Annotated in this window: 110 protein-coding genes and 17 tRNA genes (2 of these 127 running past the window's edge); 77 read left to right on the forward strand and 50 right to left on the reverse strand. The window is 51.1% G+C overall.

Going from position 1 to position 115,343, the window contains the following annotated elements; translation table 11 throughout:
• From flgH to ACF8PK_RS02700, 7 genes are all read left to right on the forward strand, one after another.
• On the forward strand, positions 1-397 hold the 3' portion of the coding sequence (gene flgH, locus ACF8PK_RS02670; protein ID WP_232658088.1) for a flagellar basal body L-ring protein FlgH. 383 nt of this gene lie to the left of the window's left edge; 397 of the gene's 780 nt are visible here — the last part of the coding sequence; its start codon lies beyond the left edge, outside the window; it ends in the stop codon at positions 395-397.
• 84 nt (positions 398-481) lie between these two features.
• Complete coding sequence (locus ACF8PK_RS02675) at positions 482-1,567, forward strand: flagellar basal body P-ring protein FlgI (RefSeq protein WP_004724785.1); 1,086 nt, start codon at positions 482-484, stop codon at positions 1,565-1,567.
• Positions 1,568-1,577: 10 nt separating this feature from the next.
• Positions 1,578-2,519, forward strand: a complete 942-nt coding sequence (gene flgJ / locus ACF8PK_RS02680) for a flagellar assembly peptidoglycan hydrolase FlgJ (RefSeq protein WP_004724783.1) — start codon at positions 1,578-1,580, stop codon at positions 2,517-2,519.
• A gap of 167 nt (positions 2,520-2,686) precedes the next feature.
• Complete coding sequence (flgK, locus tag ACF8PK_RS02685; RefSeq protein WP_038150818.1) at positions 2,687-4,621, forward strand: flagellar hook-associated protein FlgK; 1,935 nt, start codon at positions 2,687-2,689, stop codon at positions 4,619-4,621.
• A 13-nt stretch (positions 4,622-4,634) separates the two neighbouring features.
• A complete protein-coding gene (flgL, locus tag ACF8PK_RS02690) occupies positions 4,635-5,828 on the forward strand; it encodes a flagellar hook-associated protein FlgL (RefSeq protein WP_004724779.1) in 1,194 nt (397 codons plus the stop codon).
• Between the two features lie 396 nt (positions 5,829-6,224).
• The gene (locus tag ACF8PK_RS02695; RefSeq protein WP_004724776.1) at positions 6,225-7,364 is read left to right on the forward strand and encodes a flagellin; all 1,140 of its coding nucleotides are present in this window, start codon (positions 6,225-6,227) and stop codon (positions 7,362-7,364) included.
• Positions 7,365-7,956: 592 nt separating this feature from the next.
• On the forward strand, positions 7,957-9,090 hold the full coding sequence (locus ACF8PK_RS02700; RefSeq protein ID WP_004724775.1) for a flagellin: 1,134 nt from the start codon (positions 7,957-7,959) through the stop codon (positions 9,088-9,090).
• 188 nt (positions 9,091-9,278) lie between these two features.
• On the opposite strand, the gene ACF8PK_RS02705 is transcribed toward ACF8PK_RS02700, so the two are convergent.
• The 22 genes from ACF8PK_RS02705 to lolB form a co-directional block, all read right to left on the reverse strand.
• Positions 9,279-9,363 (reverse strand) — tRNA-Leu (locus ACF8PK_RS02705).
• Between the two features lie 46 nt (positions 9,364-9,409).
• Positions 9,410-9,484, reverse strand: a tRNA-Gln gene (locus tag ACF8PK_RS02710).
• A gap of 15 nt (positions 9,485-9,499) precedes the next feature.
• Positions 9,500-9,586: transfer RNA gene (locus ACF8PK_RS02715), tRNA-Leu, on the reverse strand.
• A gap of 124 nt (positions 9,587-9,710) precedes the next feature.
• Positions 9,711-9,795 (reverse strand) — tRNA-Leu (locus tag ACF8PK_RS02720).
• 50 nt (positions 9,796-9,845) lie between these two features.
• A tRNA-Met gene (locus ACF8PK_RS02725) sits at positions 9,846-9,922 on the reverse strand.
• A 36-nt stretch (positions 9,923-9,958) separates the two neighbouring features.
• Positions 9,959-10,043, reverse strand: a tRNA-Leu gene (locus ACF8PK_RS02730).
• Between the two features lie 49 nt (positions 10,044-10,092).
• Positions 10,093-10,167, reverse strand: a tRNA-Gln gene (locus ACF8PK_RS02735).
• A 16-nt stretch (positions 10,168-10,183) separates the two neighbouring features.
• Positions 10,184-10,270, reverse strand: a tRNA-Leu gene (locus tag ACF8PK_RS02740).
• A 41-nt stretch (positions 10,271-10,311) separates the two neighbouring features.
• Positions 10,312-10,386 (reverse strand) — tRNA-Gln (locus ACF8PK_RS02745).
• A gap of 27 nt (positions 10,387-10,413) precedes the next feature.
• Positions 10,414-10,498: transfer RNA gene (locus ACF8PK_RS02750), tRNA-Leu, on the reverse strand.
• Between the two features lie 28 nt (positions 10,499-10,526).
• A tRNA-Leu gene (locus tag ACF8PK_RS02755) sits at positions 10,527-10,611 on the reverse strand.
• A 46-nt stretch (positions 10,612-10,657) separates the two neighbouring features.
• Positions 10,658-10,734: transfer RNA gene (locus ACF8PK_RS02760), tRNA-Met, on the reverse strand.
• Between the two features lie 82 nt (positions 10,735-10,816).
• A tRNA-Gln gene (locus ACF8PK_RS02765) sits at positions 10,817-10,891 on the reverse strand.
• A gap of 16 nt (positions 10,892-10,907) precedes the next feature.
• Positions 10,908-10,994 (reverse strand) — tRNA-Leu (locus tag ACF8PK_RS02770).
• 41 nt (positions 10,995-11,035) lie between these two features.
• Positions 11,036-11,110 (reverse strand) — tRNA-Gln (locus ACF8PK_RS02775).
• 27 nt (positions 11,111-11,137) lie between these two features.
• Positions 11,138-11,222 (reverse strand) — tRNA-Leu (locus ACF8PK_RS02780).
• A gap of 50 nt (positions 11,223-11,272) precedes the next feature.
• Positions 11,273-11,349, reverse strand: a tRNA-Met gene (locus ACF8PK_RS02785).
• Between the two features lie 279 nt (positions 11,350-11,628).
• The gene (gene ychF, locus ACF8PK_RS02790; protein ID WP_004724772.1) at positions 11,629-12,720 is read right to left on the reverse strand and encodes a redox-regulated ATPase YchF; all 1,092 of its coding nucleotides are present in this window, start codon (positions 12,718-12,720) and stop codon (positions 11,629-11,631) included.
• Positions 12,721-12,730: 10 nt separating this feature from the next.
• Complete coding sequence (gene pth / locus ACF8PK_RS02795) at positions 12,731-13,321, reverse strand: aminoacyl-tRNA hydrolase (protein WP_055465404.1); 591 nt, start codon at positions 13,319-13,321, stop codon at positions 12,731-12,733.
• 152 nt (positions 13,322-13,473) lie between these two features.
• Positions 13,474-14,418 carry a ribose-phosphate pyrophosphokinase gene (locus ACF8PK_RS02800; RefSeq protein ID WP_004724767.1) on the reverse strand — a complete coding sequence of 315 codons (945 nt, stop codon included), beginning with the start codon at positions 14,416-14,418 and terminating at the stop codon, positions 13,474-13,476.
• A 29-nt stretch (positions 14,419-14,447) separates the two neighbouring features.
• Entirely contained in the window at positions 14,448-15,320 is an 873-nt protein-coding gene (ispE, locus tag ACF8PK_RS02805) for a 4-(cytidine 5'-diphospho)-2-C-methyl-D-erythritol kinase (protein ID WP_041942668.1), read from the reverse strand.
• A gap of 11 nt (positions 15,321-15,331) precedes the next feature.
• Positions 15,332-15,946 carry a lipoprotein insertase outer membrane protein LolB gene (lolB, locus tag ACF8PK_RS02810; RefSeq protein ID WP_392439993.1) on the reverse strand — a complete coding sequence of 205 codons (615 nt, stop codon included), beginning with the start codon at positions 15,944-15,946 and terminating at the stop codon, positions 15,332-15,334.
• Positions 15,947-16,109: 163 nt separating this feature from the next.
• Here lolB and hemA point away from each other — a divergent pair, with 163 nt between their 5' ends.
• The 8 genes from hemA to ybaK all read left to right on the forward strand — a co-directional run bounded on the left by hemA (position 16,110) and on the right by ybaK (position 24,154).
• Positions 16,110-17,369 (forward strand): glutamyl-tRNA reductase, encoded by a 1,260-nt coding sequence (gene hemA, locus ACF8PK_RS02815; protein ID WP_238808918.1) that lies wholly within the window; start codon positions 16,110-16,112, stop codon positions 17,367-17,369.
• 54 nt (positions 17,370-17,423) lie between these two features.
• Complete coding sequence (gene prfA, locus ACF8PK_RS02820) at positions 17,424-18,512, forward strand: peptide chain release factor 1 (protein WP_004724760.1); 1,089 nt, start codon at positions 17,424-17,426, stop codon at positions 18,510-18,512.
• A gap of 10 nt (positions 18,513-18,522) precedes the next feature.
• Positions 18,523-19,404, forward strand: coding sequence for a peptide chain release factor N(5)-glutamine methyltransferase (gene prmC / locus ACF8PK_RS02825; RefSeq protein WP_055465402.1), 882 nt, complete (start codon positions 18,523-18,525; stop codon positions 19,402-19,404).
• Positions 19,389-19,772: a SirB2 family protein gene (locus ACF8PK_RS02830; protein ID WP_004724756.1), complete on the forward strand. Its 384-nt coding sequence runs from the start codon at positions 19,389-19,391 to the stop codon at positions 19,770-19,772. The genes prmC and ACF8PK_RS02830 overlap by 16 nt, the downstream gene beginning before the upstream one ends.
• Before the next feature lie 50 nt (positions 19,773-19,822).
• Positions 19,823-20,632: a SirB1 family protein gene (locus tag ACF8PK_RS02835; RefSeq protein WP_041942496.1), complete on the forward strand. Its 810-nt coding sequence runs from the start codon at positions 19,823-19,825 to the stop codon at positions 20,630-20,632.
• 21 nt (positions 20,633-20,653) lie between these two features.
• Positions 20,654-21,505: a 3-deoxy-8-phosphooctulonate synthase gene (gene kdsA, locus ACF8PK_RS02840; RefSeq protein WP_004724752.1), complete on the forward strand. Its 852-nt coding sequence runs from the start codon at positions 20,654-20,656 to the stop codon at positions 21,503-21,505.
• Positions 21,506-21,853: 348 nt separating this feature from the next.
• Entirely contained in the window at positions 21,854-23,518 is a 1,665-nt protein-coding gene (gene ushA, locus ACF8PK_RS02845) for a bifunctional UDP-sugar hydrolase/5'-nucleotidase UshA (protein ID WP_004724748.1), read from the forward strand.
• A 156-nt stretch (positions 23,519-23,674) separates the two neighbouring features.
• Positions 23,675-24,154, forward strand: a complete 480-nt coding sequence (ybaK, locus tag ACF8PK_RS02850) for a Cys-tRNA(Pro) deacylase (protein ID WP_004724746.1) — start codon at positions 23,675-23,677, stop codon at positions 24,152-24,154.
• Between the two features lie 88 nt (positions 24,155-24,242).
• Here the strand turns inward: ybaK and ACF8PK_RS02855 are convergent, their stop codons facing one another.
• Positions 24,243-25,493, reverse strand: coding sequence for a uracil-xanthine permease family protein (locus ACF8PK_RS02855; RefSeq protein WP_004724744.1), 1,251 nt, complete (start codon positions 25,491-25,493; stop codon positions 24,243-24,245).
• Between the two features lie 220 nt (positions 25,494-25,713).
• On the opposite strand from ACF8PK_RS02855, the gene ACF8PK_RS02860 reads away from it, so the two are divergent.
• The gene (locus ACF8PK_RS02860) at positions 25,714-27,000 is read left to right on the forward strand and encodes a DUF2066 domain-containing protein (RefSeq protein ID WP_392439999.1); all 1,287 of its coding nucleotides are present in this window, start codon (positions 25,714-25,716) and stop codon (positions 26,998-27,000) included.
• A gap of 88 nt (positions 27,001-27,088) precedes the next feature.
• On the opposite strand, the gene ACF8PK_RS02865 is transcribed toward ACF8PK_RS02860, so the two are convergent.
• From ACF8PK_RS02865 to ACF8PK_RS02880, 4 genes are read right to left on the reverse strand one after another with little or no spacing between them, the layout of a single operon-like run.
• Positions 27,089-27,508, reverse strand: coding sequence for a DUF2069 domain-containing protein (locus tag ACF8PK_RS02865; RefSeq protein ID WP_172562318.1), 420 nt, complete (start codon positions 27,506-27,508; stop codon positions 27,089-27,091).
• A gap of 8 nt (positions 27,509-27,516) precedes the next feature.
• Positions 27,517-28,092 (reverse strand): NAD(P)H:quinone oxidoreductase, encoded by a 576-nt coding sequence (gene wrbA / locus ACF8PK_RS02870; RefSeq protein WP_014204602.1) that lies wholly within the window; start codon positions 28,090-28,092, stop codon positions 27,517-27,519.
• A complete protein-coding gene (arsC, locus tag ACF8PK_RS02875; RefSeq protein WP_055465398.1) occupies positions 28,089-28,439 on the reverse strand; it encodes an arsenate reductase (glutaredoxin) in 351 nt (116 codons plus the stop codon). Before arsC ends, wrbA begins: the two co-directional genes overlap by 4 nt.
• A gap of 24 nt (positions 28,440-28,463) precedes the next feature.
• Positions 28,464-29,924, reverse strand: coding sequence for a M48 family metallopeptidase (locus ACF8PK_RS02880; protein WP_041942497.1), 1,461 nt, complete (start codon positions 29,922-29,924; stop codon positions 28,464-28,466).
• Positions 29,925-30,191: 267 nt separating this feature from the next.
• On the opposite strand from ACF8PK_RS02880, the gene ACF8PK_RS02885 reads away from it, so the two are divergent.
• The 3 genes from ACF8PK_RS02885 to ACF8PK_RS02895 all read left to right on the forward strand — a co-directional run bounded on the left by ACF8PK_RS02885 (position 30,192) and on the right by ACF8PK_RS02895 (position 33,568).
• Positions 30,192-30,428 (forward strand): sulfurtransferase TusA family protein, encoded by a 237-nt coding sequence (locus tag ACF8PK_RS02885; RefSeq protein WP_143680989.1) that lies wholly within the window; start codon positions 30,192-30,194, stop codon positions 30,426-30,428.
• The gene (locus ACF8PK_RS02890; protein ID WP_014204605.1) at positions 30,421-31,494 is read left to right on the forward strand and encodes an AI-2E family transporter; all 1,074 of its coding nucleotides are present in this window, start codon (positions 30,421-30,423) and stop codon (positions 31,492-31,494) included. Before ACF8PK_RS02885 ends, ACF8PK_RS02890 begins: the two co-directional genes overlap by 8 nt.
• A gap of 202 nt (positions 31,495-31,696) precedes the next feature.
• Positions 31,697-33,568, forward strand: a complete 1,872-nt coding sequence (locus ACF8PK_RS02895) for a methyl-accepting chemotaxis protein (protein WP_014204606.1) — start codon at positions 31,697-31,699, stop codon at positions 33,566-33,568.
• 122 nt (positions 33,569-33,690) lie between these two features.
• Here ACF8PK_RS02895 and bcp read toward each other — a convergent pair whose 3' ends face one another.
• Entirely contained in the window at positions 33,691-34,158 is a 468-nt protein-coding gene (gene bcp, locus ACF8PK_RS02900) for a thioredoxin-dependent thiol peroxidase (protein WP_004724724.1), read from the reverse strand.
• 17 nt (positions 34,159-34,175) lie between these two features.
• Entirely contained in the window at positions 34,176-34,718 is a 543-nt protein-coding gene (locus tag ACF8PK_RS02905; protein ID WP_004724723.1) for a glycine cleavage system protein R, read from the reverse strand.
• Between the two features lie 280 nt (positions 34,719-34,998).
• Here ACF8PK_RS02905 and dapA point away from each other — a divergent pair, with 280 nt between their 5' ends.
• Both dapA and bamC read left to right on the forward strand, forming a co-directional pair.
• Positions 34,999-35,877 carry a 4-hydroxy-tetrahydrodipicolinate synthase gene (gene dapA, locus ACF8PK_RS02910; protein WP_004724721.1) on the forward strand — a complete coding sequence of 293 codons (879 nt, stop codon included), beginning with the start codon at positions 34,999-35,001 and terminating at the stop codon, positions 35,875-35,877.
• 57 nt (positions 35,878-35,934) lie between these two features.
• Positions 35,935-36,969, forward strand: a complete 1,035-nt coding sequence (gene bamC / locus ACF8PK_RS02915) for an outer membrane protein assembly factor BamC (RefSeq protein WP_143678693.1) — start codon at positions 35,935-35,937, stop codon at positions 36,967-36,969.
• Positions 36,970-37,000: 31 nt separating this feature from the next.
• Here the strand turns inward: bamC and ACF8PK_RS02920 are convergent, their stop codons facing one another.
• The 4 genes from ACF8PK_RS02920 to ACF8PK_RS02935 are packed head-to-tail and all read right to left on the reverse strand — an operon-like array spanning position 37,001 to position 39,403.
• The gene (locus ACF8PK_RS02920) at positions 37,001-37,201 is read right to left on the reverse strand and encodes a DUF2897 family protein (protein WP_172475428.1); all 201 of its coding nucleotides are present in this window, start codon (positions 37,199-37,201) and stop codon (positions 37,001-37,003) included.
• Positions 37,201-37,887, reverse strand: coding sequence for a M15 family metallopeptidase (locus ACF8PK_RS02925; protein WP_041942669.1), 687 nt, complete (start codon positions 37,885-37,887; stop codon positions 37,201-37,203). Before ACF8PK_RS02925 ends, ACF8PK_RS02920 begins: the two co-directional genes overlap by 1 nt.
• Positions 37,887-39,023: a succinyl-diaminopimelate desuccinylase gene (dapE, locus tag ACF8PK_RS02930; protein ID WP_392440005.1), complete on the reverse strand. Its 1,137-nt coding sequence runs from the start codon at positions 39,021-39,023 to the stop codon at positions 37,887-37,889. Before dapE ends, ACF8PK_RS02925 begins: the two co-directional genes overlap by 1 nt.
• A 32-nt stretch (positions 39,024-39,055) precedes the next feature.
• A complete protein-coding gene (locus tag ACF8PK_RS02935) occupies positions 39,056-39,403 on the reverse strand; it encodes an ArsC family reductase (protein WP_143678699.1) in 348 nt (115 codons plus the stop codon).
• A gap of 203 nt (positions 39,404-39,606) precedes the next feature.
• Here ACF8PK_RS02935 and ACF8PK_RS02940 point away from each other — a divergent pair, with 203 nt between their 5' ends.
• The 4 genes from ACF8PK_RS02940 (at position 39,607) to galK (ending at position 43,614) form a co-directional block, all read left to right on the forward strand.
• A complete protein-coding gene (locus ACF8PK_RS02940; RefSeq protein ID WP_004724708.1) occupies positions 39,607-39,894 on the forward strand; it encodes a helix-turn-helix domain-containing protein in 288 nt (95 codons plus the stop codon).
• A gap of 342 nt (positions 39,895-40,236) precedes the next feature.
• The gene (gene galE, locus ACF8PK_RS02945; RefSeq protein ID WP_392440007.1) at positions 40,237-41,253 is read left to right on the forward strand and encodes a UDP-glucose 4-epimerase GalE; all 1,017 of its coding nucleotides are present in this window, start codon (positions 40,237-40,239) and stop codon (positions 41,251-41,253) included.
• 13 nt (positions 41,254-41,266) lie between these two features.
• Positions 41,267-42,331, forward strand: coding sequence for a UDP-glucose--hexose-1-phosphate uridylyltransferase (locus ACF8PK_RS02950; protein WP_004724703.1), 1,065 nt, complete (start codon positions 41,267-41,269; stop codon positions 42,329-42,331).
• Between the two features lie 119 nt (positions 42,332-42,450).
• Positions 42,451-43,614 (forward strand): galactokinase, encoded by a 1,164-nt coding sequence (gene galK / locus ACF8PK_RS02955; protein ID WP_014204613.1) that lies wholly within the window; start codon positions 42,451-42,453, stop codon positions 43,612-43,614.
• A 322-nt stretch (positions 43,615-43,936) separates the two neighbouring features.
• Here galK and ACF8PK_RS02960 read toward each other — a convergent pair whose 3' ends face one another.
• From ACF8PK_RS02960 to ACF8PK_RS02980, 5 genes are all read right to left on the reverse strand, one after another.
• Entirely contained in the window at positions 43,937-44,944 is a 1,008-nt protein-coding gene (locus ACF8PK_RS02960) for a substrate-binding domain-containing protein (RefSeq protein WP_004724699.1), read from the reverse strand.
• 48 nt (positions 44,945-44,992) lie between these two features.
• Positions 44,993-45,721 (reverse strand): 3'-5' exonuclease, encoded by a 729-nt coding sequence (locus ACF8PK_RS02965; RefSeq protein WP_232281680.1) that lies wholly within the window; start codon positions 45,719-45,721, stop codon positions 44,993-44,995.
• 1 nt (position 45,722) lies between these two features.
• Positions 45,723-47,585, reverse strand: coding sequence for a DUF294 nucleotidyltransferase-like domain-containing protein (locus ACF8PK_RS02970; RefSeq protein ID WP_392440011.1), 1,863 nt, complete (start codon positions 47,583-47,585; stop codon positions 45,723-45,725).
• 99 nt (positions 47,586-47,684) lie between these two features.
• Complete coding sequence (locus ACF8PK_RS02975; protein ID WP_004724693.1) at positions 47,685-49,316, reverse strand: sodium/sugar symporter; 1,632 nt, start codon at positions 49,314-49,316, stop codon at positions 47,685-47,687.
• 324 nt (positions 49,317-49,640) lie between these two features.
• The gene (locus ACF8PK_RS02980; RefSeq protein ID WP_004724690.1) at positions 49,641-49,991 is read right to left on the reverse strand and encodes a DUF2956 domain-containing protein; all 351 of its coding nucleotides are present in this window, start codon (positions 49,989-49,991) and stop codon (positions 49,641-49,643) included.
• Positions 49,992-50,121: 130 nt separating this feature from the next.
• On the opposite strand from ACF8PK_RS02980, the gene ACF8PK_RS02985 reads away from it, so the two are divergent.
• From ACF8PK_RS02985 to flhB, 27 genes are all read left to right on the forward strand, one after another.
• Entirely contained in the window at positions 50,122-50,586 is a 465-nt protein-coding gene (locus ACF8PK_RS02985; RefSeq protein ID WP_014204616.1) for a DUF2919 domain-containing protein, read from the forward strand.
• Between the two features lie 87 nt (positions 50,587-50,673).
• Positions 50,674-51,579, forward strand: coding sequence for a Dyp-type peroxidase (locus tag ACF8PK_RS02990; protein WP_004724686.1), 906 nt, complete (start codon positions 50,674-50,676; stop codon positions 51,577-51,579).
• 118 nt (positions 51,580-51,697) lie between these two features.
• On the forward strand, positions 51,698-52,834 hold the full coding sequence (locus ACF8PK_RS02995; protein WP_392440014.1) for a flagellin: 1,137 nt from the start codon (positions 51,698-51,700) through the stop codon (positions 52,832-52,834).
• 240 nt (positions 52,835-53,074) lie between these two features.
• Positions 53,075-54,208 carry a flagellin gene (locus tag ACF8PK_RS03000; protein ID WP_004724681.1) on the forward strand — a complete coding sequence of 378 codons (1,134 nt, stop codon included), beginning with the start codon at positions 53,075-53,077 and terminating at the stop codon, positions 54,206-54,208.
• 230 nt (positions 54,209-54,438) lie between these two features.
• Positions 54,439-55,569 carry a flagellin gene (locus ACF8PK_RS03005; protein ID WP_004724680.1) on the forward strand — a complete coding sequence of 377 codons (1,131 nt, stop codon included), beginning with the start codon at positions 54,439-54,441 and terminating at the stop codon, positions 55,567-55,569.
• Positions 55,570-55,645: 76 nt separating this feature from the next.
• Positions 55,646-56,107, forward strand: a complete 462-nt coding sequence (gene flaG / locus ACF8PK_RS03010) for a flagellar protein FlaG (RefSeq protein WP_004724678.1) — start codon at positions 55,646-55,648, stop codon at positions 56,105-56,107.
• A gap of 22 nt (positions 56,108-56,129) precedes the next feature.
• Positions 56,130-58,133, forward strand: coding sequence for a flagellar filament capping protein FliD (gene fliD, locus ACF8PK_RS03015; protein ID WP_392440017.1), 2,004 nt, complete (start codon positions 56,130-56,132; stop codon positions 58,131-58,133).
• Position 58,134: 1 nt separating this feature from the next.
• On the forward strand, positions 58,135-58,440 hold the full coding sequence (locus ACF8PK_RS03020; protein ID WP_014204621.1) for a flagellar protein FliT: 306 nt from the start codon (positions 58,135-58,137) through the stop codon (positions 58,438-58,440).
• An 11-nt stretch (positions 58,441-58,451) separates the two neighbouring features.
• The gene (fliS, locus tag ACF8PK_RS03025) at positions 58,452-58,862 is read left to right on the forward strand and encodes a flagellar export chaperone FliS (RefSeq protein ID WP_004724672.1); all 411 of its coding nucleotides are present in this window, start codon (positions 58,452-58,454) and stop codon (positions 58,860-58,862) included.
• A 228-nt stretch (positions 58,863-59,090) separates the two neighbouring features.
• Positions 59,091-60,557: a sigma-54 dependent transcriptional regulator gene (locus ACF8PK_RS03030; protein ID WP_041942500.1), complete on the forward strand. Its 1,467-nt coding sequence runs from the start codon at positions 59,091-59,093 to the stop codon at positions 60,555-60,557.
• 126 nt (positions 60,558-60,683) lie between these two features.
• Positions 60,684-61,736 (forward strand): PAS domain-containing sensor histidine kinase, encoded by a 1,053-nt coding sequence (locus ACF8PK_RS03035; protein WP_004724669.1) that lies wholly within the window; start codon positions 60,684-60,686, stop codon positions 61,734-61,736.
• 2 nt (positions 61,737-61,738) lie between these two features.
• Complete coding sequence (locus ACF8PK_RS03040; RefSeq protein ID WP_038150805.1) at positions 61,739-63,145, forward strand: sigma-54 dependent transcriptional regulator; 1,407 nt, start codon at positions 61,739-61,741, stop codon at positions 63,143-63,145.
• A gap of 87 nt (positions 63,146-63,232) precedes the next feature.
• On the forward strand, positions 63,233-63,544 hold the full coding sequence (gene fliE, locus ACF8PK_RS03045) for a flagellar hook-basal body complex protein FliE (RefSeq protein WP_038150871.1): 312 nt from the start codon (positions 63,233-63,235) through the stop codon (positions 63,542-63,544).
• Between the two features lie 16 nt (positions 63,545-63,560).
• Positions 63,561-65,303, forward strand: coding sequence for a flagellar basal-body MS-ring/collar protein FliF (gene fliF / locus ACF8PK_RS03050; RefSeq protein WP_004724662.1), 1,743 nt, complete (start codon positions 63,561-63,563; stop codon positions 65,301-65,303).
• Positions 65,296-66,348, forward strand: a complete 1,053-nt coding sequence (gene fliG / locus ACF8PK_RS03055; protein ID WP_004724661.1) for a flagellar motor switch protein FliG — start codon at positions 65,296-65,298, stop codon at positions 66,346-66,348. Before fliF ends, fliG begins: the two co-directional genes overlap by 8 nt.
• Before the next feature lie 56 nt (positions 66,349-66,404).
• Positions 66,405-67,208 carry a flagellar assembly protein FliH gene (gene fliH / locus ACF8PK_RS03060; protein ID WP_143678706.1) on the forward strand — a complete coding sequence of 268 codons (804 nt, stop codon included), beginning with the start codon at positions 66,405-66,407 and terminating at the stop codon, positions 67,206-67,208.
• Complete coding sequence (fliI, locus tag ACF8PK_RS03065; RefSeq protein WP_004724657.1) at positions 67,208-68,530, forward strand: flagellar protein export ATPase FliI; 1,323 nt, start codon at positions 67,208-67,210, stop codon at positions 68,528-68,530. The genes fliH and fliI overlap by 1 nt, the downstream gene beginning before the upstream one ends.
• Before the next feature lie 4 nt (positions 68,531-68,534).
• The gene (fliJ, locus tag ACF8PK_RS03070) at positions 68,535-68,987 is read left to right on the forward strand and encodes a flagellar export protein FliJ (RefSeq protein ID WP_004724655.1); all 453 of its coding nucleotides are present in this window, start codon (positions 68,535-68,537) and stop codon (positions 68,985-68,987) included.
• A 131-nt stretch (positions 68,988-69,118) separates the two neighbouring features.
• Positions 69,119-70,975, forward strand: a complete 1,857-nt coding sequence (locus tag ACF8PK_RS03075) for a flagellar hook-length control protein FliK (protein ID WP_172561581.1) — start codon at positions 69,119-69,121, stop codon at positions 70,973-70,975.
• 32 nt (positions 70,976-71,007) lie between these two features.
• Positions 71,008-71,505: a flagellar basal body-associated protein FliL gene (gene fliL / locus ACF8PK_RS03080; protein WP_055465384.1), complete on the forward strand. Its 498-nt coding sequence runs from the start codon at positions 71,008-71,010 to the stop codon at positions 71,503-71,505.
• A 7-nt stretch (positions 71,506-71,512) separates the two neighbouring features.
• The gene (fliM, locus tag ACF8PK_RS03085; RefSeq protein ID WP_004724649.1) at positions 71,513-72,571 is read left to right on the forward strand and encodes a flagellar motor switch protein FliM; all 1,059 of its coding nucleotides are present in this window, start codon (positions 71,513-71,515) and stop codon (positions 72,569-72,571) included.
• A 17-nt stretch (positions 72,572-72,588) separates the two neighbouring features.
• Positions 72,589-72,999, forward strand: coding sequence for a flagellar motor switch protein FliN (fliN, locus tag ACF8PK_RS03090; protein ID WP_004724647.1), 411 nt, complete (start codon positions 72,589-72,591; stop codon positions 72,997-72,999).
• Between the two features lie 3 nt (positions 73,000-73,002).
• Positions 73,003-73,392: a flagellar biosynthetic protein FliO gene (gene fliO / locus ACF8PK_RS03095; protein ID WP_004724645.1), complete on the forward strand. Its 390-nt coding sequence runs from the start codon at positions 73,003-73,005 to the stop codon at positions 73,390-73,392.
• Positions 73,370-74,269, forward strand: coding sequence for a flagellar type III secretion system pore protein FliP (gene fliP, locus ACF8PK_RS03100; protein ID WP_392440025.1), 900 nt, complete (start codon positions 73,370-73,372; stop codon positions 74,267-74,269). The genes fliO and fliP overlap by 23 nt, the downstream gene beginning before the upstream one ends.
• A 12-nt stretch (positions 74,270-74,281) precedes the next feature.
• The gene (gene fliQ / locus ACF8PK_RS03105) at positions 74,282-74,551 is read left to right on the forward strand and encodes a flagellar biosynthesis protein FliQ (RefSeq protein ID WP_004724641.1); all 270 of its coding nucleotides are present in this window, start codon (positions 74,282-74,284) and stop codon (positions 74,549-74,551) included.
• Between the two features lie 8 nt (positions 74,552-74,559).
• Complete coding sequence (gene fliR, locus ACF8PK_RS03110; RefSeq protein ID WP_014204623.1) at positions 74,560-75,342, forward strand: flagellar biosynthetic protein FliR; 783 nt, start codon at positions 74,560-74,562, stop codon at positions 75,340-75,342.
• A gap of 18 nt (positions 75,343-75,360) precedes the next feature.
• Positions 75,361-76,491: a flagellar biosynthesis protein FlhB gene (flhB, locus tag ACF8PK_RS03115; protein ID WP_392440028.1), complete on the forward strand. Its 1,131-nt coding sequence runs from the start codon at positions 75,361-75,363 to the stop codon at positions 76,489-76,491.
• A 39-nt stretch (positions 76,492-76,530) separates the two neighbouring features.
• Here the strand turns inward: flhB and smrB are convergent, their stop codons facing one another.
• Positions 76,531-77,085 (reverse strand): endonuclease SmrB, encoded by a 555-nt coding sequence (smrB, locus tag ACF8PK_RS03120; protein WP_004724633.1) that lies wholly within the window; start codon positions 77,083-77,085, stop codon positions 76,531-76,533.
• A gap of 64 nt (positions 77,086-77,149) precedes the next feature.
• On the opposite strand from smrB, the gene prmB reads away from it, so the two are divergent.
• The gene (prmB, locus tag ACF8PK_RS03125) at positions 77,150-78,082 is read left to right on the forward strand and encodes a 50S ribosomal protein L3 N(5)-glutamine methyltransferase (protein ID WP_232658062.1); all 933 of its coding nucleotides are present in this window, start codon (positions 77,150-77,152) and stop codon (positions 78,080-78,082) included.
• Positions 78,083-78,269: 187 nt separating this feature from the next.
• Positions 78,270-79,355: a chorismate synthase gene (gene aroC, locus ACF8PK_RS03130; protein ID WP_004724629.1), complete on the forward strand. Its 1,086-nt coding sequence runs from the start codon at positions 78,270-78,272 to the stop codon at positions 79,353-79,355.
• A gap of 76 nt (positions 79,356-79,431) precedes the next feature.
• On the opposite strand, the gene ACF8PK_RS03135 is transcribed toward aroC, so the two are convergent.
• Positions 79,432-80,055, reverse strand: coding sequence for a trimeric intracellular cation channel family protein (locus ACF8PK_RS03135; RefSeq protein WP_004724627.1), 624 nt, complete (start codon positions 80,053-80,055; stop codon positions 79,432-79,434).
• Between the two features lie 195 nt (positions 80,056-80,250).
• On the opposite strand from ACF8PK_RS03135, the gene ACF8PK_RS03140 reads away from it, so the two are divergent.
• The 3 genes from ACF8PK_RS03140 to ACF8PK_RS03150 all read left to right on the forward strand — a co-directional run bounded on the left by ACF8PK_RS03140 (position 80,251) and on the right by ACF8PK_RS03150 (position 81,710).
• Positions 80,251-80,781: an elongation factor P hydroxylase gene (locus ACF8PK_RS03140; protein ID WP_004724625.1), complete on the forward strand. Its 531-nt coding sequence runs from the start codon at positions 80,251-80,253 to the stop codon at positions 80,779-80,781.
• 10 nt (positions 80,782-80,791) lie between these two features.
• Positions 80,792-81,055 carry a YfcL family protein gene (locus tag ACF8PK_RS03145; protein ID WP_004724623.1) on the forward strand — a complete coding sequence of 88 codons (264 nt, stop codon included), beginning with the start codon at positions 80,792-80,794 and terminating at the stop codon, positions 81,053-81,055.
• Between the two features lie 130 nt (positions 81,056-81,185).
• Positions 81,186-81,710 (forward strand): NADPH-dependent FMN reductase, encoded by a 525-nt coding sequence (locus ACF8PK_RS03150; protein WP_004724621.1) that lies wholly within the window; start codon positions 81,186-81,188, stop codon positions 81,708-81,710.
• 100 nt (positions 81,711-81,810) lie between these two features.
• Here the strand turns inward: ACF8PK_RS03150 and mnmC are convergent, their stop codons facing one another.
• Positions 81,811-83,829, reverse strand: coding sequence for a bifunctional tRNA (5-methylaminomethyl-2-thiouridine)(34)-methyltransferase MnmD/FAD-dependent 5-carboxymethylaminomethyl-2-thiouridine(34) oxidoreductase MnmC (mnmC, locus tag ACF8PK_RS03155; RefSeq protein ID WP_392440033.1), 2,019 nt, complete (start codon positions 83,827-83,829; stop codon positions 81,811-81,813).
• Positions 83,830-83,957: 128 nt separating this feature from the next.
• On the opposite strand from mnmC, the gene fabB reads away from it, so the two are divergent.
• The 3 genes from fabB to ACF8PK_RS03170 all read left to right on the forward strand — a co-directional run bounded on the left by fabB (position 83,958) and on the right by ACF8PK_RS03170 (position 87,560).
• Entirely contained in the window at positions 83,958-85,169 is a 1,212-nt protein-coding gene (gene fabB / locus ACF8PK_RS03160) for a beta-ketoacyl-ACP synthase I (protein ID WP_004724617.1), read from the forward strand.
• 248 nt (positions 85,170-85,417) lie between these two features.
• The gene (locus ACF8PK_RS03165) at positions 85,418-86,563 is read left to right on the forward strand and encodes a 4-phosphoerythronate dehydrogenase (RefSeq protein WP_004724612.1); all 1,146 of its coding nucleotides are present in this window, start codon (positions 85,418-85,420) and stop codon (positions 86,561-86,563) included.
• Positions 86,547-87,560, forward strand: coding sequence for an aspartate-semialdehyde dehydrogenase (locus ACF8PK_RS03170; protein ID WP_004724610.1), 1,014 nt, complete (start codon positions 86,547-86,549; stop codon positions 87,558-87,560). The genes ACF8PK_RS03165 and ACF8PK_RS03170 overlap by 17 nt, the downstream gene beginning before the upstream one ends.
• A gap of 53 nt (positions 87,561-87,613) precedes the next feature.
• Here the strand turns inward: ACF8PK_RS03170 and fcrX are convergent, their stop codons facing one another.
• Complete coding sequence (gene fcrX / locus ACF8PK_RS03175) at positions 87,614-88,063, reverse strand: ferric iron uptake transcriptional regulator FcrX (RefSeq protein WP_004724608.1); 450 nt, start codon at positions 88,061-88,063, stop codon at positions 87,614-87,616.
• Positions 88,064-88,329: 266 nt separating this feature from the next.
• Between fcrX and ACF8PK_RS03180 the strand changes: the two genes are divergently transcribed.
• Positions 88,330-88,863 (forward strand): DUF4442 domain-containing protein, encoded by a 534-nt coding sequence (locus tag ACF8PK_RS03180; RefSeq protein WP_014204625.1) that lies wholly within the window; start codon positions 88,330-88,332, stop codon positions 88,861-88,863.
• Between the two features lie 7 nt (positions 88,864-88,870).
• On the opposite strand, the gene ACF8PK_RS03185 is transcribed toward ACF8PK_RS03180, so the two are convergent.
• A complete protein-coding gene (locus tag ACF8PK_RS03185; protein WP_206980549.1) occupies positions 88,871-89,767 on the reverse strand; it encodes a LysR family transcriptional regulator in 897 nt (298 codons plus the stop codon).
• A gap of 123 nt (positions 89,768-89,890) precedes the next feature.
• Between ACF8PK_RS03185 and ACF8PK_RS03190 the strand changes: the two genes are divergently transcribed.
• Together ACF8PK_RS03190 and ACF8PK_RS03195 are read left to right on the forward strand one after the other, a co-directional pair.
• Entirely contained in the window at positions 89,891-90,298 is a 408-nt protein-coding gene (locus ACF8PK_RS03190; RefSeq protein ID WP_038150800.1) for a CidA/LrgA family protein, read from the forward strand.
• Positions 90,299-90,307: 9 nt separating this feature from the next.
• Positions 90,308-90,997: an LrgB family protein gene (locus tag ACF8PK_RS03195; protein ID WP_086027258.1), complete on the forward strand. Its 690-nt coding sequence runs from the start codon at positions 90,308-90,310 to the stop codon at positions 90,995-90,997.
• 71 nt (positions 90,998-91,068) lie between these two features.
• Here ACF8PK_RS03195 and fldA read toward each other — a convergent pair whose 3' ends face one another.
• From fldA to ACF8PK_RS03210, 3 genes are all read right to left on the reverse strand, one after another.
• Positions 91,069-91,596, reverse strand: coding sequence for a flavodoxin FldA (gene fldA, locus ACF8PK_RS03200; RefSeq protein ID WP_004724600.1), 528 nt, complete (start codon positions 91,594-91,596; stop codon positions 91,069-91,071).
• A 54-nt stretch (positions 91,597-91,650) separates the two neighbouring features.
• Positions 91,651-91,872: a DUF2788 domain-containing protein gene (locus ACF8PK_RS03205; RefSeq protein WP_004724598.1), complete on the reverse strand. Its 222-nt coding sequence runs from the start codon at positions 91,870-91,872 to the stop codon at positions 91,651-91,653.
• 133 nt (positions 91,873-92,005) lie between these two features.
• The gene (locus ACF8PK_RS03210; RefSeq protein WP_392440038.1) at positions 92,006-92,770 is read right to left on the reverse strand and encodes an alpha/beta fold hydrolase; all 765 of its coding nucleotides are present in this window, start codon (positions 92,768-92,770) and stop codon (positions 92,006-92,008) included.
• Positions 92,771-92,862: 92 nt separating this feature from the next.
• Here ACF8PK_RS03210 and seqA point away from each other — a divergent pair, with 92 nt between their 5' ends.
• Entirely contained in the window at positions 92,863-93,402 is a 540-nt protein-coding gene (seqA, locus tag ACF8PK_RS03215; protein ID WP_004724593.1) for a replication initiation negative regulator SeqA, read from the forward strand.
• Positions 93,403-93,510: 108 nt separating this feature from the next.
• Positions 93,511-95,157: a phosphoglucomutase (alpha-D-glucose-1,6-bisphosphate-dependent) gene (gene pgm, locus ACF8PK_RS03220; protein ID WP_014204628.1), complete on the forward strand. Its 1,647-nt coding sequence runs from the start codon at positions 93,511-93,513 to the stop codon at positions 95,155-95,157.
• Between the two features lie 51 nt (positions 95,158-95,208).
• On the opposite strand, the gene ACF8PK_RS03225 is transcribed toward pgm, so the two are convergent.
• Positions 95,209-95,982: a DUF1853 family protein gene (locus tag ACF8PK_RS03225; RefSeq protein ID WP_392440040.1), complete on the reverse strand. Its 774-nt coding sequence runs from the start codon at positions 95,980-95,982 to the stop codon at positions 95,209-95,211.
• 88 nt (positions 95,983-96,070) lie between these two features.
• Between ACF8PK_RS03225 and ACF8PK_RS03230 the strand changes: the two genes are divergently transcribed.
• The gene (locus tag ACF8PK_RS03230) at positions 96,071-96,829 is read left to right on the forward strand and encodes a Nif3-like dinuclear metal center hexameric protein (RefSeq protein ID WP_055465374.1); all 759 of its coding nucleotides are present in this window, start codon (positions 96,071-96,073) and stop codon (positions 96,827-96,829) included.
• A 75-nt stretch (positions 96,830-96,904) separates the two neighbouring features.
• On the opposite strand, the gene ACF8PK_RS03235 is transcribed toward ACF8PK_RS03230, so the two are convergent.
• A complete protein-coding gene (locus tag ACF8PK_RS03235) occupies positions 96,905-98,194 on the reverse strand; it encodes a citrate synthase (RefSeq protein ID WP_004724584.1) in 1,290 nt (429 codons plus the stop codon).
• Between the two features lie 394 nt (positions 98,195-98,588).
• Here ACF8PK_RS03235 and sdhC point away from each other — a divergent pair, with 394 nt between their 5' ends.
• From sdhC to sucD, 8 genes are all read left to right on the forward strand, one after another.
• Positions 98,589-98,981 (forward strand): succinate dehydrogenase cytochrome b556 subunit, encoded by a 393-nt coding sequence (gene sdhC / locus ACF8PK_RS03240; protein WP_038150794.1) that lies wholly within the window; start codon positions 98,589-98,591, stop codon positions 98,979-98,981.
• Positions 98,975-99,319 (forward strand): succinate dehydrogenase, hydrophobic membrane anchor protein, encoded by a 345-nt coding sequence (gene sdhD, locus ACF8PK_RS03245; protein ID WP_038150792.1) that lies wholly within the window; start codon positions 98,975-98,977, stop codon positions 99,317-99,319. Before sdhC ends, sdhD begins: the two co-directional genes overlap by 7 nt.
• Entirely contained in the window at positions 99,320-101,086 is a 1,767-nt protein-coding gene (sdhA, locus tag ACF8PK_RS03250; protein ID WP_004724577.1) for a succinate dehydrogenase flavoprotein subunit, read from the forward strand.
• 14 nt (positions 101,087-101,100) lie between these two features.
• Complete coding sequence (locus ACF8PK_RS03255; protein WP_004724576.1) at positions 101,101-101,808, forward strand: succinate dehydrogenase iron-sulfur subunit; 708 nt, start codon at positions 101,101-101,103, stop codon at positions 101,806-101,808.
• 88 nt (positions 101,809-101,896) lie between these two features.
• Positions 101,897-104,707 (forward strand): 2-oxoglutarate dehydrogenase E1 component, encoded by a 2,811-nt coding sequence (gene sucA / locus ACF8PK_RS03260; protein ID WP_275722683.1) that lies wholly within the window; start codon positions 101,897-101,899, stop codon positions 104,705-104,707.
• Between the two features lie 28 nt (positions 104,708-104,735).
• On the forward strand, positions 104,736-105,944 hold the full coding sequence (gene odhB, locus ACF8PK_RS03265; RefSeq protein WP_004724573.1) for a 2-oxoglutarate dehydrogenase complex dihydrolipoyllysine-residue succinyltransferase: 1,209 nt from the start codon (positions 104,736-104,738) through the stop codon (positions 105,942-105,944).
• A 167-nt stretch (positions 105,945-106,111) separates the two neighbouring features.
• Positions 106,112-107,278 (forward strand): ADP-forming succinate--CoA ligase subunit beta, encoded by a 1,167-nt coding sequence (gene sucC, locus ACF8PK_RS03270; protein WP_004724570.1) that lies wholly within the window; start codon positions 106,112-106,114, stop codon positions 107,276-107,278.
• The gene (gene sucD / locus ACF8PK_RS03275; protein WP_004724569.1) at positions 107,278-108,150 is read left to right on the forward strand and encodes a succinate--CoA ligase subunit alpha; all 873 of its coding nucleotides are present in this window, start codon (positions 107,278-107,280) and stop codon (positions 108,148-108,150) included. The genes sucC and sucD overlap by 1 nt, the downstream gene beginning before the upstream one ends.
• A gap of 69 nt (positions 108,151-108,219) precedes the next feature.
• Here the strand turns inward: sucD and znuB are convergent, their stop codons facing one another.
• Both znuB and znuC read right to left on the reverse strand, forming a co-directional pair.
• Positions 108,220-109,002, reverse strand: coding sequence for a zinc ABC transporter permease subunit ZnuB (gene znuB / locus ACF8PK_RS03280; protein WP_004724566.1), 783 nt, complete (start codon positions 109,000-109,002; stop codon positions 108,220-108,222).
• On the reverse strand, positions 108,995-109,783 hold the full coding sequence (gene znuC, locus ACF8PK_RS03285; protein WP_004724564.1) for a zinc ABC transporter ATP-binding protein ZnuC: 789 nt from the start codon (positions 109,781-109,783) through the stop codon (positions 108,995-108,997). The genes znuB and znuC overlap by 8 nt, the downstream gene beginning before the upstream one ends.
• Positions 109,784-109,865: 82 nt before the next feature.
• Here znuC and znuA point away from each other — a divergent pair, with 82 nt between their 5' ends.
• From znuA to ACF8PK_RS03300, 3 genes are all read left to right on the forward strand, one after another.
• Positions 109,866-110,765, forward strand: a complete 900-nt coding sequence (znuA, locus tag ACF8PK_RS03290) for a zinc ABC transporter substrate-binding protein ZnuA (protein ID WP_143678719.1) — start codon at positions 109,866-109,868, stop codon at positions 110,763-110,765.
• Between the two features lie 185 nt (positions 110,766-110,950).
• Positions 110,951-114,304 carry an AraC family transcriptional regulator gene (locus tag ACF8PK_RS03295; RefSeq protein ID WP_392440047.1) on the forward strand — a complete coding sequence of 1,118 codons (3,354 nt, stop codon included), beginning with the start codon at positions 110,951-110,953 and terminating at the stop codon, positions 114,302-114,304.
• Positions 114,305-115,133: 829 nt separating this feature from the next.
• On the forward strand, positions 115,134-115,343 hold the 5' portion of the coding sequence (locus ACF8PK_RS03300; protein WP_004724558.1) for a FeoA family protein. 18 nt of this gene lie beyond the right edge of the window; only the first 210 of its 228 coding nucleotides appear in the window; it begins with the start codon at positions 115,134-115,136; the stop codon falls past the right edge of the window.

Here is a 115,343-nt window from a genome sequence, read left to right on the forward strand (position 1 = left end):
GAAAAATGACGCCTCCATGGACCCGTTGAGTGTCGGCGGCCAAGAACTCAACTTAGGCGAATATAATTTTTCTTACGCACTGAAAAACGACAACAAGTTTTCCGGCAGCGCGCAGGCCAACCAGAGCAACAGCCTGTCGGGGTCGATTACGGTGGAAGTGATTGACATCCTGTCTAACGGTAACTTAGTGATTCGTGGGGAAAAATGGCTGAGTTTGAACACCGGTGATGAGTACATTCGCTTAAGCGGCACCATTCGTCCGGATGACATCGACTTCGATAACACCATTGCATCCAACCGCATTTCCAACGCTCGAATTCAATATTCTGGCACCGGAACCAACCAAGATATGCAAGAACCTGGATTCTTGGCACGATTTTTTAATGTGTCTTTATAGCTCGCACCCGATGGTCGAAATATTGACAGCATAAGTATCGAAGGGGCCTGATTGGCCCCTTCGTTTTTTAGATAGGTAATCCACATGAAAAGACTCACTTTGTTATTGATGATGTTCGTCGCAGTCTCCGCTCAGGCCGCGCGCATCAAAGATGTTTCTCAGGTAGCAGGTGTGCGTAGTAACCAACTTGTGGGTTACGGTTTGGTCACCGGTTTGCCGGGAACAGGCGAATCCACACCGTTCACCGACCAGAGTTTCAATGCCATGCTGCAAAGCTTCGGCATTCAATTGCCGCAGGGCACCAAACCCAAAACGAAAAACGTTGCCGCGGTGATCGTCACCGCCGACTTGCCCGCTTTCTCCAAGCAAGGCCAAACAGTCGATGTCACAGTATCATCGATTGGTTCTGCCAAGAGCCTACGCGGCGGCACGCTGATGCAAACATTCTTAAAAGGTCTGGATGGTCAAGTGTACGCCGTGGCGCAGGGAAACCTCGTGGTGAGCGGTTTTAGTGCCAGCGGCGCAGATGGCTCTAAAATTGTCGGCAACAACCCAACGGTGGGGATGATCTCTGCCGGGGCGATTGTGGAACGTGAAGTGCCAACACCATTTGGTCGTGGCGATTTCATCACGTTCAACTTGCTGGAATCAGATTTCACCACCGCGCAGCGCATGGCCGATGCGGTCAACCAATTCTTGGGGCCACAAATGGCCTCTGCAGTCGATGCGACGTCTGTGCGCGTGCGTGCGCCGCGTGATGTTGGCCAACGTGTGGCATTCCTGTCGGCGATTGAAAACCTCGAATTTGACCCTGCCGATGGCGCAGCCAAAATCATCGTCAATTCACGCACTGGCACCATTGTGGTTGGCCAACATGTGCGCCTGAAACCTGCGGCGGTTACCCATGGCGGCATGACGGTGGCCATCAAAGAAAACCTAAATGTCAGCCAACCGAACGCGTTTTCGGGCGGTCAGACTGCCATCGTGCCAGACTCCAGCATTGAAGTGACGGAGAAGAAAGGCAAGATGTTCAAACTGGAACCGGGGGTCACGCTTGATGATCTGGTTCGCGCAGTCAATGAAGTGGGCGCCGCCCCATCGGACCTGATGGCAATTTTGCAAGCACTGAAACAAGCGGGCGCCATCGAAGGCCAGCTGATCATCATCTAAGGAGTGCGGCATGGTTAATAATCCCAACGACATTGGCTTTATTCACGACATTGCCAGCCTTGATTCGCTGCGTAAGCAGGCGGTCACTGGGGATGAAAAGTCAGAAAAAGAAGCCTTGACGGCGGCGGCGCGTCAGTTTGAGTCGATCTTCACCACCATGATGTTGAAATCGATGCGTGATGCGAACGCGAGCTTTAAGTCCGACATGTTCAATAGCCAAAATGAAGATTTCTACCGTCAGATGCTCGACGAGCAAATGACCAGCCAACTCAGTGCGTCTGGCTCCCTCGGTTTGGCCGACATGATTGTGGCGCAGCTGTCAGCGGCAGAGCAGTCCAACACGACGGGTGAAGATAACTTCCAAGAAGCGATGCGCCGTGTGGAACGTTCTCGTGACGTCGCGGCAAATCAACCGGCAACGGATGCGGCAACGCCAATGGTCAATGCTGCAAATGCCGTTGAGGCGCCAGTGGCCAGCGGCTCGTTTGAATCGCCACGCTCTTTTGTCGCCTCACTCAAACCGTTTGCCGATAAAGCGGCAAAAGCGCTGGGTGTCGACTCCACCTTGTTGCTGGCGCAAGCGGCACTGGAAACCGGCTGGGGACAGAAAGTGGTGAAAAACGCGCGCGGCAGCAGCAATAACCTGTTTAACATCAAGGCCGATCGCAGCTGGCATGGCGCAAAAGTGGCGACGCAAACGCTGGAATACCAAGATCAGACACCCGTCATGGAAAAAGCGGCGTTCCGCTCTTACACCAATTATCAGGACAGCTTTAACGACTATGTGCGCTTCCTGTCGAGCAATCCGCGTTATACCACCGCACTGCGTCATAACGGCAGTGATGAAGATTTCATTCGCGGCATTCATCAGGCCGGTTATGCGACCGACCCACAATACGCCGACAAAGTCCTACGGGTGAAAGCCCAAATCGAACAGATGGACGAACTGTAATCCCTTGCCTCAGCCGACCCTTGTGGTCGGCTGATTGGTTTTCCTTTCAGCACGAACTTCCTTAATTTTCCTCACCTTACAACGTAAATTCTTATTTGGCACACATATTGCTTTATTGAACCTAGGGGCCGGTTTTATCGGCGATTTACTCGGTTTTTGGGGGCATTATGGCGTCTGATCTTCTGAATGTTGGTGCGCAAAGCGTATTGACGGCTCAGAGACAACTCAACACCACTGGTCATAACATTTCTAATGTTAATACAGAGGGTTACAGCCGTCAGTCTGTGATCCAAGGGACCAATATGCCTCGCCAATACGGTGGCGAAACCTACGGTATGGGTGTGCATGTGGAAAATGTTCGCCGCTCGTGGGACCAGTTTGCCGTTAAAGAGCTGAACCTTGCCACCACCGATTATTCGTTCAAGCGCGATAACGAAGAAAACCTCGACATGCTGTCAAAACTGCTGTCGTCGGTGGCCTCGAAAAAGATTCCTGAAAACCTCAATGAATGGTTCGATTCCGTGAAAACGCTGGCCGACACGCCCAATGATGTCGGTGCGCGTAAAGTCGTGTTGGAAAAAGCCGGGCTGATTAGCCAGAACATGAACGATTTTCACGAAACTGTGCGCCGTCAGTTTGATGTGACCAACAAAGGTCTCGATGTCGGCATTGAACGCATCAACCAATTGGCGGTAGAAATTCGTGACTTGCAGCGCTTGATGATGCGCACCCCAGGCCCACACAACGATTTAATGGACCAGCACGAAAAGCTGGTGGCTGAGCTGTCTCAATACACCAAAGTGACGGTCACGCCGCGTAAAAACGCTGAAGGTTTCAACATTCACATCGGAAACGGTCACACCTTGGTGTCTGGCACTGAAGCCAGCCAACTGAAAATGATCGACGGTTATCCAGATGTGCATCAACGCCGTCTGGCGATGGTGGAAGGCAAAGCATTAAAACCGATTACTGCGCGCGATATCGGCGGCAAAATTGGTGCCTTGATGGATATGCGCGACAAACACATTCCCGGATTGCTGGACGAAATTGGCCGCTTGGCCACCTCGTTCTCGTATGAAGTCAACCGGTTGCAACACCAAGGGCTTGATCTGCGCGGGGACATTGGCGCGGATATTTTTACCGACGTGAACTCGGAGCGTGTGGCGCGCTCTCGCGTGGTGACGGCAAGCAATTCTGACGCGGATTTGGCGGTTTATATTCAAGACGTCAGCCAGCTGAAAGGGGGTGAGTATTCACTGACCTATAATGGCGACGACTACATCATGACCATGCCGAACGGCGAGCAAAGCAAAGTGTCAGTGGTGCGTGGTCACATCGACATCGATGGCATGCGAATCCAAATCAATAACGAGCCGCGATCTGGTGAGCGCGTGATCATTCGCCCAACGCGTGATGGGGCGGCCAACATGCGCATGGCGATTGATGATGCGTCAAAAATTGCCGCCCAGAGTTACGAAGCGTCCACTGCATTTGCCCAAGGCAGTGCCACATTCCACATCGACCAAGCGGGCGATGTGAAAGAGTTTGAAGCCTACGTGGTGCCGGTGAAAGACAGCGACGGCAATCCAACCGGCAACATGCAGGTTCGCGTGCAAGATAAAAGCGGCAAAGTGCTGCTCACGCAACCTTATGCGTTTGAGGACAATCAAGAAGAGCTGACGCTAGAAATTCCTAAGCAGGACAGCGACGGCAAATCGACCATTTTTACCTTGTCGCGTGGTGCGATTGCCGATGATAAGTTCACGGCAAACCTTGTCCCCTCTGACGGTGACAACGGCAACTTGCGCAAAATGATCAATGTACAAAGCAACAAGACGGTCGATGACAAGAAATCGACCATCATCGAGCTGTACCACAACTTGAACACGGATTTTGGTTTGAAGCTCTCCACCGCATCGCGTTTGACGGATGTGGCGCGTTTGGAGAAAGAGTCGGCTGAATCTCGTATCGCGTCGGTGTCTGGGGTCAACCTCGATGAAGAAGCGGCGAATATGATGAAATTCCAGCAAGCGTACATGGCTTCGTCGCGCATCATTCAAGCGGCGAACGATACCTTTAATACCATTCTGGCATTGCGATAGGGGAGGCCGATAAATGTTTAATCGTATTTCTAGCTTCCATAACTATCAGGCTGTGCAAAATGATTTGCGCCGTCAGGAATCGAAAATTCACCACAACCAGGCGCAATTGGCGTCAGGTAAGAAATTATTGTCGGCGGCGGATAACCCGTTGGCGACGCATTACATCCAGAATGTGTCTCAGCAGCAAGAGCAACTGCGTCAATACATGGATGCCATCGTGCTGGTGCGTAACCGTCTGGAACACCAAGAAGTGATTGTGTCGAGCGCCGAAGATTTTACCGACAAAGCCAAACGCAACGTCATGGAAATGATCAACGGTTCATTGTCGCCAGAAGATCGCGCCGCTCGCGCGCGTGAACTGGAAGAGATTGCCAATAACTTTCTCAACCTGGCTAATGTGCAAGATGAGTCGGGTAACTATATTTTTGCCGGGACCAAACCGACCACACAGCCGTTCTTTCGTGATAACGCGGGCAATGTCTCGTACGGCGGTGATGATTACCAGCGCAAGATGAAAATCTCCAACAGTTTGGAAATGCCGTTCAACACGCCGGGCAGCAAACTGTTTATGGAAATCGAAAACCCGTTTGGTGACTACGAACCGAATTACCAGTTGCGTGAAGGTTCAGAGCTGCTGCTTGAGAAAGCCAATAACAGCAATCCTGACGATGATGGTGAGTACAAAGTCACCTTTGTCGACATGACCAACGGTAAGTTTGGCTATCAATTGGAGCGCAATGGACGCGTGGTGGACACGGATGAATTCAATCCGAAAACCGGCATTCAATATGAAGATTTGACCATTCATGTTAAAGGGCAATTGACCGCGGGCGATGCGATTTCACTGACGCCACGTCAGTCGTTCAGCGTGTTCGATACCTTTAAAGACGCGATCAATTTTTCCAAGGCTTCTGTTTCGGATGCTTCGGCAACGGCGAAGTTGCAACAGATGACGCAAGAATTCCATACCGCCTTTATTCATATGAACAAAGCGCGTACGGATATCGGTGCGCGTTTGAGTACGCTCGATATTCAAGAAGAGCAACACGCAGATTTCAAAATCAGCCTGGCCAAATCGAAAAGCCAGTTTGAAGATCTGGATTATGCCGAAGCGGTGATTGAGTTCAATGAGAACTCGCGTGCGCTGCAGGCATCCCAGCAAGCATTTGGTAAAACCAAAGATTTAACCCTGTTCAACTACATCTAACCTTCAACGCCTTATGTGCCATGCCATAAGTGCGAAGGGAGTTTTGGTTGGACGGTTTTTCGTCGAATGATGGCGGCATTTTAACCGCTAATGACCTTCGACGAAGCGGCAAAAGCGCGGCAAATGCCGATTGCCGCTGATATTTTCTCTGATGATGAAGCGGTTCAGGAGAAAAGCTGAGTAAGCTAACTGATTGAAAATTAGCATATAAAATTTTTAGAAGCGGTTTTTATAAAGTTGGCACACTAATTGAATTGATAATATCAGAGTTGATACAACCCAGTTTTAAAGACGCCAGGTGGCGTGTTTAGCAAGTTATTCACGGTCAGTGCTTCCAAGAGAGAGTAAAGCTGACCGCTTCGCAAAAAGCTTGCGAACTCGATAGGAGAGCAAACTATGACCATTAACGTAAATACCAACGTGTCGGCAATGACCGCTCAACGTTATCTGAACAAAGCATCTAACGAGCTAAACACCTCGATGGAACGTCTGTCTTCAGGTAACCGCATTAACAGTGCGAAAGATGATGCGGCAGGCCTTCAGATCTCAAACCGTCTGACCGCGCAATCTCGCGGCCTGGATGTGGCCATGCGAAACGCCAACGATGGTATTTCGATTGCGCAGACTGCGGAAGGGGCGATGAACGAGTCGACCAGCATTCTGCAACGTATGCGTGACTTGTCACTGCAATCAGCGAACGGCACCAACTCAGCATCAGAGCGTAAAGCCCTGAACGAAGAAGTGACCGCGCTGCAAGATGAACTGAACCGTATCGCTGAAACCACATCATTTGGTGGTCGTAAGCTACTGAACGGCTCATTCGGTGAAGCGTCATTCCAAATCGGTGCGAGCTCAGGTGAAGCGATCATCATGGGCCTGACCAGCATTCGTGCGGATGACCATCGCATGGGCGGCATGTCTTTCGTGTCTGAGCAAGGTAAAGATAAAAACTGGGGTGTGCCAGACAATGCGCGCGACCTGAAGTTTGAATTCACCGGCAAAGATGGCGAGCCAGTCACGCTGAATATCAACGCGAAAACTGGCGACGACATCGAAGAGTTGGCGACGTACATCAATGGTCAAACAGACATCTTTAAAGCGTCTGTGGATCAAGATGGCAAGCTACAGATTTTCATTGCACAACCTGAGCTGGCAGAAGATTTCAGCATCTCCGGCGGGTTGGCATCTCAACTGGGCCTCAATACGGACAACGGTCAATACACCACCGTTCAAGATATTGATGTCAATACCGTGGGTGGTTCACAAAATGCGGTCGGTATCATCGACGCTGCATTGAAATACGTGGATTCACAACGTGCGGATCTGGGTGCGAAACAAAACCGTTTGAGCCACAGCATCAGCAACTTGGCGAACATCCAAGAAAACGTGGAATCATCGAAGAGCCGTATCAAAGATACAGACTTTGCGAAAGAAACCACACAGTTGACGAAGTCACAAATTCTGCAACAGGCAGGGACATCGATTCTTGCCCAAGCAAAACAGTTGCCAAACTCTGCAATTTCACTATTGCAGTAGTCCTGGGGTCCTTCATTAATCAGCTCAGACGTGAGTATATAGTGAAGGTACCTTGGCAAAGTATGATTGTTGATGATCAAAAAGCTCTCTCAAACTAACCCTGCTTTTTGATTTTGAATGGTCATGCTCATATGGTCAGCCACTTGTGTTCATTTCTCGTGATCTCCACATTGGCGATGGCTACTACCTAGCCCCGGTTCTCTCAAAGGAAAGGGGCTTTTCTTTTGCCTGCAATTTCCCATCTTGCCTCGAACCTCGATCGATTTCTCGGGTTCGTTTCCTGTGGCATTTTCATCTTTCCTTTTTCTCTGATCGACGATGGTCGTCGGGGGAATTGATACGCAGTCGATTGCACTCGTCCGGGGTGGTGAATTCTTTAGCGCTTTTTTCATATTTCATGATGTTTTGCGCCTTCAATCTCAAACTTCGCCTCAATGGCGTCTTTTTCTACAGAAAACCATTTTTTCTCTAAAGGAATAGCTCAGCAAGTCGCTAATAGAGATAACTTTGAGAGAACTACTTGGTTTTCCGAGACGTCGGAAGCCGTTCGTGAAGTTCCGCTACGTCTGAAAATCAAATAGGAGACACCAATATGGCGGTTAATGTAAATACCAACGTGTCAGCAATGACAGCCCAACGTTACTTGAATAGTGCTACCGGCGCGCAACAATCGTCGATGGAACGCTTGTCCTCAGGTTTTCGTATCAACAGTGCAAAAGATGATGCAGCGGGTCTGCAAATCTCCAACCGACTGAACGTGCAAAGCCGTGGTCTGGATGTCGCTGTACGCAACGCAAATGACGGTATCTCTATCGCTCAAACTGCGGAAGGTGCAATGAATGAAACCACCAACATTCTGCAACGTATGCGTGACTTGTCACTGCAATCGTCTAACGGTTCGAACTCAAAAGCGGAACGTGTTGCGATTCAGGAAGAAGTGACTGCACTCAACGATGAATTGAATCGTATCGCAGAAACCACGTCATTTGGTGGCAATAAGCTGTTGAACGGCACGTTCGCAACCAAATCGTTCCAGATCGGTGCGGACAACGGTGAAGCGGTGATGCTGAGCCTCAACAACATGCGCAGCGACAACCGCATGATGGGCGGTACTAGCTACAAAGCGGAAAATGGGAAAGATAAAGATTGGAGCGTTCAATCTGGCGCAAACGATCTGACCATTACGCTCAATGACAAGCTTGATGGCGAAAAAACGATTCAAATCAATGCGAAAGCAGGCGATGACATCGAAGAGCTGGCCACTTACATCAATGGTCAAACCGATATGATCAAAGCCTCTGTGGATCAAGAAGGCAAACTGCAACTGTTCACCGACAACAACAAAGTCGATGGTGAGGTGTCGTTTGGCGGTAGCTTGGCCGGTGAGCTGGGCATTCAGGAAGGCAAAGGCGTAACGGTCGATACCATTGACGTCACTTCTGTGGGTGGCGCGCAACAATCTGTTGCTGTGGTCGATGCAGCGCTGAAGTTCGTTGATAGCCACCGTGCGGAATTGGGTGCATTCCAAAACCGTTTCAACCACGCGGTCAACAACTTAGACAACATCAACGAAAACGTGAATGCGTCGAAGAGCCGTATCAAAGATACCGACTTTGCGAAAGAAACAACGGCACTGACCAAGTCTCAAATCTTGGGTCAAGCTTCTAGCTCTGTCTTGGCACAAGCGAAACAGGCGCCTCAGGCGGCACTCGCTCTGCTTGGTTAAGCGAATACAAATCAGCATGACGTGCAAAAATCCAGCTTCGGCTGGATTTTTTTATGCGTTGGATCGTAACCGTCTGTTTTATAAATCAAGGTCAAGAAGGGGCAAAACAACAGAGGGAACTGGCGATTTACGTCAGAAACGCAATAACCAGATAAAACAAAACCCAGCCGAAGCTGGGTTTGTCTATATGGTGCGGAAGAAGAGACTTGAACTCTTACACCTTGCGGCGCCAGAACCTAAATCTGGTGCGTCTACCAATTTCGCCACTTCCGCATGTTTTGTGGATAACCCGACTTGGTATATCGAATCATCGTTGTAATGGCAGGTCTACCTGGATTCGAACCAGGGAATGGCGGCATCAAAAGCCGCTGCCTTACCGCTTGGCGATAGACCTACAAGATACTGAATTTGGTGCGGAGGGAGGGACTTGAACCCTCACGTCCTAACGGACACTAGCACCTGAAGCTAGCGCGTCTACCAATTCCGCCACCACCGCAAATTCAGTTATTTGTCTTTTCAGCTATCTTTACTGACAAGTCGTGCTGGATTATAACCACAACAGGCAACATTGTCATACAGCTTTTTGATTATGCTAAGAAAACTTAGTTCATCATCAAATATGGTGCGGAAGGAGAGACTTGAACTCTCACACCTTGCGGCGCCAGAACCTAAATCTGGTGCGTCTACCAATTTCGCCACTTCCGCGTTGTTTCCTAAAGACTCTGTCATGTTGCCATGCAAAAGTACTTAGGAAATGGTGGCTACGACGGGATTCGAACCTGTGACCCCATCATTATGAGTGATGTGCTCTAACCAGCTGAGCTACGTAGCCATTTCTATTCTTTCGTTGATTCAACGAGGGAATAGATGGTGCGGAAGGAGAGACTTGAACTCTCACACCTTGCGGCGCCAGAACCTAAATCTGGTGCGTCTACCAATTTCGCCACTTCCGCATCATATTTTATAGATAACCCGACTTGGTATATCGAATCATCGTTGTAATGGCAGGTCTACCTGGATTCGAACCAGGGAATGGCGGCATCAAAAGCCGCTGCCTTACCGCTTGGCGATAGACCTACAAATATACTGAATTTGGTGCGGAGGGAGGGACTTGAACCCTCACGTCCTAACGGACACTAGCACCTGAAGCTAGCGCGTCTACCAATTCCGCCACCACCGCAAATTCAGTATGTGTCTGATAACCTCAGACAAGGTGTAATATGGCAGGTCTACCTGGATTCGAACCAGGGAATGGCGGCATCAAAAGCCGCTGCCTTACCGCTTGGCGATAGACCTACAGCGATAACTTTCGTTATCTAAATATGGTGCGGAAGAAGAGACTTGAACTCTTACACCTTGCGGCGCCAGAACCTAAATCTGGTGCGTCTACCAATTTCGCCACTTCCGCAGAAATAGTTTTTAGAATATCGGGATGATGGTGCGGAAGGAGAGACTTGAACTCTCACACCTTACGGCGCCAGAACCTAAATCTGGTGCGTCTACCAATTTCGCCACTTCCGCGTCCCGGTATTCAAAGTCACAACATCAGTTGTTAACTTGAAATAAGTGGTGGCTACGACGGGATTCGAACCTGTGACCCCATCATTATGAGTGATGTGCTCTAACCAGCTGAGCTACGTAGCCATCTTTTCAGAGCGAGAAACTATAATACAATCTCGTCTGCAGTTCCAATAGTTTTTACATCATATTGAAACTTAAAGAATTATGGCAGGTCTACCTGGATTCGAACCAGGGAATGGCGGCATCAAAAGCCGCTGCCTTACCGCTTGGCGATAGACCTACAAATCTACTAAATTTGGTGCGGAGGGAGGGACTTGAACCCTCACGTCCTAACGGACACTAGCACCTGAAGCTAGCGCGTCTACCAATTCCGCCACCACCGCAAATTCAGTATGTGTCTGATAGCCTCAGACAAGGTGTAATATGGCAGGTCTACCTGGATTCGAACCAGGGAATGGCGGCATCAAAAGCCGCTGCCTTACCGCTTGGCGATAGACCTACAGCGATAACTTTCGTTATCTAAATATGGTGCGGAAGAAGAGACTTGAACTCTTACACCTTGCGGCGCCAGAACCTAAATCTGGTGCGTCTACCAATTTCGCCACTTCCGCATAATTTCCTAAAGACTCTGTCATGTTGCCATGTAAAAGTACTTAGGAAATGGTGGCTACGACGGGATTCGAACCTGTGACCCCATCATTATGAGTGATGTGCTCTAACCAGCTGAGCTACGTAGCCAAGAATTTTTGTTGCTCGCTTCAAAGTTGCCTTATCGCCGAGAACGGTGCGCATTATGCGGATATGGCTTAGGAGCGTCAACAGTTTTTTTGAATAAATTCCCCGAAACTGACCGTTCGACTTTTTTTTAAACAAAGAGGCGTGTTTGTGATCAAAAACTGCTACCAAAACAACAGATTCATTACCTTTATCCGGTGTTGATTATGCAAATTTCTCGCATTTGAAAACAACAAAAGCCAACCCTGAGGTTGGCTTTTGAACAATCGAATCAGAACAGACTTAAACGTTGAAACGGAAGTGAATCACATCGCCATCTTTTACGATGTAATCTTTGCCTTCAAGACGCCATTTACCAGCTTCTTTCGCGCCACTTTCACCGTTGTACTGAATGAAATCGTCGTAACCGATCACTTCGGCACGGATGAAGCCGCGTTCGAAGTCGGTGTGGATTTTACCTGCCGATTGCGGCGCGGTCGCACCGATTGGAATGGTCCATGCACGTACTTCTTTAACACCCGCGGTGAAGTAAGTGTGCAGGCTCAGCAGATCGTAGCCAGAACGGATCACGCGGTTCAGGCCCGGTTCTTCGATGCCTAGATCGGCCAAGAACTCATCACGCTCGTCTTCTTCAAGTTCAGACAATTCAGATTCAATCGCGGCGCACACAGGAACAACCACGTTGTTCTCTTTTGCTGCGAACTCGCGCACTGCATCGAGGTATGGGTTGTCGTCAAAACCATCTTCGGCCACGTTCGCAATGTACATGGTTGGTTTGAGCGTCAGGAAGTTCAGGTAGCCAACTGCCGCTAGTTCTTCTTTCGACAAATTCACAGTACGTGCAGAGCCACCTTCCGTGAGCACGGGTAGCAGTTTTTCTAGCACGGTCAGTTCAAATTTTGCGTCTTTATCGCCGCCTTTTGCGCGTTTTGCTTGGCGTTGAATGGCGCGTTCACAGCTATCAAGGTCAGCCAGAGCTAGCTCCAGGTTGATCACTTCGATGTCTTCAATCGGGGAGACTTTACCGGCAACGTGCACGATATTTTCGTTTTCAAAACAACGCACGACGTGACCAATTGCATCGGTTTCACGAATGTTCGCCAGGAATTTGTTGCCTAGGCCTTCACCTTTTGATGCGCCAGCAACCAAGCCTGCGATATCCACGAATTCCATCGTGGTTGGCAGAACGCGCTCAGGATTGACGATGTTTGCCAGTGCGTCCAAACGCAGATCCGGCACTGGTACGACACCAGTGTTTGGTTCGATAGTACAAAACGGGAAGTTTGCCGCTTCGATACCTGCTTTAGTGAGTGCATTAAAAAGTGTTGATTTGCCAACGTTTGGAAGACCAACGATGCCACATTTAAAACCCATGACTGTAACCTTATTCAGCTTTGAACGTGTGTAAGCGGTTTTGCGCTTTGGTGAGGCCATCTTTAAATAAGATGTCGAGGCAGCGAACGGATTCATCTACCACGGCATCCAGACACTCCTGCTCTTTGGCGGGAGCTTTGCCTAACACATAGCCTGCTACTTTATCTTTGTGTCCCGGATGGCCGATGCCAATCCGCAGACGGTAAAATTCTTTGTTGTTGCCCAGTTTGCTGATGGTGTCTTTGAGGCCATTGTGACCCCCGTGACCGCCACCTTTTTTAAACTTAGCCACCCCCGGTGGGAGATCCAGCTCATCGTGAGCGACCATGATCTCTTCGGGATTGATCTGGTAAAACTTGGCCAATGCGCCAACGGCTTTACCGGATAAATTCATAAACGTGGTGGGGATCAGCAAACGCAGATCGTCGCCGTTGACCATGATACGACCGGTTAAACCAAAGAACTTCGGCTCATTTTTCAGCACCACGTTGTGGATGCGAGCCAGTTCTTCTACGACCCATGCACCGGCATTGTGTCGTGTTTTGGCGTATTCCGGGCCCGGGTTGGCCAGACCGACAAGTAATTTAATGGGTTGACTCAAGGCTAGGATCCCTTCGGAAACGAAAAAGCGCGGTATGATAGCACAGAAAAGACGCGCGGGGCGAGACTCTGCTTTTCTCGTGCGCTGAGAAATAAAAAGCGCCTCATCCGAAGATGAAGCGCCCAATCAGAAGCGGTCTCTGAGCAAACGAATTAGTTGAACATTGCAGAGATAGATTCTTCGTTGCTGATACGACGAATCGCTTCAGCCAGCATGGTTGACAACGTCAGTTGAGAAACTTTGCCAGTCGCTGCCATCTCTTTAGACAAGGTGATTGAGTCAGTGACGATCACTTGGTCTAGCACAGAGCTCTTGATGTTTTTCGCTGCGTTACCAGAGAATACCGCGTGAGTCGCGTAAGCAAAAACGCGTTTTGCGCCACGTTCTTTCAGCGCTTCTGCGGCTTTACACAGTGTACCACCGGTGTCGATCATGTCGTCGACGATCACGCAGTCGCGGCCTTCGACGTCACCGATCAGGTTCATCACTTCAGACACGTTTGCACGTGGACGACGTTTGTCGACGATAGCAATGTCGATATCGCCCAGCGCTTTTGCAGTTGCGCGTGCACGAACAACACCACCCAGATCCGGAGAAACCACCACTGGATCTTCCAGATTACGTGCTTTCATGTCTTCCAGTAGAACTGGCGTACCGAAAATGTTATCTACTGGTACGTCGAAGAAGCCTTGAATTTGCTCTGCGTGCAGGTCGATAGTGAGAACGCGGTCAACGCCGACGTTTGAAAGGAAATCTGCAACAACTTTTGCAGTGATTGGCACACGGGACGAGCGCACACGGCGATCTTGACGAGCATAACCAAAGTAAGGGATAACAGCAGTAATACGGCCTGCTGAAGCACGGCGCATCGCATCAATCATAACCACCAACTCCATCAGGTTGTCGTTGGTTGGTGCACAAGTTGATTGAATAATGAATACATCGCTACCACGAACATTTTCATTGATTTGTACTGCGACTTCGCCGTCAGAGAAACGGGAAACAGTCGCATCACCAAGAGAAATGTAGAGACGTTCAGCAATACGTTGGGCTAGTTCGGGTGTGGCGTTACCAGCAAATAGCTTCATATCAGGCACGGTGGAAACCTCAGGGTTGCGTCCAGTTTTTAAATAGATTGGGTGTGGGCTGATTGGTAATCAGCCAGCGTCTCTTTGAGCGGTGAAACATTGCGCCCATGGGCGACAAACGCAGAGACGTTGTCAGGGAGTTCGGCAAGGACAGCTTCCGCTTCTTTCTTGCTCAAAAATTCAGCAAAAACGCAAGATCCCGTCCCGGTCAATCTTGACGGCGCGTATTGTAGCAGCCAAGAAAGTTGCTTATCAACCTCTGGGTAAAGCATTCGGACAATTTTTTCGCAATCGTTTTCGTAACAAGTGTCAAGAAGCGTTGCCAGATCTCGCTTCGCTGTGCTTCTTGTCAGTTGCGGATGCGTGAAGATATCTTTGGTCGCAATCGCCACGTTCGGGCGTACCACTAAATACCATTTTTCATCCACGTCGACGTGCGACAGGCGTTCACCCACGCCTTCGGCAAATGCGGCAAATCCACGCACAAACACCGGCACGTCGGCGCCAAGCGCGAGGCCAATTTGGGCCAGTTCATCATCACTGAGATGGGTTTGCCACAGGTGATTAAGCGCCACCAGTACGGTGGCCGCATTGGATGAGCCGCCGCCAATCCCGCCGCCCATCGGCAGCACTTTGTTGAGTTCAATCTTGGCTCCAAGCGAACAACCGCTGGCGCGTTGCAGCGCGGTGGCCGCTTTCCAGATCAAATTGTCTTCGGTGGCCACGCCCGGCAATTCCGGCGTCAGCACAATCTCGCTGTTGGTGTGGGCGGTGATGGTGAGTGTGTCGCTGTGGTCTAGGAACTGAAACAGGGTTTGCAGTTCATGGTAGCCATCGGCGCGGCGACCAGTGATGTACAGAAACAGATTGAGTTTGGCCGGAGAAGGCCAAGTGGTCGGCGTATTCAGTATCGGGCCTGGAATCATGGCGTCAGTGTCCAATTGGAAATCACGAGGTTAATCGAGGTTTGGTTTTGAGTCAGTTTGAGCTTATCCGGCAATGGCAGTTGGGTGTGTTGCCATGGGTATTCACGATAGCGGCCGTAATCCACATGCCAGTTGGTGCTGCCCGCGCGCTTGTCTAAGGTCGCGAGGGTGTTGTTCTCGTTCAGCGCGTACGCATCGGCTTGGGACGGCAGGCCGAGGATCCAGTCTTGTAGCAGATCCACCGGGATATCGAGCCCGGTCAGTTGGCGTACCAAAAGCTGCGCGTTGGGGGCGGTATAAACTTGGTTATCATACGTTTCCACGCGCGCGCCTTGCGCGGTCATGGTCAGGTTGAGCACCGTCTGGCCGAGAAAGTTAGTCAGGCGTAACTGACTATTTTGGTTGGATTTTTGCCATTGAAAGTTCAGAGATTGGCGCTGCTCAGGTGAGATGTAACCGATTTTGCCGGCCAGTTTAAATTGCGCGATGCTCGTCAGTCGAGCTTGATGGGATTGCCATTGCACATCGGTAATGGGTTCCGGCACGCTGCTACAGCCAAAGAGGGTCATTAGCAGCATCACGATCAGGTAAATACGTGGCTTATGCGTCATAAAAAGTGCTCGTTATTTATCCAGTCAAAATGGTCAAACGGTCTTCACTATATCATTGATATCACGAACTCGGGAAAACAAATCCCGTTGACCCTTTCAATAAACAGGGTCATCAAGTAAAATTCTGCGCCTAGCCCATTTCTTACCAGAGAACCCTCGATAGATGTCCTTGCTTGCTATTGGAATCAATCACAATACGGCTTCGGTTGAATTGCGAGAAAAAGTTGCGTTTGGCCCAGACAAGTTGTCTGACGCCTTGGAGCAGCTATCGGACAGTTCATTTGTCAACGGGAGCGTGATCCTGTCGACGTGTAACCGCACCGAGATTTACTGTGATGTGAAGTCATCGTGCAAGAACAAGGTGATCGAATGGTTGTCGCAGTTCCATCAGGTGAATGCTGAAGATCTTAAACCGAGCCTTTATGTGCATGAAGAACAGGCGGCGATTCGCCACTTGATGCGCGTCTCATGTGGCTTGGATTCTCTGGTGTTGGGGGAGCCGCAAATTCTGGGGCAGGTCAAACAGGCCTACGCCGATTCTCGCGAAAGTCGTTCAGTCGATTCGTCGATGGAAAAGTTATTCCAAAAAGCGTTTTCTGTGGCCAAACGGGTTCGTACTGAAACCGAAATCGGCGGCAGTGCAGTGTCGGTGGCGTATGCCGCTTGCACACTGGCAAAACACATTTTTGAATCACTTTCGGATGCGACGGTGCTCTTGGTTGGGGCAGGTGAAACCATTGAGTTGGTGGCCAAGCACTTGGCCAGCCACAACTGTAAACGCATGATCGTGGCCAACCGCACACGTGAGCGTGCCATGAATTTGGCCGAGCAGTTCAACGCTGAAGTGATTGCACTGAATGAAATTCCCGATTATCTGGCGCATGCCGATATCGTCATCAGTTCAACCGCCAGTCCGCTGCCAATCATTGGTAAAGGCATGGTCGAAACCGCCCTGAAAGCGCGTCGTTATCAGCCGATGTTGCTGGTGGATATCGCGGTGCCGCGCGACATTGAATCGCAAGTTGGCGATTTGAACGACGCGTACCTCTATTCAGTGGATGATTTGCAATCTATCGTTGATAGTAATATTGAGCAGCGCAAGGTTGAAGCGATTCAAGCCGAAGCGATTGTCAGCGAAGAAAGTGCCGCGTTCATGACTTGGATGCGCTCGCTACAAGCGGTCGACAGTATTCGCGATTACCGCAAAGCGGCCAATGACATTCGTGAGGATTTGCTGAGCAAAAGCTTGCAAGCGTTGGCGGCAGGCGGCGATCCAGAAAAACTGCTGATTGAACTGAGCAACAAACTCACCAACAAACTGATCCACACCCCGACGCGTGCGTTGCAAACCGCCGCGGAGCAGGGAGAGCCAGCCAAACTGGCCATTATCAGACAAAGTCTGGGTCTTGATGACCCACAATAAAGTCTTGATGATCCACAATAAACACTTACTCCTTATTCGTTTAAAGAAGAAACTATGAAAGCGTCGATTTTAGTAAAGCTTGAATCCCTGGTTGAGCGTTATGAAGAGGTTCAACACCTGCTGGGCGACCCCGCAGTTATCGGAGATCAGGACAAGTTCCGTGCTCTGTCAAAAGAGTACTCACAGCTTGAGGAGATCACTCACTGTTTTCAGGCTTATCAGCAAGCGCAGGACGATCTGAGCGCGGCGGAAGAGATGGCCAAAGAAGACGACGCAGAGATGCGTGAAATGGCGCAAGACGAAATCAAGGTCGCGAAAGCCGAGATTGAGCGCCTGAGCGACGAGCTGCAAATTTTGCTGCTGCCTAAAGATCCCAACGATGACCGCAACTGTTTCTTGGAAATCCGCGCTGGTGCGGGCGGTGATGAAGCAGGCATTTTTGCCGGCGACCTGTTCCGCATGTACAGCCGTTTCGCTGAAAAACGCGGTTGGCGCATCGAAGTGATGTCATCCAACGAAGCAGAGCACGGCGGCTACAAAGAAATGATTGCCAAAGTGAGCGGCGATGGTGCGTACGGTGTGCTGAAATTTGAATCCGGCGGCCACCGCGTACAACGTGTTCCAGCGACCGAATCGCAAGGCCGTGTGCACACCTCGGCGTGTACCGTGGCGGTCATGGCTGAAGTGCCAGAAGCTGAAATTCCAGAAATCCGTACCGCGGATCTGAAAATTGATACCTTCCGCTCGTCTGGTGCGGGTGGTCAGCACGTCAACACCACCGATTCTGCAATTCGTATTACTCACTTGCCAACTGGCATTGTGGTGGAGTGTCAGGACGAGCGTTCACAGCACAAAAACAAAGCCAAAGCGATGTCGGTACTGGCTGCGCGCATTGCGAAAGCGGAAGAAGAAAAACGTGCGGCGGCAATCTCCGACACGCGTCGTAACCTGCTGGGTTCGGGCGATCGCAGTGACCGCATTCGGACTTACAACTACCCGCAAGGCCGCGTGTCTGATCACCGCATTAACCTGACGGTTTACCGTTTGAGTGAAGTGATGGAAGGCGATCTGCAATCGCTGGTGGATCCCGTGATTCAAGAACACCAAGCGGATCAGCTGGCTGCGCTTGCTGAGCTCAACTGATTTGATGTCAATGACTTCGCCACTGACCATAGAAGCCGCCCTCAAGGCGGCGACTTTGCAATTGACGCACAGCGGCAGTGATTCGCCGTCACTCGATGCCGCCGTGCTGCTTTGCCATGCGCTGGATAAACCGCGTTCCTACTTGCTGACTTGGCCCGATAAAATTCTCGATGACACCACGCATGCAGCATTTGATGCACTGCTTGCCCGTCGCCTGACTGGCGAGCCGGTTGCGTACATCATCGGGGAGCGTGAATTCTGGTCGCTGCCGCTGAAAGTTTCGCCATCCACCTTAATTCCGCGTCCCGACACGGAACGCTTGGTGGAAGTGGCGCTGGAGAAAGCGCAGACGCTGGATGGTGATATTCTCGATTTGGGGACGGGCACAGGCGCGATTGCCTTGGCGCTTGCCTCTGAACTACCACAACGTCGCGTGGTTGGGATCGACCTGCGTGACGAAGCGCAGCAATTGGCCAGCGACAATGCAAACCGTTTGCACTTAACCAATGTCACGTTTTTGCAGGGCAGTTGGTTTGAACCCTTATCACACGGTACAAAGTTTGCTTTGATAGTCTCCAACCCGCCATACATCGAAGAAAACGATCCGCATTTGGCTCAGGGCGATGTGCGCTTTGAACCGAAAAGTGCGCTGGTTGCCGCCGATAACGGGTTAGCCGACATCAAACATATCAGCGACGCTGGCCGTGATTATCTGCAAAGCGGCGGCTGGTTGGCGTTTGAACACGGTTACGATCAGGGTGCGAGCGTGAGAACCATCATGCAAGCGCTGGGCTATCAGCACGTGATCACCGAGCAGGATTATGCCGGTCATGATCGCGTGACGCTGGGCCAATATAACGACGAACGAGGAAGACAATGTACGAAGGATTAAAACATTTTCACTTGCTGACCATCGGTCTGAGCGCGCTGCTGCTCTCGGTACGTTACGTACTGATGATGATGGATTCAGAACTGCGCCAACATAAATTCCTCAAAGTGTTTCCTCATATTGTGGACACCTGCCTGCTGCTCTCCGGCATCGGCCTGATTTTTGTCACCGGATTTGTGCCATTTACCGCAGCCGCACCTTGGATGACCGACAAACTGACCAGCGTGCTGGCTTACATCGCACTGGGTTTCTTTGCCCTAAAACTGGGTCGCAACAAGCTGCTGCGCACATTTGCGTTTTTTGGTGCGCTGGGCTGGCTGGCGATTGCCGGCAAAATTGCCGTAACCAAAATTCCGATGTTCTTTGGCTAAGCCGCATTGGCTGTTGCTGTCCGTATTAGATTCACAGATAGAGTAGTGTGATGCTGGATTTGTTTGATGAAGATTTCGATGCGATGGAGCTGGTGGAAGGTGCCCTTGCGCTGAATAAAGCCATCAATCCGGACACCCAGGTCGACTGGGCGCGCATCGAATTGAAACGATTACTGGACGATGCTGAGCAAAGTCTGGTCCATGAACGCGATGAAAAGCAGCGTTTTGAATCGTTTCTACGCTTATTCTATTTTGAGTGGGGATTTTGTGGTGACCGCGAGGCCTACTACGATTCCCACAACGCGTTCATCGATAAAGTGCTGGAACGCCGCAAAGGCATTCCTGTCAGTTTGGGCGCATTGCTGCTGTTTTTTGGTCGCCAATTGGGCTTTCCGCTGCAAGGCATCACCTTTCCGACGCAGTTCTTATTGGAACTGCGCTGGCCGGGAGAAGCGCCTTTGTACCTGAACCCGTTTTCCGGTGAATATGTGTCGCGTCATACCTTGCAAGCGTGGCTGATTGGCCACAAAGGCCCGCTGACCAAACTCAAAGCCGACCATTTGAAGCCTGCCGATCACCCAACCATCATTGGGCGTTGGTTGGCCTTGCTGAAAAGTGCTCTGCTGCGTGAAGAGCGCTATACTCTAGCGCTGAGATGCACCGATCTGGCACTGACGTTTGTGCCCGATGATCCGTATGAAATTCGCGATCGCGGCTTTATCTATCAACAGTTGGATTGCCATCAGGTGGCGCTGACGGATTATCAATATTTTATTGAGCAGTGCCCGGACGATCCGGCCGCAGAATTATTGAAAACTCAACTCAATGCACTCAGTCACAACCATGTGACGCTGCATTAATCACAACGAAGAGAAAAGAGAATGGAACAGAAAATTGTTCACGTCGGTGATATTCCGGTTGCCAACGACAAGCCGTTTACCCTGTTTGCAGGTATGAACGTTCTGGAGTCGCGCGATATGGCGATGCAAATCTGTGAGCACTACGTCAAAGTGACTGACAAATTGGGCATCCCTTACGTATTCAAAGCTTCGTTTGATAAAGCGAACCGCAGCTCAGTGCACTCGTACCGTGGTCCTGGCTTGGAAGAAGGCATGAAAATTTTCCAAGAACTGAAAGACACGTTCGGCGTGAAAATCATCACTGACGTGCACACCGAAGCACAAGCACAGCCGGTTGCGGACGTGGTGGATGTGATTCAGTTGCCCGCGTTTTTGGCGCGTCAAACCGACCTTGTTGAAGCCATGGCGAAGACAGGCGCGGTGATCAACGTGAAAAAACCACAATTCATGAGCCCAGGTCAAGTGGGCAACATCGTGGAAAAATTCGCAGAGTGTGGCAATGAGAAAGTGATCCTGTGTGAGCGCGGCTCATGCCATGGTTACGACAACTTGGTTGTTGATATGCTGGGATTTGGCGTGATGAAGAAAGCGTCGAACGGCAGCCCTATCATTTTTGACGTGACGCACTCCCTGCAAATGCGTGACCCATCGGGCGCTGCCTCGGGTGGTCGTCGTGAGCAAACTGTGGAACTGGCGAAAGCGGGTCTGGCAACGGGCATCGCGGGCTTGTTCATTGAAGCGCACCCGAATCCAGATCAAGCGCGATGCGATGGCCCATCGGCACTGCCGCTCGACAAGCTGGAGCCGTTCTTGGCGCAAATGAAAGCGCTGGACGATTTGGTGAAAAGCTTCGCGCCGATCGACATTCGCTAATCGATTGCAGAAGCCGCCTTCGGGCGGCTTTTTTGTCGCTGTGCTTCGGCGGTGACGTAAACGCTTGCGCACTCATTTTTGCAGATGGCGTGCGGATAACGGGTGAAATACTCTCGGCGCTTCACAACACCATTTGCCATTTCTCGATACGCTTCGCCACGCCTGTGGCTATTTTTAGTGATGAATTTCACAGAGTGATGCAACAAAGCTGTTACATCATTTGGCTTATTTTAAATTAGTTCATGTTTTATCAGTCAGTTGGCGCGATCACTCTCAAAGAAGAGCGCATTGACTGACTACACTTTGAAAAGAAAAGTAGTGGACCCCCATCAGTTGAAAGGTACGACAATGAAACAAGGCTTACTCCTCAAATCCGTGTTAAGCGCCGCAATTATTGCGTCGCTGGCTGGCTGTGCTTCGCAACCCGCACACGAATGGCAACAAGACACCACCTACAAGTTGACCATTTTGCACACCAACGACCATCACGGCCGTTTTTGGCAGAACAACTATGGTGAATACGGCATGGCCGCGCGCAAAACGCTGATTGACCAGATCCGTGCGGATGTAGAAGCGCAGGGCGGCAGCGTGCTGTTGTTGTCTGGCGGTGACATCAACACCGGGGTGCCCGAATCTGATTTGCAGAATGCCGAACCGGATTTCAAAGGCATGAGTCACATTGGTTATGATGCGATGGCCATTGGTAACCACGAATTCGATAACCCGCTCGAAGTGCTGTTCCAACAGGAAGAGTGGGCCAACTTCCCGATGCTGTCGGCCAACATTTATGACAAAGCGACTGGCAAACGTCTGTTCCAGCCGTACCACATCTTCGACAAGCAGGGCATTAAGATTGCGGTGATCGGCCTGACCACAGAAGACACCGCCAAGATTGGTAACCCGGAATACATCGGTGGCATTGATTTTCGCGATCCCAAAGCGGAAGCGAAACAGGTGATCCAAGAACTGAAAAAAACCGAACACCCAGATCTGATCATCGCCGTGACACACATGGGCCACTACCAGAATGGTCAGCATGGCATTAATGCGCCGGGCGATGTGGCACTGGCGCGCTTCCTGCCGAAAGGTGAACTCGACATGATCGTCGGTGGTCACTCCCAAGAGCCGGTTTGTATGGAAGGCCCGAATCTGGTGAAGAAAAACTTCGTACCGGGTGATGAGTGTAAGCCGGACATTCAAAACGGAACGTACATCGTTCAAGCGTACGAATGGGGGAAATATGTCGGTCGTGCGGATTACGAATTCCGTAACGGTGAACTGAACATGGTCAGCTACAACCTCATTCCGGTGAACTTGAAGAAAAAAGTGAAGGTGAACGGCGAAAGCCAACGTGTATTTGCCACCACTGAAATTAAAGAAGACCCAGCGATGCTCGATTTCCTGCGTCCGTATCAGGAAAAAGGTGCAGCGCAGCTGAACGTGAAGATCGCTGAAACCAACGGTAAATTGGAAGGTGATCGCGATGTGGTGCGCTACCAACAAACCAATCTGGGTCGTTTGATTGCGACCGCGCACATGCAGCGCGCGAAAGCCGACTTTGGTGTGATGAACTCGGGCGGCGTGCGTGACTCCATTCCTGCCGGTGATGTGACCTATAAAGATGTGCTGCAAGTGCAGCCATTTGGCAACATCGTGAGCTACGTCGACATGAATGGTCAGGAAGTGTTGGATTACCTCAACGTGGTGGCAACCAAGCCGATTGATTCCGGTGCCTACGCGCAATTTGCGGGGATTACCATGACGGTCGCCAACGGTAAAGTGTCGAACGTCTTCATTGGTGGTAAACAGCTGCGTCTGGATGAGAATTACCGCTTTACCGTGCCAAGCTTTAACGCGGCGGGCGGTGACGGCTATCCGAAGATTTCTGATCACGCGGGTTACGTCAACACCGGTTTTGTCGACGCTGAAGTGCTGAAAGATTATCTGGAAGCGAACAGTCCGGTGGATGTGAACCGTTTCGCGCCATCGGGTGAAATCGTTTATCAGGAATGAGGACAGGAAAGGATTGACTCAATAGGTTGAATCCCTTTAACTATCAGGCGATGCGCGATGCGCGATGGCGCATCGCCTGTTTTTTTTATCTCAATGGTACGAATCACTATAAGCCCGCCCGGGTTTATCCTGATTGGTATAAAGGACCGATTCACCATGACTCCAGCGATTAACCTTGCGAAGAAAAAGAAAGTTTCCCACACCATCCATCAATACGAACACGATCCGAGCCACAGCAGCTACGGCTTAGAAGCCGCTCAGGCACTCGGCCAAGATCCGAAAACCGTATTCAAAACCTTGCTGTTTTGCCTCAATGGAGAAGAGAAGAATCTGGCGGTCGCGGTGATTCCGGTGGATCACAAATTGAATTTGAAACTGGCAGCCAAAGCGGCGCATGCCAAAAAGGCAGACATGGCAAACCCTGAGATCGCGCAGAAAACCACGGGTTATGTGGTGGGGGGCATTAGCCCACTGGGGCAGAAAAAAGCGCTGCCAACCTTCATTCACCTTAGTGCGTTGGAACTGCCAACGCTGTGTGTGAGCGCCGGTAAACGCGGGCTGGAAATCGAGCTGGCACCCAAGGATTTAGCCATGCTCACGCGCGCGCAGTTTGTCGATTTGTGCCAAGATGCCTAACGCGCAGGCGCAAACACCCCACATAAAAAAACGGCCTCATCAGAGGCCGTTTTGATCTTCAAGAACGAATCCGTTATTTGCGAACGAATCAGTGTTTGCCTTCTTCCATTTGCGCGTTATCCACGATGTGGTTTTCGCCCAAATCATTTGGCAAGACTAGGTTAAGAATAATCGCGACAATACCGCATAGGCTCACGCCTTGCAGGCTGAATTCGCCAATACCGAAAGCCATGCCGCCGATACCAAATACCAGCGTCACCGCCACGATCACGAGGTTACGTGATTTGTGTAGGTCGACGTTGTTTTTGATCAGCGTGTTGAGGCCCACGGTTGCAATCGAGCCAAACAGCAGAATCATGATGCCGCCCATGACTGGCACAGGAATGGTTTGTAGCAGTGCGCCCAGTTTACCCACCAGGGCCAGCACAATGGCAGTCACTGCTGCCCATGTCATGATTGCTGGGTTGAATGCTTTGGTCAGCATGACGGCACCGGTCACTTCACTGTAGGTGGTGTTTGGTGGCGCACCAAGGAATGTTGCCGCCATGGTGGCAACCCCGTCACCGGTGATGGTGCGGTGCAGGCCTGGTTTTTTGATGTAGTCTTTGCCGGTCACATTCGAGATCGCCAGCATATCGCCCACGTGTTCAACAGCGGGTGCAATGGCAACCGGAATCATGAACAGAATGGCGTTGATGTTGAATTCTGGGAAAGTAAAGTTTGGCAGTGCAAACCATGCCGCTTGTTGTACCGGCGCAAAGCTCACCACACCAAAGTAAAGCGACAAAGCGTAGCCCGATGCAATCCCACCACAAATGGGAACCAGCTTAAAGAAGCCTTTGGAGAACACACTCATCACGATGGTGACCAGCAGTGAAACGCATGAAATCCACAGGGCCGCATCGCCTGCGACCAGTTGCACCGAACCGTCCCCGGTTTTACCCAGAGCCATGTTGACTGCGGCTGGCGCAAGGCCCAAGCCGATCACCATGATCACCGGCCCTACCACCACAGGCGGCAGCAGTTTGTGGATGATTTCCACACCGCGCACTTTAATCACCGCACCCATAAGGATATAAACCGCACCGGCTGCCATCAATCCACCCATGGTTGCCGGAATACCCCAAGCTTGGATACCGTACATAATGGGAGCGATGAAAGCGAAAGAAGAAGCAAGAAAGATTGGAACGGAGCGACGGGTGATGATTTGGAAGAGGAGGGTGCCGGCACCAGCACCGAAAAGTGCGACGTTGGGATCAAGACCGGTTAACAACGGTACAAGAACCAGAGCACCAAATGCGACGAAAAGCATCTGTGCGCCTTGAATGGCATTTTTCATTGTATTTTCCCTGATACTGAACAAAATTCGCGGGATTCTATCACTTTTGCAAACGTTTGCCATTTAAACTGGATCAAAAAATGGATTATTTTTAGTTTACAGTGACGAAATAGCCAGCCACGAATTGGGGATTTTTTGACGCGATACTGGCGGCGTTTTCTTGCCCGAAATCGGATAGTTGCTTATCATCAACCTTCACAATTGAGGACCTAGGAACACTATGCGTTATTTAGCATTGTTGATGGCCGGGCTGATGAGTCTGCCGGCGCTTGCGCTGACGAAAGTCAATTTGTACCAAACAGAAGTCGTGATCGATGAGCAGCAGGACAATGCTGACGCCGCGGCCCGCATTGCGGGGATGCAACAAGTGATTGTGCGTGCGACCGGCGATAAAGAGTCGGTCAACAATGAGGTCATTCAAAAAGCGCTGCGTCAGAATTCGCAGTACTTGAATCAGATCAGCTATGCGCAGCAAGGCGATGCGAAAACCCTGCGCATGGGATTTAGTGGCCAACATATCCGTTCGCTACTGACTCAGGCGCAGTTGCCATTTTGGCCTGAAAATCGCGCCAACCTGTTGGTTTGGCTGGTGGAAGAGTCCAATTATGATCGCAGCATCACGTGGGAGCACGCCAATACGCCCCTACTGCGCCAGCTCAAAGCCAGCGCTCAATTACGTGGCCTGCCGCTTATTGTGCCTGTCGGTGATTTTGATGACATCACTGGGGTGCAAATTTCCGATCTGTGGGGCGGCTTTACGCAGCCGATCAGTTTGGCCAGCCAACGTTACCCAACTGATGCGGTGTTGGTGGTGCGTGCGCAAGGCTCGAATTTGCGTTGGACACTGTACGATCAAAACGCTGGCAACATGATTGCGGCGCCTAAAACGCCGATGAGCGGTCAGGCGTCGGGGCAAAATGCGGCCGCAGACATGGTGGATGAACTGAGTGATTACTACGCGCAGAAAGGCGCGGTGATGGTCAACAGCGAATCCTCGGAAGCGGTGCTGGCGTCGTTTACGCCGGTGAATGGCGCGGTGTCATTCTTTACGCTGGAAGACCGCCTCAAACGGTTAAGCTCGGTTGCGTCGTTGGATATTCTTAAAATTCAAGGCAATGAAGTGATTTTCAAAGTGCACTTGCTGGCGAGCGAAAGCCAGTTTCAGCAAGAAGTGCTGCGCATGGGCCGCGTGGTGACTCGCGAAGCGCCAGCGCCGCAGTTACAACGAGAACCATCGCTGATGCCCGCGGCGGAAACGCATGCTGTTGGCGTGGATGGCGTTGAAACGGACGGTGTAGAGACGGATGGTGCAGAGACAGGCGGTGTCGAAACGAATGCCATTGATAGCGAAGGGGCTGCCGCAGCGCCTGCACAAGCGGATGCCGCGTCATCGACGTCGGCGATTGATGTGCAACCAGTGCTGGCTACCGAGCCAAGCATTGATGCGCAGCCGGTGATGCCTGCTGAACCCGCGATCAACACGCTCTACTTTCAGTGGCAAGGGTAATTCGATTCTTGCAACATAAACCCTGCAACATGAAAAAAGCGCCGTTATGGCGCTTTTTTTTGTACGAGTGAGTGGCGAGAAAACGCGGTTACGACTTGTTGTCAAACCGAGCGCGTTCCTGCTTTTCCACTTCCGACAACTTGGTCAGTTTCAATCCCAGCTCTTTCCCGCGATGACGAGCATAAAGAATGTTGCCCATAAATGCCGCCAGCGTCAGCAATAGCTCAACCGCGGCCAACACGCGCTCACCATCATCAATGTACAAGAGGGTCAAGGCGTGAAGAAAATAGAACATCAAAATGAAATTGGCCCATGCATGCGTATACGGTTTGCCAGCTAAAATTCCCGGCAGCGGGAGCAGTAGCGGAATGAGCCACGCGATGGTCAACGTGAGTGGGTTAATGTGTGGATGGGGTGACAGTTCCAGTTGCCATAGGGCAATCCAGCCCAAGAGAGACAAGTTCCCGCCCAGCGCAAGCCAACGAAACAGCGTGGTGCGCGGCGACATATCGACGCTCATGATTTTTCCTTCAATTGGCTTGCCACGCGGGCAAGTCGTTTTCCTAAACTTTGTGCCAGTGTGCTTTCGTCACTGGTGATGCGATCGTTGTGTCCAGACACATGACTGGCCCCATACGGCGTGCCGCCTGAGGTGGTGGTGTGTAACGCCGGTTCCGAGTAGGGGATCCCCAGCACCAGCATGCCGTGGTGTAACAGCGGCATCATCATGGTTTGCTGTGTGGTTTCCTGACCGCCGTGCAGTGTGGATGAGGTGGTAAATACACATGCGGGTTTATCGATCAGATCGCCACTGAGCCACAACGGCGTGGTTTGATCCCAAAAGTGTTTCAACGGCGCGGCCATATTGCCAAACCACACCGGACTGCCCATTGCTAACCCATCACACTGACGCAGTTCTGTCAGTGTCAGCAGGGGGTCGTCGGCCAATCCAGCCTGTTCGGTCAATTCCGGCACGGTGCGCAGCAACGCTTCGCACCCCGGTACCGACTCAATGCCGCGCGCAATTTGGCGCGCCAAGGCTTGGGTGCCTCCATGGCGGCTGTAATACAGCACCACCAAACGACAACTCATAGAATATCCAGCACTTGTTCCGGTGGACGGCCGTGGCGCGCTTTGCCGTTTGCCACAACGATAGGGCGTTCGATCAGTTTGGGATTGGCCACCATGGCTTCAAACAGCGCATCGTCAGACAGGCTGGTATCAGCCAAGTTGAGCGTTTTGTAGATGTCTTCTTTGGTGCGCATCATGTCGCGCACTTGCGTCAGACCCAACTGTGCATAGAGTTCTTTCAGTTGCGCCACGCTCAGCGGCTCTTCAAGGTATTTGACGACCTGTGGTTGAATGTTTTTCTCTTCCAGTAAGGCCAGCGTTTCGCGGCTTTTTGAGCATCGAGGGTTGTGATAAATCACGACTGACATAATTCTTCCTTCATCATTATTTTGTTATTGGAGTGATAGGAAACGTTCACGCTGCACCATCAATTGGTCGATGCGAGCGTCATAACGTGCCTGTTCTAAACTGCCCAGTTTAGCTAACTGGCTGGCTTGGGTGTAAAACTGAATGGCTTTGTTCCAGTTGGCCCGTAGCGCAAAAATTTCGGCGCGCGCCGCCAAATCTTCCGCGCTGTTCCCCAAACGAATGTTGGCTTCAGATAAGAGCTGCCAGCCGTTGGTGTCGTTGGGGTTATCGTGGGTGTAGCGTTGCAGAATACGAATCGCGTCGCTGTACTTTTCTTCCTTCATCATCGCGTTGGCGTAGTTGATGGTCAGTACCGCGTTATTGGGTTTCTGTTTCAGCGCTGCGCTCAACAGCGCTTGCGCTTTTTGTGGACGGTCGGTGGCCAAATAAAGGTCAGACACCGCATCGAGATAGAAGCCGTTGACCGGATCGCTTTTGAGCAGCGCATTCAACAGTGGCTCAGCTTTATCGTACTGTTTGCTGTCGATGTAGACCAAGGCTTTGCCATATTCAAACGCTGGATGCAGTGACGGTTCGGCTTTTTTCTGCGTGCGGTTGAACCAGTCAAGCGCTGCATCACTGTCGATGCCCGCATAACGCGCCACGATGCGTGCGCGTGCCAAATGGTAGTTGAGCGACGGTTGCAAACGAACGGGCGTGTATTGCTGCGCGCGCTGGCGACTGTCGGTGATGCGATCTTCGGGCAATGGGTGCGTCAGCAACATCGGTGGCGGCTTACTGGCGTAACGGTATTCATCGGCCAAGCGGCCAAAAAAGCGCGGCATGGCGTTGACGTCAAATCCCGCTTTGGCCAGCGTGGCAATCCCAAATCGGTCGGCTTCTTTTTCATTGGCACGCGTGTAGTTGATTTGGCTTTGAATGTTCCCCGCGGTGGTGGCGGTAATGGCGGCAATCCCCGCTTCCGGGGCGGCAATAGCCAGCAACAGTGACCCGGCCAGCGCTGCGATCGTCGCTGGTGAGCGACGCGCTTGATCTTCCATACTGCGCGCGAGGTGGCGCTGGGTCACGTGCGCGATTTCGTGCGCCAGAACCGAGGCCAGTTCACTTTCCGATTGCGCATGCAAAAACAGCCCGGAGTGCAGCGCGACATATCCGCCAAAGAAGGCAAAGGCGTTGATGTCGCGGTCGCGAATCATAAAGAAGGTAAACGGGGTTTTGACATCGTCGGCATAAGCCACCAAACGATGCCCCAAAGAATCGATGTATTCGTTGAGTACCGGGTCATTGATAACAGGGCGACTGTTGCGCAGCATGCGCATGTACGCATCGCCATAGATGAGTTCCTGATCGATGGTCAGTGTGGAACCTGCGACGGTACCAATGCTGGGCAACTCGATGCTGTTGTCGGCGTAAGCCAAGGGCGGGGTCGCAAGTACCGCAGCCAAACAAAGGCTCACGAATGAACGAGTACGTTTAATTATCATGGTTTGAGGTGAGACTCCAAAATCATCTTCTACTTTACCTTGTAATCGAGCGTGATTGGCGAGGCCATCAACTTTGATTGGTCAACGCATCCGTTCGACTGTTAAGGTATAAGACATTACCTGACTGGATTGGTTTCCCGATCACCGAACAGACGCCCAGGTATAAGTAAGCAATGAATTGTAACGATTTTTAGCCGAAGCCAAATACTGGCACCCAGCGGAAAAGGCGATACAATGTTCCACCTATATTAAGGATTGAGCCGCAGAATGGAACCGAATATTCTCGATTTGCGTCAGCAGCGTTGCCCGATGGCGTTATTACTTGCGAAACGTCACACCGAGCGGTTGCAGAATGGCGAATCCATGACCATTTTGATTGTCGATCCCAGTGCCATACGCGATATCGAGTCTTATTTGCTGCGAAAGCAGTTTGCCTTTCAGTGTAAGACGTTCAATGATCATTTCTCTCTTCATGTCTTAAAGGAGACAGCGCCCCATGTTTGAAATGGTGAGTCGTTGGTATAAACGACGTTTCTCCGATCCCCATGCAGTCAGCCTTGTCGCTATTCTGTTTTTTGGCTTCATTACCATCTACTTCTTCGGTCACTTAATTGCCCCGTTGCTGGTGGCCATTGTGTTGGCATACTTGCTGGAATGGCCGGTGGTGCAATTGTGCCGTTGGAAAATTCCTCGGACCTTCGCGGTGATTTTGGTCATTGTGGCGTTTATCGGCGTGATGCTGTTTGCGGTGTTTGGGTTGGTGCCGACCATTTGGCAGCAAATTGTCAACTTGATTAACGACATTCCCAACATGTACACCGGATTGCAAAAATTCATCGCAACCTTGCCCGATCGCTACCCGGAATTGGCAAGCCTCGAAATCGTGGAACCCATCATGAACAATGCCAAGAACAAGGCGCTGAGTATGGGGGAATCGGTGGTGAAAGGGTCGTTGGCCTCACTGGTGAGCATTGCGACCTTAGCGGTGTATCTGATTCTGGTGCCGCTGCTGGTGTTCTTCTTGCTTAAAGATAAGCAGGAGATGCTGCGCATTGTACGCGGTGTATTGCCACGCAATCGCAAACTGGCGACCGAAGTGTGGCATGAAATGAATCAGCAAATCTCGAATTACATTCGCGGCAAAGTGCTGGAGATTTTAATTGTCGGGGGCGTGAGTTACGTCACTTTCGCCGTGCTGGAGTTACGTTACTCGGTGCTGCTGGCTGTCGCGGTCGGCTTCTCTGTCTTGATTCCATACATTGGGGCGGCCGTGGTGACGGTGCCTGTGGCCATTGTGGCGCTGTTCCAATGGGGCGTGACGCCCGAGTTTTACTACTTGCTGATTGCGTACGGCATCATTCAGGCACTAGATGGTAACGTGTTGGTGCCGGTGCTGTTCTCGGAAGCGGTGAACCTTCACCCCGTGGCGATCATCGTGGCGGTGCTGGTGTTTGGTGGCCTGTGGGGATTTTGGGGCGTGTTCTTTGCCATTCCGTTGGCCACTTTGGTTAAAGCCGTGTGGAAAGCACTACCGAGCATTGACGAAGAGCCGCCACAAACCAGCGCGTGAGCGCACAAAAATTGAATCGAATTGCCCTGTCACGTTGTGATGGGGCTTTTTTTTTGTGCATTTATGAAGCGAGTTCAAAATTATTGATTAAAATGTAGTTTAGGGGCTAAGACCTCTCAAGTTCCAATCTGGCTAGTCGATACAACAAGGAATAAGTATAAAAAAATTAAATGTGCTGAGAGTTTGCGAGTCGAGGGAAATTATGAGATTTAGCCAAAAGATTGTGGCTGCATCATCTGCGCTACTACTAATTGTGATTTTACTATTATCTATTCAACAACTGAGCACCGTGCGCTCGGAAGTGGAATCTCTGGTCAACAGTAGTCTGAAAGAGATGGTGGCCGGGGTGAAAAATACCATCACATCCGAAATGACCAGTAAGAAAGCACTGGCTCAGTCGATGACTGAGGTGCTGGAGCTGGATCCGGAAAACCGCACCTACGTGAAAAACGTGCTTGAGAAACCCAAGCTCAAAAGCAGTTTCCTTGCGGTGGGGTTAGGGTATGACTCAAATGGCACCGTGGTCGAAAATGATGACGGTTGGGAGCCGGGCGCCGATTACGACCCGCGTAAACGACCTTGGTTTGTGGATGCGAAACGCGTCGGCAAGCTGACCGTGACCGACCCGTACGTGGACGTTTCAACCAAGAAAACCATCATTTCGATTGGTACGCCCGTGTATGAAAATGGTCAATTCAAAGCGGCGATGTTCTACGACTTGGAGCTGACCAAGCTGGCGGAGTTGGTGAACTCCATCAACCTGTTTGATGCTGGTTATCTGTTTATCGTGACTGCTGATGGCACTACCATCGCGCACCCAGATACCAAAAACAACGGCCAGAAACTCGCGACCTATCTGCCCCAAGTACAACTCAAAGAGGGCACACAGCGCATCGACATTGATGGCAGTCCGTTTATGGTCAACTTTACGCTGGTGCCGAGTGAAAACTGGTACATCGGCGCCATCATCGATGAGTCGATTGCGTTTGCTGCGGTGTCTGACTTGCGCAACAGCTCGATTCTCTACACCGTGATTGGGTTGGTACTGAGTGTGATTGGCTTGAGCGTGCTGATCAAAGTGCTGATGCGCCCACTGGGCGCACTGAATGAAGCGATTCAAGATGTGGCGTCTGGTCAGGGCGATTTGACCAAGCGACTCAACACCAATACTGACAAAGAGTTTGCTGAATTGGCAAAAGGGTTCAACAGCTTCACGGAAACCTTGCAGCATCAGATCAAACAGTCGAAAGCCATCGGTGAAGAGATCATGCGTGGCGCTGAGCAAACCATGGGCACCGTGCACGGCTCTGCCGAAGCGATGCGCGCGCAGCTGCAAGAGCTGGAACAACTGGCAACGGCGATGCACGAAATGTCGGTGACGGCAACGGAAGTGGCGAACAATGCCCAAGGCGCGGCGTCAGCGGCTAAAGAGGCAGATGATGCCACCGTCGAGGGGTCACGCGTGGTGAGTGACACCACCGCGTCGATTGACCGTTTGTCGGCACACATCGAAATGGCCGTCGAAGAAGTGCGTGGCTTGGAATCGGCCACCGCCAATATCGAAACCATTTTGAAAGTGATCAACGACATCGCCGACCAAACCAACTTGCTGGCACTGAATGCGGCGATTGAAGCGGCACGTGCGGGCGAATCGGGTCGTGGCTTTGCTGTGGTAGCCGATGAAGTGCGCACGCTGGCCCAGCGCACGCAACAATCGACCACCGAAATTCGTAACATGATTGAGCAACTGCAAGCGGGCGCAAGCTCGGTGTCGGTCGCGATGAACGAAAGTAAATCGACTGCCGAAGATGCGGTTGAGAAATCGCAACTGGCGGATGCGGCGCTGCAACGGATCCGCAATGCAATTCAACAAATCAGTGATATGAATATGCAGATTGCCTCGGCGGCGGAAGAGCAAAGCTTGGTGGCAGAAGAGATCAACAACAACACGGTGAAGATCAAAGATTTGTCGACTCAGGTGTCAGAATCTGCGGAAGAAGCCAACATTGCGATGCAAGTTCAAACAGAAAACGTGCGTGAGCAAGATGCGATTCTCAACAAATTCGTGGTCTAATTCGGCGAACTTATAACGAAAAAGGCCAGTCATCGCGACTGGCCTTTTTGATTATTTATGCAAATTAATCATGGAATGCAAATGAATTAGGCCAGCTATCTCGCCGATTCCCGCAGCCATCATCACTTGCTGTTGAGGTAATCCAGCACCACTTCGTGGTGATCTTTGGTTTTGAATTTATCGAAGACGTGTTCAATCACCCCGTTTTCGTTAATCAGGAAACTGATGCGGTGCAGGCCATCGTACACTTTACCCATGAACTTTTTCTCGCCCCACACACCAAACTGTTCAGCGACCGCGTGGTCTTCGTCTGACAGCAGGGTAAAGTTCAGGTTGTCCCGTTCAATGAATTTGCCCAAACGTTTGACCGGGTCGATGCTCACGCCCAAGACCACCACGTTGTGCGCATCCAATTCACCTTTCACGTCGCGCATGCCTTGGGCTTGCACAGTGCAGCCCGGCGTCATCGCTTTGGGGTAAAAGTAAAACAGGATTTTTTTGCCGGCGAAATCAGACAGAGACACGGTCTTGCCGTCTTGATCGAGAAGAGAAAATGCCGGAGCTGGCGAACCTGCCTTGAGTGTATTCATGGTCCTTCCTTTCTGTTTTATTGACTGTTTTTAATGAAGTTAAGCGACCCATGTACGTCGTGCTCCTGACACATCGCATCAAACTCTTCTTGCAGCTGCATCAGATTGTAATCGCCATCGACGTGTGCGGTGATCGCGATTTGGAACTGGTTGGTTTCCCGCTCCAGTTTTTGCTTGTCGATGGTTTGCGCGCTGAGGGAGGCCATGCCGATGTTGCGAGCGGCAAAGAACTGGGTGAACTTTTCGGTCAGGCCCGGTTTGTCATCCGATTCGACATACACTTCCACGGTATAGGCGTTGGCTTGTTGAGCGTGTGGGGACGTGCGCTTCATCATGGTGATCAGATCTTGCTCTTGCCCCAAGAGTGGCAGCAGCGTTTCCACGCGGGTGATGCTGTTGGCATTGCCAGAGACCAGCATGATCAGCGTGAATTCATTTCCAAATAGCGCAATACGGCTGTCGATGATATTACAGCCTGCTTGCGTCACCAGTTTGACAACCTGATTGCAAATCCCTGGCCGGTCAGTACCCACGGCGGTGATCACCAAATGTTGAGTCATAGAGTCGCTTCGCTTAGTGTTTTTCGGCATGTTAACACAGTTGAAGTATAGAGAAAGCGCGAGAAAACGTCTTTTTATGCCTGTGTTTTCACAAAATCACGTATTGTTGACAAGGGGATTTGACAGGGGTGTATAACCCAGTGAGAAAAGGCAGAGTAGGCCTAACGTCTAACATCTGATAAATATTCACTCATAAGGGCTGTTTAAGCGAATTTCCCCCCTTGTGTTTTTCAAGCCCCATGCAGTACCATGCAAAAGTTATCAATCTAGGGAGATAGACATGTTTTCAGGAAGTATCGTCGCGTTAATTACACCTTTCAACCATGACGGTGAGGTTGACTATCTTAGCCTGAAGAAGCTGGTAGACTACCACATCGAAGCCGGTACTGACGCCATTGTTTCGGTAGGAACAACCGGTGAGTCATCCACACTCACTATCGAAGAGCATGTCAAAGTCGTTGAAAAGACGCTTGAATTTTCGGACGGCCGTATTCCTGTGATCGCCGGTACCGGCGCCAATGCGACCCATGAATCCGTGACGTTCAGCCGTCTGCTGAACAACACAGGTATCGCTGGTTATCTCAGCGTGACGCCTTACTACAACAAGCCGACGCAAGAAGGTTTGTTCCAGCACTACAAAGCGATTTCGCAAGAAACCGACATCCCTGTGATCCTTTACAACGTACCCGGCCGCACGGCGGTTGACCTGCATCCAGAAACGGTTGCACGTTTGGCGGAACTTAAAAGCATTGTGGCACTCAAAGATGCAACCGGTGATTTGAGCCGTGTAGCGCTGCACCGTGAACTGTGTGGCAACGACTTTGTGCTGCTGAGTGGCGATGATGCCACCGGTCTGGAATTTGTGAAGTTGGGTGGTCAAGGGGTGATTTCAGTCACGAACAACGTGGCCGCTGCCGATATGGCCAACATGATGCACTTAGCACTGGCTGGCAAATTTGAGGAAGCGGAAATCATCAACCAACGCCTGATGCCACTGCACAAAGGCTTGTTTATTGAGTCGAGCCCTATTCCTGTGAAATGGGCGGCGCATAAGCTGGGTCTGATTGCAGAAGGTGATCTACGTCTACCTTTAACGGAACTCTCTGAACAAGCGCGCCCACTTGTTGCCCAAGCAATGACAGAAGCCTGTATTTTATAAGGCGCTATCCATTACAATGCCGAGGTTTTCATGCCTCGGCAAATTTTAGGAGTTTCAATGAAGTTATCGCGCCAGCTAGTGGTTGGATCACTGGCTGTTTTGGTTTTGAGTGCCTGTTCAAGCTCTCCGACGCAACGCCGCCAAGCCAAAAATGATTTTAACTACCTGGATACAAAAGATTTTAAACCGTGGGTTTTGCCGCAAGACGCCACCCCGCAGTTTTATCCTGATTACGATATTCCCCAAGGTGATTTTAACGGTGGCATCGGCCCAGTGGTTGACATTCGTCCGCCGCAGCAAGTGCTGGAGCTGATCCCGGGCGCGCGCGCTGAACGTCAAAATGGCGAAGTCACTTTGTGGATGATCCGTAAAGACGAAGCAGACAAAGTGTGGCAAATCGCCAACACCATGATGCAAGAGCGCAACATCAAAGCCGTGCAATCTAATGCCAACCACGTCGAAACCGACTGGGTGACTTGGGTGTCGGAAGATGAAGATATGGAAATTGGCAGCCGCTACGAATTGAGTCGCGTGGAAGCCAACAACCGTTACGGATTTAAGATCTCGTTGATTGATTGGCGTGAAGGCGGCAAACAAAAGCCGGTGACCGCGACCAACAAAGAGCGTTACAACGCGTTTATGACCAACTTGGTGACGTCTCGCTACGATCAAGATGTGCGTGCAGAAGCGGCGCGTAAAGCGCAAGAGCTGGTGAAACAGATTCCAATTACGATGGGCTCTGACCGCAGCGGCTTCCCGGTGATCATCGCGCGGACGCCTTACGACATTCTGTGGCAACGTCTGCCAGACTTGCTGCCGAAGATGGGCTTCAAGATTGAAGAACGTAACCAGTCGCAAGGCACCATGAAAGCCAAGTACGCTTCACCGGATGACGAATTCTGGAATGAGATTGGCGTGAAACCGATGAACCTGAATTCAGGAACCTACACCTTCCTGTTTGGTGATTTGGGGAACCGGACATCAATCAACGTCACCAACTCAGCGGGTAAACCGGTTGAGGAAGAGCTACTGAAAGAGATGGTGCCTGTATTGGCCGCTATCGTGGATGAGCGCAAACCGACTCAGCAATAAGCGAGTCGGCTTGCACAGAAAAAAGGGACGCTTAGCGTCCCTTTTTGTTTGTCTCTTCTTCCGCAGCTGACGAACGGTGCTTTTGATCCAGCTCGTTAAGCTTATCGAGATCGCTCTTTTTCCCTTTCATTCCCAGTTTCATGGTGGCGGTGTGTTTCAATGCGGCAATGTTGCCGACAAACACACACACGATGATGAGGGTGATCACCCAAGGGTTAAACAGAAAATCGATCATACGCGGTCTCCTCGGCTGATCTGAGTCATGTAGTGTGTGTAGATCTGGCGCAATTCTCGCTGCACCGTCGGCTTTCCTAACAACGGCGCAAAGGCCAATTGCTGGGCCAATATTGGCAACGTCAGTTCAGTCAGGCATTGCTCGCTGGTGGCACGATGGCTGATGTGCCACGGTTCAAAGGCCACGCCAGAACCGGTTGACTGATACGGGAAGAAGAACCCAAAGCGGGCGAGGTTGGCTTTCAACCATTCATAGAATGGGCGTTGATGCGCCTCAAGATACTCCCATGGTTCCAATTGCAACCCTTGGTCGGGCGGCAGCGCGCTGCGATCAAAGACGTCAAAGTCGGTGCCCCAATGATGGCGGCTGCCACCGGGCAGTGCAGACCAGCGCAAAATCGCGTGCACTTTGTCGGCTTCGGACCAATGCGTGGTGTCGAGCGGCTGACTGTTGGCATCCAAAATCGCGGTTTCGCCCGCCATCTTTCGATTCCAAATCGCCAGTTGGCGTTCGAACGGACGAAAGCCGCTGGCAATGTTGAACACAAAACCGGCCGCATCCGCGGCCTGCTTCAGGGCCAGCAAATCGGCGGTGACCTGTGGGTGGACCAGAAAAGCTTTCTGGCCCACCATCACTTCAACAAGATGCGACTCGGTTTGTCCGGTCAGCTGCTCGGGTGTCATCATTGGACGAGTAAATTCTCCAGCGTTTTTTGGTACATGTCGGTCAGTTTTTCTAGGTCGGCAATATTCACGCACTCGTTCACTTTGTGAATGGTGGCGTTGACCGGCCCCAGCTCAACCACTTGCGCTCCCATTTGCGCGATAAAGCGCCCGTCAGATGTGCCGCCGGTGGTCAGCAGTTGTGGCTCTTGGTGATTCACTTCACCCACGGCTTTCACCACCGCATCGAGCAGCGCGCCAGTGTCGGTGAGGAAAGGATGGCCGCTGAGCGTCCATTTCAGATCGTATTCCAGACCATGCGCATCCAGCGTGGAGTGCACGCGGCGTTTGATGTCTTCATCGGTCAGCTCGGTGCTGAAACGGAAGTTAAACTGCACATGAAACTCGCCCGGAATCACGTTAGACGCGCCCGTGCCAGCTTGCAGGTTCGGGATCTGAAAACTGGTTGGCGGAAAATATTCGTTGCCTTCATCCCATGTGGTGGACGCAAGTTCAGCCAATGCAGGCAGGGCTTGATGCACTGGGTTGTTGGCGAGATGCGGGTAAGCCACGTGACCTTGCACGCCTTTCACCGTCAAATCACCAGTGATGGAGCCGCGACGGCCATTTTTCACCACATCGCCGACTGCGCGAGTGCTGGACGGTTCGCCCACCACACACATGTCGATGATCTCATTGCGTGCCATCAGCGTGTCCACCACGCGTGTGGTGCCGTTGATAAATGGGCCTTCCTCATCGGAGGTAATCAAAAAGGCAATCGAGCCCGTGTGGTTCGGATGCTCGGCAACAAAGCGCTCCACCGCAACCACCATACACGCCAGCGAGCCTTTCATGTCGGCCGCGCCGCGACCATGCAAATGGTCATCAATCACAGTCGGTTCAAACGGGGGGGTGTGCCATTGGGTGAGCGGGCCTGCAGGCACCACATCGGTATGACCGGCAAATGCAAACAGCGGTGCTTGTGTGCCAAGACGCGCCCAGAAGTTGGTGGTGTCTTCAAACACCATCATTTCGATTTCAAATCCAAGCGCTTGGAGACGCTCAATCATCAAGTCTTGGCAACCGGCATCGACCGGTGTCACTGATTGGCGGCTGATTAAATCTTTTGCGAGAGCCAGTACAGGGCTGTCTGTCATCCTTGAAATCCTTGTAGTCAGAGAAACGTCTATTAAGAGAAAAGAGCAGCGTATTGCTCGGCTTTAAAGCCCAAATGAAGCTCGCCGTTCACGCGCAGCACGGGGCGTTTGATCATCGCCGGTTGCTCAACCAGCAGCGTGATGGCGGTGTCGCCATTGAGGCTATCTTTCTGCGCTTGAGTCAATTGGCGGAATGTGGTGCCCCGTTTATTGAGCACATTTTCCCACCCTAAGACCTGGCAAAATTCGCTCACCAGCGTGGCATCGACGCCGTCTTTGCGGTAGTCGTGAAACTGGTAATCAACGCCTTGCGCTTCCAGCCACTTGCGGGCTTTTTTCATCGTGTCGCAGTTGGGGATGCCGTAGAGGGTGATGGTCATAAAAATCCTTTAAATGCTGCTTATTGTGGTGTTTGCCAAATCCTAACAGGAAGCCTCTCATCTGACAAAAGTGTGATGCGGATATTTTACTGAATAAAAAAAAACTTCTGCGGTTGACTAGGATTAGAGAGTTATTGATCGAACTCAACAAACTTACTGGCAAAACAGAAATAATGAGCCTTGCACAGATTAGGAGGTAATCAATGGAATTGAGTCCTGTTTTTGCAAGGCGCCTTTATTTAGCCTTGCTTGTTGAAAGTCTGGAACGCCCCAATGTTCCCAAGTTAATCGAGAAAACGGGCTGGCCTCGTCGTACTATTCAGGACGTTCTCAAAGCCCTACCGGGCATCGGTATTGAACTGATGTTTGTTCAGGATGGCCGCCGCCATAACGATGGCTACTACCAGTTATCAGACTGGGGGCCGTTTGACAGTCAATGGGTACTTGACCGCAAAGGTGATATCGCGGCAAGTCTAGGATTTAGTGCATAACCAAGCCAGCCTGTGCTGGCTTTTTTCTCTTCTATGAACCACCTTCTCTGAAGGTGGTGATCGTGTCTCTCACGGCCAATCCTTTTTTCTTCGTTTTTCCAGCCGATTCGTCAGCGAATCGGCTGCTCTTGCTGGGTGATCGTTGCGTTTGATTGTAATTGGAAACGTTTACCCTGATTCATTTTTTTTATCGCGGCTTGAATTATTTGGTCATGTACGGCGTAGTTTTATTGCGGTGATAACTTGTGGAAACGTTTTCACTTTGAGAGTGTAGTCACAGAAGTGAGCCTTGGGCTACTGATAGACTCATTGCAAATCAAATCAGCGGAGAGGTGACGACAGGTGGAGATTTTGATCACTGGCGGTATGGGCTACATCGGTAGCCACACATGTGTGCAGATGATTGCAGCGGGGATGACCCCGATCATGGTCGACAACTTGTGCAATGCGAAAGCCGAAGTGCTCAATCGTATTGAAGCGCTCACGGGCATGCGTCCGGCGTTTTATCAAGGTGACATTCGTGATGAAGCATTTCTCGATAGCGTGTTTGCACAGCATCACGTCCAAGCCGTGATTCATTTCGCCGGTCTAAAAGCGGTGGGCGAGTCGGTCAGCAAACCGATTGAGTACTACGACAACAACGTCAACGGCACCTTGGTGCTGGTGCGCAGCATGCGCAAAGCGGGGGTGAAAAGTTTGGTGTTCAGTTCATCGGCGACCGTGTATGGCGACCCACAAACGGTACCGATTACCGAAACCTCTCCAACGGGCGCGACCACCAACCCGTACGGTCGCAGCAAATATATGGTGGAGCAGTGCTTGTCGGATTTAGTGGTTGCAGCACCTGAATGGAGCATCACGCTGCTGCGCTACTTCAACCCGGTTGGCGCGCATCCGTCGGGCACCATGGGCGAAGATCCCCAAGGCATTCCCAATAACCTGATGCCGTTTATTGCCCAAGTGGCGGTTGGTCGCCGGGAAAAACTAGCGGTCTTTGGTAACGACTATCCAACGCCGGATGGCACGGGCGTTCGCGATTACGTTCATGTGATGGATTTGGCCGACGGTCACATCGCCGCACTGCAAGCGGTGGGAGAGAAAGCCGGACTGCACATCTACAATTTGGGCACGGGCAAAGGCTCAAGCGTGCTGGACATGGTTCACGCGTTCAGCGATGCGTGTGGCAAACCGATCGCGTACGACATCTGTCCTCGTCGTCCGGGGGACATCGCCGAGTGCTGGGCCAGCACCGAAAAAGCCCAACGTGAATTGGGCTGGCAAGCCAAACGGAGCTTGGCGGACATGACCGCCGACACGTGGCGTTGGCAATCCCACAACCCACTGGGCTATGACGAGTAAACGAGGTAACCCCATGGCAACGATTGAATTTAATCCGGTGGATCATCCCCACCGCCGTTATAACCCACTGACCGACCAATGGGTGCTGGTCTCTCCGCATCGCGCTAAACGCCCTTGGAGTGGTCAGGATGAAACGCCGTCGACCGCCCAACTGCCGAGCTATGAACCGCACTGCTTCTTGTGTCCGGGGAACACGCGCGTGTCTGGCGATGTGAACCCGAACTACACCGGCACCTATGTGTTTAACAACGATTTTGCGGCATTGATGGCCGATTCACCTGATGCGCCGCCCTCCACCAATCCGCTGTTTAAAATTCAGGGCGTGCGCGGGTTGAGCCGAGTGATCTGTTTTTCACCGGATCACAGCAAAACCTTGCCTGAGCTGCCAGTCGCCAACATTCGGGGCGTGATTGACACGTGGAATGAACAGATTGAAGCACTGGGCCAAGAGTACGTTTGGGTGCAAGCTTTCGAAAACAAAGGCGAAACCATGGGCTGCTCTCAGCCGCACCCGCATGGTCAAATTTGGGCCAACAGCTTTCTACCCAACGAAATTGAACGCAAAAACAAACATTTGAAAGCGTATTTTGATCAGCAAGGTAGCAACCTGCTGGTGGATTACGTGCAGGCGGAACTGGCCGATGGGGCACGCACCGTGGTTGAAACCGAGCATTGGTTGGCCGTGGTGCCGTACTGGGCTGCGTGGCCCTTTGAAACCATGCTACTGCCCAAAACACACATTCGCCGCATGAGCGAGCTCAGTGACGCACAGCGTGACGACTTGGCCTTGGCGATCAAAAAACTGACCAGTCGTTACGATAACTTGTTCCAGTGCTCGTTCCCATATTCCATGGGTTGGCATTACGCGCCGTTCTTTGACGATGGGCGCGACATTGACCATTGGCAACTGCACGCGCTGTTCTATCCGCCGTTGCTACGTAGCGCAAGCGTGCGCAAGTTTATGGTGGGCTATGAGATGCTGGCCGAAACCCAGCGCGATTTAACGCCGGAGCAGGCAGCGCAACGTCTGCGTGAACTGAGCGATGTTCACTACAAAGAACGTGCAGATGACCAATAAACGCGGATCATCAATCACCGCTGGTCACTAATAACAGCTATTACCAATAACAGCTATCACCAATAACAAGAAGGGTGCCGATGCATTGGCACCTTTCAAAAAATATGATGGGAAGTCCTATGTCTGATCTAATTCAACACGTGATTCATTCATTTGAACAAGTGCTGGGGTTTGCACCGAGCCATGTCATTCAAGCACCGGGTCGCGTTAACCTGATTGGTGAACACACCGATTACAACGACGGCTTTGTGTTGCCGTGTGCGATTAACTACCAAACCGTGGTGGCCGCGTCGAAACGCGATGACAATCGTGTGCGCATCATTGCCGTCGATTACGCCAACGCGCAGGACGAATTTTCTCTCGATGCACCGATTGAGTTTCAAGCCGATAAAATGTGGGCCAACTACATTCGCGGCGTGGTGAAGTTTTTGCTTGAGCGCGGTTACACGCTGGGCGGCGCAAACATCGCGGTGAGCGGTAACGTACCGCAAGGCGCTGGCCTGAGTTCATCAGCAGCGTTGGAAGTGGTCATCGGTCAGACATTCAAAGCGCTGTTTTCGCTTGCGATCAGTCAAGCTGAAATTGCCCTCAATGGGCAGCAGGCTGAGAACCAATTTGTGGGGTGCAATTGCGGCATCATGGATCAACTGATTTCTGCCGAAGGGCAGGCGAATCATGCGCTGTTGATCGACTGCCGTAGTCTCGAAACACAAGCTGTCTCCATGCCCGAAGACATGGCGATTGTCATCATCAACTCGAACAAAAAACGCGGGTTGGTGGACAGCGAATACAACACCCGTCGTCAGCAGTGTGAAGAAGCGGCGCAGATTTTTGGTGTGAAAGCGCTTCGTGATGTGACGATCGAGACGTTTGAACGTCGCCAAGCGGAATTGCCCGAGTTGGTGGCCAAACGGGCGCGTCATGTGATCACGGAAAATGACCGGACGTTAGCCGCGGCACAAGCGCTGCGAGCCAACGACATGACGACCTTGGGTCAGTTGATGGCAGCGTCTCACGCTTCCATGCGTGATGATTTTGAGATTACGGTCAAAGAGATTGATACCTTGGTCGATATCGTCAAACAGGTGATTGGTGATCAAGGCGGCGTGCGCATGACTGGCGGCGGTTTTGGTGGCTGTGTGGTCGCCTTGATGCCGCCTGCCTTGGTGGCGCCTGTGACCGCTGCGATTGAGCAGCAGTATCAAGCGGCGACCGGACTCAAAGAAACCATTTACGTGTGTCAGGCCAAAGATGGTGCCGGACTCGTCAACGCATTCGAGTGAGTCTCACTTGAATGGCGATCGTGAGCAGTCTGCGGGCATTGATTGATGCGCGCGGCACGATGCCATTTTCCCATGGCAATCGAAAGTGTCAGAGGTGAGCGACTGGTCAAGGATTCCGCCAGAACGCTCAAGCCGATTTATGCTTGGGGGAGTGATATTTCGGTGCGGCTTTCGTGTTGCCTATGGGGATCTTTTCCCGTAATGCGGGCAAGTGAACGGACGATAGTCAAAGGCAATGACAAAAGGCTTACCGCGCGGTAAGCCTTTTTTGTGTTCGCTTTGTTTTCTCGTCACGCCGCCATGGCGGTGCGGGTGGGGCGCGTCAGTCGTTGAGTGACTTCACCGAATCGCGTTTCACCATGGTCGGTGAATAACGTTTCGGGCTGCCGTCATTTAAGGTGTCATCTTTTGACAAGTCCAGCGCCAGCTGCGCGGCGGTTTCGGCCATCATCTGAATGGGGTAACGGACGGTTGTCAGATGAGGTTTCACGTAGCGAGCAATCAAGCCGTCATCAAAACCGATGATCGAGATTTGCCCCGGTGATTCAATGCCATTCTCTTCCATCACCGACAGCGCGCCCGCGGCCATGTTGTCGTTGTAGGCCACAATCGCGGTGATGTCGATGCCTTTGGTGAGTAGCGACAACATCGCTTGCTCGCCGCCTTCACTGCTGGGTTCGCCATACGCAATGTAGGTGTCAGGCAATGTAATGTGATGGGCTTCGAGCGCATCTTGATAGCCCGTTTCACGTTCAACGGCATCGGCAATCGCGTGGTTGGAAACAATGCAGGCGATTTTTTTGTGCCCTTGACGAATCAGGTACTCCGTCGCCATGAATGCGCCTTTGTGATTGTCGAGCGAAATACAGCGATCTTCCAGCCCCGGAATATGGCGGTTGATCACCACCATGCTTTTGGCCTCTTTGGAAAACGCGATCAGCTCTTCATCGGACAACGCTTTGGCGTGAATCACCAGCGCGTCACAGCGGTTGTTGATCAGCAATTCAATCGAGCGGCGTTCATCTTCTTCATTGTGGTAACCATTGCCGACCAACAGGTGCTTGCCATTGTGGCGCGCTACGGTATCGACGGCTTTGACGAGGGTGCCAAAAAATGGGTCGGAAACATCGGACACCAACACGCCCATGGTGTTGGTGCTTTGGCTAACCAGCGCACGCGCCGCGGCATTCGGGCGATAGCCCAGAGCTTGCATCGCTTGCGTGACCGCATGAATCGATGCTTGACTGGCTTTGGGCGATTTATTGATGACGCGAGACACAGTGGCCACGGAGACACCTGCGGACTTGGCGACATCTTTAATAGTTGTCATGGGGTTAACCTTTTCAATTCTGTTTGCCGTTCGGCGGTTATGTGTTTGTTACACAGAGGCTTTCATCAGCAATTCTAACGGAACATACGCTTTGGCAAATAGCCTATTTTGCTGTGCGAGGTAAAGTTCGGCCGTGGCAATGGCATCCGACAACGCGTGGTGCGCTTGATACGCCGGCAAGTGATAGCGTTTTCGCACGGTACTCAGGCGCCAATCGTTGGCATTCGAATGGGGCATGTTGTAGGGGGCGTACTGTGCGTATGCCTGTTCTATTTTCAACGTATCCAGCCACACGATGGGTAAATCGGGCCATCCGTGTTGCTGCATAAAATGGTGAATGAATTGCCGTTCGACAACACTACCATGTGCCAATAATACTTTGCCTTTCAATTGGGTAAATAGTAACTCAATTGCCTGTGCCAAGGGTATGCCTTGCCGCTGCATTTGCGGCATTATGTGGTGTAGCACCACTTGTTGTGGGTCATTTTGGCCCGATGGCGTGATTAAAAAATAGCGCGCCTCGGCTAAACGGATCACCTGATTCACGATCGGTACCCAGCCGATGCTGACGATGTGGTCGTGTTCGGCATCCAGCCCGGACGTTTCGATATCCAAACTCAATAACGGTTGTTGGCGAACATCAAAATCAGCTTGCGGCAGCGGTGTTTCCAAGATGGCCTGCACGAACGCTGGCAGAGGCAGGTGGTGTTCGCGCATCTGCAAGCGGTGTTGCTCTAGTTTTCTCAGTGGGGATAACCGACCTAGCTTATGTAACATACTATTGACCAAACTTAATGCGAAGTGCCTCTTGTAATCCGGAGACAATGCGAAATGCATCTTTGAGGTGCTGCCGTTCAAAACTACCAAAGCGCGTCGGTTGCAGTAGGTTATCAATCGGTTTGCCCTGTTGCAGCGCTTCCACTTGGTGCTTGTTTCGTAATCCGGTCACAAAGTGATAAATCCCCAAACAATCGAGATACGACGAATGACTCATCAGCCCTTTTTGTTCGATAAACAGCAAACGCGAGAGCGTCTCTTGCATCGCTCCGCCTTCACTGAGTGTGTAGATGCGCGCCATGTCCACCAAACTGCTTAACGCTGCGTGTTTAATGTCGAGTGTTTTCTCTCCGCTGTCGCCATCTTTTTTCAACACCAGATTATTGAAAATACCCAGCGGCGGACGCGTGCGCAGGGCGTTGGTCACCAGCGCGGCAATCAATTTCGGATTGTGGGTGATTTGCTGCAATCGCACGTCATTGAGCGTATCAAACAGGGATTTATTGCCTGCGATATAGCGAATTTCGATGAAGACATTCAGGTTGAGCAGGTGTTCGTATTCCGGCGCGCGTGCCCACTTGCGGTAGTATTCCACCCACACGTGTAGCGGTTGGCACCATCGCCGCGTCGCCGCCATAAAACGGCCGCTGCACAGCGCATAGCCGCATTGATCCAAGCCTTTGCACAGATACATCGCGAGGTGGCTGAAATAAACTTTGTCTGATTCGGTGGCGCCATCGTCAAGAATCAATGCGTTGTCTTGATCGGAGCCCAAATGCACTTCGTTGCGCGCGTGAGAACCAGCGGCAATCCAGCAATACTCGCAAGGCGCCGCGCCGAGATGCTGTTCCGCCAGCGCCAACAAGCGGCAGGTAAATGCATCGTAAATCAATGACATCACTTTGCCGATCACATCGCTAGAGACGCCGTTTTCAACCAACACACTGAAGATGGCGTTGCGCTCTGCCGCGAGTGCGACCAGCGCGGGCAACGAAGGTGCTTGGCTTATCTTTTCACTCAGGAAGATGGCTTGAATGCTGTTTTGTTGAATCAGTTGCTGCGGCGTAATGATGCCTTGCAGAGTGAAGTTGTCATCGACAATGGGCACGTTTTGAATGTGATGCTGGATCATGATTTCGGAGGCTTTCATCACCAAGTCATCGACCGACACCGTGTGTAATTGATGCGTCATGATGGTGGCGATGGGCTGCTGTACATCCAGCCCGTGCGCAATCACACGTTTGGTCATGTCTTTGTCGGTGACCAAGCCGATTAAACGCTGCTGCTGATCGACGATGGCTGCACACGAGCTGTTGGGCTCGCGGCTCATTTTATCGGCCGCTTGCTGAATGGGAGTGTCGGGTGTGACCATCACCAGATTTTGGCTGGCAAGCTTGCGTACCGGTTGAAGAAAAATGCTCTCCGTTTGCGCGGGATGCGGCAAACTGACGGAGTGAATCAGGCGTGTTGAAATGTTGGGGGCGAGCTGCGCAATGACGTCTGGGTACGGGTCCACCAACGTCAGCAAAGTGGGGTAATCGATGCGGTAGAGCAGCGAATTCTCAATCGCCACCACTTGGTAATCGAGCGCGGCACCATCGTGTTGACTGAACCCAAAAATATCATCAGCCCCAAGGCGCGAACGCAAGGAGCCGTCGTGGTAACGCTGTTCAATGACGCCGGTGCGAACGATGTATAAGAAATGTTGTGGCGGCGCAGTCAGGGGCTCGAGGTGTTGGTGCTGGCCGAGGTAGAGGATTTCGATGGATCCGGCGATGGCATTTAACGTGTCTGCGTTGAGTTGATCAAACGGCGACATGGTTTGAAGGAAGGAGACGATGTTGGGAAGTAACTCTTGATGCATGTTGAACCCGCTCGTGATTTGTGGAGAACAAAGTGATCAAGCCCTGCCAACATGACAGGGCTTGGAGCGAAGACCTCAGGGCGCAGCGGCCCGAGCTCGTTACCAGAACACAGTATACAACGCTGCCAATGCAATCATGATGGCGTACGCGGCAATATTGAAGTTCTTGCCAGTCGCGAACATGGCGGAAGTCAGCGTAATGGCTTTTGGATCATCGTCATTGACCGATGTGCTCAGGCTGGTAAAGGCGATGATGACCATCGTAAACAGCAAGGTGTAGAGCATCTGATCCATGAACGGCATGTTCAGTGGCATGAATTTCAGGAACAGCGCAAACGGAATCGACAGAACCACACCGGTGATGGCGCCTTTGCTGGTGGTTTTTTTCCAGAACAGACCCAGCAAGAAGACCGCCAAGATACCTGGGCTCACGAGGCCAGTGTACTCTTGAATGTATTGGAATGCCTGACCAATGCCACCCAGCATTGGGGCAATCAAACATGCCACAACCAAGGCCACAATCGCGGTGATTCGACCCACGTTCACCAGTTTGTGATCGCCGGTTTGTGGTGCGATGTACGCTTTGTAGATGTCCATGGTGAAGATGGTGGCGGTGGAGTTCAGCATCGATGCCAGTGATGACACGATTGCGGCAGCCAAGGCGGCAAATACCACACCTTTAATCCCTACCGGCAGGAACTGTGTCAGCCATGGGTACGCTTTGTCGGCGTGCGCAGCGTTTGGCATGTTTTGTGTCGCTAAGTCGCCCATGCTCGCCATCAATTCTGGAGAGCTGGTGATCACGTACGCAGCAATCCCCGGAATGACCACCAAAAATGGCACGATCAGTTTGAGGAACGCGGCAAACAAAATCCCTTTTTGTGCTTCAGGAACCGATTTCGCGGCTAGTGTGCGTTGAATGATGTATTGGTTGAAGCCCCAGTAGTACAGGTTTGCCACCCACAGACCACCAATCAGCACCGCGATGCCCGGCAGGTTCATGTATTGTGGGTTGCTTTGATCCAAAATCATTTCAAAGTGTTCTGGCGCAGCCTCAACCATGGTGGATAGGCCACTGAACCAACCGTTGTCGCCACCAATGAAGCCCACTGCCATGTATGTGGTTAACAGGCCACCCAGGACAAGGAAGAACACTTGAATGACGTCGGTCCATACCACCGCAGACAGGCCGCCGTAGATGGAGTAAACCAGTGCAAATAGCGCCAAACCAATGATGGCGTACATCAATGGAATACCGAGAATGGTTTCTAGCGCCAGACCACCCAGATAAAGCACGGATGTCAGGTTCACGAAGACGTAGAGTGCAATCCAGAACACGGCCAGAATGGTTTTTAGATTTTTATTAAACCGTTGTTCAACAAATTCGGGAATGGTGTAGATGCCTTTCTCAATGAAGATCGGCAGAAAGTATTTACCGACAATGATCAATGTCAGGGCCGCCATCCATTCGTAGGACGCAATCGCCAAGCCAATCGAGTAGCCCGAACCTGACATCCCGATGAACTGCTCAGCAGAAATGTTGGCAGCAATCAGTGAGGCACCCACGGCCCACCAAGGCAGGGATTTACCTGCAAGGAAATAATCTTCGGTGCTTTTCTTGACGCCTTTCTTATCGCGCGAGACCCACAGCCCAACCGCAATGATAATCGCAACGTAAGCAACAAACACCATGATGTCTATAAAGCTCAGACCATTTTGAATGTGAGACATGTTTTGTTCCTAAAGTTAGTTTCCGTGATGGGCGTTAATGTAAACGTTTCCACATTTAATCGGTGCTAACTTTGTCACACTTTGCCAAATGAATTTACTAAAAATCATTTGTTTCGAGTTGTTTTTGCTTAGTTATTCAACGTATCTATTGAATTTTGGCGAGTTAATTACCCAATTCATATCATGGGGTAATGAGTCAGGATGGGAAGAAAGTAATGGATAGTGTGGAATCGTTTACAATTTTAACGTGGAATACACAGCCTGCTATCAAGCTGCATATTCACGCGTCAACTGAACTATATTGCGGGGATGATACGGCGGCGGTTATGCGGCGTTTTGCATCCAAACCAGAATGAACCCGAGCCAGCTGGCGGCCAGTAGCGCCCATGGCAGCCATGACCGAGTGGCGGTGGGGGTGGTTTCGGTGTCAAACGACGGGTCAACGTCGCCCGCATCAGCTGTGACAGACGGTTTGCTGCGAATCGCTTTTTTACGTGCGCGGTCTGCTTGACGGCTTTTTTCTTTTTGCTGCTTTTTATAGAGCGCAATGCCTTTTTCGATGCCCTGCGCGATCAGCTTGGTTTGTTCTTTGGTTTGTCCGGGTTTCTGTGTTGCTTTCGCCACTTTCATCGCTTCTTGTTGCGTTTGTGGGGATGGAACAATTTTATTGGTCATCGTGAGTGTCCCTTGTGTTTTGGTTAGAGTATCACGACGCTTGATTGTCACCAAAAACTGACCTTGAGATATAGCTATTTGAAATCATTGCGCTAAAGTGAAGGGCAATCACCACCAACGATGAAACAACGTGCGTTACGCGATAGAACAATATGATACCCATGGCTTTCTGAAAGCCCCGATTTGGTTGTGGCTGGGATGGCTGTTTTTGGCTCGGGCTTGGATTGTGTTTGTCGTGGCGGGTGTCAGCCGCGACAGCGGATCGCAGATCCTAAGCTTTGTCTATCCGGGCAACACGGCGCTCTATCTCGGCTTGGCCGCGGGCGTGCCAAGCATCGCCTTGATGTGGCTTATCAGTTTGCGCCATCCGGAGCGACGCTGGGTCAATGCGCTGTGCCATGTCGGACGCTGGGTGACACTGCTGACCGCGGTCGCGCAGTTTCTTCAGACGGGCTATCATGTCTACTTACAACACGGTGCCTTCCACTGGACAAATGCACTTACTTTGTTGATTCTACTCTGGTTAATTTTATACGTTTATCGTAGTCGCAGCGTGCGTGACTGTTTTTTATCGCCGTTGATGGCCAAGCCATGATCAGTATCAACACAGACTATGAATTTGAAGCATACCCTTTGACCGTATTGGGTACACACTGAGCAAAAAAGAAAAAGTGAGGACAACATGTCAACGCCACAGTCGGCTATTTTGCCAGAAGCGGAGCCATTTGCTCTGTACAGCATATTAAAAATCAAACACAACCACGCGCAGGTACTTGCTCAGCTGCAAGCCTTACCTGCCTTGGTGGACGAAGTGAATGCCAATCAACCGGGCGCAGAGCTGACGCTCTCCATTGCCTTTACCAAAGCCTTTTGGCAGCGTTTTGAAGCGCCGATGCCAGAAGAGTTGATTGACTTTCCAGTGTTGGGCGAAGGCAGCACCATGGCGCCAAGCACGGATGTCGATGTACTGATCCACTGCCACGCAAAACGCCACGACTTACTGTTTTACGTGATGCGTAAATGTTTAACCGACATTGCCGAAGATGTTGATGTGGTCGATGAAACTTACGGTTTCCGCTACCTGGATGCTCGTGACATGACGGGTTTCATTGATGGCACGGAGAACCCGAAAGACGAAAAACGTCGCGAAGTGGCGGTGGTGGCGGATGGCGAATTCGCCGGTGGCAGCTACGTGATGGTGCAGCGTTTTGTGCACAATTTGCCTGCATGGAACCGCCTCAATCTGTCGGCTCAAGAAAAAGTGATTGGCCGTACTAAACCGGATTCGATTGAACTCGATAATGTACCTGCTGCGTCTCACGTGGGCCGCGTGGACATTAAAGAAGAAGGCAAAGGCCTGAAGATCGTGCGTCACAGCTTGCCGTATGGCACCGCCAGTGGCGACCATGGCCTGCTGTTTATTGCTTACTGCCACACGCTGCACAACATCAAAACCATGATGGAAAGCATGTACGGTGTGACCGATGGTAAAGTTGACCAACTCTTGCGCTTTACGCAAGCGGTGACTGGGGCGTATTTCTTTGCGCCATCGCAAGAGATGCTGCAGGCGCTCAGCCTGAAAGCCTAAATCCCGTGTCGAATCAAACAGCCAGGCGTTCTGCCTGGCTTTTTTGTGCTAAAGATTTCCCCGCTTCAGTCGATAGTCATACAGGTAAAGCATTCAATCCAAGGACTCTGTCACCCGCATGGCTATCACGGTTAATACAAATGTTTCGGCGTTGGTCGCTCAACGACATTTAAACACCGCGACCGATCTGCTCAATCAATCATTAGAACGCCTCTCGTCCGGCAACAGGATCAACAGTGCGAAAGATGATGCGGCAGGGTTGCAGATTTCCAATCGCCTTGAATCCCAAATGCGCGGCTTAGATGTCGCTGTACGCAACGCCAACGATGGCATCTCCATCATGCAAACCGCTGAAGGCGCGATGCAAGAAACCACCAGTTTGCTGCAACGCATGCGCGACTTGTCGTTGCAATCGGCCAATGGCTCGAACAGCAAAGCGGAGCGCGTTGCCTTACAGGAAGAAATGGGCGCTTTGAATGATGAAATGAACCGAATCGCTGAAACGACCTCTTTTGGTGGTCGAAAATTGCTCAATGGTTCATTTGGTCAAACGTCGTTCCAAATTGGCGCGTCATCGGGGGAAGCGGTGCAGGTGTCGCTCAAGAACATGCGTTCTGATGACCTCAATATGGGCGGGTTCAGCTATGTGGCGGCTGGCGAAGCCAACAGCCATTGGCAGGTGGGCGCTGGGCGGAATCAACTTACAATATCGTTTACCAACGCGCAGGGTGAGGATGAGCAGATCCACATTCATGCCAAGCAAGGGGACGATATTGAGCAGCTTGCCACTTACATTAATGGTCAGACCGACAAAGTCTCTGCGTCGGTCAATGACAAAGGCCAATTGCAACTCTATATGGCCGGCAAAGAAACCGCAGGCACTTTGTCGTTTAGCGGCAATTTAGCCGATGAGTTGCAGATGAATTTGAAAGGGTATGAAGCCGTCGACAACCTCGACATCACCTCCGTTGGCGGCGCGCAGCGTGCCGTCTCGGTGTTGGATACGGCGCTGAAATACGTCGATAGCCATCGCGCGGAGCTGGGGGCGCTTCAGAACCGCTTTGGTCATGCCGTGAGTAACCTCGATAACGTGCATGAAAATCTCGCCGCGTCGAAAAGCCGAATCAAAGATACGGATTACGCCAAAGAAACCACACAAATGATCAAACAGCAGATTCTGCAACAAGTGGGCACTTCTATACTGGCACAGGCGAAAAATCAACCAAACGTAGCGCTGACGCTGCTTAGCAGCTAAGTGAAACTGAGTTGTATCGACGCGCACCTGAAAAGCTTTAGCGATAAAAAACACTTTTTTGCATATTTTTCTTTGTTCATCACGTTTGCCCTACCAACGGAAGTTTTTTCAAAAAAATCTTAAAAACTTCCTAAAGCTTTTTCGGGGGGCGCCGTTAAAGAAAGTAACTTTGAGAGAACTACTTGGTTTTCCGAGACGTCGGAAACCGGAAACATCGGAAAATCAATTGGAGAAATCACCATGGCAGTGAATGTAAATACCAACGTATCAGCAATGACAGCACAACGTTACTTGAACAGCGCGAGCAACGCTCAGCAAACCTCAATGGAACGTCTGTCATCTGGCTTCAAAATCAACAGCGCGAAAGATGACGCAGCGGGTCTGCAAATCTCGAACCGCCTAAACGTGCAAAGCCGTGGTCTGGACGTCGCAGTACGCAACGCAAACGACGGTATTTCAATTGCGCAAACCGCAGAAGGTGCGATGAACGAAACCACCAACATTCTGCAACGTATGCGTGACTTGTCACTGCAATCGTCTAACGGCTCGAACTCAAAAGCAGAGCGTGTGGCGATTCAAGAAGAAGTGACCGCACTGAACGATGAACTGAACCGTATCGCAGAAACCACATCATTTGGTGGTAACAAACTGCTCAACGGTACATTCCAAACCAAATCATTCCAGATTGGTGCGGACAACGGTGAAGCGGTCATGCTGTCTCTGAAAGACATGCGCAGCGACAACCGTATGATGGGTGGTTCAAGCTACCAAGCTGAAAACGCGAAAGACAAAAACTGGAGCGTTGAACAAGGTAAAAACGACCTGACCATCACACTGAACGATGACAAAGGCAACGAGCAGTCGATCAACATCAACGCGAAAGCGGGCGACGACATCGAAGAGCTGGCGACTTACATCAACGGTCAAACCGACATGGTGAAAGCGTCTGTGAACGAAAAAGGCCAACTGCAAGTGTTCGCAGGAAACAACAAAGTGTCTGGCGAAGTTTCGTTCAGCGGCGGTCTGGCCGGTGAGCTGGGCATGAAAGAAGGCAAAGAAGTGACTGTTGATAAAATCGACGTCACCAGCGTCGGTGGTGCTCAAGAGTCCGTCGCGATTGTGGATGCTGCACTGAAATACGTAGACAGCCACCGCGCAGAACTGGGTGCATTCCAGAACCGTTTCAACCACGCAATCAGCAACTTGGACAACATTAACGAAAACGTGAATGCGTCTAAGAGCCGTATCAAAGATACCGATTTCGCGAAAGAAACGACTGCACTGACCAAGTCACAAATTCTTTCTCAGGCTTCAAGTTCTGTACTTGCGCAAGCAAAACAGGCGCCACAAGCGGCATTGAGCCTGCTGGGTTAATCCCCAAGCGTCACAGAAAAATCCAGCTTCGGCTGGATTTTTTTATGCCTGCGATTATGTGTTCATCATCACGTTTTTTAAGCGATTCGAAATTATTTTAAAAAAAGCCAAATTTTTTCCTAAAGGATATGAATCTCGGGCCGTTAAAGGATACGAGAGAAATGAGGTGTGCTGACGAGAGGTGAGAGACTCGAAGGCACACTAACTATCCGCCTAAGGAGATCAACAATATGGCAATCAACGTAAGTACTAACGTTTCGGCGATGACCGCCCAGCGTTACCTGAACGGTGCAGCTGACGGTGTTCAGAAATCTATGGAACGTCTGTCTTCGGGCTACCGTATTAACAGCGCGAAAGACGACGCAGCCGGCCTGCAAATTTCAAACCGACTGACGTCACAAAGTCGCGGTCTGGACATGGCGGTACGTAACGCGAATGATGGTATCTCTATTGCACAAACCGCTGAAGGTGCAATGAATGAGAGCACCAACATTCTGCAACGTATGCGTGACTTGGCACTGCAATCGTCTAACGGCTCAAACTCACGTTCTGAGCGTGTTGCGATTCAAGAAGAAGTGTCTGCGCTAAACGACGAACTGAACCGTATCGCAGAAACAACCTCTTTCGGTGGTAACAAACTGCTGAACGGCACGTTCGGTAGCAAATCATTCCAAATCGGTGCGGATTCTGGCGAAGCAGTGAACCTAACCATGGGGAACATGCGTTCAGACAACGCAGCGATGGGCGGTAAATCTTACCGTGCTCAGGAAGGCAAAGCAGCTGACTGGACGGTTGGCGACGCGAAAGACCTAACCCTGAATTATACTGACAAACAGGGCGAAGCCCGTGAACTGACCATTACCGCGAAAAGTGGTGATGATCTGGAAGAAGTCGCGACTTACATCAACGGTCAAAGCGACGACGTGAAAGCGTCTGTCGGTGAAGACGGAAAACTGCAACTGTTCGCATCCTCACAAAAAGTGACTGGCGATGTGACCATTGGTGGTGATCTGGGTTCTGAGATCGGCTTTGGCGCGGCTCAAGAAGTGACCGTGAAAGACATCGATGTGACCAGCGTTGCCGGTTCACAAGAAGCGGTTGCCGTTCTGGACGGCGCGCTGAAATCTGTGGATAGCCAACGTGCGTCTCTGGGTGCTTTCCAGAACCGTTTTGGTCACGCGATCAGCAACTTGGATAACATCAACGAAAACGTGAACGCGTCTCGCAGCCGTATCAAAGATACCGACTACGCGCGTGAAACAACGGCGATGACCAAGTCACAGATTCTGCAGCAAGCGAGTACCTCTGTGTTGGCACAAGCGAAGCAGTCACCATCTGCAGCTCTGAGCCTGTTGGGTTAATCCCTCGGGTTGAATGAGCTTCATGGGTAGTTTTGACGTGGTATGAAACTACCTATAAGGTGGAAGGGAGATTGTTATGGAAGTACCATCCTACACATCGAACATCCAGCCTTACGGCTCGCAAAGTGGCATTAAACTTGCTTCAGAAAACGAAAGCGTGAAAAGCGCTTCTGATTCAAGGGAAGACTACCGTCCCGTGCGACGCACAGAAAAAACGTCGGAGCACGCGACTGAACAGCTGAAACGCAGCCAGAACCAAATGCTGGAAGCTGCCGTTGAACAATCTCGCGAACGGGAGCGGGTCAACGAGGAGCAACGCGCGAAAATTGTTGAGCGAATGAACGACTTCGTCAATTCGATCAACAAGGGGCTGGCGTTCAGAGTAGATGAAGAATCTGGACGCGAAGTGGTGACGATTTATGAAGCCAAAACCGGCGACATCATTCGTCAGATCCCAGAAGAGGAAATGCTTGAAGTATTGCGGCGTCTCGCCAAGGAACAGAACCATAAATCGGGCCTGTTAGTGGTGAAGGCGTAATCGTATTTTTTGAGGTGATTGGATGAGTTTAGGCCCAATGGGGATGAACACTGGCTTTGATATCAATTCAATGGTCAGCAAAATTGTGAATGCGGAGCGTGTGCCTAAGCAGCAAAGCATTGACAATAAGCGAACCGAAATTGATTCGAGCATCAGTGCCTACGGCAGACTCAGAGAGTCGCTGGATACGATGAAAAATCTGATGACGAACTTTCGTCAGGAGAAGGCTTTCGCTGCGCGCAAAGTCGATACTTCTGACGACAAGGCCGTCTCAGCGACCGCGACCACCGATGCCATTGCGGGCAAATACGCCGTCGATGTGTTGCAGCTTGCTCAGAGCCATAAGTTGGCGTCTGAGGTGTTACCGGAAGACGCTCAATTTGGGCCGGGTAAGCTGCATATTTCGCTAGGCAACAAATCCTTTCATGTCGATGTACATGCCAATTCCAAGCTGATTGATATCGTTCGCGGCATCAACGGCGAAAAAGCCAACCCAGGTGTGCGCGCCTCCGTCATCAACGACGTTGACGGCCCGCGTCTGATTGTGGCTTCCAATTTATCCGGACAAGAACATCGCATTGGTCTGCGCGCAGAAGCCCAGCCCGGTGATGCATTAAAACGTCTGGAATACAAAACGCTCGAAGACCGAGTCAACGATTTAGAAAAAGCACGCGCGGAAGCGCAGCAACTCCTTGCCCCTCTCACGCCGGAGCAGCAAAAAATTGCCGCTAAAGTGGCAGAGAAGATCGGCGATGCCGCCCGTGAGGTGGATCAATCCGTGGCGGAGCACATTGACCAGGCCGCGCAAAATGTAGCCGATGGCGAACCAAAAACCGAAGGTAGCCCGGGCGAATTACCCGATGCTGCGCTGAAAGCAGCCGCGGCGGCGGGGTCTCAGGTCAATCGATACCTTAAACCGGAAGATCGCATTCCCGGCTGGACAGAAACCGCCTCCGGCACTTTGCTCGATTCTTATTCAGAGCCGGAACCCGAACTGGATGCCAAAGCGCGCGAAAAAGCGCCAGATGTTCCCGGCTGGAACAATACGGCTTCCGGTACGCTGACCGATTCGTATGTCACGCCCAAAGAGGCACAGGCGAAGCTGGATGCACAATTGGCCAAAGAGAAAGCGGCGATTGATGTAGCGGTGAAAAGCGGCAAAATGACGCCGGAAGAGGCCAAGCAGGCTGAACGTGCGAAGATGTCGCCGCAAGAGCGCGAAGCGATTGAGAAAGCGGAAGCGGTGCAAGCCAAACTGAAAGCTGCGCAGGAATCGTTTGATACGTATCAAGGGATGACGCAAGTGCAAGCGGGGCAAGATTCACTGGTCTTGCTCGACGGTGTGGCAAAACTTTCCAGCGAGAACAACGTGATTGAAGATGCGATTGACGGCGTCGATTTGACCCTCAAAAGCAAAACCAACACCGGTGAACGCCCAGCAGAAATTGGGATTGAATACGATCGCGATGGCGTGCGTGACGACATCGAACAGTTTGTCGCGGCCTATAACCAGTTCTTCCAAATCAGCAAACAACTGAGCAGCGTGGATCCGCGCACCGGTGCCGCTGGCCCGCTGGCGGGTGACAGCATTGTGCGTAGTGCCGATTCGCGTTTGAAAGCGGTCTTTTCATCGGCGATCGAGCAAGCGCCGGACGAGATCAAAAGCCTGACTGAGTTTGGCATCACCACGACCCGTCAAGGGACGCTGGAAATCAACTATGATATGCTCAATCGCCAGCTGAATAACAACTTCACCAAGTTGGGGGATTTCTTTGGCGGCAACCGCGGCTTTGCCAAACGTGTCGAAGATGCGATTCAGAGTATGACGGGTGTGACGGGTTCGATTCGCACGCGTGAAAAAAGTTTGGGTGATCAGACACGCCGTTTATCGGACGACCAACTGGCGCTTGACCGCCGCATGGACACGTTGGAAAAACGGACCCATGCCAAATTTTCGGCCATGCAGGATGCCACCGGCAAAATGCAGTCGCAACTGGCGAGCATGATGAACGCATTGGGCCAGTAAGATGATGAATACACTTCAAGCATTGTGTGATTTGAATCACCAAATGAAAGAAAAGCTTGCAGTTGATGACATAAACAGTGAAGAAATTACCGCGCTGGTCGATAAAAGAGAACAGTTATTGCAGGAGCTTCTGACCTACGTGTCAGAGCATCCGGGCTTTGCGCGTTCCAATGAGTGGCGTGATGCCGTTCAAGATACACAACATCTTGTTGAATTGATGCAGTTAAAAACCGCCGCGATAGGCAAAACGCTTCATAAATATCGCCACGGTAATAAATCAGTTCAGCAATACAAAAAGTTTTTATAAAGAGGAAGACTATGCGTGGTTCTTTACAGGCGTACAAAAAAGTATCAGTGGATAGCCAGCTCAGTGCGGCCTCACCGCATAAAATCGTGCAAATGCTGATGGCCGGTGCTATCGAGCGTTTGATTCAGGGTAAAGCGGCCATGATGCAGGGCAACATCCCGGCGAAAGGTGAACGTCTTGGTAAGGCGTTAGATATCATTATCAGCCTACGTAGCTGCCTTTCGATGGATGATGGCGGCGATATCGCGCAAAATCTCGATCAGTTGTACGAGTTCATGATCACGCAGATCACGGCAGCAAACCATCAGAATGAACCGCAGCTATTGGACGATGTGATCGACATTATTCGCGAGATTAAGTCGGCTTGGGATCAGATCCCGGCGGAGTATCACAATTTGACCGCTTCAGAAGTGGGACTGTGAGATATTTCTGAAACTTATAACTAACATCACACCAGCTAATTGCTTGGTTGCCTTATTTTTTTAATTAAATAGAATAGAAGCCACTAACTAGCCGAGTGGCTTTTTTGTTGCTGAATTCCACAGATTGTCTATCGTTTAGTCAGGCGAATATTAAAATATCAAAGGCCTGTCGATGATTTTCAAAGGTGCAACCACAACATCCCAGAATTAAGGCAAATATTCTCACCTATGCAAGGTTTAGCAAAACTACTTGTGATCGAGGACGATCCGTCTATTCGTCTGAGTCTCAGTACCATATTAGAATTTGTAGGAGAGCAATGTGAGGTGATTGAGTCTTCTCAGTTGGATCAGATTGACTGGTCTGCTGTGTGGGCTGGATGCATTCTTGGTTCGATTCAATCTCAGGCGTTGCCTGAGTCACTATCTGAGTCTCTTTCAAAGGCCAATCACATTCCACTTTTAATGGCGAATAAGCAGCCATACTCTCTGGAAGAATTCCCGCAGTTTGTGGGTGAGTTGGATTTTCCGCTCAATTACCCGCAGCTGAGCGAAGCATTGAGACACTGCAAAGAATTCTTAGGGCGTAAAGGCATCCACGTGCTGGCAACCGCCCGCAAAAACACCTTATTTCGTAGTCTGGTCGGTCAGAGCCACGGCATTCAAGAAGTGCGTCATTTGATTGAACAAGTGTCCGGGACGGAAGCGAACGTGCTGATTCTGGGTGAATCGGGCACGGGTAAAGAAGTCGTTGCGCGCAATATTCACTATCACTCTTCTCGTCGCAATGGGCCATTTGTGCCGATCAACTGTGGCGCGATTCCGGCCGAGTTGCTGGAAAGTGAGCTGTTTGGACACGAAAAAGGCGCGTTTACGGGCGCGATCACGTCACGCAAAGGTCGGTTTGAACTGGCTGAGGGTGGCACGCTGTTTTTGGATGAAATCGGTGACATGCCGATGAGCATGCAGGTCAAACTGCTGCGAGTGCTGCAAGAGCGTTGCTTTGAACGTGTCGGTGGCAACACCACCATCAAAGCCAATGTCCGCGTGATTGCCGCGACGCACCGCCATCTGGAAACCATGATCGAAGACCAACGTTTCCGCGAAGATCTCTACTATCGCCTCAATGTGTTCCCGATTGAAATGCCAGCGCTGAAAGAGCGTAAAGAAGACATTCCGTTGTTGCTACAAGAGCTGATGACGCGCTTGGAAGCGGAAGGCGGGTTGCCGATTTGCTTTACGCCACGTTCGATTAACTCGTTGATGGAACATGATTGGCCGGGTAATGTGCGTGAATTGGCAAACCTTGTCGAGCGCATGGTGATCTTGTATCCGAACAGCTTGGTCGATGTGAACCATCTGCCAACCAAGTACCGTTACAGCGACATTCCCGAATTCCAACCCGAGCCGAGCCGTTTCAGCTCCGTTGAAGAGCAAGAACGCGACGTGCTGTCGGATATCTTCTCGGAAGAATTCAGTTTCGATCAGGAAGAAGAACTCAATGGTCGTTTGGATGCGCCGCAGTCGTTACCACCGGAAGGGGTCAATCTGAAAGAGCTGTTGGCTGACTTGGAAGTGAACCTGATTAATCAGGCGTTAGAAGCGCAAGGCGGTGTCGTCGCTCGCGCCGCAGACATGCTGGGTATGCGCCGCACGACACTGGTTGAAAAGATGCGCAAATACAATATGCAACGTTGATTTAAACCTCACAATTGGTGAGTCAATTTATTGTCATTGCGATAAGTAATTGAAAATAAATAGAAATGGCCTGGCATGTATCTTGCGTGTCAGGCTATTGTTGTATTTAAAGGCAGATTTTCGACGATGGAAGACGCAGCGCAAGAGCAGCATTCACATTTAGACTCATTAGAACATCAGGTCGAGCGCTACCAACAAGTGCTGGATGTGATGCCCGCTGGCGTGATTTTGCTAGATACGCAAGGCATTGTGCGCGAAGCCAACCCGGAAGCACGCCGTTTATTGGAAGTGCCACTGGTCGGCGAACGTTGGTACACCGTGATTCAAGCGGCATTTGCGCCGCGTGAAGACGACGGGCATGAAATCTCACTGCGTAACGGACGCAAAGTGCGTTTGGCGATTTCAGCCTCGGCGACCGGACAACTGATCTTGATTACGGACCTGACCGAAACGCGTCTGCTGCAATCGCGCATCAGCGATCTGCAACGCTTGTCATCGCTGGGTCGTATGGTGGCGTCTTTGGCGCATCAGGTGCGTACCCCGCTGTCGAGTGCGATGCTCTACGCCGCCAACTTATCGACTCCGAATCTGCCGCAGCCGACGCGCGATCGCTTTCAGACCAAATTGCTCGATCGTCTGCATGATTTGGAAAAGCAGGTCAATGACATGCTGTTGTTTGCCAAAGGTGGTGACAACAAAGTGATTAAGCCGTTCACGATCGCAGATTTGGTGACCGAATTCATGCCGATGATCGAAACGGCGGTGAAAAACAGTCACATCGATTATGGTCAAGAAGTGGAGCAGGAAGAGACGCTTTTGTTGGGCAACGTCAATGCGATTGCCTCCGCGTTGAGTAACCTCGTCATGAACGCGATCCAAATCGTTGGCAAGGGCGCGCAAATCGACGTGTTTTTCCGTCCGGTCAACGGCGAACTCAAAATTTCGGTGCAGGACAATGGCCCCGGCGTGGCGAAAGAGCTCCAACAAAAAATCATGGAGCCATTCTTTACCACCCGCTCTCAGGGCACGGGACTTGGTCTGGCCGTGGTACAAATGGTCTGTCGTGCACACGACGGCCGCCTCGAATTGATTTCTGAACCGGGGGATGGCGCATGTTTCACCATGTGTCTGCCTCTGGAACGTCAATCACCTATTTCTCAATCAGACACTGGAGAATGATGATGGCTCAAAGCAAAGTCCTGATCGTTGAAGATGACGAAGGTTTACGCGAAGCTCTAGTCGATACCTTGGCACTGGCTGGCTATGAATGGCTGGAAGCCGATTGCGCCGAAGACGCTTTGGTGAAACTGAAAACTTACCCAGTGGATATCGTGGTGTCTGATGTGCAGATGGCGGGGATGGGTGGTTTGGCGCTGCTGCGCAACATCAAACAGCATTGGCCTAATTTGCCAGTGTTGCTGATGACCGCTTACGCCAACATTGAAGATGCGGTCTCGGCGATGAAAGAGGGCGCAATTGATTACATGGCCAAGCCGTTTGCGCCAGAAGTGCTGCTGAACATGGTTAGTCGCTACGCGCCGGTGAAATCCGACGACAACGGCGATGCGGTGGTGGCGGATGAGAAAAGCCAAAAGTTACTGCTGCTGGCTGACAAAGTGGCCAAAACCGATGCCAACGTGATGGTACTGGGTCCCAGTGGTTCGGGCAAAGAGGTGATGTCTCGCTACATCCACAACGCGTCACCACGCAAAGATGGCCCGTTTGTCGCCATCAACTGTGCAGCGATTCCAGATAACATGCTCGAAGCCACGCTGTTTGGTTACGAAAAAGGCGCGTTTACTGGCGCGGTGCAAGCTTGTCCGGGCAAATTTGAACAGGCGCAGGGCGGGACGATTTTGCTCGATGAAATCAGCGAAATGGACTTAAACCTACAGGCCAAATTGCTGCGTGTGCTGCAAGAGCGCGAAGTGGAACGCCTAGGAAGCCGCAAGAGCATCAAGCTGGATGTGCGCGTGCTGGCGACCAGTAACCGCGATCTCAAAGCGTATGTGCAAGAAAATAAATTCCGCGAAGACTTATACTACCGCTTGAACGTGTTCCCCATCGCTTGGCCTGCATTGTGTGAGCGCAAAGGGGACATCGAGCCGCTGGCCAATCATCTGGTGGAACGTCACTGTAAGAAACTGGGGTTGGCGGTGCCTACCGTGTCGCCTCAAGCGATCGCCAAACTGCTGAGCTACAACTGGCCGGGCAACGTGCGTGAACTCGACAACGTGATTCAGCGCGCGCTGATTTTGAGTGAACAAGACAACATCGACCAAGAGCACATTCTGTTGGAAGGGCTTGATTGGCAGGATGCGTCAAGTTTGCAACGGGTGGTGGAAACGGGAGACGTTGCCACGCCAGAAATCAAACCGGTGGCGGACGTTGATTTTGCCAAATCCATCAACACGGGCGCGGGCCTGGGGGGGGAGCTGCGCGATCAGGAATACGCCATCATCATGGAAACCTTGGTGGAATGTCACGGCCGCCGCAAAGAAATGGCTGAAAAGCTGGGGATTAGTCCTCGCACATTGCGCTACAAACTAGCTAAAATGCGCGATGCGGGAATCGATATTCCGGGTTAACGGCAGTCGTACGGAGTGTGGCACAGTAATTGCTGCATTCATACACAGAGAATGGTTTGAGTCAAAGAATTGGCATCAGAGGTAATGATGAGACTAGACGGCATACAAAGCGAAATGCAGGCGATGATGGTGGAAGCGGCCAACAGTCGTCCGGCAGCAACAGGACAAAAAGTTGGCGCTGACTTTGGCGATATGCTCACTCAAGCCATCAATAATGTGAACGGACTGCAAAAAACTTCCAGCGATTTACAGATGCGTTTTGACCGTGGGGACGAAGGGGTTTCCCTGTCGGACGTCATGATCGCCCGCAACAAGTCGAGTGTGGCCTTTGAAGCCACGATTCAAGTGCGCAACAAGCTTGTTGAAGCGTACAAAGAACTGATGAACATGCCAGTGTAAGTGTAGGGTGTGAACTGTGGCTGACGATAAGCAAACGACGGATCTGGCACTGTCTAACGGCGGTGAACATGGATTGGTGTCCAGTACCGACCTTGACGGTGGTGCGCAAAACCCGGATTTAGACGAAAAAAGCTCCTCCAAACTTGATTTTGCCATGGGCGATCTCGACCTGCTGCGTCAGATTGTGCTGGTGCTGTCGATTTCGATCTGCGTGGCTTTGATTGTGATGCTTTTTTTCTGGGTCAAAGAGCCAGAAATGCGCCCCCTAGGCGCTTATGAAACCGAAGAGCTGATCCCAGTGTTGGATTATCTCGACCAACAGAAACAGACCTACAAACTGGACGGTAATACCATTCTGGTGCCGAACAGCGATTACAACAGCATCAAACTCAACATGGTTCGCGCCGGGCTTAACCAGTCTCGTCAAGCGGGAGATGACATTCTGCTGCAAGACATGGGCTTTGGTGTGTCTCAACGCCTTGAGCAAGAGCGTCTCAAACTGAGCCGCGAGCGTCAGCTCGGCAAAGCCATTGAAGAGATGCGTCAAGTGAACAAAGCACGTGTGTTGTTGGCGTTGCCAAAACAGAGCGTGTTTGTGCGTCATAATCAAGAAGCCTCCGCGTCGGTCTTCTTAACCCTGCGCACAGGCTCTAACCTCAAACAAGAAGAAGTCGATTCGATCGTTGATATGGTGGCGAGTGCCGTACCGGGCATGACGCCGACGCGTGTCACGGTTACCGATCAACACGGTCGTCTGCTGAGCTCAGGCTCGCAAGATCCGGTCTCGGCCGCTCGTCGCAAAGAGCAAGAGCTGGAGCGCAAACAAGAGCAAAACCTGCGTGACAAAATTGATTCAGTCCTCATTCCGATTTTGGGGTTAGGCAACTACACCGCGCAGGTGGACATTGAACTCGACTTCAGTGCGATTGAACAAACACGCAAGCGCTTCGATCCGAACACGCCTGCCACTCGCAGTGAATACACACTGGAAGATTACAACAACGGTAACGTGGTTGCTGGCGTGCCGGGTGCGCTGAGTAACCAACCGCCGGCAGATGCGTCGATTCCGCAAGATGTGGCGCAGATGAAAGATGGTTCGGTGATGGGGCAAGGCTCCGTGCACAAAGAAGCCACGCGTAACTTTGAACTGGATACCACCATCAGTCATGAACGCAAACAAACCGGGGTGATTAACCGTCAAACCGTGGCGGTCGCGGTGAAGAACCGTTCAAGCGTTAATGCTGATACCGGTGAAGTGACTTATACGCCACTGAGCGAGAGTGAACTGAACTCGATTCGTCAGGTGCTGATCGGCACCGTTGGCTACAATGAAAATCGTGGCGACTTGCTGAATGTGCTGAGCATGCAGTTTGCTGAGCCGGAGATGGACCAATTGGCGGATGTGCCGATTTGGGATAACCCGAACTTCAGCGATTGGATTCGTTGGTTGGCAAGTGCGTTGGTGATTATTGTGGTGGTGTTGGTGCTGGTGCGTCCAGCATTGAAGAAACTGCTCAACCCAGCGGCAGAAGACGACGAACAACTGTACGGACCGGATGGGTTGCCTATCGGTGCGGATGGTGAAACCAGCCTGATTGGCTCAGACATTGAAGGTGGCGAGCTGTTCGAATTTGGTTCAGGCATCGACCTGCCAAATCTACACAAGGATGAGGATGTGCTGAAAGCAGTACGTGCTCTGGTGGCCAACGAGCCTGAATTGGCGGCTCAAGTTGTGAAGAACTGGATGCAAAATGCCTAACGAAATCGTAAAAAAAGATGGTGGTGAAGTGGTCGAATCATCGGTTGATATTTCCAATATTCCCGGCGAAGAGCGGGCTGCCATTTTGCTGCTCAGCCTCAATGAAGAAGATGCCGCGGGTATTATTCGTCATTTAGAACCGAAACAGGTTCAGCGCGTGGGGAGTGCCATGGCCCGCGCCAAAGATTTAAGCCAAGACAAAGTGAGTGCCGTGCACCGCGCGTTTTTGGAAGATATTCAGAAGTACACCAATATCGGTATGGGCAGCGAAGATTTCATGCGTAATGCGTTGATCGCCGCTCTGGGTGAAGACAAAGCCAATAACTTGGTGGATCAAATTCTGCTCGGTACCGGCTCAAAAGGTCTGGACTCGCTCAAGTGGATGGATCCCCGTCAGGTGGCGAGTATCATCGTCAACGAGCACCCGCAAATTCAAACCATCGTGTTGTCGTACCTCGAACCGGATCAATCCGCCGAGATTCTGGCGCAGTTCTCTGAGCGGGATCGCCTTGATTTGATGATGCGAATTGCCAACTTGGAAGAAGTTCAACCATCGGCATTGGCGGAGTTGAACGAAATCATGGAGAAACAGTTCGCTGGTCAAGCGGGCGCGCAAGCTGCGAAAATTGGCGGCCTGAAAGCCGCCGCCGATATCATGAACTACCTGGACAACAACATCGAAGGCGTGTTGATGGACCAGATGCGCGACCAAGACGAAGACTTGGCAACGCAGATTCAGGATCTGATGTTTGTGTTCGAGAACTTGGTCGAAGTCGACGACCAAGGGATTCAGAAACTGCTACGCGATGTGCCTCAAGATGTGCTGCAAAAAGCGCTCAAAGGCGCCGACGATACGCTGCGCGACAAGATCTTCAAGAACATGTCGAAACGTGCTGCTGAACTGATGAAAGACGACCTCGAGGCGATGCCGCCTATCAAGGTCTCCGATGTGGAAGCGGCGCAGAAAGAAATTTTGGCGATTGCCCGCCGAATGGCCGACAACGGAGAACTCATGTTGTCTGGCGGGGCAGACGAATTCTTGTAATGCCAAGGGCCAGCTGAATCAGCGGGCCCTTTTTATCTTTGGGTAGGATGTGAACCATGTCAGGTGATAGAAAACGCGGTTTTATTCGTTTAGGGTCGGATAACACAGTGGAGCCTCCGAAAAAGTGGGGGCTGCCAGACTATGGCGCGGAAACGCATAAACACGCTCGCGAAACGGCGATGAACTACGATCCCAGCTGGATGCCGAGTTTTGATGAGCCGGAGAATGAAGAGCCGGTTCAACTGACTGAGCAAGACATCGAACTGATCAAGCAGCTTGCCCATCAGGAAGGTCTTGAGCAGGGGCAAGCCGAAGGCTATCAGCAAGGATTCGAGCAAGGCAAAGAGGCCGGTTTTCAGGCAGGTCATGAAGAAGGACTGGTTGCCGGGAAAGACGAAGGGTTGCAAGCGGGTCAATCGGTGATTGAAGAGCATGTCCATACCTTCGTCGGTCTAGCCAATCAGTTTGCGCAGCCATTGGAGCTGATGAACGCGCAGGTGGAAAAACAGCTGGTGGACATGGTGCTGACGCTGGTGAAAGAAGTGGTGCACGTTGAAGTGCAGACCAATCCGCAAGTCATCCTCGACACCGTCAAAGCTTCTGTTGAAGCGCTGCCGATTGCAGGCCACGCCATCACGCTCAAACTCAATCCAGACGATGGCGACATCATCAAGCAAGCGTACGGCGAGCAAGAGCTGGAGCAGCGTCACTGGACGTTGGTCAATGAGCCCGCGCTCAACCGAGGCGATGTGCAAATTGAAGCGGCGGAATCGAGTGTGAACTACCGCATGGAAGAGCGCATTCGCAACGTGCTACACAGTTTTTGTGGCACCAATCGTCATCAACAAGGTAATGAATAATGCTGGCACTGGCGGATCGTTTAGCGCAGTACAAAACCGAAGGACTCACCAGTCGCCCAGTGGCGTCCGGTAAGTTAATTCGCGTAGTGGGGCTGACGCTTGAAGCCACTGGCTGTCGAGCGCCGATAGGTTCGCTGTGCAAAGTGCAAACCATGTCCGGTGAAATGGAAGCGGAAGTGGTGGGCTTTTCTGGGGACAGTCTGTTTTTGATGCCGAGTGAACAGATCACGGGTGTCCTGCCCGGTGCAAAAGTGACACCGCTCACTGAAGAAGCAGGTTTGTCGGTGGGCATGGAACTGCTCGGGCGCGTGATTGATGGCGTGGGCAATCCACTTGATGGGCTGGGGCCGATTTATACCGACCAACGCGCCTCGTTCAATGCGCAGCCGATTAACCCGCTGGCCCGTAAACCGATCAGCGAGCCGCTGGATGTGGGCATCAAAGCGATCAATGGGCTGCTGACCGTTGGCAAAGGCCAACGTATCGGGCTGTTTGCCGGTTCCGGTGTGGGTAAATCGGTCACGCTGGGCATGATGACGCGCGGCACCACTGCGCAAGTGGTGGTGGTCGGGCTGATTGGTGAACGTGGCCGCGAAGTAAAAGAATTTATTGAAGAAATTTTAGGCGTCGATGGCCGGCAACGTTCTGTTGTGGTTGCGGCGCCCGCCGATGCGTCACCGCTGATGCGCTTGAAAGGGTGCCAAACGGCCCTGACCATTGCGGAGTATTTCCGCGATCAAGGTTTGGATGTGTTGCTGCTGATGGACTCGTTGACCCGTTTTGCTCAGGCTCAGCGTGAAATCGCGCTGTCGGTCGGTGAACCGCCCGCGACCAAAGGGTATCCGCCATCGGTGTTCGCGAAACTGCCTGCGCTGGTGGAACGTGCCGGGAACGGTGGCCCGCATCAAGGCTCAATTACGGCATTTTTTACCGTGCTGACCGAAGGCGATGATTTGCAAGATCCGATTGCCGATGCGTCGCGAGCGATCCTCGATGGTCACATCGTGCTTTCACGTGAAATGGCCGATGCTGGTCATTACCCTGCGATTGACGTCGAGAAATCCGTCAGCCGGGTCATGCCGCAAATCACCACCGATGAACATGTTCTGATGTCAAAAGCCGTGCGTCAGATTCTGTCGATTTGCCGCAAGAACCAAGATCTGGTGTCGATTGGCGCTTATAAGCCGGGCACCGATCAGGCCATCGACAGTGCCTTTACCTTGAAACCAAAGTTGGACAACTACCTGCAACAGGGCATGAAAGATTCCGTGCCGTATGAGATGTGCGTAAGCATGCTGAAAAACGTCTTGAGTTTGGGGTAAGTGAATGGATAACGCGCTGGAGTTTTTGCTTGATCAAGCACGAGACAACGAAGACAAAGCTGTGATGGCGCTTGGTAAAGCGCGCAGTGAGCTTGATGGTTACTACCATCAGTTAAAGCAGATTGAGCAATATCGACTCGAATATTGCCAGCAACTGGTGGAGCGCGGTCAAGCCGGGTTAACCGCTAGCCAATATGGACACTTGAACCGCTTTTTAACACAGCTCGATGAAACACTGGCCAAACAGCGCAACGCCGAGCAGCACTTCAAAACTCAGGTCGAGAACTGTGAACAGCATTGGATGGAAGTGCGCAAGCAGCGCCGCTCCTACGAATGGCTGATTGAGAAGAAGCACACGGAAAAAGCTCGCCTGCAAGAAAAACGTGAACAGAAGCTGATGGATGAATTTTCAACACTCAGCTTTAACCGACGTCGTACTGATTCCAACTTTCGCTAATTTCCTTATGGATTAGATGGAATTGGCGTGTTTTTTGCAAAACGATACGCAGTAAGTTTGAAAACTCTGTGCTACTGACAGCCGGTCTTGCGGTAGCGTTTGATGCAGTACGAAATGCGAGCTAAGTGAATATGAACGTCAATTCCACCTCTTCAGTTGATAATGCGAAAGTCACCGCGGTGACTAAAGGCGTTGCTGGACAAAGCGTTAAAGAGGGTGACGCCGGAGACAACGGGAGCTTTTTGGATCAGTTGTCTGCGTTTTTCTTTGGCGCGACACCTAATGCGGAAGGTCAGCGTGTTGGCACTGGAAACGCAAACGCGAATGCAAACACCAAGGTGGCCACGCCATCAGTGAGTGCGGGTCAAGTGACGCCAGTTGCCACCCCCGGTGCTGATCCCGCGAAAAGTGCAGCCGCCAAAAATACAGCCGCGACTAGCACCGATGCCGTGCTCAAACAAGGCAAGCCTGCCGACAGTAGCAAAGCCAATCAAAATCAACCCAACAGTGCGAATGCGTCAAAGCAACGTGCTGAAATTCCAAAGAATTTACAACGTTTTGTCGCCAGCGATGCGAACAAAGCTAACGCTGCAACGTCCGCCAAAACGGCTCAGGCGATGAGCGACGGTGGCGCGTTGCTCGGTCGGCTGCAACAAGCGAATCAAGCTTTGTCTCAGCACAACGGCAAGAGTTTGCCTCAGACGGTTCCTACAAGTGAGCTGGCCGCCTCGGTTGCCACTGAACAAGCCAGCAGTGGTGGCAAGGTGCAGGCCGATGCGATAACTGATGATGCGTTAGCGCAGCTTCAAGCCCAGCAAGATCCCGCACTTGAATCGTTGAGTGAGGATGAACTTCAGGCGTTGCAAGCGCAGCGCCTTCAGGTCTCTAATTCGGTCGCAGAAGACGACGTGTCACCCGAATTGAAAGCAGCCAAAGCGAACAAAAATACCCATGCATTGAGCGACAGTGACATGGCGGCGCTCATGGCTGTTCAGGCCCAAACCGGACCGGTCGATGGCGCAACGGATCCAAACAGTCAGCCACTGTCACCGATGGAAGCCGCGGCAATGCCGTGGGCAAAAGCCAATGCCGATCAGGCGCATCATGCGCCGTTAGATGACGTGAGCGATGAGGATGGTACGAAAGCCAAATCAGCAGTGTCAGCGCACCTCGCGTCGGGAGCGCAGCATGCAACACCGGCTCAACAGCAGCAAGCGCAGTCTTCATTACAGCAGACCCAACACGCGTTAGCGGCGCAAGGTCAGCCCGCAGCGCAAGCCGATGCTGCCCATCCTTCGGCGCATCCCGCACAGGGGGCAAGCCACGCCGTTCCCATGCTGCATGCTGAGCTCGCGGGTAAAGCAGAGTCACTTACCCCCGCGATGCTGAAAGCGGCGCTGCAAACCAAAGGGCTTAGTGGCATTGAGGATGTGAAGGGCAGCACCGGTAGTGATAGCCATTTCGCCCATCAAGTGGCCGCTGCGGCGGGTCAGCAAGGCTTAAACGTGACGCAGAATCTGCGTGGTGAGCAAGTGCAGCAGCCGCAATCGGTGCCGATGCAACTGAGCAAAGAAATGACCGCCGATGAAATGGCCGAGCGCGTGCAGGTCATGATGTCGAAAAACTTAAAGCATGTTGACATTCGTCTTGATCCCCCAGAATTGGGCCGCCTGCACATTCGTCTGAACATGCATGGCGATGGCGCAAACGTGCAATTTACCGTCTCAAACCAACAGGCGCGTGATGTGCTAGAACACTCGATGCCAAGGTTGAGAGAAATGCTTGCTCAGCAAGGCGTGCAACTGGCGGATACGTCGGTGCAGCAACAGAACTCGGGGCAGCAGCAGCGCTATGCGGCGGGAAGCGGCGGCCAGTCTGGTCAATCGGCAGGCAATGAGCACTTTGGCGGTGAAGAAAATATTGATACAGACGTCAAACTTGATTTGAATGTGGCATCAAAGCGTGATGGAATCAGTTATTACGCTTAAACTAAATAGAAAATAACGACATAGAGTAGGTTATGGCTGTTGAAGAACTCCCACAAGACGCCCCGAAGAGCAAAAAGAAACTGCTGATCATCATTGTGGCGGCCGTTGTGCTGTTGCTTGGCGGGGGCGGTGCTGCTTTCTTCCTCATGGGCTCAGACAGCAGTGCAGACGCGAAAGCGGAAACAACTCAAGAAGCGGCAGCTCCCGTAGACCCGGTGTCTTACGTCAACATCGCTCAGCCGTTCGTGTTTAACGTCAGCGGTGATACGCGTGATCGCATGGTGCAGATCAAAGTGCAGTTGATGGTGCGCGGCAGCAAAAATGAAGGCTTGGCGCGTTACCACTCGCCGTTGGTCGAAAGTACGTTGTTGGCAACGTTTGCATCTGCCACTGTGGAGCAATTGCGCAGCGCAACTGGACGTGTGGAATTGCGTGACAAAGCGACCGATGACATTAAAGCGGCGATGACCAAAGTGGTTGGTCAACCGGTGATTGAACGCGTTCTGTTTACTGACTTTGTAATGCAGTAGGTGACTCGTGACTGATTTATTAAGCCAAGACGAAATCGATGCGCTGCTCCACGGGGTAGACAGCGTCGATGAAGCCGAAGAAGAGTTAGACACCTCGGACGCCAGTGCGGTCTCGTTTGACTTCTCGTCGCAAGATCGGATCGTGCGTGGCCGAATGCCGACGCTGGAGCTGATCAACGAACGTTTTGCTCGTCACATGCGCATTAGCTTATTTAACATGCTGCGCAAAACCGCCGAAGTCTCCATCAACGGCGTGCAGATGATGAAATTTGGTGAATACCAAAACACGCTGTATGTCCCGACCAGTTTGAACATGGTGCGTTTTCGTCCGTTAAAAGGGACGGCCTTGGTGACCATGGAAGCGCGCTTGGTGTTCATCTTGGTGGAGAACTTTTTTGGCGGGGATGGTCGCTATCACGCGCGGATTGAAGGGCGTGAATTCACGCCGACTGAACGTCGCGTTATTCAGTTGCTGCTCAAAATCGTGTTTGGTGATTACAAAGACGCTTGGGCGCCAGTGATGGGGGTTGAATTTGAATACCTCGATTCCGAAGTGAACCCCAGCATGGCGAACATCGTCAGCCCGACTGAAGTGATCGTCGTCAGTTCATTTCACATCGAAGTCGATGGCGGGGGCGGTGATTTCCACATCGTGATGCCGTACTCCATGGTGGAGCCGATTCGCGAGCTGCTTGATGCCGGTGTTCAATCGGACAAGATGGAAACCGACGTGCGCTGGAGTTCTGCGCTGCGGGAAGAAATCATGGATGTGCCGGTGAATTTTCGTGTGAATCTACTGGAACAAGATTTGGCCCTGCGCGATCTGATGGAGCTGCAAGTCGGCGACATCATTCCCATTAAAATGCCCGAACATGCGACCATGTTCGTTGAAGAATTACCGACGTATCGCGTGAAAATGGGGCGTTCGGGAGAGAAGCTGGCGGTCCAGGTCTCCGAAAAAATCCGTCGCCCGGATGTGGTGAAAACCGACCTTGCGTTCTTAGGCAAAGATATTATTGCTGAGCTGGAGAACGACGAGGATGAAGATGAAGAAACGGTAGAATAAAACAATAGGTAACAAAGATGTCAAAATCAGATGATCAAAAGCTGGCAGATGAGTGGGCAGCGGCGCTGGGCGAAGATCCTTCCGCGCCAGACATCGATGTCGATGAAGTGCTCGCGGCACCTCTGGATGAACTCAAAGACACCACCTCGCCAATTTCCGATGATGAACGTCGTAAGCTCGACACCATCATGGATATTCCGGTGACGATTTCCATGGAAGTTGGGCGTTCAAAAATCAGTATTCGTAACCTGCTGCAATTGAACCAAGGATCCGTTGTTGAGCTGGATCGCATTGCGGGTGAATCGCTGGATGTGATGGTGAACGGCACTTTGATTGCTCATGGCGAAGTCGTGGTGGTCAACGACAAATTTGGTATTCGTCTCACCGACGTGATCAGCCAGACTGAACGCATTAAGAAACTGAGATAGCTTATGAAAAAGTTCATAAGCTTAGGATTGTTTTCGGCGCCTGCGTTGGCGGCCGAAAACACATCACTGGATTTAGCGACCACGTTCGGGTCGCTTTTGTTCGTTATTGCGCTGATCCTTTTTATGGCTTGGCTGTTGAAACGCATGCGCGTGCCTGCATTTGGCCAGCAAAAGGGGCTGAGCGTGGTTCGCCAGTTGCCCGTCGGCACCAAAGAGCGGGTGATGATTGTGCAGGCCGGTGACGCACAATTTCTGATCGGCGTAACATCGCAGTCGATTCAACTGATTTCAAAATTGGAAACGCCACTCAAGCAGGAGGAGCTGGAGTCAACGCCTTTCTCGAACCAATTGACTCAGCTACTGAAAAAGCATGATAAGAAAACGTCTGAGTAATGTGCTGTCGGTGCTCACGCACCGTGTGGCGATGGTGATGTGGTTGAGCGCGCTGCTGTTTGCGCCGCTCGCCAGTGCGCAGCAGGAGTTAGAGACGCCGATTCCGGCCACGGCCGCCGGAGCGAGCAACGTGACGGTGTCGGCGATGGAAAGAGAGCAGGGCAATTCCCGCACCATGGCGCTGGGCAGCGCGAGTGGCAGCGGCGGCATTCCTGCGTTCACCATGACCACCAACCCGGATGGCAGCGAAGACTATTCGGTCAACCTACAAATTCTGGCGCTGATGACCATGCTGGGCTTCTTGCCTGCGATGGTGATTTTGATGACCTCGTTCACCCGGATTGTGGTGGTGATGTCGATTCTGCGCCAAGCCATGGGTTTGCAACAGACGCCATCTAACCAAGTCATCGTCGGCATTGCTATCTTCTTGACCTTTTTCATCATGTCGCCGGTGCTGAACAAGATTAATGATCAGGCCATTCAGCCGTATCTCAATGAGCAAATTTCGGCGCGCCAGGCGTTTGATCGCGCTCAGGAGCCGATGAAAGCCTTTATGCTCAAGCAAACGCGCGTCAAAGATTTGGAAACGTTCGTCAATATTGCGGGCGCAGAAGTGCAAAACCCGGAAGATGTATCGATGGCGGTGCTGATCCCGGCGTTCATTACATCGGAGCTGAAAACAGCGTTCCAGATTGGTTTTATGCTGTTTTTACCATTCTTGATCATCGACTTGGTGGTCGCCTCGGTGCTGATGGCGATGGGTATGATGATGCTGTCGCCTATGATTGTCTCATTGCCGTTTAAACTGATGCTGTTTGTGTTGGTGGATGGGTGGAACCTTATCCTCTCGACGCTGGCCGGCAGTTTTGCCATGTAGCGGGGGACGATCATGACACCTGAAGTCTTTGTCGAAATGTTCCGTGATGCGCTGTGGATGGTGTTGATCATGGTGTGTGCGATCATTGTGCCAAGCTTGCTGATTGGTTTGGTGGTGGCGGTGTTCCAAGCCGCGACCTCGATTAACGAACAGACGCTGAGCTTTTTGCCGCGTCTGATTGTGACCTTGTTGGCGCTGATGTTGTTTGCCCACTGGATGACGCAGATGATGATGGAGTTCTTCTTCGCCATGATTGAGCGCTTGCCTCAGGTGCTGTATTAGGGCGGCTTATGGAGTACCCAACCAGCGTCATCCTTGAGTTTATTGCCAACTACTTTTGGCCCTACGCCCGTATCTCCGCGATGTTGATGGTGATGACGGTGACCGGGGCGCGTTTTGTTTCCACCCGTATTCGTCTCTACCTTGGGCTTGCGATCACGTTTGCAGTCATGCCGGCGATTCCTGCGGTGCCTCCCGACCTTGAGTTGTTGTCGTTTAATGGCTTTTTGACCACGCTGAATCAGATCATCATTGGGGTGGCGATGGGCATGGTGACGCAGTTTATGATTCAAACGTTCGTGATGTTGGGGCAAATCCTCGGCATGCAATCGAGCTTGGGGTTTGCATCGATGGTGGATCCGGCCAACGGCCAGAACACGCCGCTGCTCGGTCAACTGTTCATGTTTCTAGCCACGCTGTTCTTTTTGGTCAGCGACGGGCACTTAAAAATGATTCACCTGGTGGTGCTCAGCTTTAAGAGCTTACCGATTGGTACCCATTCGTTAACTGCGGTTGATTTTCGTGAGTTGGCGCTATGGCTTGGCACCATGTTCAAAGTGGCGCTGAGTATGTCGCTATCGGGCATTGTCGCTCTGTTGACTGTGAACTTGTCGTTTGGTGTCATGACGCGGGCGGCCCCGCAATTGAACATTTTCTCACTCGGTTTTGCATTTGCGCTGTTGGTCGGTTTGCTGCTGTGTTGGTACATCCTCAGCGGACTTTTCTCGCATTATGAACTGTTCTGGGCGGAGGGCGAGCAGCAAGTCTGTCGCCTGATTCGTCTCGCGTGTTGACCCGTTTAGGAGGCTGAATTGGCAGAATCAGACGGACAAGAAAGGACCGAAGAGGCCACCCCCCGAAGGTTGCAACAGGCTCGAGAAAAGGGCCAGGTTGCGCGTTCGAAGGAATTGGCGTCGGTTTCCGTTCTGGTGGTGGGCGCATTATCACTGATGTGGTTCGGTGATGCGCTCGCACGCGGGTTGTATGCTGCCATGGGGCGCTTGTTCAATCTGAGCCGCGAAGAGATTTTCGATGTCAGCAAGCTGTTTGATATCGTCTCGGGTGCGATGGTCAATTTGATCCTGCCGCTGCTGCTGATTCTCATCACGCTGTTTGTCGCGGCGCTGATTGGCGCCGCTGGGGTGGGGGGCATTAACTTCTCTGCCGAAGCGGCGATGCCAAAGTTCTCGAAAATGAATCCACTGAGCGGGTTGAAACGTATGTTCGGCCTGCAAAGCTGGGTCGAGTTGCTCAAATCTATTCTGAAAGTCTTGCTGGTGGCTGGCGTCGCCTTCTATTTGATTGAAGCGTCAAAGCAGGATCTGTTTCAGCTTAGCCTTGATACCTTTCCGCAAAACATTTTCCATGCGTTGGATATTCTGCTCAACTTCGTGTTGCTGATCAGCTGTTCGTTGCTGGTGGTGGTGGCGATTGATGTGCCGTTTCAGATTTGGCAACACGCCAACCAACTGAAAATGACCAAGCAGGAAGTGAAAGACGAATACAAAGACACGGAAGGTAAACCGGAAGTGAAGGGTCGAATTCGTATGCTACAACGGGAAGCTGCCCAGCGACGGATGATGGCCGATGTGCCGCAGGCCGATGTCATCATCACCAACCCGGATCACTTCTCGGTGGCGTTGCGCTACAAGCAAAATACCGATAGAGCGCCGGTGGTGGTCGCCAAGGGGATCGACCATTTGGCCTTGAAGATTCGGGAAGTGGCCCGCGAGCATGACATCATGATTATTCCCGCGCCGCCTTTGGCGCGTGCGTTGTACCACACCACTGAATTGGAGCAGGAAATTCCGGATGGCTTGTTCGTGGCGGTCGCGCAAGTGTTGGCGTACGTATTCCAGCTCAAACAATATCGACGCAAGGGCGGCCAGCGCCCACAATTGAAAGACGAGAACATGCCGATTCCGCCGGACATGCGCTACTGACCCCATCAACAACAACGCCCCAAAGATTGGGGCGTTGTGTTATTTCTCCGGCACCGACAGCAGCACCAGTAATGCGCCATTGCCGCCAAATTCGAGTGGCGCTTGGTGAAACGCCAATACTTCGGGATGCTGCGCCAGCCACAAGGGCACTTTCTGTTTCAGAATGTGTTTGCCAATCCCGTGCTGCACACAAGCACAATGGACGCCTTCTTTAATGCAGTACGCGACCATCGCGCCCAATTCGCGTTTGGCTTCTTGTTGTGTCATGCCATGCATATCAAGAAATACATCTGGCACGTAGACGCCGCGTCGCAGGCGTTTGACTTCGTACTTTGAGACATCGCTACGGGCGTAACGCATGGGGCCTTCTTCGCTCAGCATAGGGACAAACTCATCGGAAAAATAGAAGTCGTTGTCTCGCGCTTCGCGTGCGCTACGGCGGATTTCTTTTTGTTTGGGGTTTCTGTTTGGCTGCTGGATTATGGTATCCTGCGAAAACTTTTTAACGCCCTTTACTGCATCCTGAAATAAAGCGAAATCATCATCAGCATCGAAATCATGATCGTCGTTGAAATCGGTGTCTTTTTTGCTCATTAGGGAATAAATATTCTGTGGTTAATCGGAATTAGCAGTATTGTAGCGCTTTTCGGAGGCAATTTTGGATAAGATTTTTGTGGATGAAGCGGTTTCTGAACTGCATACGCTTCAAGATATGATTCGTTGGACAGTGAGCCGCTTTAATGCTGCGAATTTATTTTACGGTCACGGCACCGATAACGCATGGGATGAAGCGGTTCAGTTGATTCTGCCAACGCTGTATTTGCCGATTGATGTGCCTCCTCACGTGTTGAACTCGCGTTTGACCAGCAGTGAACGTCTGCGCGTGGTTGAACGTGTCATCAAACGAATCAAAGACCGTACCCCAGTCGCTTACCTGACGAATAAAGCGTGGTTCTGTGGTTTAGAATTTTTCGTCGATGAGCGCGTGCTCGTGCCACGTTCACCGATTGGTGAGTTGATTCAAGCCCAGTTTGAACCGTGGCTGATCAATGAACCGACTCGTATTATGGACTTGTGTACCGGCAGTGGCTGTATCGCGATTGCGTGTGCGCATGCGTTCCCTGATGCCGAAGTGGATGCGATTGATATTTCAGCCGATGCGCTGCAAGTGGCTGAGCAAAACATTCAAGACCACGGTTTGGAGCAACAAGTGTTCCCGATCCGCTCGGATCTGTTCCGTGATTTGCCGCAAGCACCGTACGACATCATCGTCACCAATCCACCGTATGTGGATCAGGAAGACATGAACAGCCTGCCTGATGAGTTCAAACATGAACCAGAACTTGGCTTGGCTGCCGGAACTGACGGCCTGAAACTGGTGCGCCGCATTATGGCGAATGCACCAAACTACCTGACAGAGAACGGCATTCTGGTGTGTGAAGTGGGTAACTCCATGGTGCACTTGATGGATCAATATCCGCACATTCCGTTTACCTGGTTGGAGTTTGAAAACGGCGGTCACGGCGTGTTCCTGTTGACCCGTGAACAACTGGTGGAATGCGCGAGCGATTTCTCGCTTTACCGCGACTAAGCCGCTCAAATTACCCATATTAACGACCTAAGCCGGCCATTGCGCCGGCTTTTTTGTACCTTGCAAAATTGTTCGATTTTGGGGCTTTACATCATTTCGTAATCAAGCGACTATGAATCCACGAAGAATTGTAATGTGTGCCGCGAGCCAAACGTTCAGGCTTGCGGAAAGCTAATTTGAGGAAGTAATGGCAGGAAACAGTATCGGACAACATTTCCGAGTGACGACATTCGGAGAAAGTCACGGTATCGCACTGGGATGTATCGTTGACGGTTGCCCTCCGGGCTTAGAGATCAGTGAAGCAGATTTGCAGGTGGATTTGGATCGTCGCCGTCCGGGCACATCGCGCTATACCACACAGCGTCGTGAACCGGATGAAGTGAAAATCCTTTCGGGGGTGTTTGAAGGCAAAACCACCGGCACCTCGATTGGACTGCTGATTGAAAACACCGATCAACGCTCCAAAGATTATTCCGACATTAAAGACAAGTTCCGTCCGGGTCATGCGGATTACACCTACCATCAGAAATACGGTATTCGAGATTACCGTGGCGGCGGCCGTTCGTCGGCACGTGAAACCGCGATGCGCGTGGCGGCAGGTGGCATTGCCAAGAAGTACCTCAAGCAGGAATTCGGCGTTGAGATTCGCGCTTACCTGTCACAGATGGGTGATGTGTCGATCGACAAAGTGGACTGGAATGAAATCGACAACAACGCGTTCTTCTGTCCGGATGTCGACAAAGTGGATGCGTTTGACCAACTGATCCGTGATCTGAAAAAAGAGGGCGATTCGATTGGTGCCAAGATTCAAGTGGTCGCAACCAATCTGCCGGTGGGCCTTGGTGAGCCAGTGTTTGATCGCTTGGATGCCGATATTGCTCACGCGCTGATGAGCATCAATGCGGTGAAAGGCGTGGAAATTGGTGACGGGTTTGATGTGGTGAAGCAAAAAGGTAGCCAACATCGTGATCCGCTGACGCCTGAAGGGTTTGCAAGCAACCATGCGGGCGGCATTCTTGGCGGCATTTCAACCGGTCAGGATGTGGTGGCAAACATTGCCCTGAAACCCACATCAAGCATCACGGTTCCAGGCGACACCATCACGCGCACGGGTGAAGCAACGCAGCTCATCACCAAAGGTCGTCATGATCCATGTGTGGGCATTCGCGCAGTGCCTATTGCTGAAGCAATGCTGGCAATTGTGTTGATGGATCATCTGTTGCGTCACCGTGGTCAAAACCACGGCGTGCACACGGAAACGCCGATGATTTAATCGCACCACAAACATCAAACAAAAACGCCCCAATGATAGGGGCGTTTTTTTATGTATCAATGCTCAATGCAATGCATCAATGCAATGAGTTTTCCGTTTCCAGATGGAATGACGGCAAGCGCCATTTAAAGCGGACAGCCGCCATGCGCAGCGTATAACCGACCACCAAGGTGACGATAGTGGTGGTGACGTCGTTGATGCCCAGCTCTAGCATGCCCAAGTACAAACCGGATGCGACCAAGGTGACCGAGGCGTAAAGCTCATCGTGTAGCACCAAAGGTTGCTGACGACAGATCAAATCGCGCAGCAGGCCACCAAATACCCCTGTGACCAGCGCCGCAACCATGCAGATCATCGCATGATGGCCCATGCCCATCGCAACTTTGGTCCCGATGATGCTAAACACAATCAGCCCCAGCGCATCCAAGCGAATAAACAGTCCTTTGAGTTTGATTACCCATTGGTAAATGCCGGTGGTCAGAACCCCTGCTAAGCAAGTAATGGCCAAGTATTCTGGATGTTTCACCCAACCCAACGGGTAGTGACCCAACAGAATATCGCGCACCGTGCCCCCGCCAATGGCGGTTGCGCTGGCAACCAGCATGACACCAAACCAATCCATTTTGCGTCGGCCTGCGCTCAATGCGCCTGTCATGGCTTCTGCGGTAATCCCGATAATATATAAAACACTCAAAAGCATCGAAAAAGACCCTATGAATCGTATGCGCCGTAAAAGGCGCAAGTGTAGAGGGAAAGCGCGTCGTTGACGAATGAGATTTTGTGCAAAGAAACCGTTTGCCGGATTACTAAAACTAATGAACTTTGTTGCAAATCTTTACCCGGAACAAAAAAATCGCCAGAATGCACCGCGTCGAGGATCGTTAGCCGTAATGTTATGACTCATCACTACACAGATTTGATCACCATTTTTAATGAGACGTTCTTTGCCTCATTCAACACCCAGTTGGAACTTGGAGGCGATGAACCGATCTATTTACCTGCCGATGATAGCGTTGCTTATCACCGCATCATCTTCGCGCGCGGGTTCTATGCTTCTGCGTTGCATGAAATCGCCCATTGGTGCGTGGCGGGGCCAGAGCGCCGTCTATTGGAAGACTTTGGCTATTGGTATGAACCGGATGGTCGCACGGAGGCGGTTCAAGCGGCGTTTGAGAAAGTGGAAGTGCGCCCACAGGCATACGAATGGATTTTGTCACGGAGTGCAGGGTTTCCTTTTACCGTCAGTTGTGACAACCTCAACGGCGATTTTGAGCCTGATCGACTGGCGTTTATGCACACGGTGCATCAAGAAGTGCTGCGTATTTTAGCCGATGGATTGCCGCAGCGAGTGAAGATGTTGTCGGAGGCACTGCGCGCTTTTTACCACATCGCACCTTTAACCGCAGACCAATTTTTAGTGAAGTAACGAGATAAATATGATTATTGAATTTGAAGAAAAACTCCTTGAGCTGATCGACACCCGCATCGAAACCGCTTCCCCTGATGAATTGTTTGCGGGAGGGTATCTGCGTGGTCATATCTCGTTATCGGCGGCGGCGTGTGAAGACGACGGTGTGCAGGATGTAGAAGAGCTGAAAAATCGCATTGAACAGAGCTTGGATGCGGCGCGTTCAGAGCTCAATCCGGCCGACCGCGTGATTGTCTCGGATCTGTGGCGTGAACTGGTGGCGTTGGTGTAATTGACCGCCGTGGCAGGTTGCGTCTGGGTCATTCAATTTATTCGAATAACTCCTTATAATTTTTACGGTTGTGGCTGGCGTGCTGAATGTTTAATCTAGTTTCATCAAATGAGCACTTAAGGATATCAGCATGAAAGTTATCGCATTTGGGGCTAGCACTAGCTCAACATCAATCAACAAAGCTTTGGCAACCTATGCAGCGAATCTCATCGATGGCGCTGACGTTCAGGTTCTGGACATCAACAACTACAACGTTCCGATGTTCAGTGAAGATCTTGAAAAAGAGATTGGCCAAGCTGAAGGTGCACAAGGCTTCCTACGCGATTTGGCGCAAGCTGATGCGTTTGTGATCTCTTTTGCTGAGCACAACGGCCACTACCCAGCGGCATACAAAAACTTGTTTGACTGGGCCTCACGTATCGATCGTGAAATGTTTAAAAACAAACCGGCGGTTTACCTTGCAACCTCACCGGGCCCTGGTGGCGCACAATCAGTCTTGGCGGCGGCAAAAGGTTCAGCGCCATTCTTTGGTGGCAATGTCAAAGCGTCGGTTTCAGTACCAAGCTTCTACGACAACTTTGATCTCGCAAGCGGTCAAGTGACCAACGAAGCCATCGCCACTGAAATTCAACAAGCGGTGGCAACACTGGCATAATTTGCACAGTTTTCATCAAGAAAAAGCCTCGCATTGCGAGGCTTTTTTGTATCTGCTGACTTGTGTGTCTACTGATTTGTGTTTTTGCCGATGGGCGCGATTATTGTTCGCTGAGCGCTTTGCCTTTGCGCAAGCGGCGTACCCACATGCGGCTTGGGTGCAGCGTCTCCATCACATCGACGGGCAGCGGCAGCGGATCGCCACAAATGATGGAGGCCAACACTTCCGCCAGCAATGGCGCGGAGCTGAGGCCGCGCGAGCCCAATCCTAACAAGCCATACAAGTGCGGGTAGTGCGCGACTGGTTCGGCATGCTGCTCATCTTGATGGACGAGGTCATGATACTGACGCAAAATCGCATCTAGGTTGCCGATACTTCCCACAAACGGCAAGTGATCGCGGCTAACACAACGAATGCCTTGGCGAGAGGCGTTGTCGCGGGTATCGACCAATGTTGGCCAGTGTTGGTCGGCAATACATTTTGTCAGGCGGGCACCGTTTTCGATTTGCGCGGCAGGGTCGAATTCGCAATCGAGGTGCGTGCGATCATAGCTGGCGCCGATGCAATGGGTGCCTGAGGCTGGGTTATTGGGGGTCATGTACCCGTCATAGCACAGCACGGTGCGCAGTTGTTGGAGCGTGTCATTGGTCGGAATGTGACTGACCTGACCTTTGACTTTGCCGAGTGGCAGCGATTGAGTCTGCTCAAAGGCATCAAACTGATGGCCGTTGGCGACGATCACACATTGGTGCTTGGCTTGGCGCTCTGCAACGTTGAGGTGCCACACTTGGTTGGTCGCATCCCAATTCAGCGCCGTCACGCGGTGATTGAAATGCGCGGTTAATTTGCCTTCCTCACGGAGTTTCGTGAGCAATCCTGTGGTGAGCTGCGCCGGACATAGCCAGCCCCCGAGCGGGTAATGAACGCTCGGCACCGAGACGGGCAGCCCCATCATGGCGGATGTTTGCTCTGCGTCGAGTTGGGTCACCAATTGCGCTGAAAACTCACCGTCGATCATTTTGTTGAGTTTGACGGCCGATTTGTCATCCCACATCAGCTGGGTGACGCCACACCAATCATGATCGAAGTCGATGTGCTTTGCTGCACGCTCGGCAAATTGACGAGCATAGAGAAATGCAGGCGCAAACACACGAGATACCCCCACGTGCTCACCATTCAACAGTGGGTAAACCGCGCCCTGACGATTGCCGGATGCGCCTTGTGCGGGTGCTTCATCTTCACAATACAAGGTGACGGTCACACCGCGCTCGCTCAGCGATTTCGCTAGCGCTGCACTGGCGATACCGCCACCAATGATGGCCACATCATGAACGTTCTCTAGGGGGTTGAGCTTGTACCACGGTTTAATGTTACTGTCGGGATGTTTCTCGGTGAGGGATCCCACGATCATTTCCCGTTTGGTGCCAAAGCCTTTGACTTTTTTCATCGCGAACCCGGCTTCAATTAAGCCACGGCGAACAAAGCCGGCTGAAGTGAAGGTGGCGCAGGTGCAATCTTGTTTGGCCAGTTTTGCCATGCCGTTGAACAGGTTTTGATTCCACATTTCCGGATTTTTGCTGGGCGCAAAGCCGTCAAGGAACCAAGCGTCCACTAAACCTTGGGCGGGAACCGGAACGTTTGGCATACAATCTTTGATGTCGCCAAACCACAGATCGAGCGTCACGGCGCCGTCTGCCAACACGATGCGATGGCATTCCGGCACCGCAATCGGGTAGTGTTCGTGCAGTTGTTTGGCGTAGTCGGCCAGTTCCGGCCAGGACTCGTGCGCTTTGATTAAATCGTCTTTATTGAGCGGATATTTCTCAAAACTGATGAAATGCAACGATTTTAGTGTCGCTTGCGGGTTTTGGTGTCTAAACTTGTCAAACCATTGCCATAGGGCAAGGAAGTTGAGGCCGGTCCCAAAGCCCGTCTCAGCCACCACAAAACGACGTTGGTCATATTCATGCCATCTTTGTGGGAGATGATTTTGAGTCAGAAACACGTAGCGGGTTTCTTCCAAGCCATTGACGTTCGAGAAATAGACATCGTCAAATTGGTCTGAAACCGGTGTGCCGACATCGTTCCAGCCGAGCTGCGCGTGAGTAATGGAAGTCATTATGAATGGATTCTATGAAATCTGGCGGAAATATGGGCTGAGATTGTACGGATTTATGGGAAAGCTGACCACTTTTGTTGTCCTTCTTCGTTATTATTTAGCGGAATTTTGAATTATAGGAATGTCACATGAAACGAGTCGTAATCACCGGTATGGGTATTGTTTCAAGTATCGGTAACAACGTCGAAGAAGTTTTAGCGTCTCTTAAAGCAGGTAAGTCAGGCATCAATGCTTCTGAGCAATTCAAAGAGAACGGTCTTCGCTCGCAAGTTTGGGGTGATCTGAAAATTAACCCTGCTGAGCACATCGACCGTAAACAAATGCGTTTTATGGGTGATGCGGCGGCGTATGCATACCTATCTCTGGAACAAGCAATTGCGGATTCTGGTCTGTCTCCGGAGCAAGTGTCAAACGATCGTACTGGTATCATCGCGGGTTCAGGCGGTGCGTCTTCAATGAACCAGGTCACGGCTGTTGATACGTTGCGTGAGAAAGGCGTGAAACGTGTTGGTCCTTACATGGTGCCGCGCACGATGTCTTCAACAGTTTCTGCTTGTTTGGCGACTCCATTTAAAATCCGTGGTGTGAACTACTCGATCAGCTCAGCTTGTGCGACATCTGCACACTGTATCGGTAACGCCATGGAATTGATTCAGCTTGGCAAGCAAGACATCGTATTCGCCGGCGGCGGTGAAGAACTCGATTGGTCACTGACCATGATGTTTGATGCGATGGGTGCGCTGTCAACCAAATACAACGACACACCACAAAAAGCGTCTCGTACGTACGATGCAGACCGCGACGGTTTCGTGATCTCTGGCGGCGGCGGTATGGTCGTGGTGGAAGAGTTAGAACACGCATTGGCGCGTGGTGCGAAAATCTACGGCGAGATCGTGGGCTACGGCGCAACCTCAGACGGTTACGACATGGTTGCACCATCGGGTGAAGGCGCAGTGCGCTGCATGAAGATGGCGATGCAAAACGTAGACGCAGTGGATTACGTGAACACGCACGGCACATCAACACCAGTAGGTGATGTGAAAGAGCTGGGCGCGATTCAACAAATCTTCGGTGGCAACAGCCCTGCGATTTCGGCAACCAAAGCGATGACAGGTCACGCGCTGGGTGCTGCAGGTGTGCACGAAGCGATTTACTCGACGCTGATGCTGCACCACGGCTTCATTGCGCCAAGTATCAACGTTGAAAACCTGGATGAAGCGGCGCAAGGTCTGGACATTGTGACAGAGACGCGTGAGCAAGAATTAACGACAGTGATGTCGAATAGCTTTGGTTTTGGTGGCACGAACGCAACGCTCGTGATCAAAAAATACCAAGGTTAAGCACCTCATACCTTTAGGTAAAAGGTTTCCAGAACTGATCGGCTTCGCTGATCGAACAGACGCAGACTCTGTCCCATGGAGAGCGGGATAGGATCCTTTTGTTCTGGATGTTGCCCGGTGGCGAATTTGCCATCGGGCATTTTTATTCGTGCCCCTTTAGTCCTCGACACCGGCAGTGCTTTTCTGCACAATGCCTTGCAAACTTTCCAACACAACAACCAGTCAATTCAAATAGTGTGAACTCTGTTATGAAAATTGTGATCGACGAAAATATGCCTTACGCCGCAGAGCTGTTTAGTCAGCTTGGCGAAGTGGTTCTGAAACCGGGCCGTACATTGACGGCAGACGACTTGGTGGATGTGGATGCGCTGATGATTCGTTCAGTAACGAAGGTGAATGAAGCGCTGATTAGCAAAGCCAACAAGTTAAAATTCGTCGGCACTGCGACGGCAGGCATGGACCATGTGGACCAAGCACTGCTGGCAGAGCGTGGCATTTTCTTTACCGCGGCGCCAGGCTGTAACAAAGTGGGCGTGGCGGAGTACGTGTTCAGCGTGCTGATGGTGCTTTCACAGCAACAGGGATTCTCGGTATTTGATAAAACCGTCGGTATCATTGGTGCCGGTCAGGTGGGGACGTATTTGTCTGAATGTTTGATGGGGATGGGGATCAACGTGCTGTTGAACGATCCACCGAAACAGGCACAAGGGGACAGCCGTGAATTCACGCCGCTGGACGTGCTGTTGAGCCAGTCGGATGTGATCACGCTGCACACGCCGATCACCACCGAGGGGGAATGGCCCACCCATCATTTGATTGACAGCACGGTGTTGGAGAACCTGCGCAGCGATCAGATTCTGATCAACGCAGCGCGTGGCCCAGTGGTCGACAACGACGCGCTCAAAGCGCGCCTGCAACAAGGTGACGGTTTTACCGCGGCATTGGATGTGTTTGAATTTGAACCGCAAGTGGATATGGCATTGCTGCCGCTGCTGGCGTTTGCTACACCGCACGTGGCCGGATATGGCCTTGAAGGTAAAGCGCGTGGCACAACGATGATTTTTAACAGTTATTGTGAGTTCCTTGGGAACGCGTTGTGGGCGAACCCTTCAACCTTGTTGCCTGTGGCGCCAATCCCAGAAGTCACGTTAGATCGTGCATGGGATGAAGCGACGCTGCTGACACTCACACAACTGATTTACGATGTGCGTCGTGATGACGCCCTGTTCCGTCGCGAAATACACAAACCTGGCGCGTTTGACCAAATGCGTAAACAATATTGGGACAGACGTGAGTATAGCGCGATCACACTCGTTGGAGAGGCGACCTGTCATCTGGAGCCACTGGCGAAATTAGGTTTTAAAATTGAGGTAACGAATGAGCCAAGAATTTAATGTTGCCATCTTTGGCGCAACAGGCGCCGTAGGCGAAACCATGTTAGAAGTGCTACAGGAACGTAAGTTTCCTGTCGGCGAACTGTACCTGCTCGCAAGTGAGCGTAGCGAAGGGAAAACCTACCGTTTCAACGGCAAAACAGTCCGCGTCCAGAACGTGGAAGAGTTTGATTGGTCACAAGTGCACATTGCGCTGTTTTCAGCCGGTGGTGATCTGTCTGCACAGTGGGCGCCGATTGCTGCGGATGCGGGTGTGGTTGTGATCGACAACACGTCGCACTTCCGTTATGACTACGACATCCCGTTGGTTGTACCTGAAGTGAACCCTGAAGCGATTGCAGAGTTTCGTAACCGCAACATCATTGCCAACCCTAACTGCTCTACCATTCAAATGCTGGTGGCGCTGAAGCCGATTTACGACGCAGTGGGCATTGAACGCATCAACGTGACGACATACCAGTCGGTTTCAGGTGCGGGGAAAGCGGGCATTGATGAATTGGCTGGCCAAACGGCGAAGCTGCTCAACGGGATTCCTGCGGAGAACAAAGCATTCAGCCAACAAATTGCGTTTAACTGCATTCCACAAATCGATGTGTTTATGGACAATGGCTACACCAAAGAAGAGATGAAAATGGTGTGGGAAACGCAAAAGATTTTCAATGATCCGTCGATCATGGTGAACCCAACTTGTGTTCGTGTGCCCGTGTTTTATGGTCATGCGGAAGCGCTACACGTGGAAACCAGCGCGCCAATCGATGCCGAGCAGGTGATTGAGCTATTGTCACAAACGGATGGTGTGGAAGTGTTCCAAGGGGAAGACTTCCCAACGCAAGTGCGTGATGCTGGCGGAAAAGATCATGTGATGGTCGGCCGTATTCGCAATGACATCAGTCATCACAGCGGCGTGAACTTGTGGGTTGTGGCGGACAACGTTCGTAAAGGCGCAGCGACTAACGCGGTGCAAATTGCGGAAGTGTTGGTACGTGACTACTTCTGATTCAGTTTTGCCGACATGAAAAAAAACCACCGCTTGCGGTGGTTTTTTTATGGTTACTTTTTCGCTTTGTGTGCGTCTGGGTTGTCTTTACAACTCCCGTCTGCACATTTGCCGTACAGGTACAAACTGTGGTTAGTCAGTTGTACGTTGTACTGTGAAGCAATCTCTTTCTGACGTTGTTCAATCAATTCGTCCGAAAACTCAATTACTTCCCCACAGTCGAGGCACACCAGGTGATCATGGTGATGCTGAGTCGACAGTTCAAATACTGATTTGCCGCCTTCAAAGTGATGGCGTGTCACGATGCCTGCATCATCAAATTGGTTTAGTACTCGATAAACTGTCGCAAGGCCGATCTCTTCACCGAGATCAATCAGCTTCTTGTACAGCTCTTCAGCACTAATATGTTGGCACTCAGGCTGTTGTAGTACTTCTAAAATCTTTAGCCGTGGAAGGGTTACTTTAAGACCAGCATCCTTTAGCGCTTGGTTATTGTCTGACATATACTTTCCCGTTGATGATCTGCAGTAATGAACAGAAGTCAATGTTGTCCAACATTATAGGTTAGTCACAGCGAACAATAAACCACGAACTTCAAAGGGTTACTACTATTTTTTCGTAAAGCCGCGTGATATCACTGCTAAAAGTGCTCTGACCAGTTACAATTGTTTAACATTAACTGAGCGTTAAGTCTACGTCGTGATTAATAGACCCTGTCGATTTAAGCACTGATGTAGGCGGTCGAAATCGAGTCTAAGGCACGGAAAGCATGAATAAAACTCTCGCAAAGCTATATAAACCAAATATTGTCAAATGGGCGCTGAATAGCTGGCCGCCATTCTGGGGCGCGGGGATAAAAATTGAATCCATCAGTGACGATTTTCGCGAAGCCCGCATGCGGCTGAAATTGCGTTGGTGGAACAAAAACGCCAATCGCTCCCAATACGGTGGCAGCATTTTTTCGCTCACTGACCCAGTTTACTCGCTGATGTTGATGGGCATTTTAGGCGAGCAATATTATGTGTGGGACAAAGAAGCCAGCATCAACTTTATTAAGCCGGGTCATACCGATTTGTACGCGGAGTTTTTGATCCCTCAGCAGCAACTGGATGCGATTTTAAGTGCCACGGCTTGCGGTGATAAATGTTTCCCCGAATTTATCATCCACGTTAAAAATGCGCATGGCGAAGTGGTGTCTGAAGTGCATCGCAAACTGTATGTGCGGAAGAAACCGAAATACCGCGAAGATGCAGATGACCCGACGCAGGAGCGCGAATTGGCTGATTCCCAGACACTGTCCTAAAGAACATTCAAGGTTGGGGATACTTTTGATCTCGATAGTCACGGCACAGGCTGATCCACGCGTCGGCGGTGCGTGACACATAACGCTCTGAATGCCAGATGACGCCGAGTTGCCAGTCAATGGAAGGCGTCATGGTTTTGACCACCACGCCTTCGCCCTGTATGCGGTGACACAGCGGTTCGGGTAAGAAGGCCACACCAATCCCACTTTTGACCAACGCGACCAAGAAATCCCATTGGCTGCTGCGAGCGGCCACTTGCGGCACAAAGCCCTCTTGTTGGCACAAGGTGTCGATGTATTCGCTGAGCGTGAATTCTTGCGTGTAAACGTAGAACGGTTCGTCTTTTAGATCCTGCCAATGAACGGTCTCGAGATCGCGCCAAGGCGCGGTATCGGGCAACACTGCACGAATCGGATAGCTGTCGAGCTCTAAGGTGTTGAGGTTCTGCGCTGCATTTAAAGATAACATCGTCACTGCCACATCGAGATCGCCCTCAGATACCGCTTGCTCAATTTTTCGCCCGCCATATTCGACGATGGTCATTTCGACGTTTGGGTATGTTTGGCGGTAGCGGCGAATCAGGCCGGCGTAGACATGGCCGACCATCGGTGGGATCCCCAAGCGTAAATGTCCGCGTTGCAGTTCATTCAAATCGATGAGTTCCGCTTCGAGCTGCGACATCTGCGCGAGGATCTCTTGCGCGCGCTGAAACACGATGTCGCCAGCGTCGGTTAACCAAAAGCGTCGGCCTTCGCGATGCAAAAGTGGTTGCCCGACATCTTGTTCTAAGCTGCGAATCATCTTGCTGATGGTGGGTTGCGTGACAAACAATTTTTCTGAAGCGCGGGTAAAGCTTTGTTCATTCACCAACTCGACAAAATAACGCAGTGCTTTGATGTCCATGATTGTGCCCGTTGAATTAAACTATTCCATTTTGGCATAGATTTGATAATAAAAAGTCATTTTGTGACGGTTTTAAGCATGCTTATACTGTGACTAATTTCACAAAACAAGCGAAGAGCAAGCATGAAACGGGTAGGAAATAGCTTAATGACGCTGAGCCAGATTGCGGTACTGGCGTTGATTTGGTTTATCGCAGACTTTCTGGTGCGTGAGTTTCATTTACCCATCCCTGCCAACCTCACCGGGATGCTGCTGTTGCTGGCCTTGGTGTTTAGCAACATCGTGAAGGTGGATTGGTTGCGCCGCGGCGCAACATGGTTATTGGCGGAAATGCTGCTATTTTTTGTCCCTGCGGTGGTGGCGGTCGTGAACTATCAGGATCTGATGATTCAAGAAGGGCTGCGTATTATGGTGGTGCTGATTGTGAGCACGATTGTGGTGATCGCATCGACAGCTTGGGTGGTGGATAAACTGTATCGGTTTGAACTCAAACTGGCGCGTCGTAAAAGCAATCAATTGCGGAGAGCTTAAGTGATGAGCTTGAATGATTCACTCTTGGGCGTATTGTGTCTGGTGCTGACCTTGGCATTTTACTACGGCAGCAAATCACTTTATCGCCGCAAACGCTCCATCTTTTTGATGCCCTTACTACTGGCACCATTGCTATTAGTCGCAGTGGTCATGGGCTTTCACATTCCTTATCAGGATTACATGGCTGAATCACATTGGCTGTTGTGGATGCTTGGCCCGGCAACGGTGGCATTTGCGATTCCAGTGTATGACAACCGCCATTTGATTCAGCGTCATTGGTTGTCGTTGTCGGTTGGCGTGCTGGTGTCGGTGATTGTGGCGGTCGGCTCCACCGTGCTGTTGGCGCGTTGGTTAAACTTGCCAGAATTGCTGCAGCGTAGTCTCGCGATGCGTTCCATTACTACACCGTTTGCCGTTGAAGCCACCAAATCGATCGGGGGTCAGAGCGACCTAACCGCGCTGTTTGTGGTGTTGACTGGGGTGATTGGTATGGCTGTGGGCGAAGTTGTGTTGACCGTGTTGTCGATTCGTTCTCGCCTAGGTAAAGGTGCTAGCTTGGGCGCATCGGCGCACGGTGCGGGTACCGCTAAGGCTTATCAAATCGGCAATTCGGAAGGGGTGGTCTCAAGTGTGGTGATGATGATTGCTGGGATGGTCACTGTGCTGATTGCACCGCTACTGGGAAGCATTCTTTGGTAATGTGTTCTTCTTGGTCATGTGTTCTTCATGGATAAAAAAATCCCCAGCCTTGGCTGGGGATTTTTTATGGATTAGTCTTCAAGTTCAGCCAGACACATTTCGTCGTAAACTTGTTTGACCCATTTGGTCACGCGTTCTTCAGTCAGTTCAGGTTGGCGATCTTCATCAATACACAGACCCACGAAGTGGTTCTCATCAACCAGCGCTTTTGACGCTTCAAACTCGTAACCTTCAGTTGACCAGTGACCCACAACTGTGGCGCCTTTGGCTTCTACGATGTCACGCACAGTGCCCATCGCATCACAGAAGTATTCCGCGTAATCTTCTTGGTCACCACAACCAAAGATAGCAACCAGCTTGGTTGAGAAGTCAATCGCTTCTAGTTCTGGGAAAAAGTCGTCCCAGTCACATTGCGCTTCACCGTAATACCAAGTCGGGATACCAAGCAGTAGCAGATCGAAGTTGTCGATGTCTTCTTTGCTGCTTTTTGCGATATCTTGAACGTGAACAAGTTGTTTACCGAGTTGTTTTTGAATCATCTTTGCAATAGCTTCGGTGTTACCTGTATCGCTACCAAAAAAGATACCTACACTTGCCATAGAGTCTTTACCTTTAAATTGTAATGGGGTGGCGGATGGTTGAACGCTCAGGCATCAGCCCAAGCCAGTCCCTTCCCAACTAAGTTGGATAATGCCTTTGGCAATAAAGCCAGCACAACCTAAAAACAGAACAAGCCACACAATACGACGGCCAAATACCGGAACATTACCTTGTTTCAATACGTCTTTAATTGCCATCCCGATGAGGAAGAAAATAGACGCAAACAGGAGATCAAGTCCTATCGATTCGATCATGTTCATATAGTCGTACAGCATGGTTATCCTTTATGCCAATTTGCTTGCGCGCACTATACCATTGTTATACGGCAAAGTTAATGCGCGGATGAGAATCGATTTCACACTTGTATGAAGAGAACATCGTGGATGTTGCGTGGTGAAGCGGGCTGCCTCACAGGATAAATTTACGAATCGCGCGCAGTACTTCTGCCGGTTTTTCAGCATGCAGCCAGTGGCCCGTATTGGCAATGACATGCGCTTTGGCATGACTGAACTGGGCTTGTACCTGCGCTTGATGTTCGGCGGTCAGATAATTGGAGTCGCCACCTTTGATGAACAGGGTGGGTATGTCGCAGCGTGCGATCGGTTCCCAGCCCATGATCGATGTGTAGTTGGCTTTCAGTGCCGCGACGTTAAAACGCCACACCATCACGCTGTCTCGGTTCATCATCGATTTACCCAAAAACTGGCGCACTCCGTCGATTTCAACGTGTTTGGCTAAAATCGCCATGGCTTCGCTGCGTGATGACGGCTTTTGCTCCAAGACGGCTTCCAATCCGGCAATCACATTTTCGTGGCGGCGTTCGGTGTATGCGACGGGCGCCATGTCCAGAATCACCAGTTGCGCCACTTTTTCTGCCGCTATATCGGCGAGTTTCATCGCCACTTTGCCACCCATGGAGTGACCGATGATGGTCGCTTGTTGAATGTTGAGGTGGGTCAATAGCTGATCCACATCGGCGGCCATCAGCGCGTAATTGTGTGCGTCAGAGTGGAATGAGTGACCATGATTGCGCAGGTCGATACTCAGAACTTGATGATCGTTTTTTAGATCGCGAGCCAGTAGCCCGAGGTTATCCAGACTACCAAACAGACCATGGATCAAAACAACGGTGTGACCCTCACCTTCAAGTTTGTAATTCAGAAGTGCTGACATTTTATCTTATTAGTAATGGGTTTAACGTAGAGTCTCAGCGAAGATCTCGCTATAATCCCCCAGAGTTTAAACATTGAGATTGTGAAAAGCGAATGAAAACAATTGAGGTTGATGAGGATCTATACCGTTACATTGCAGGCCAAACCCTTCACATTGGTGAGAGCGCATCGGACATTCTGCGCCGCCTGTTGAACGTGGATGGTCAAAGCACTCCAGTGGCGCCTAAAGCGGCCGCGGCACCTAAAGGTATAGTGGTGAGTAAAGATGCTGGTCAGGAAACGAAACTGGATTGCGTGAAAGAAATGCGCTCTCTTCTGATTTCAGACGAATTTGCCGGTCTGAAAAAAGCGGTTGATCGTTTTATGCTGGTGCTTTCTACCCTTCATCGCATCGATCCAGCCGCTTTTTCTGAAGCGATGTTGGTGAAAGGTCGTAAGCGCGTTTACTTTGCCGACAATGAGCAAACCCTGCTGGCAAATGGTCAAACGACGAAGCCAAAGGCGATTCCAAACACGCCGTTTTGGGTGATCACGAACAATAACACCAGCCGCAAACAGCAGATGATTGAGCAAGTGATGATTCGCATGAATTTCCCAGCGGACATTATTGAAAAAGTTACTCAATCGATTTGATTTGTAACGATCGAGCACGAAAAGTCTGATTTGAACCTCATAATATGCAAACCAAACTGCGTATTATGAGGTTTTTTATTTGTCGTTATATTTTGAAAGGATGTCTTTATGGCAATGCACCCACGTGCAGGACAAAAAGCGCAACAGCAAGACCTGCATAATATTCCAGCACTTGTAGCAAACTACTACCTTCTTCAGCCGGATCCGAGTAATCCAAAACACAAAGTGGAATTTGGAACGTCGGGCCATCGCGGCTCCGCTGATAAAGCGACCTTCAACGAAAATCATATTCTGGCCATCGCACAAGCGATTGTTGAAGTGCGTGCCGCGCAAGGCACTGCAGGCCCAATCTTTGTGGGTAAAGATACTCACGCGTTGTCTGAACCAGCATTTAGCAGCGTTGTTGAAGTGCTGGTGGCCAACGGTATTGAAGTGATTGTGCAACAAGACAACGGCTACACGCCGACGCCGGGTATCTCTCACGCGATTTTGACGCATAACCTGAAACATGCAGAAAAAGCGGACGGCATCGTGATCACGCCATCGCACAACCCACCGCAAGATGGTGGCATCAAATACAACCCGACGCACGGTGGCCCGGCCGAAGGTGAGTTGACACAAGCGATTGAAAACCGCGCCAACCAACTGATTGCAGAAGGCTTGAGCGGCGTCAAACGTGTGTCGGTCACGGAGGCCAAAGCATCACCGCTGTTCAAACAAGTCGATTTGGTAAAACCATACGTCGATGACTTGGTGAATGTGGTGGACATGGCGGCGATTCAAAAAGCCAATCTGAAATTGGGTGTGGATCCACTGGGTGGCAGCGGCATCGATTACTGGCGTCAAATTGGTCAGGCGTACAACCTGAACCTGACATTGGTGAGCGAAGCTATCGATCCAACCTTCCAATTTATGTCTTTGGACAAAGATGGTGTGGTGCGCATGGACTGTTCATCTCCCTATGCAATGGCGGGTCTATTGGCACTGAAAGATGAGTACGATCTGGCATTTGGTAACGACCCAGACTACGACCGTCATGGCATCGTGACGCCCAAAGGCTTGATGAATCCAAACCATTTCCTCGCGGTGTGTATCGATTACTTGTACCGTCACCGTGACGGATGGGGTCAGGATGTCGCCGTGGGTAAGACGCTGGTCTCAAGCGCGATGATCGATAAAGTGGTGGCTGATCTTGGCCGTGAATTGTGCGAAGTGCCTGTGGGCTTTAAATGGTTTGTGGAAGGATTGTACAGCGGCAAATTCGGTTTTGGCGGTGAGGAGAGTGCCGGGGCATCGTTCCTGCGTAAAGATGGCACGCCTTGGTCAACTGACAAAGACGGCATCATCTTGTGTCTGCTTGCAGCCGAAATCACGGCGGTAACTGGCAAGAACCCGCAGCAATATTACGATGAACTGGCTGCTAAACACGGTGAATCGCAGTACAACCGAATTCAGGCTGTGGCGAATGGCCCGCAAAAAGAGGTGTTGAAAAAACTCTCTGCCGAGATGGTCTCTGCGCAAACGTTAGCTGGTGACCCCATCACAGCGCGTCTAACGCATGCGCCAGGTAACGGCGCTGCGATTGGCGGCCTGAAAGTGACCACTGATTTTGGCTGGTTTGCGGCGCGCCCATCGGGCACGGAAGACATCTACAAAATCTACTGCGAAAGCTTTAAAGGCGAGCAGCACCTGAAACAGATTGAAGCGGAAGCGCAAGAGATCGTCAATCAGGTGTTTAAAGACGCGGGCTTGTAAGCCGCATTGTCATAGAAAGGCGACCTTCGGGTCGCCTTTTTTATGCGGTTTTTATTCGAGAGCGCTGGATTGTGGTTCGCTGTGTGGCCAATGCCTCGGCACGATGAACCAAAAACGTCCGGATGGGGTCTGGCAATGCACAAAGCCTGATTCGCCGCCATCATACAGTTCTGAATCCTCGGTTCGTCCCGTGAGCCATTGCGCTTTGGTGAGTGTATACAGCGGCTCTTCAATCTGCGCTTGCTGATCCTGATAGCACCAGTAACCGTTGATTTGTGAGGTATTCAATGCAAAGCCGAGGCATTCGCTCGGTACATTTTCCGGTTCAAACGGATTCATGTATAAGCGCCCCTGCATCAACAGGTTTTGTTGTGCGTTTGCCCATAAGGGGTAGGTGTTCATAAACGCGTCGCTGGCAGACAGCGGTAACTGATGTTCGAGCATGTGAGCCAGTTTGAGATCGAGACGGTCTTGCGCGTTGGGGCCATACCAAAGCCCTTGATGCAGCAGATAAAACTTCACCGCCACTTCCCAGTGTTCATACTGCTCTGTGCGGCGATTTTTCACGATGAAATCAAGCGACCCCAAAGTGCGACCTGCTTGATTGAGCTGAATTTCTTCCGACACCGCATTGTAGCGGGGTGTGGCGGTAAACAGCTGTTGACACAAATACTGGTAGAGAAATCCCAAACGTTGATTGCCTTGATACATAGGCCATTCCGTCGGAATGTAGTGAATGAATGGCGTCTTCCCCGCAATGGGAGGGGAGGGTTGAAAAAGCGAGGGCGTTGATGCGACCCATTCCGTCAGTTGTTTTAAGTCCATATTCTCGTTATCCCATTGGCATCGTCTTCGACATTTTAGTCTTAAATTGTTATAACCTCGCCATGATTATCATGCAATGGACGAGAAGATGAATAATTTACAGTTTGAAGCATTGCTCAATGAGACGTTGTCTCCACAATTGATCAAAGATTACTGTCCCAACGGCCTTCAGGTGGAGGGGCGTTCGGAAATCAAGAAAATCATCACCGGCGTGACCGCGTCGAAAGCCCTGATTGAGCAAGCCATCGAACACAACGCTGATGCGCTGTTGGTTCATCATGGCTATTTCTGGAAAGGGGAAAGCGAAGCGATTCGTGGCATGAAAGGCGACCGGATTCGTCAGCTGATTAAACACGACATCAATTTATTGGCCTACCATCTTCCGCTCGATATTCATCCGCAACTGGGCAACAACGCGCAGTTGGCTAAGCGACTCGGGATCGAGGTTGAAGGCGGCCTCGAAGGACATCCTCAATCGGTCGCCATGTACGGCTCTTTAGCTGACGCGATGACGGGAGAAGCATTGGCTCAGCGTATTGCCGATGTGCTAAAGCGTCAGCCGCTGCATATTGCGCCAGAATTAAAAGATAAATTGATCAAAAAAGTGGGTTGGTGCACCGGCGGTGGGCAAGATTATATCGAGCTCGCAGCAGCGCAGGGGATGGATGCGTTTATTTCTGGTGAGATCTCTGAGCGGACAACGTATTCAGCGCGTGAGCTTAACATTCACTACTTCTCGGCAGGGCATCACGCAACAGAACGCTACGGCGTGAAAGCACTGGGTGAATGGTTGGCAAAAGAACACGGGTTTGACGTGACGTTTATCGATATTGATAACCCTGTATAAGCGGGGGAGGTCAGCCATAAAAAAAGAGCGAGGGTTGCCTCGCTCTTTTTGTTTATACACAAAACATCTGGGGTGTTATTCGCGCTCGTATAGCGGCACGAAATCACGCATCTTCTCACCCGTGTAAAGCTGACGAGGACGACCGATGCGGTTGCTTGGGTCACTGTGCATTTCGTTCCAGTGCGCAATCCAACCGATCGTACGAGACATTGCGAAGATAACCGTGAACATTGACACAGGAATACCAATCGCTTTCAGAATGATACCTGAGTAGAAATCCACGTTCGGGTACAGTTTCTTCTCAATAAAGTAGTCGTCAGACAGAGCGATGCGTTCCAGTTCCATTGCAACGTCTAGCAGTGGATCTTGAATGTTGAGCTCTTTCAGGACTTCATGACATGCTTCGCGCATAACTGTTGCGCGAGGGTCATAGTTTTTGTACACGCGGTGACCAAAGCCCATCAGACGGAATGGGTCATCTTTATCTTTGGCACGTTCGACGAATTCAGGAATTTGATCAACACTGCCAATCTCTTCCAACATGCGTAGACATGCTTCGTTTGCACCACCGTGTGCCGGGCCCCACAGAGACGCGATACCCGCTGCAATACATGCAAATGGGTTGGCACCAGAAGAACCCGCTAGACGTACTGTTGACGTCGACGCGTTTTGTTCGTGGTCTGCGTGTAGGGTGAAAATTTTATCCATCGCACGCGCAACCACCGGGTTGACATCGTACTCTTCACATGGTGTTGCGAACATCATGTGTAGGAAGTTCTCTGCATAGCCCAAGTCATTACGAGGGTAGATAAATGGTTGACCTACAGAGTATTTATAACACATTGCTGCCAGTGTCGGCATTTTAGACAGAAGACGATAAGCCGCGATCTCGCGGTGCACGTCATTATTAATGTCGAGTGAATCGTGGTAGAAGGCCGCTAGCGCACCCACTACACCACACATTACAGCCATCGGGTGAGCATCACGACGGAAACCGTGGAAGAAGCTCGCGATTTGCTCATGAACCATCGTGTGACGAGTTACAGTCTTTTTAAACTCTTCATACTGTTTGCGATTAGGGGCTTCACCGTAAAGTAGGATGTAACACACTTCCAAGTAATCGGCGTTATTGGCTAACTGATCGATTGGGAAACCGCGGTGTAGCAGAACACCTTTGGCGCCGTCGATGTAAGTGATTTGAGATTCACAAGATGCAGTGGCAAGAAAACCCGGGTCAAACGTAAAGTAGCCATTTGAGCCAAGTTTACGAACGTCGATTACTTGAGGACCAATTGTCCCATCCATAATCGGCAGTTCGATTGGCGCTTTGCCTTCGATATGAAGGGTCGCTTTCTTATCTGCCATAACAATCTCCTTTGTTTATTATTTAATCCGTCCAGGATGTTTGTGTGACATTCTTGTACGTCCGATCTTAATCAAAGTCAATTCTTCTCCTCTGATGTGTGCACTTACTTTGATTTTTTATACATATAAAGTTAAAAATCTGTTCTGTGTAGCAAAAATTGTTACATCAATTGTTGTACAATGTTGCTAGCCGTATATTGGCGTAGCAAAATTTGGTGAAAACCTTATAAATACAAGGCTGAAAATAAATTTTTAGTGATGTTTTCATTCCTGCTGTTAACAACTATTTTACAATTTCGTTTCGATATTCGCCGAGAATTTGTTGAATAAATGTTAACTTTTGTAGGTTTGCGGCCAAATTTCATCCATAACTATAAATGCTCAATGGAGCTGAGTGAGCAAGCCCGTGAAAGAAAGAAAGTCAAGACCTGTTAATTTAGATCTGCAGACCATTAGCTTTCCGATCACTGCAATCGCTTCTATCCTTCACCGCGTGGCGGGGGTTATTACGTTTGTGGCGGTCGGCATTTTGCTTTGGTTATTATCCATCTCATTATCCTCTCCAGTAGGTTTCATGGAGGCGAGTGACATCGTCAACGGTTTCTTCGTGAAATTTATTCTGTGGGGTATTTTGACCGCACTGTCTTACCACATTGTTGGTGGTATTCGTCATCTGCTTATGGACCTTGGCCACTTTGAAGAGTTGGACACAGGTGCAATGAGTGCAAAAGTTGCGTTCGGCGTAACAGCGGTTCTATCTCTATTGGCGGGGGTTTGGGTATGGTAAAGAACGTTTCCTCATTTGGTCGTAATGGGGTTCATGATTTCCTATTGATTCGCGCCAGTGCGATCATCATGACGCTTTACACCATTTATATTGTTAGCTTCTGTGCTTTCACTGATATTTCTTATGTCTCTTGGACTCAATTCTTTGGTGGTACCTTCACCAAAGTCTTCACAATGTTGGCGTTAGTTTGCATCCTGATTCATGGCTGGATTGGCCTATGGCAGGTACTGACTGACTACGTGAAGTGTTCAAAACTGCGTGGCGGACTTCAGCTCGTCGTAATCGCAGTGCTGTTCGGATACTTTTTCTCTGGCCTATTTGTATTGTGGGGTGCGTAAGTGACTATTCCAGTTCGTGAATTCGATGCCGTAGTAATCGGCGCTGGCGGTGCAGGCATGCGTGCTGCACTACAAATCTCTGAGCAAGGCTTGTCGTGCGCCCTGCTTTCAAAAGTTTTTCCTACTCGTTCACACACGGTATCGGCGCAGGGTGGTATCACGGTTGCGCTGGGTAACTCTCATAAAGATAACTGGCAATGGCACATGTACGATACCGTTAAAGGTTCGGACTACATCGGTGACCAAAACGCGATCGAATACATGTGTAAAAATGGCCCTGAGTCGGTCATTGAATTAGAGAAAATGGGCCTGCCATTCTCTCGTTTCGACAACGGTACCATTTATCAGCGTCCATTTGGTGGTCAGTCAAAAGAGTTCGGTGGTGAGCAAGCGGCACGTACTGCGGCGGCAGCTGACCGTACCGGTCACGCTCTGCTTCATACGCTGTACCAACAAAACGTGAAACACAAAACCACCATCTTCTCTGAATGGTATGCCCTCGATTTGGTGAAAAACCAAGACGGCGCCGTCATGGGATGTACCGCGCTTTGCATCGAAACTGGCGAGATCTGCTATTTCAAAGCCAAAGCCACCGTGCTAGCGACTGGCGGTGCCGGTCGTATCTACGCATCGACTACCAACGCACACATCAACACGGGTGATGGTGTGGGGATGGCGCTGCGTTCAGGTGTGCCGATGCAAGACATGGAAATGTGGCAATTCCACCCAACTGGTATTGCTGGTGCGGGTGTACTGGTCACCGAAGGCTGTCGTGGTGAAGGGGGTTACCTTCTGAACAAAGATGGCGAACGTTTCATGGAACGTTATGCGCCAAACGCGAAAGACCTTGCGGGTCGTGACGTGGTTGCGCGTTCAATGATGATTGAAATCCGCGAAGGCCGCGGCTGTGATGGTCCATGGGGGCCGCACATCAAACTGAAACTGGATCACCTAGGTAAAGATGTACTTGAATCGCGTCTGCCTGGTATCTGTGAACTGTCGCGTACATTTGCACACGTCGATCCAGTGAAAGAGCCAATTCCAGTCATTCCAACCTGTCACTACATGATGGGTGGCGTGCCAACCCAGGTTTCTGGTCAAGCGATCAAACAAACTGCAGCCGGTCAGGACGTTGAAGTTCAAGGTCTGTTCGCGTGTGGTGAAATCGCATCGGTATCAGTACACGGTGCAAACCGTCTGGGCGGCAACTCGCTACTCGACTTGGTGGTGTTTGGTCGTGCCACAGGTCTGCATCTGGGTGAAACTCTGGCTGCACAAGCGGAAGCGCGTCCTGCCACAGCATCGGATATCGAAGCGTCTCTGGCTCGTACCATGCGCTGGGAAAACAGCAAAGGTGGTGAAGATCCAGTTCAAATCCGTAAAGACCTACAACGCTGCATGCAAAACAGCTTCTCGGTATTCCGTGAAGGTGACGCCATGGCAACGGGTCTGGAAGAGCTGAAAGTGATTCGTGAACGTCTGAAAGATGCACATTTGGCTGACAAATCTCAAGAATTCAACACGCAACGTGTGGAATGTCTGGAGTTGGATAACCTGATGGAAACCGCATTCTCCACGGCGGTCGCGGCAAACTATCGCACAGAAAGTCGTGGCGCCCACGCTCGTTTCGATTTCCCCGATCGTGACGATGCAAACTGGCTGTGCCACTCAATCTACAATCCGGAAACAGAGCAGATGAGCAAGCGTGATGTGAACATGGCGCCAGTTTATCGCGAAGCATTTCCACCAAAAGTACGTACTTACTAAGGGAGGACTGAACGATGAAACTGAATTTCTCTCTGTACCGCTATAATCCGGATGTAGATAAAAAGCCTTACATGAAAGACTATGTGCTTGAAGTGGAAGAAGGCTCAGATATGATGGTTCTTGACGCGCTCATTCTTCTGAAAGAGCAGGATCCAACCATCGCGTTCCGCCGCTCATGCCGTGAAGGTGTGTGTGGTTCGGATGGCTTGAACATGAACGGTAAAAATGGCTTGGCGTGTATCACACCGTTGTCAGCCATGAAAGGCAACATCGTGATTCGTCCATTGCCTGGTTTGCCTGTTGTGCGTGACCTGATCGTCGATATGACGCAGTTCTACGACAACTATGCGAAAGTGAAACCGTTCTTGATCGCCGATGATGCGCTGCCACCATCACGCGAGAATCTGCAGTCTCCTGAAGAACGAGCGCATCTGGATGGTTTGTACGAATGTATCATGTGTGCATGTTGTACAACCTCGTGTCCATCATTCTGGTGGAACCCTGACAAATTTATCGGTCCTGCTGGTCTGCTTGCGGCTTACCGTTGGCTAATTGATAGCCGCGATACCGCAACAGATGAGCGCTTATCAAATCTTGATGATGCATTTAGCGTTTTTCGTTGCCATGGCATTATGAATTGTGTAAGTGTTTGTCCTAAAGGATTAAACCCGACAAAAGCTATTGGCCACATCAAGTCGATGCTGGTGAATCGCTCGGTTTAATAGATAAGAATCGCAGGCCTTCGGGCCTGCCTTTTATAGCTCGGCATAGACCGAAGCAAACGTGAAAACTACTGGTTAAGGGAAAATAATGCACAACGGCGTGATGAAGGCATGGCTCGAGTCTTCACACTTGGCTGGCGCCAATGCAAATTATGTAGAAGATCTCTACGAACTGTATCTAAGTGATCCCGATCTGGTAAGTGAGGAGTGGAAACGTGTTTTTGAAGGGCTGCCTGCGCAACCTGACAATGTGGTTGAACAACCGCACTCACGTGTCCGTGACTACTTCCGACGACTCGCTCAAGAGACTAAGCATTACAATGTCCAAGTTAGTGATCCTGAAGTCGATGCTAAACAAGTAAAAGTATTGCAGCTGATCAACGCGTACCGCTTCCGCGGTCACGAAGCTGCGCAATTGGACCCTCTAGGTTTGTGGAAACGCCCGACCGTGGCGGAATTGGACCCTTCATTCCACAATCTCACCGAAGATGACATGGAAGAGACTTTCAACGTTGGTTCGTTTGCCATTGGCACCGAAACCATGAAGTTGAAAGACATCTATCAATCCCTCAATAACATCTATTGTGGATCGATCGGTGCAGAGTACATGCACATGACCGACACCGAGCAAAAGCGTTGGATTCAACAACGTCTGGAGCCCGTGGTAGGCCAGCCATCCTTTACCCTAGATGAAAAACGCACTTTCCTCGAAGAACTGACTGCAGCAGAAGGTCTGGAACGCTATCTCGGCGCGAAATTCCCTGGTGCAAAACGCTTCTCACTGGAAGGTGGCGACGCCATGATTCCAATGACCAAAGAGCTGATTCGCCATGCCGGTAAAACGGGCATGCGTGAAGTCGTTATCGGTATGGCTCACCGTGGTCGTCTGAACATGCTGGTCAACGTTCTCGGCAAGAAACCACAAGATCTGTTTGACGAATTTGCCGGCAAACACGATGAAACGTGGGGCACGGGGGACGTGAAATATCACCAAGGTTTCTCTGCTGACTTCGCAACCCCGGGTGGAGATGTGCATTTAGCACTGGCATTCAACCCATCTCACCTGGAAATCGTGAACCCGGTTGTCATGGGCTCGGTTCGTGCTCGTCAAGATCGCTTGGGCGATGAAGAGGGAAGCAAAGTTCTGCCAATTACCATTCACGGTGACTCAGCCGTTGCCGGTCAAGGTGTGGTTGCGGAAACCTTCAACATGTCGCTGGCGCGTGGTTACTGTGTTGGTGGTACGGTGCGTATTGTGGTCAACAACCAAGTTGGCTTTACGACATCAAACCCACGTGACACACGTTCAACCATGTACTGTACCGACATTGCGAAGATGGTTCAGGCGCCGATTTTCCACGTCAACTCTGATGATCCAGAAGCGGTTGCGTTTGTGACGCGTCTGGCACTGGATTACCGCAATGAGTTCAAACGCGATGTGGTGATTGATCTGGTGTGTTACCGCCGTCATGGTCACAACGAAGCGGATGAGCCGAATGCAACTCAGCCGTTGATGTATCAGAAAATTAAAAAGCATCCAACCCCGCGTAAGTTGTATGCCGATGTGCTGATTGATCGCAACGAAAGTGATATTGAAACTGCGACGCAGTTGGTGAACGAATATCGTGACGCACTGGATCGCGGCGAAGTCGTGGTGAAAGAGTGGCGTCCAATGGCGATGCACTCTGTGGATTGGTCTCCTTATCTGGGCCATGACTGGAATGAAGAATGGCAGAGCCAATACCCAATTGAGCGTCTGAAAGAACTGGGCCAGCGTTTGTGCCAGTACCCTGAAAGTCACAAACTGCAAAGCCGTGTAGAGAAAATCTACAACGACCGTATTGCGATGATTTCAGGTGAGAAGCTGCTTGACTGGGGGATGGCGGAGACGTTGGCTTATGCAACGTTGGTTGACGACAGTCAGCGCATTCGTATCTCGGGTCAGGATTCTGGCCGAGGCACGTTCTTCCACCGTCACTCGGTTCTGCACAACCAGAGCGATGCGAGCACTTACATCCCGCTGAGCAACATTCATGACAACCAAGGTCCATTCGAAGTGATCGACTCGGTGTTGTCTGAAGAAGCAGTTCTGGCGTTTGAATACGGCTACGCAACAGCGGAGCCAGGTGGTCTGACAATTTGGGAAGCTCAGTTTGGTGATTTCGCCAACGGCGCTCAAGTGGTCATTGACCAGTTCATCTCTTCTGGTGAGCAAAAATGGGCACGTTTGTGTGGTCTGACAATGCTGTTACCTCACGGTTACGAAGGTCAAGGTCCTGAACACTCATCGGCACGTCTCGAACGTTACCTGCAGCTTTGCGCAGAGCAAAACATGCAAGTGATTGTTCCATCGACCCCAGCGCAGGTGTATCACATGCTGCGTCGTCAGGTGGTTCGTAAGATGCGTCGCCCAATGATCGTAATGTCTCCGAAATCACTGCTTCGTCACCCGTTGTGTGTGTCGACTTTGGAAGATTTGGCCGAAGGTACCTTCCAGCCAGCGATTCCTGAAGTGGATAACCTCGATCCGGCGAACGTGAAACGTGTTGTGTTCTGTTCAGGCAAGGTTTACTACGACCTGCTGGAACAGCGTCGCAGCAATGAACAAGATGACGTTGCGATTGTCCGCGTCGAGCAACTGTATCCATTCCCAATGGATGAAGTCCAAGCTGCGATTGCACAATACACGAACGCGGTTGACTACGTTTGGTGTCAAGAAGAGCCTCAAAACCAAGGCGCTTGGTACTGTAGCCAGCACAACTTCCGTGCCGCTATCCCTGCGGGTGCAGAACTGAAATATGCGGGCCGCCCGGCTTCTGCTTCACCAGCGGTCGGTTATATGTCGGTACACTTGAAACAACAGAAAGCGTTGGTTGAAGACGCTCTGACCCTAGCTTAAGAACTAGAACTAAAAGGAAGACACAGATATGACAGTTGAAATTCTGGTTCCAGATTTACCTGAATCAGTAGCAGACGCAACCGTAGCGACATGGCATAAACAACCAGGTGACGTTGTTGCACGTGACGAAGTAATCGTTGAAATCGAAACCGACAAAGTGGTGTTGGAAGTGCCAGCACCAGAAGAAGGTGTGTTGGAAGCGATTCTGGAAGAAGAAGGCGCCACTGTACTGTCGAAACAGTTGCTGGCGCGTCTGAAACCGGGTGCGGTTGCGGGTGAACCAACAACCGATACCACGAGTGCGACTGCATCTTCTCCAGACAAACGCCACAAAGCGACGCTGACTGAAGAAACAAACGACGCGCTCAGCCCAGCCGTTCGCCGCTTACTGGCAGAACATAATCTGCAAGCGGAACAAGTGAAAGGCACGGGTGTTGGTGGCCGTATTACGCGTGAAGACATCGAAGCGTACCTCGCTGCGGATAAATCAGCGCCAGCGGCAGCACAAGACGTTGCTGCACCAGCACCGATTGCAGCTCGCAGCGAAAAACGCGTCCCGATGACTCGCCTGCGTAAGCGTGTGGCAGAGCGTCTGCTGGAAGCGAAAAACAGCACAGCAATGCTGACAACGTTTAACGAAGTCAACATGAAGCCAATCATGGATCTGCGTAAGCAGTACCAAGACGTGTTTGAGAAGAAACACGGCATCCGCCTTGGCTTTATGTCGTTCTACGTGAAAGCGGTGACGGAAGCGCTGAAACGTTATCCAGAAGTGAACGCTTCCATCGATGGCAGCGACATCGTGTACCACAACTTCTTTGATATCAGCATCGCGGTGTCTACCCCACGTGGTCTGGTGACACCCGTCCTGAAAGATTCCGATACGCTGGGCATGGCTCAGATCGAAAAAGGCATCAAGGATCTGGCGATCAAAGGTCGTGACGGTAAGCTGACAGTTGAAGAGCTGACCGGTGGTAACTTCACTATCACGAATGGTGGTGTGTTTGGCTCGCTGATGTCGACGCCAATCATCAACCCACCACAAGCAGCGATTCTTGGCATGCACAAGATTCAGGACCGCGCAATGGTTGTTGATGGCAAGATTGAAATCCTGCCAATGATGTACCTTGCTCTGTCTTACGACCACCGTTTGATTGATGGTCGTGAGTCAGTTGGCTTCCTGGTGACAGTGAAAGAACTGCTTGAAGATCCAACACGTCTACTGCTAGACGTGTAATCGCAAAGGTGCTTAGTGGACTAAGCGCCTGTGCGGCGGGCCGGATTCGCTCAACATTCGGCCCGATTTAAGCCAATTGGCTGCTCGCTCAAGAGTAACCCTACAGACGTAAAGCTCAGCCATTCAATGGGCTCTATGGAATAAAAATATACAAACGGAATAAAACAATGAATTTGCATGAATACCAAGCCAAACAGCTGTTTGCAGAATTCGGTTTGCCTGTACCAGAAGGCTACGCATGTGATACGCCACAAGAAGCGTTCGAAGCAGCTGGTCGCATCAGCACCGCGAAGAAAGTTGTCAAATGTCAGGTTCACGCTGGTGGCCGCGGTAAAGCGGGCGGTGTAGAACTGCACGACACCAAAGAAGGCGTCAAAGAATTCGCACAAAAGTGGCTGGGTAAAAACCTAGTGACTTACCAAACGGATGCAAATGGTCAGCCAGTGACAAAAATCTTGGTTGAAGAAGCATCAAATATCGCCAACGAACTGTATCTGGGTGCGGTTGTTGACCGTGCAACTCGTCGTATCGTTTTCATGGCATCCACTGAAGGTGGCGTGGAAATTGAGAAAGTGGCGGAAGAAACACCAGAACTGATTCACAAAGCAGCGATCGATCCATTGGTGGGCCCTCAGGCATACCAAGGCCGTGAGCTGGCATTCAAACTGGGCCTGCAAGGTGACCAGATCAAACAGTTCGTGAAAATTTTTATGGGTCTGGGCCAAATGTTTGCTCAATACGACCTGGCTCTGCTAGAAATCAACCCGCTGGTTGTGACTGGCGAAGGCAACTTGTTGTGCCTAGACGGCAAAATCAACATCGACTCAAATGCGTTGTACCGTCAACCTAAACTGCGCGAAATGCACGATCCTTCGCAAGAAGATGCGCGTGAAGCACACGCAGCTCAGTGGGAACTGAACTACGTTGCACTTGATGGCAACGTTGGTTGTATGGTCAATGGTGCTGGTCTGGCGATGGGTACGATGGACATCGTGAACCTACACGGTGGCAAGCCCGCAAACTTCCTCGATGTTGGTGGCGGCGCAACAAAAGAGCGCGTTGCAGAAGCATTCAAGATCATCCTGTCTGATGACAATGTGAAAGCGGTATTGGTTAACATCTTCGGTGGGATTGTACGTTGTGACATGATCGCAGAAGGTATCATCGGCGCAGTGAAAGAAGTCGGTGTCACGGTACCTGTTGTTGTTCGTCTTGAAGGTACTAACGCTGACCTCGGTCGCGACGTACTGGCTAAGTCAGGTTTGGATATCATTGCAGCTGAGTCGCTCACTGACGCAGCTCAGAAAGTTGTTGCTGCTGCGGAGGGCAAATAATGTCTGTACTAATTAACAAAGACACCAAAGTAATCTGTCAAGGTTTCACCGGTGGTCAAGGCACATTCCACTCTGAGCAAGCGATCGCTTACGGCACGCAAATGGTTGGTGGTGTTTCTCCAGGTAAAGGCGGTCAAACGCATCTTGGCCTACCTGTATTCAATACCGTGCGTGAAGCAGTAGAAGCGACTGGCGCGACTGCAACAGTTATCTACGTTCCAGCACCTTTCTGTAAAGATGCCATTCTGGAAGCGATCGATGCGGGCATTCAACTGATCGTGACGATCACTGAAGGCATCCCAACGACAGACATGATCGATGTGAAAGTGAAGCTGGAAGAAACTGGCGTTCGCATGATCGGTCCGAACTGCCCGGGTGTGATTACGCCTGATGAATGTAAGATCGGTATTATGCCGGGCCACATTCACAAGAAAGGGAAAGTGGGTATCGTGTCTCGCTCTGGTACGCTGACGTACGAAGCGGTGAAACAGACCACCGACGAAGGTTTCGGCCAATCAACGTGTGTTGGTATTGGTGGTGACCCAATCCCAGGTTCAAACTTCATTGATATCCTAAAACTGTTCCAAGAAGACCCTGAGACAGAAGCGATCGTGATGATCGGTGAAATCGGTGGTACAGCGGAAGAAGAAGCGGCAGCGTTCATCAAAGCGAACGTGACCAAGCCAGTGGTGTCTTACATTGCGGGTGTTACGGCGCCTCCAGGTAAACGCATGGGCCACGCGGGCGCAATCATTTCGGGCGGTAAAGGTACTGCTGACGAGAAATTTGCGGCGCTGGAGTCAGCGGGCGTGAAAACTGTGAAAAGCTTGGCGGAGATCGGTTCTGCACTCCGTGAAGTGACAGGCTGGTAAGCGCAGCGAATGAGTAAAAACCCGGGCAAGCCCGGGTTTTTTTATGGCATTCAATCCGCGCTGATTTGGCTAAGCACGTTTCACGAAATGACTGAGCATAAACAGGGCTGTCGCGCTGACCACCACCGATGGGCCTGCTGGTGTGTCGAACTGCCAAGACAGCGACAGGCCAGATAACACACAAACCATACCAATGCTGGATGCAAACAGCGCCATTTGTTCCGGTGTTCTGGCTAAGCGGCGCGCCGTCGCTGCGGGGATGATCATCAATGATGTCATGATGAGTGCACCCACGAACTTCATACCCACGGCAATGACCAAACCGATCAATAGCATCAAAATTAAACGCATTAAATCGGTATTGATGCCTTCGACTTGTGCCAGTTCTTCATTGACGCTGGTTGAAAGGAGCGGCCGCCAGAACAGGTACACAGCGATCCCGACTGCAATCACGCCACTCCAGATAAACACCAAATCGCTTGGGCTTACCGCCAGCAAGTCACCAAACAGATAGCTCATCAGGTCGATACGCACATTGTCGAGGAAACTCACCGCAATTAGGCCGAGAGATAACGAGCTGTGGGCCAGAATACCCAACAGCGTGTCGGTTGCCACCAGTTGTTGGCGCTGCATGGTGACTAAGATCACCGCTAATCCCAAGCAGCACACCAGCAAGGCGAAATAAAGGTTAATGTCGAGCAAAAAGCCGAGAGCCAAGCCCAAAAGTGATGCGTGCGCCAAAGTGTCGCCGAAATAGGCCATACGACGCCAAACGACAAATGACCCCAATGGGCCTGCAATCAAAGCGATGCCGATGCCGGCCAGCACCGAGGGTAGTAAAAACTCAATCATGTTGATGGTGACCATGTGAATGATGGGAACATTGTTGCGCGTCGCCGGTGACCGGTTGACCCGCGAGATCGTGATGATGGTGATCGTGCTGGTGGTGATAAAACGCCAGCGTTTCACGGCTACGATGGCCAAACAGGGCGATGTAACTTGGGTGTTGCGTAATGTCTGCCGGAGCACCAGAACAGCAAATGTGATGATGCAGACAGATCACTTCATCGGTTTTCGCCATCACCAAATGCAGGTCATGAGAGACCATGAAGACCGCGCAACCAAAACGCAGACGAATGGTGTCGATCAAATCGTAGAGATCAATTTGCCCTTGTACGTCGACGCCTTGCGCCGGTTCATCCAGCACCAGCAGGTCAGGGCGTTGCAATAATGCGCGAGCGATGAGAATGCGTTGATTTTCGCCGCCGGAAAGTTTGTGCATGTCAAAATCAAGCAGATGCTCGGCACCCACCAGACGTAGCGCGTCATTGAGTTCTTGCTTGCTGTATTTGCCAGCCAACTGCAAGAAACGTTTCACGGTCAGCGGTAGGGTATCGTTGAGTTTCAGCTTCTGCGGCACATAGCCAATTTTAAGATTTTTGGCGCGTTTGATGGTCCCCGTGTTTTGAGTGTGTAAACCCAGTAAAACGCGAACCAGTGTCGATTTACCCGCTCCATTTGGGCCAATCAGCGTTGTGATCTTGCCTCGAACAATCGACAAGCTGACATTATCCAAGACTCGGCGCTGGTCGAACTCAACGCAGATGTCATGCAATTCAATAAGCGGTGACATGAAAGGAACTCATTTGCAATTTAGTAATGTTATAATGTAACATTTCGGAACGATGAACGCTACAGCTTGAGAAAATTCCATCATGCTATCCAGATTTGCCCTTATGACAGCCCTCGTCACAGCGTCTTGCTCGGCGTGGGCGAATGATATTCTAACCAGTATAAAACCGATTCAGATGATTACCCATGAGTTAACCGCTGGGGTATCGGAGCCTGATGTACTCTTGTCTGCGAATGCTTCGCCGCACGATTATGCGCTTCGTCCATCAGATGTAAAGCGTATTCATCAGGCGTCACTGGTGATCTGGTTTGGTCCAGACTTAGAACCGTTTTTGGAAAAAGTCTTAAGCAGCCACAAAAATGTCCTGACTTTGAGCGCAGTCCCGGAGCTTCAATTGCGAGCTTACAGTGCCGAAGAGTTGGAGCACGGACATGACGATGGTCATCACCACCATGGGACGCATGACCCGCATTTCTGGTTGGGGATTGAGCAAGCCAAACAAGTGGCGGTGGCGATTGCTGCCCGTTTAAGTGAAAACGACGCGCAACATGCACAGGTGTACGCTGCTAACCTGCAACGTTTCCTTGCGCAGGCTGATGAGACTGATGCCGCGATCCGCGCTCAACTGGCGGATGTGACGTCTGCGCCGTACTATGTCTTCCATGATGCGTATGCGTATTTTGAGCAGCGCTACGGGCTGAACAATCTTGGCCACTTTACGGTCAGCCCAGATCGCAAACCGGGCGCAAAAACCTTGATCGCAATTCGTCGATCTCTCGCGCAAAATCAAGCGAAATGCGTGTTTTCTGAACCGCAGTTCCAGCCAGCAGTGATTGAAACCGTGGTGCGTGGCAGCCAGGCGCACATTGGTATTTTGGACCCGTTGGGCACTGATGTCGCAGTCAAAGCCGGCAGCTACTTTGCCTTTTTGCATCAGCTGAGCGACAGTTACCATCAATGTTTGTCACAGTCAGTCGACTGATCGATGTTCTACGGCTTGGGTTCCTGTGATCTAAGCTAAAAAACCAAGTTTTAATTGCGACCAAGCGACAACCAAGCTACACAAGCGGCGCTGAATAGATAGAATACTCTATAATTAGCGCCGCAAAATAACCCATCCATGATAAGGCGTCAGGCATTTCTTTTTTTGTTGCTAAAGGAACCGCTTTGTCCCGACTCTTTTTGATCCTCAGTCTCGTCTTAGGATTGCTTTCTTCAACCGCCAATGCACTGGATAAAAGCCCATCCGTGTTTTACCCCTTGCCTACCCAAGCACAGGGGAAAGTATTTATTGCTCAGCACCTGTATTTGGGGGATGAAGGCGGCATTTGGATTCACGATGTGCACGGTCGCGTGGTGTTTTTTGATGGGCAAAATGTGCTGCCGCGTCGAGGATCGCTACTTGACGGTGATGTTCAGCAACTGGCGTATGCACAGAACGCATTTTGGACCTTCATCGATAACGAATTGTATCGTACGATTCCGCCGGGCGAACCGGAGTTAGTGTTCAGTCTCACGCCGGGAACCGTGATTGAGAAGATTGGCGCTTCTGCTGGTTATATCTGGCTGACCGACGAGACACACTTTTACACCTACCATATCGCGAGCGGTGATTTTCAAACCTATTCATTGATGACGCTCTACCAGCTCAATCAAGCCAGCAAAGTCGTCGTCAATGACGCCAAGATGGTGCACACCAAATGGGTACTGGCGACGAACGCTGGGGTGTATCTGTCTGAGGGGCAAGGGTTCTCCCATGTGCAACGTTCGGGCAAAGATTACGTTGAAACCTTATTGATGTCGCGACAACGGGATCAATTGGTGGTGGGAACCCTGCATGGCGCGCTGTTAATTGATATCAATCAGCCAGAGCAAGAGCCGCAACACGTCGGCAATGCGCCCGTGTTGTCGATGGTTGAAACAGAGAACGAATATTGGATTGGAACGGACAGTGGGTTGCTGGTGTATTCGGTCGATACTGGCACCACGGTGAAATTGGAAGGCAGTAATCCAGAGCATTATGGCTTGTCTCATGGAAAAATCTACGCCCTGATCAATGACCAACAAGGTGGTATTTGGATCGCGACCGACAAAGGGATTCGGTATTTTTCTCGGTTTAGCCAAAAATTTACGCGTGTGTTGATGGACGATCTGAACGCGTTCACACCGCGAGCCTCTGTGGCGCATCTGTTTTCCGTCAATCAAGGTCGCCAATATTTAATGAGTCGCAATGACGGCTTGTATCTGATTCATTTTTTTAAAGGCTTTCGTAAGCAGCGTATTTTTGACGCCGTCGTCCATGACGTGGTGCAACGAGGCGATGTGCTGTGGTTGGCGACCAATCGCGGCTTGTTGACGTATCGTCTTCACCAACATCAAGGACCTCAACCCCTCAAAGATGACGTACTGCGACAGCCGGTACAGCATCTCGAAATCGATGCGGAAGGGAAAATTTGGGGGACCAGCCGAAATCGTTTGTGGTCATTGAATCCTGATACGCACGAGGTGACGGATTACGGGAGCGATTGGATGTCGTTGGCGACGCCATCATCCAAAGTCACGACATTGAAAATGACGACCCATTCAGGATTATTGATTGGGACTGACCACGGGATCTATGGTTTGCGGAATCATCAAATTCGCTACGACAAAGAGAGTGCGCGTTTTGGTGCCAGTATTGATATTGCAGAAAATGCCGCTGGTCAATTGTGGTTTGTGAGCAGTTATGGCGTGTTCAAACGCCAAGATTTTCGACCGGAGTCGGTGATTGAACCGGTCACGCTCATAGAAGACAACATTCGCTTAAAATGCCTGTTGAACACGCAACAAGGCATGTGGCTCGGGTCGTCACGCGGCATGACGCTGTATAACGCCGATGGCCAAATTTTGAATCACTTCGGTTCGCCCCACGGCTTAATCAATGATGAGCTGCGTACTGGCATCTGCGCCGTTGGGGAGTCGACGCAAGGTGAATCGCTGTTGTTTGCATCCACCATGGGGTTGGTCAAAGTCTCTTCACCCGCGTTGGCGCAAGCAACTTTGCCGCCATCGCCAATTATCTTTAGTCAAATCAGTGTGGACTATACGCCAGTGCTCGTCGGCAGCCGCAGTCAGCGATTGCGCCTGGCGTACGGTAGCCCGGCGAGTTTTCAATTTGGCACCTTGCCTGAAGCGCGCGGCCAACAATTGGAATTTCGTCTCAATCAAGAACAATGGCAACCGCTTGAAGGCGCGCAACTGACGCTCAATCATTTGATGCCGGGCGAGTATGTGTTGACGGTTCGCAGCATCAGCCCCCAAGCGTTTCAGCAGGTCAGCAACCAAGTGACTTTCACGGTGCTCAAACCGTGGTACCTCTCAAATTTGGCGGTGACGCTTTATGCTTTGGCCTTTATCGCGACGGTGCTCTTGGTGAGCTGGTGGCGTTCGCGCATGGTGTCGGCGATGAACCGTGAGCTTAAAGAGCAAGTGGTGCTAAAAACCAACCAAATGCGCCACCAAAGCAAAGCGGTGTTGAGTAACAACCAACAGTTGCGTAAGCAGATTCAAGTGCGCCATTTGTGGCTAGATAAACTGCTGAGCGGTATGCGGCCTTCGTTGGTGAAGCTGGCGCAACAGGCTCGTTACGAGCAAATTGATGAGGTTCGACAAACGGCAGAGTCACTACTGACGGAATTTGAGCAGTTCCAAGCGCTTGATGGCAATGGCGAGGCACAGGTGACTCAACACGACATTATTGATGTGATTGACACCGTGATCGCGGGGTGGAGCACCGAATTTGCGGCAGCGGGTATCAAGATCGAGCGTCAGTGTTTGGAACGACTTCCGGAAGCTGAGCTCAAGCACTGGGGCATTGACGTGGTGTTCAATGCATTGCTCGCCCAAGCGCTTAAACGGATGTATCGCAATCAACGTCTGACGATTCAATGTAGCTTGCGTGACGAGCGCATCGTGATGACGTGGATTGATTGCGGTGAGTCCTGTGAAGATTTGCCATTATTGCTGGTGACTTCCGGCGATAATCACAGCACGTTACTTAGTCAACTGGTGGAATTGTCGGGTGGCGATATCGCGGTCTATACGTCATCGGAACGGAATCTGGTGGAGCTGTCGTGGCCGCAAGTGAGTCAAGACTCGATGGCACAGGACGCGGACTGGGGGACAAGGCTCGCGGTGTCGTCAGATGACGAAGAACGCGCGTGGCTCAATAAAGTCGACCACTTGGTGCGTGAGCACTACTCTGACGCGGAATTTAGCACGTCAGAAGCTGCGAAGTTGCTGTTTGTGTCTGAACGTAGTCTACAACGCCGATTTAAAACCGCCACACATAAAACCTTCAAAGAATACCTCACCGAATACCGACTGGAAAAAGCTTGTCAGGTGTTACTGGAGGGCCAGAAAGTCGCGCAAGTTGCATTTTGCTGCGGTTTCAATGACCCGTCTTATTTTAGTCAACGTTTTAAGCACCACTTTGGTGTCTCGCCGACTCAGTTCATCGAAGACAAAGAATTGATGGACTAACGATGACGCGCGGCATGCTTGTCGCGCGTTTCTTTTTGACACCATTCAATCATCTGCTGACCGCGTCGTGACCGCGGTCGACGTTCATCCTCGTGCATGATGGTCAATAAATCGCGGCGTGGTGCATTGAGCATGGCTTTTCCTGACTGCCAAAATCCCGGGTGTGCTCGTGTCTTGCGCTAAGCGGTGTTGTGTCGGCACAGGCGCGAGGATACTGGGTTATGAGAAAACAGGGTTATGAGAAAACAGGGCGTTTGAGCGTGAGTATGCCCACAGGCGTTATTATTCGGTGCCGAGTGATGACGATCGCATGATGGGGTTGTGTCGAACGAATGGGTGTGGGAACGAATAAAGGGAAATGCAGCAGAAAAAAAATGTCGTGGTATAGCCGGGGGGACTATACCACGGGCGTCAACGACACCTTCGCTTGCTGCCGGAGTGATATGGACTAAGCCATATGCACCTCTGGAATTTCTATCTCAGGGAGAATTCCCTGTCGACGAGAGTCACTATATCGGCCGCGGCTTTTTTTACTTATAAAATTAACGCCAACGTAACAGGAGAAATCCGCCAATCTTCGTTTTATATTTAAGCGTTTGATTTATTAGATATTTATGTTTTTCTCGGTTTGAGGTGGATCACACCGCGGAGGCGTAAGAAAATACTTAAAGTGAGATTAACGTTTTTGACGGGCGGATAATTAACAAAAATGACGGTTCAATTGGTGCAATCTTTGATTTCACACAATTACATAGCTGGGGTGGAAGAGTATGATTCACATTATTAATAATAATATTTCTCATTAACAATACGATTGCGTGTGGCTACGATGAAATTATCTGATTTAAAAGCGGGTGAATCCGGCCAGATTCTGGCGTTGAATGGTCTGTCGACCGATGTTCGAAAAAAACTCATGGTGATGGGGTTGTTACCAAACACGCAGGTCACTTTAATTCGTCGTGCGCCGATGGGTGATCCTTTGCAAGTTGAAGTTCGTGGTGTGTCTATTGCAGTACGGGAAAGTATTGCCGCAGCGATT

It is taken from the genome of Vibrio sp. CJQ_6 (assembly GCF_043106745.1).
Lineage (GTDB): Bacteria > Pseudomonadota > Gammaproteobacteria > Enterobacterales > Vibrionaceae > Vibrio > Vibrio furnissii.

Coding starts and splice junctions, on each gene's coding strand:
- ACF8PK_RS02860 (WP_392439999.1), top strand. CDS start 25,714: ATGCGTTATTTAGCATTGTTGATGGCCGGGCTGATGAGTCTGCCGGCG.
- ACF8PK_RS02925 (WP_041942669.1), bottom strand. CDS start 37,887: ATGACACCCGAGCAGCTGACCGGACAAACCGAGTCGCATCTTGTTGAA.
- ACF8PK_RS03235 (WP_004724584.1), bottom strand. CDS start 98,194: ATGGCAGATAAGAAAGCGACCCTTCATATCGAAGGCAAAGCGCCAATC.
- fliD (WP_392440017.1), top strand. CDS start 56,130: ATGAGTTTAGGCCCAATGGGGATGAACACTGGCTTTGATATCAATTCA.
- prfA (WP_004724760.1), top strand. CDS start 17,424: ATGAAAGCGTCGATTTTAGTAAAGCTTGAATCCCTGGTTGAGCGTTAT.
- ACF8PK_RS03030 (WP_041942500.1), top strand. CDS start 59,091: ATGCAAGGTTTAGCAAAACTACTTGTGATCGAGGACGATCCGTCTATT.
- ACF8PK_RS02935 (WP_143678699.1), bottom strand. CDS start 39,403: ATGACCATCACCCTCTACGGCATCCCCAACTGCGACACGATGAAAAAA.
- ACF8PK_RS03040 (WP_038150805.1), top strand. CDS start 61,739: ATGGCTCAAAGCAAAGTCCTGATCGTTGAAGATGACGAAGGTTTACGC.
- ACF8PK_RS02865 (WP_172562318.1), bottom strand. CDS start 27,508: ATGTCGCCGCGCACCACGCTGTTTCGTTGGCTTGCGCTGGGCGGGAAC.
- fliL (WP_055465384.1), top strand. CDS start 71,008: ATGGCTGTTGAAGAACTCCCACAAGACGCCCCGAAGAGCAAAAAGAAA.
- ACF8PK_RS03140 (WP_004724625.1), top strand. CDS start 80,251: ATGACTCATCACTACACAGATTTGATCACCATTTTTAATGAGACGTTC.
- ACF8PK_RS02980 (WP_004724690.1), bottom strand. CDS start 49,991: ATGACCAATAAAATTGTTCCATCCCCACAAACGCAACAAGAAGCGATG.
- ACF8PK_RS02970 (WP_392440011.1), bottom strand. CDS start 47,585: ATGCATCAAGAGTTACTTCCCAACATCGTCTCCTTCCTTCAAACCATG.
- ACF8PK_RS03185 (WP_206980549.1), bottom strand. CDS start 89,767: ATGGACATCAAAGCACTGCGTTATTTTGTCGAGTTGGTGAATGAACAA.
- ACF8PK_RS03035 (WP_004724669.1), top strand. CDS start 60,684: ATGGAAGACGCAGCGCAAGAGCAGCATTCACATTTAGACTCATTAGAA.
- ACF8PK_RS02990 (WP_004724686.1), top strand. CDS start 50,674: ATGTCAACGCCACAGTCGGCTATTTTGCCAGAAGCGGAGCCATTTGCT.
- odhB (WP_004724573.1), top strand. CDS start 104,736: ATGACAGTTGAAATTCTGGTTCCAGATTTACCTGAATCAGTAGCAGAC.
- ACF8PK_RS03020 (WP_014204621.1), top strand. CDS start 58,135: ATGATGAATACACTTCAAGCATTGTGTGATTTGAATCACCAAATGAAA.
- fliJ (WP_004724655.1), top strand. CDS start 68,535: ATGGATAACGCGCTGGAGTTTTTGCTTGATCAAGCACGAGACAACGAA.
- fliG (WP_004724661.1), top strand. CDS start 65,296: ATGCCTAACGAAATCGTAAAAAAAGATGGTGGTGAAGTGGTCGAATCA.
- fliN (WP_004724647.1), top strand. CDS start 72,589: ATGTCAAAATCAGATGATCAAAAGCTGGCAGATGAGTGGGCAGCGGCG.
- ACF8PK_RS03255 (WP_004724576.1), top strand. CDS start 101,101: ATGAAACTGAATTTCTCTCTGTACCGCTATAATCCGGATGTAGATAAA.
- arsC (WP_055465398.1), bottom strand. CDS start 28,439: ATGTCAGTCGTGATTTATCACAACCCTCGATGCTCAAAAAGCCGCGAA.
- ACF8PK_RS02965 (WP_232281680.1), bottom strand. CDS start 45,721: ATGTTACATAAGCTAGGTCGGTTATCCCCACTGAGAAAACTAGAGCAA.
- ACF8PK_RS03135 (WP_004724627.1), bottom strand. CDS start 80,055: ATGCTTTTGAGTGTTTTATATATTATCGGGATTACCGCAGAAGCCATG.
- prmC (WP_055465402.1), top strand. CDS start 18,523: ATGACTTCGCCACTGACCATAGAAGCCGCCCTCAAGGCGGCGACTTTG.
- bamC (WP_143678693.1), top strand. CDS start 35,935: ATGAAGTTATCGCGCCAGCTAGTGGTTGGATCACTGGCTGTTTTGGTT.
- mnmC (WP_392440033.1), bottom strand. CDS start 83,829: ATGACTTCCATTACTCACGCGCAGCTCGGCTGGAACGATGTCGGCACA.
- ACF8PK_RS02830 (WP_004724756.1), top strand. CDS start 19,389: ATGTACGAAGGATTAAAACATTTTCACTTGCTGACCATCGGTCTGAGC.
- pgm (WP_014204628.1), top strand. CDS start 93,511: ATGGCAATGCACCCACGTGCAGGACAAAAAGCGCAACAGCAAGACCTG.
- znuA (WP_143678719.1), top strand. CDS start 109,866: ATGCTATCCAGATTTGCCCTTATGACAGCCCTCGTCACAGCGTCTTGC.
- fliO (WP_004724645.1), top strand. CDS start 73,003: ATGAAAAAGTTCATAAGCTTAGGATTGTTTTCGGCGCCTGCGTTGGCG.
- ACF8PK_RS02835 (WP_041942496.1), top strand. CDS start 19,823: ATGCTGGATTTGTTTGATGAAGATTTCGATGCGATGGAGCTGGTGGAA.
- ushA (WP_004724748.1), top strand. CDS start 21,854: ATGAAACAAGGCTTACTCCTCAAATCCGTGTTAAGCGCCGCAATTATT.
- fliP (WP_392440025.1), top strand. CDS start 73,370: ATGATAAGAAAACGTCTGAGTAATGTGCTGTCGGTGCTCACGCACCGT.
- ACF8PK_RS02890 (WP_014204605.1), top strand. CDS start 30,421: ATGTTTGAAATGGTGAGTCGTTGGTATAAACGACGTTTCTCCGATCCC.
- ACF8PK_RS03180 (WP_014204625.1), top strand. CDS start 88,330: ATGAATAAAACTCTCGCAAAGCTATATAAACCAAATATTGTCAAATGG.
- kdsA (WP_004724752.1), top strand. CDS start 20,654: ATGGAACAGAAAATTGTTCACGTCGGTGATATTCCGGTTGCCAACGAC.
- fliR (WP_014204623.1), top strand. CDS start 74,560: ATGGAGTACCCAACCAGCGTCATCCTTGAGTTTATTGCCAACTACTTT.
- ACF8PK_RS03000 (WP_004724681.1), top strand. CDS start 53,075: ATGGCAGTGAATGTAAATACCAACGTATCAGCAATGACAGCACAACGT.
- fliE (WP_038150871.1), top strand. CDS start 63,233: ATGAGACTAGACGGCATACAAAGCGAAATGCAGGCGATGATGGTGGAA.
- seqA (WP_004724593.1), top strand. CDS start 92,863: ATGAAAACAATTGAGGTTGATGAGGATCTATACCGTTACATTGCAGGC.
- fldA (WP_004724600.1), bottom strand. CDS start 91,596: ATGGCAAGTGTAGGTATCTTTTTTGGTAGCGATACAGGTAACACCGAA.
- ACF8PK_RS02950 (WP_004724703.1), top strand. CDS start 41,267: ATGGCAACGATTGAATTTAATCCGGTGGATCATCCCCACCGCCGTTAT.
- ACF8PK_RS02995 (WP_392440014.1), top strand. CDS start 51,698: ATGGCTATCACGGTTAATACAAATGTTTCGGCGTTGGTCGCTCAACGA.
- sucC (WP_004724570.1), top strand. CDS start 106,112: ATGAATTTGCATGAATACCAAGCCAAACAGCTGTTTGCAGAATTCGGT.
- lolB (WP_392439993.1), bottom strand. CDS start 15,946: ATGACGCATAAGCCACGTATTTACCTGATCGTGATGCTGCTAATGACC.
- sdhD (WP_038150792.1), top strand. CDS start 98,975: ATGGTAAAGAACGTTTCCTCATTTGGTCGTAATGGGGTTCATGATTTC.
- ACF8PK_RS03075 (WP_172561581.1), top strand. CDS start 69,119: ATGAACGTCAATTCCACCTCTTCAGTTGATAATGCGAAAGTCACCGCG.
- flgJ (WP_004724783.1), top strand. CDS start 1,578: ATGGTTAATAATCCCAACGACATTGGCTTTATTCACGACATTGCCAGC.
- ACF8PK_RS03150 (WP_004724621.1), top strand. CDS start 81,186: ATGAAAGTTATCGCATTTGGGGCTAGCACTAGCTCAACATCAATCAAC.
- ACF8PK_RS02940 (WP_004724708.1), top strand. CDS start 39,607: ATGGAATTGAGTCCTGTTTTTGCAAGGCGCCTTTATTTAGCCTTGCTT.
- fliI (WP_004724657.1), top strand. CDS start 67,208: ATGCTGGCACTGGCGGATCGTTTAGCGCAGTACAAAACCGAAGGACTC.
- ACF8PK_RS03145 (WP_004724623.1), top strand. CDS start 80,792: ATGATTATTGAATTTGAAGAAAAACTCCTTGAGCTGATCGACACCCGC.
- ACF8PK_RS03005 (WP_004724680.1), top strand. CDS start 54,439: ATGGCAATCAACGTAAGTACTAACGTTTCGGCGATGACCGCCCAGCGT.
- ACF8PK_RS03210 (WP_392440038.1), bottom strand. CDS start 92,770: ATGTCAGCACTTCTGAATTACAAACTTGAAGGTGAGGGTCACACCGTT.
- fliH (WP_143678706.1), top strand. CDS start 66,405: ATGTCAGGTGATAGAAAACGCGGTTTTATTCGTTTAGGGTCGGATAAC.
- ACF8PK_RS03225 (WP_392440040.1), bottom strand. CDS start 95,982: ATGGACTTAAAACAACTGACGGAATGGGTCGCATCAACGCCCTCGCTT.
- ACF8PK_RS02675 (WP_004724785.1), top strand. CDS start 482: ATGAAAAGACTCACTTTGTTATTGATGATGTTCGTCGCAGTCTCCGCT.
- flgK (WP_038150818.1), top strand. CDS start 2,687: ATGGCGTCTGATCTTCTGAATGTTGGTGCGCAAAGCGTATTGACGGCT.
- znuC (WP_004724564.1), bottom strand. CDS start 109,783: ATGTCACCGCTTATTGAATTGCATGACATCTGCGTTGAGTTCGACCAG.
- ACF8PK_RS03205 (WP_004724598.1), bottom strand. CDS start 91,872: ATGCTGTACGACTATATGAACATGATCGAATCGATAGGACTTGATCTC.
- ACF8PK_RS03165 (WP_004724612.1), top strand. CDS start 85,418: ATGAAAATTGTGATCGACGAAAATATGCCTTACGCCGCAGAGCTGTTT.
- ACF8PK_RS02880 (WP_041942497.1), bottom strand. CDS start 29,924: ATGATAATTAAACGTACTCGTTCATTCGTGAGCCTTTGTTTGGCTGCG.
- ychF (WP_004724772.1), bottom strand. CDS start 12,720: ATGGGTTTTAAATGTGGCATCGTTGGTCTTCCAAACGTTGGCAAATCA.
- ACF8PK_RS02855 (WP_004724744.1), bottom strand. CDS start 25,493: ATGAAAAATGCCATTCAAGGCGCACAGATGCTTTTCGTCGCATTTGGT.
- hemA (WP_238808918.1), top strand. CDS start 16,110: ATGTCCTTGCTTGCTATTGGAATCAATCACAATACGGCTTCGGTTGAA.
- fliS (WP_004724672.1), top strand. CDS start 58,452: ATGCGTGGTTCTTTACAGGCGTACAAAAAAGTATCAGTGGATAGCCAG.
- dapA (WP_004724721.1), top strand. CDS start 34,999: ATGTTTTCAGGAAGTATCGTCGCGTTAATTACACCTTTCAACCATGAC.
- ACF8PK_RS02975 (WP_004724693.1), bottom strand. CDS start 49,316: ATGTCTCACATTCAAAATGGTCTGAGCTTTATAGACATCATGGTGTTT.
- smrB (WP_004724633.1), bottom strand. CDS start 77,085: ATGAGCAAAAAAGACACCGATTTCAACGACGATCATGATTTCGATGCT.
- sucD (WP_004724569.1), top strand. CDS start 107,278: ATGTCTGTACTAATTAACAAAGACACCAAAGTAATCTGTCAAGGTTTC.
- flaG (WP_004724678.1), top strand. CDS start 55,646: ATGGAAGTACCATCCTACACATCGAACATCCAGCCTTACGGCTCGCAA.
- sucA (WP_275722683.1), top strand. CDS start 101,897: ATGCACAACGGCGTGATGAAGGCATGGCTCGAGTCTTCACACTTGGCT.
- ACF8PK_RS02895 (WP_014204606.1), top strand. CDS start 31,697: ATGAGATTTAGCCAAAAGATTGTGGCTGCATCATCTGCGCTACTACTA.
- galK (WP_014204613.1), top strand. CDS start 42,451: ATGTCTGATCTAATTCAACACGTGATTCATTCATTTGAACAAGTGCTG.
- ACF8PK_RS02695 (WP_004724776.1), top strand. CDS start 6,225: ATGACCATTAACGTAAATACCAACGTGTCGGCAATGACCGCTCAACGT.
- wrbA (WP_014204602.1), bottom strand. CDS start 28,092: ATGAGTTGTCGTTTGGTGGTGCTGTATTACAGCCGCCATGGAGGCACC.
- ACF8PK_RS02905 (WP_004724723.1), bottom strand. CDS start 34,718: ATGACTCAACATTTGGTGATCACCGCCGTGGGTACTGACCGGCCAGGG.
- ACF8PK_RS02960 (WP_004724699.1), bottom strand. CDS start 44,944: ATGACAACTATTAAAGATGTCGCCAAGTCCGCAGGTGTCTCCGTGGCC.
- bcp (WP_004724724.1), bottom strand. CDS start 34,158: ATGAATACACTCAAGGCAGGTTCGCCAGCTCCGGCATTTTCTCTTCTC.
- fliQ (WP_004724641.1), top strand. CDS start 74,282: ATGACACCTGAAGTCTTTGTCGAAATGTTCCGTGATGCGCTGTGGATG.
- ACF8PK_RS02700 (WP_004724775.1), top strand. CDS start 7,957: ATGGCGGTTAATGTAAATACCAACGTGTCAGCAATGACAGCCCAACGT.
- fabB (WP_004724617.1), top strand. CDS start 83,958: ATGAAACGAGTCGTAATCACCGGTATGGGTATTGTTTCAAGTATCGGT.
- ACF8PK_RS03170 (WP_004724610.1), top strand. CDS start 86,547: ATGAGCCAAGAATTTAATGTTGCCATCTTTGGCGCAACAGGCGCCGTA.
- aroC (WP_004724629.1), top strand. CDS start 78,270: ATGGCAGGAAACAGTATCGGACAACATTTCCGAGTGACGACATTCGGA.
- fcrX (WP_004724608.1), bottom strand. CDS start 88,063: ATGTCAGACAATAACCAAGCGCTAAAGGATGCTGGTCTTAAAGTAACC.
- ACF8PK_RS03190 (WP_038150800.1), top strand. CDS start 89,891: ATGAAACGGGTAGGAAATAGCTTAATGACGCTGAGCCAGATTGCGGTA.
- dapE (WP_392440005.1), bottom strand. CDS start 39,023: ATGACAGACAGCCCTGTACTGGCTCTCGCAAAAGATTTAATCAGCCGC.
- ybaK (WP_004724746.1), top strand. CDS start 23,675: ATGACTCCAGCGATTAACCTTGCGAAGAAAAAGAAAGTTTCCCACACC.
- znuB (WP_004724566.1), bottom strand. CDS start 109,002: ATGATTGAGTTTTTACTACCCTCGGTGCTGGCCGGCATCGGCATCGCT.
- ACF8PK_RS02885 (WP_143680989.1), top strand. CDS start 30,192: ATGGAACCGAATATTCTCGATTTGCGTCAGCAGCGTTGCCCGATGGCG.
- flgL (WP_004724779.1), top strand. CDS start 4,635: ATGTTTAATCGTATTTCTAGCTTCCATAACTATCAGGCTGTGCAAAAT.
- ACF8PK_RS03230 (WP_055465374.1), top strand. CDS start 96,071: ATGAATAATTTACAGTTTGAAGCATTGCTCAATGAGACGTTGTCTCCA.